This window comes from Sphingobium ummariense RL-3 (assembly GCF_000447205.1).
Taxonomy (GTDB): Bacteria; Pseudomonadota; Alphaproteobacteria; order Sphingomonadales; family Sphingomonadaceae; genus Sphingobium; species Sphingobium ummariense.
This window is the reverse complement of the sequence record NZ_AUWY01000047.1, coordinates 1-115,343: the sequence shown is the minus strand read 5'-3', so window position 1 is coordinate 115,343 and position 115,343 is coordinate 1. Positions and strand designations below refer to the sequence as shown.

The 115,343-nt window shown below is 64.6% G+C and carries 97 protein-coding genes and 10 pseudogenes (2 of these 107 only partly in view); 57 read left to right on the top strand and 50 right to left on the bottom strand.

Annotated features, from left to right (window positions below; translation table 11 throughout):
* Window positions 1-10 carry the 3' end of a helix-turn-helix transcriptional regulator gene (locus M529_RS30435; RefSeq protein ID WP_174391610.1) on the top strand. It extends 377 nt beyond the left edge of the window, so 10 of the gene's 387 nt are visible here — the last part of the coding sequence; the start codon falls outside the window, past its left edge; the stop codon is at window positions 8-10.
* Window positions 1-1,292, top strand: the 3' portion of a protein-coding gene (locus M529_RS30430; RefSeq protein WP_021317046.1) for a type II toxin-antitoxin system HipA family toxin. Its footprint begins 1 nt before the window's first position; 1,292 of the gene's 1,293 nt are visible here — the last part of the coding sequence; only part of the start codon is in view: it crosses the left edge, with 2 bases visible at window positions 1-2; the stop codon is at window positions 1,290-1,292. The genes M529_RS30435 and M529_RS30430 overlap by 11 nt, the downstream gene beginning before the upstream one ends.
* Before the next feature lie 4 nt (window positions 1,293-1,296).
* On the opposite strand, the gene M529_RS30425 is transcribed toward M529_RS30430, so the two are convergent.
* The 12 genes and pseudogenes from M529_RS30425 to M529_RS30380 all read right to left on the bottom strand — a co-directional run bounded on the left by M529_RS30425 (window position 1,297) and on the right by M529_RS30380 (window position 10,687).
* Window positions 1,297-1,512: a MerR family transcriptional regulator gene (locus M529_RS30425; protein WP_021317045.1), complete on the bottom strand. Its 216-nt coding sequence runs from the start codon at window positions 1,510-1,512 to the stop codon at window positions 1,297-1,299.
* A complete protein-coding gene (locus M529_RS30420; protein ID WP_021317044.1) occupies window positions 1,509-1,739 on the bottom strand; it encodes a DUF2274 domain-containing protein in 231 nt (76 codons plus the stop codon). Before M529_RS30420 ends, M529_RS30425 begins: the two co-directional genes overlap by 4 nt.
* Before the next feature lie 3 nt (window positions 1,740-1,742).
* A complete protein-coding gene (locus M529_RS30415) occupies window positions 1,743-2,948 on the bottom strand; it encodes a TrbI/VirB10 family protein (RefSeq protein ID WP_021317043.1) in 1,206 nt (401 codons plus the stop codon).
* Window positions 2,945-3,322 (bottom strand): annotated as a pseudogene (locus tag M529_RS49100) (TrbG/VirB9 family P-type conjugative transfer protein); the annotation flags it as partial. The pseudogene M529_RS49100 and the gene M529_RS30415, both read right to left, overlap by 4 nt.
* Window positions 3,316-4,311: pseudogene (locus M529_RS49095) on the bottom strand (type IV secretory system conjugative DNA transfer family protein); the annotation flags it as partial. The pseudogenes M529_RS49100 and M529_RS49095, both read right to left, overlap by 7 nt.
* Before the next feature lie 165 nt (window positions 4,312-4,476).
* A pseudogene (locus M529_RS50720) lies at window positions 4,477-4,643 on the bottom strand (winged helix-turn-helix transcriptional regulator); the annotation flags it as partial.
* Between the two features lie 247 nt (window positions 4,644-4,890).
* Window positions 4,891-5,819: pseudogene (gene yghU, locus M529_RS30405) on the bottom strand (glutathione-dependent disulfide-bond oxidoreductase).
* Window positions 5,820-6,162: 343 nt separating this feature from the next.
* Window positions 6,163-6,581 (bottom strand): annotated as a pseudogene (gene tnpA / locus M529_RS30400) (IS200/IS605 family transposase).
* Between the two features lie 172 nt (window positions 6,582-6,753).
* Window positions 6,754-8,058, bottom strand: coding sequence for a nicotinate phosphoribosyltransferase (gene pncB, locus M529_RS30395; RefSeq protein ID WP_021317037.1), 1,305 nt, complete (start codon window positions 8,056-8,058; stop codon window positions 6,754-6,756).
* 10 nt (window positions 8,059-8,068) lie between these two features.
* Window positions 8,069-8,962: an NAD(+)/NADH kinase gene (locus M529_RS30390; protein WP_021317036.1), complete on the bottom strand. Its 894-nt coding sequence runs from the start codon at window positions 8,960-8,962 to the stop codon at window positions 8,069-8,071.
* A gap of 7 nt (window positions 8,963-8,969) precedes the next feature.
* Window positions 8,970-9,956: an SPFH domain-containing protein gene (locus tag M529_RS30385; RefSeq protein ID WP_236617653.1), complete on the bottom strand. Its 987-nt coding sequence runs from the start codon at window positions 9,954-9,956 to the stop codon at window positions 8,970-8,972.
* Window positions 9,953-10,687, bottom strand: a complete 735-nt coding sequence (locus tag M529_RS30380) for an NUDIX hydrolase (protein WP_021317034.1) — start codon at window positions 10,685-10,687, stop codon at window positions 9,953-9,955. The genes M529_RS30385 and M529_RS30380 overlap by 4 nt, the downstream gene beginning before the upstream one ends.
* A 75-nt stretch (window positions 10,688-10,762) precedes the next feature.
* Here M529_RS30380 and M529_RS30375 point away from each other — a divergent pair, with 75 nt between their 5' ends.
* Together M529_RS30375 and M529_RS30370 are read left to right on the top strand one after the other, a co-directional pair.
* Complete coding sequence (locus tag M529_RS30375) at window positions 10,763-11,356, top strand: cysteine hydrolase family protein (protein ID WP_021317033.1); 594 nt, start codon at window positions 10,763-10,765, stop codon at window positions 11,354-11,356.
* Window positions 11,353-12,327, top strand: a complete 975-nt coding sequence (locus M529_RS30370; protein WP_021317032.1) for a radical SAM protein — start codon at window positions 11,353-11,355, stop codon at window positions 12,325-12,327. Before M529_RS30375 ends, M529_RS30370 begins: the two co-directional genes overlap by 4 nt.
* Window positions 12,328-12,536: 209 nt before the next feature.
* Here M529_RS30370 and M529_RS50795 read toward each other — a convergent pair.
* Window positions 12,537-13,082: pseudogene (locus M529_RS50795) on the bottom strand (AraC family transcriptional regulator); the annotation flags it as partial.
* Between the two features lie 51 nt (window positions 13,083-13,133).
* Between M529_RS50795 and M529_RS48230 the strand changes: the two are divergent.
* The 3 genes from M529_RS48230 (at window position 13,134) to M529_RS30350 (ending at window position 16,209) form a co-directional block, all read left to right on the top strand.
* Window positions 13,134-13,891 (top strand): IS5 family transposase gene (locus tag M529_RS48230; RefSeq protein WP_128830903.1). Its coding sequence is split into 2 segments (ribosomal slippage): window positions 13,134-13,467 and window positions 13,467-13,891, totalling 759 coding nucleotides; the frame shifts between segments, so codons are not numbered across the junction.
* A gap of 90 nt (window positions 13,892-13,981) precedes the next feature.
* Complete coding sequence (locus tag M529_RS30355; protein ID WP_021317030.1) at window positions 13,982-14,596, top strand: NADPH-dependent F420 reductase; 615 nt, start codon at window positions 13,982-13,984, stop codon at window positions 14,594-14,596.
* A 389-nt stretch (window positions 14,597-14,985) separates the two neighbouring features.
* Window positions 14,986-16,209, top strand: coding sequence for a tyrosine-type recombinase/integrase (locus M529_RS30350; protein ID WP_021317029.1), 1,224 nt, complete (start codon window positions 14,986-14,988; stop codon window positions 16,207-16,209).
* Window positions 16,210-16,511: 302 nt separating this feature from the next.
* Here the strand turns inward: M529_RS30350 and M529_RS48225 are convergent, their stop codons facing one another.
* Genes M529_RS48225 through M529_RS30325 form a run of 6 tightly spaced genes read right to left on the bottom strand, consistent with a single transcriptional unit; the run spans window position 16,512 to window position 23,463 of the window.
* Entirely contained in the window at window positions 16,512-16,955 is a 444-nt protein-coding gene (locus tag M529_RS48225; RefSeq protein ID WP_236617651.1) for a Rieske 2Fe-2S domain-containing protein, read from the bottom strand.
* 54 nt (window positions 16,956-17,009) lie between these two features.
* Window positions 17,010-18,317: an MFS transporter gene (locus M529_RS30345; RefSeq protein ID WP_031294570.1), complete on the bottom strand. Its 1,308-nt coding sequence runs from the start codon at window positions 18,315-18,317 to the stop codon at window positions 17,010-17,012.
* A 21-nt stretch (window positions 18,318-18,338) separates the two neighbouring features.
* Window positions 18,339-18,902, bottom strand: coding sequence for a DUF3237 domain-containing protein (locus tag M529_RS30340; protein WP_021317027.1), 564 nt, complete (start codon window positions 18,900-18,902; stop codon window positions 18,339-18,341).
* 17 nt (window positions 18,903-18,919) lie between these two features.
* A complete protein-coding gene (locus M529_RS30335; RefSeq protein WP_236617654.1) occupies window positions 18,920-21,079 on the bottom strand; it encodes an acetate--CoA ligase family protein in 2,160 nt (719 codons plus the stop codon).
* A gap of 47 nt (window positions 21,080-21,126) precedes the next feature.
* Window positions 21,127-21,987 (bottom strand): p-hydroxycinnamoyl CoA hydratase/lyase, encoded by an 861-nt coding sequence (locus M529_RS30330; RefSeq protein ID WP_021317025.1) that lies wholly within the window; start codon window positions 21,985-21,987, stop codon window positions 21,127-21,129.
* Window positions 21,988-22,011: 24 nt separating this feature from the next.
* Complete coding sequence (locus M529_RS30325) at window positions 22,012-23,463, bottom strand: aldehyde dehydrogenase (RefSeq protein ID WP_021317024.1); 1,452 nt, start codon at window positions 23,461-23,463, stop codon at window positions 22,012-22,014.
* A gap of 73 nt (window positions 23,464-23,536) precedes the next feature.
* Here M529_RS30325 and M529_RS30320 point away from each other — a divergent pair, with 73 nt between their 5' ends.
* Complete coding sequence (locus M529_RS30320) at window positions 23,537-23,995, top strand: MarR family winged helix-turn-helix transcriptional regulator (RefSeq protein WP_021317023.1); 459 nt, start codon at window positions 23,537-23,539, stop codon at window positions 23,993-23,995.
* Window positions 23,996-24,064: 69 nt separating this feature from the next.
* Here the strand turns inward: M529_RS30320 and M529_RS50525 are convergent, their stop codons facing one another.
* On the bottom strand, window positions 24,065-24,406 hold the full coding sequence (locus tag M529_RS50525) for an FCD domain-containing protein (RefSeq protein WP_084490893.1): 342 nt from the start codon (window positions 24,404-24,406) through the stop codon (window positions 24,065-24,067).
* A gap of 129 nt (window positions 24,407-24,535) precedes the next feature.
* Here M529_RS50525 and M529_RS30310 point away from each other — a divergent pair, with 129 nt between their 5' ends.
* The 10 genes and pseudogenes from M529_RS30310 (at window position 24,536) to M529_RS50215 (ending at window position 36,984) form a co-directional block, all read left to right on the top strand.
* Entirely contained in the window at window positions 24,536-27,502 is a 2,967-nt protein-coding gene (locus tag M529_RS30310) for a TonB-dependent receptor domain-containing protein (protein ID WP_084490890.1), read from the top strand.
* 23 nt (window positions 27,503-27,525) lie between these two features.
* A complete protein-coding gene (locus tag M529_RS30305) occupies window positions 27,526-28,821 on the top strand; it encodes an FAD-dependent oxidoreductase (protein WP_021317020.1) in 1,296 nt (431 codons plus the stop codon).
* Between the two features lie 3 nt (window positions 28,822-28,824).
* The gene (locus M529_RS30300; protein WP_021317019.1) at window positions 28,825-30,198 is read left to right on the top strand and encodes an MFS transporter; all 1,374 of its coding nucleotides are present in this window, start codon (window positions 28,825-28,827) and stop codon (window positions 30,196-30,198) included.
* Window positions 30,199-30,215: 17 nt separating this feature from the next.
* Window positions 30,216-31,880 (top strand): dihydroxy-acid dehydratase, encoded by a 1,665-nt coding sequence (locus tag M529_RS30295; protein WP_021317018.1) that lies wholly within the window; start codon window positions 30,216-30,218, stop codon window positions 31,878-31,880.
* A complete protein-coding gene (locus M529_RS0124310) occupies window positions 31,877-32,578 on the top strand; it encodes a MarR family winged helix-turn-helix transcriptional regulator (RefSeq protein ID WP_084490887.1) in 702 nt (233 codons plus the stop codon). Before M529_RS30295 ends, M529_RS0124310 begins: the two co-directional genes overlap by 4 nt.
* A complete protein-coding gene (locus M529_RS30290) occupies window positions 32,578-33,867 on the top strand; it encodes an aconitase X (protein WP_021317016.1) in 1,290 nt (429 codons plus the stop codon). Before M529_RS0124310 ends, M529_RS30290 begins: the two co-directional genes overlap by 1 nt.
* Window positions 33,864-34,304: an aconitase X swivel domain-containing protein gene (locus tag M529_RS30285; protein ID WP_021317015.1), complete on the top strand. Its 441-nt coding sequence runs from the start codon at window positions 33,864-33,866 to the stop codon at window positions 34,302-34,304. The genes M529_RS30290 and M529_RS30285 overlap by 4 nt, the downstream gene beginning before the upstream one ends.
* Window positions 34,305-34,326: 22 nt before the next feature.
* Window positions 34,327-35,850, top strand: coding sequence for a tannase/feruloyl esterase family alpha/beta hydrolase (locus tag M529_RS30280; RefSeq protein ID WP_084490884.1), 1,524 nt, complete (start codon window positions 34,327-34,329; stop codon window positions 35,848-35,850).
* A 504-nt stretch (window positions 35,851-36,354) separates the two neighbouring features.
* Window positions 36,355-36,746 (top strand): annotated as a pseudogene (locus tag M529_RS48215) (ArdC-like ssDNA-binding domain-containing protein); the annotation flags it as partial.
* Between the two features lie 61 nt (window positions 36,747-36,807).
* Window positions 36,808-36,984, top strand: a complete 177-nt coding sequence (locus tag M529_RS50215) for a hypothetical protein (RefSeq protein WP_021317011.1) — start codon at window positions 36,808-36,810, stop codon at window positions 36,982-36,984.
* A gap of 65 nt (window positions 36,985-37,049) precedes the next feature.
* On the opposite strand, the gene M529_RS30270 is transcribed toward M529_RS50215, so the two are convergent.
* The 3 genes from M529_RS30270 to M529_RS30260 all read right to left on the bottom strand — a co-directional run bounded on the left by M529_RS30270 (window position 37,050) and on the right by M529_RS30260 (window position 42,129).
* Window positions 37,050-38,933 (bottom strand): AMP-binding protein, encoded by a 1,884-nt coding sequence (locus M529_RS30270; RefSeq protein WP_021317010.1) that lies wholly within the window; start codon window positions 38,931-38,933, stop codon window positions 37,050-37,052.
* A 109-nt stretch (window positions 38,934-39,042) separates the two neighbouring features.
* Complete coding sequence (locus tag M529_RS30265) at window positions 39,043-40,710, bottom strand: MFS transporter (RefSeq protein ID WP_021317009.1); 1,668 nt, start codon at window positions 40,708-40,710, stop codon at window positions 39,043-39,045.
* 21 nt (window positions 40,711-40,731) lie between these two features.
* Complete coding sequence (locus tag M529_RS30260) at window positions 40,732-42,129, bottom strand: DcaP family trimeric outer membrane transporter (RefSeq protein WP_021317008.1); 1,398 nt, start codon at window positions 42,127-42,129, stop codon at window positions 40,732-40,734.
* A 179-nt stretch (window positions 42,130-42,308) separates the two neighbouring features.
* Between M529_RS30260 and acs the strand changes: the two genes are divergently transcribed.
* Both acs and M529_RS30250 read left to right on the top strand, forming a co-directional pair.
* Window positions 42,309-44,255 carry an acetate--CoA ligase gene (gene acs / locus M529_RS30255; RefSeq protein ID WP_021317007.1) on the top strand — a complete coding sequence of 649 codons (1,947 nt, stop codon included), beginning with the start codon at window positions 42,309-42,311 and terminating at the stop codon, window positions 44,253-44,255.
* A 54-nt stretch (window positions 44,256-44,309) separates the two neighbouring features.
* Window positions 44,310-44,921 (top strand): LuxR C-terminal-related transcriptional regulator, encoded by a 612-nt coding sequence (locus M529_RS30250; RefSeq protein WP_021317006.1) that lies wholly within the window; start codon window positions 44,310-44,312, stop codon window positions 44,919-44,921.
* Here the strand turns inward: M529_RS30250 and M529_RS30245 are convergent.
* The gene (locus M529_RS30245; RefSeq protein ID WP_021317005.1) at window positions 44,898-48,254 is read right to left on the bottom strand and encodes a hybrid sensor histidine kinase/response regulator; all 3,357 of its coding nucleotides are present in this window, start codon (window positions 48,252-48,254) and stop codon (window positions 44,898-44,900) included. The two genes, M529_RS30250 and M529_RS30245, sit on opposite strands and share 24 nt — an antisense overlap.
* Before the next feature lie 815 nt (window positions 48,255-49,069).
* Here M529_RS30245 and M529_RS50715 point away from each other — a divergent pair.
* The 4 genes from M529_RS50715 (at window position 49,070) to M529_RS30230 (ending at window position 52,692) form a co-directional block, all read left to right on the top strand.
* A complete protein-coding gene (locus M529_RS50715) occupies window positions 49,070-49,372 on the top strand; it encodes a DUF2933 domain-containing protein (RefSeq protein ID WP_152522541.1) in 303 nt (100 codons plus the stop codon).
* Window positions 49,297-51,627 (top strand): heavy metal translocating P-type ATPase, encoded by a 2,331-nt coding sequence (locus M529_RS30240; protein WP_021317003.1) that lies wholly within the window; start codon window positions 49,297-49,299, stop codon window positions 51,625-51,627. The genes M529_RS50715 and M529_RS30240 overlap by 76 nt, the downstream gene beginning before the upstream one ends.
* On the top strand, window positions 51,624-52,010 hold the full coding sequence (cueR, locus tag M529_RS30235; RefSeq protein WP_021317002.1) for a Cu(I)-responsive transcriptional regulator: 387 nt from the start codon (window positions 51,624-51,626) through the stop codon (window positions 52,008-52,010). The genes M529_RS30240 and cueR overlap by 4 nt, the downstream gene beginning before the upstream one ends.
* A 97-nt stretch (window positions 52,011-52,107) precedes the next feature.
* On the top strand, window positions 52,108-52,692 hold the full coding sequence (locus M529_RS30230) for a DUF305 domain-containing protein (protein ID WP_201766333.1): 585 nt from the start codon (window positions 52,108-52,110) through the stop codon (window positions 52,690-52,692).
* Window positions 52,693-53,066: 374 nt separating this feature from the next.
* On the opposite strand, the gene groL is transcribed toward M529_RS30230, so the two are convergent.
* The 7 genes and pseudogenes from groL to M529_RS30200 all read right to left on the bottom strand — a co-directional run bounded on the left by groL (window position 53,067) and on the right by M529_RS30200 (window position 59,260).
* On the bottom strand, window positions 53,067-54,698 hold the full coding sequence (gene groL / locus M529_RS30225; protein WP_021317000.1) for a chaperonin GroEL: 1,632 nt from the start codon (window positions 54,696-54,698) through the stop codon (window positions 53,067-53,069).
* Between the two features lie 71 nt (window positions 54,699-54,769).
* Window positions 54,770-55,057, bottom strand: a pseudogene (locus M529_RS30220) (co-chaperone GroES).
* 213 nt (window positions 55,058-55,270) lie between these two features.
* Window positions 55,271-56,251 carry a sensor histidine kinase gene (locus tag M529_RS30215; RefSeq protein WP_031294550.1) on the bottom strand — a complete coding sequence of 327 codons (981 nt, stop codon included), beginning with the start codon at window positions 56,249-56,251 and terminating at the stop codon, window positions 55,271-55,273.
* 113 nt (window positions 56,252-56,364) lie between these two features.
* The gene (locus M529_RS30210) at window positions 56,365-56,727 is read right to left on the bottom strand and encodes a response regulator (protein WP_021316996.1); all 363 of its coding nucleotides are present in this window, start codon (window positions 56,725-56,727) and stop codon (window positions 56,365-56,367) included.
* 122 nt (window positions 56,728-56,849) lie between these two features.
* Window positions 56,850-57,749 carry a cation:proton antiporter gene (locus M529_RS30205; RefSeq protein ID WP_021316995.1) on the bottom strand — a complete coding sequence of 300 codons (900 nt, stop codon included), beginning with the start codon at window positions 57,747-57,749 and terminating at the stop codon, window positions 56,850-56,852.
* Window positions 57,722-58,111, bottom strand: coding sequence for a hypothetical protein (locus M529_RS50210; protein ID WP_021316994.1), 390 nt, complete (start codon window positions 58,109-58,111; stop codon window positions 57,722-57,724). The genes M529_RS30205 and M529_RS50210 overlap by 28 nt, the downstream gene beginning before the upstream one ends.
* A gap of 21 nt (window positions 58,112-58,132) precedes the next feature.
* A complete protein-coding gene (locus M529_RS30200; RefSeq protein WP_031294549.1) occupies window positions 58,133-59,260 on the bottom strand; it encodes an extracellular catalytic domain type 1 short-chain-length polyhydroxyalkanoate depolymerase in 1,128 nt (375 codons plus the stop codon).
* Between the two features lie 450 nt (window positions 59,261-59,710).
* On the opposite strand from M529_RS30200, the gene M529_RS50520 reads away from it, so the two are divergent.
* From M529_RS50520 to M529_RS30190, 3 genes are read left to right on the top strand one after another with little or no spacing between them, the layout of a single operon-like run.
* On the top strand, window positions 59,711-59,839 hold the full coding sequence (locus tag M529_RS50520; RefSeq protein ID WP_269078862.1) for a hypothetical protein: 129 nt from the start codon (window positions 59,711-59,713) through the stop codon (window positions 59,837-59,839).
* Window positions 59,840-59,867: 28 nt separating this feature from the next.
* On the top strand, window positions 59,868-60,134 hold the full coding sequence (locus M529_RS30195) for a hypothetical protein (RefSeq protein WP_021316992.1): 267 nt from the start codon (window positions 59,868-59,870) through the stop codon (window positions 60,132-60,134).
* Window positions 60,135-60,176: 42 nt separating this feature from the next.
* Window positions 60,177-61,094 carry a transglutaminase family protein gene (locus tag M529_RS30190; RefSeq protein ID WP_021316991.1) on the top strand — a complete coding sequence of 306 codons (918 nt, stop codon included), beginning with the start codon at window positions 60,177-60,179 and terminating at the stop codon, window positions 61,092-61,094.
* Between the two features lie 627 nt (window positions 61,095-61,721).
* Here the strand turns inward: M529_RS30190 and M529_RS47650 are convergent.
* Window positions 61,722-62,531, bottom strand: a complete 810-nt coding sequence (locus M529_RS47650) for a sugar phosphate isomerase/epimerase family protein (protein ID WP_021316989.1) — start codon at window positions 62,529-62,531, stop codon at window positions 61,722-61,724.
* A gap of 75 nt (window positions 62,532-62,606) precedes the next feature.
* Window positions 62,607-63,371, bottom strand: a complete 765-nt coding sequence (locus M529_RS30185) for an IS6-like element IS6100 family transposase (RefSeq protein ID WP_001389365.1) — start codon at window positions 63,369-63,371, stop codon at window positions 62,607-62,609.
* A gap of 48 nt (window positions 63,372-63,419) precedes the next feature.
* Between M529_RS30185 and M529_RS30180 the strand changes: the two genes are divergently transcribed.
* The 15 genes from M529_RS30180 (at window position 63,420) to M529_RS47645 (ending at window position 80,234) form a co-directional block, all read left to right on the top strand.
* Window positions 63,420-63,713, top strand: coding sequence for a glycosyltransferase family protein (locus tag M529_RS30180; RefSeq protein ID WP_021316988.1), 294 nt, complete (start codon window positions 63,420-63,422; stop codon window positions 63,711-63,713).
* Window positions 63,707-64,777, top strand: coding sequence for a CDP-glucose 4,6-dehydratase (gene rfbG, locus M529_RS30175; protein WP_021316987.1), 1,071 nt, complete (start codon window positions 63,707-63,709; stop codon window positions 64,775-64,777). Before M529_RS30180 ends, rfbG begins: the two co-directional genes overlap by 7 nt.
* 34 nt (window positions 64,778-64,811) lie before the next feature.
* On the top strand, window positions 64,812-66,173 hold the full coding sequence (gene rfbH / locus M529_RS30170; protein WP_021316986.1) for a lipopolysaccharide biosynthesis protein RfbH: 1,362 nt from the start codon (window positions 64,812-64,814) through the stop codon (window positions 66,171-66,173).
* A 33-nt stretch (window positions 66,174-66,206) separates the two neighbouring features.
* Entirely contained in the window at window positions 66,207-67,007 is an 801-nt protein-coding gene (locus tag M529_RS30165) for an aldolase/citrate lyase family protein (RefSeq protein WP_021316985.1), read from the top strand.
* A gap of 5 nt (window positions 67,008-67,012) precedes the next feature.
* On the top strand, window positions 67,013-68,872 hold the full coding sequence (locus tag M529_RS30160) for a thiamine pyrophosphate-binding protein (protein WP_201766331.1): 1,860 nt from the start codon (window positions 67,013-67,015) through the stop codon (window positions 68,870-68,872).
* Window positions 68,869-69,531, top strand: coding sequence for an HAD family hydrolase (locus M529_RS30155; RefSeq protein WP_021316983.1), 663 nt, complete (start codon window positions 68,869-68,871; stop codon window positions 69,529-69,531). The genes M529_RS30160 and M529_RS30155 overlap by 4 nt, the downstream gene beginning before the upstream one ends.
* Complete coding sequence (locus M529_RS30150; RefSeq protein WP_021316982.1) at window positions 69,524-70,468, top strand: NAD-dependent epimerase/dehydratase family protein; 945 nt, start codon at window positions 69,524-69,526, stop codon at window positions 70,466-70,468. Before M529_RS30155 ends, M529_RS30150 begins: the two co-directional genes overlap by 8 nt.
* An 85-nt stretch (window positions 70,469-70,553) precedes the next feature.
* Complete coding sequence (locus tag M529_RS30145; protein WP_021316981.1) at window positions 70,554-72,548, top strand: SLBB domain-containing protein; 1,995 nt, start codon at window positions 70,554-70,556, stop codon at window positions 72,546-72,548.
* Window positions 72,549-72,574: 26 nt separating this feature from the next.
* A complete protein-coding gene (locus tag M529_RS30140) occupies window positions 72,575-73,633 on the top strand; it encodes a GumC domain-containing protein (protein ID WP_021316980.1) in 1,059 nt (352 codons plus the stop codon).
* Complete coding sequence (locus tag M529_RS30135) at window positions 73,630-74,589, top strand: glycosyltransferase family 2 protein (RefSeq protein WP_021316979.1); 960 nt, start codon at window positions 73,630-73,632, stop codon at window positions 74,587-74,589. Before M529_RS30140 ends, M529_RS30135 begins: the two co-directional genes overlap by 4 nt.
* Window positions 74,590-74,592: 3 nt before the next feature.
* Window positions 74,593-74,976, top strand: coding sequence for a GtrA family protein (locus M529_RS30130; protein ID WP_021316978.1), 384 nt, complete (start codon window positions 74,593-74,595; stop codon window positions 74,974-74,976).
* Window positions 74,973-76,355, top strand: a complete 1,383-nt coding sequence (locus M529_RS30125) for a glycosyltransferase family 87 protein (protein WP_021316977.1) — start codon at window positions 74,973-74,975, stop codon at window positions 76,353-76,355. Before M529_RS30130 ends, M529_RS30125 begins: the two co-directional genes overlap by 4 nt.
* The gene (locus tag M529_RS30120) at window positions 76,352-78,004 is read left to right on the top strand and encodes a hypothetical protein (RefSeq protein WP_021316976.1); all 1,653 of its coding nucleotides are present in this window, start codon (window positions 76,352-76,354) and stop codon (window positions 78,002-78,004) included. The genes M529_RS30125 and M529_RS30120 overlap by 4 nt, the downstream gene beginning before the upstream one ends.
* A gap of 5 nt (window positions 78,005-78,009) precedes the next feature.
* On the top strand, window positions 78,010-79,656 hold the full coding sequence (locus M529_RS30115) for an ArnT family glycosyltransferase (RefSeq protein ID WP_161626324.1): 1,647 nt from the start codon (window positions 78,010-78,012) through the stop codon (window positions 79,654-79,656).
* Window positions 79,653-80,234 carry a M23 family metallopeptidase gene (locus M529_RS47645; protein WP_021316974.1) on the top strand — a complete coding sequence of 194 codons (582 nt, stop codon included), beginning with the start codon at window positions 79,653-79,655 and terminating at the stop codon, window positions 80,232-80,234. Before M529_RS30115 ends, M529_RS47645 begins: the two co-directional genes overlap by 4 nt.
* An 18-nt stretch (window positions 80,235-80,252) precedes the next feature.
* Here M529_RS47645 and M529_RS30105 read toward each other — a convergent pair whose 3' ends face one another.
* The 4 genes from M529_RS30105 to M529_RS30090 all read right to left on the bottom strand — a co-directional run bounded on the left by M529_RS30105 (window position 80,253) and on the right by M529_RS30090 (window position 89,853).
* Window positions 80,253-80,546, bottom strand: a complete 294-nt coding sequence (locus M529_RS30105; RefSeq protein ID WP_021316973.1) for a hypothetical protein — start codon at window positions 80,544-80,546, stop codon at window positions 80,253-80,255.
* Window positions 80,547-80,601: 55 nt separating this feature from the next.
* Window positions 80,602-83,634 carry a glycosyl hydrolase family 28-related protein gene (locus M529_RS30100; protein ID WP_021316972.1) on the bottom strand — a complete coding sequence of 1,011 codons (3,033 nt, stop codon included), beginning with the start codon at window positions 83,632-83,634 and terminating at the stop codon, window positions 80,602-80,604.
* 76 nt (window positions 83,635-83,710) lie between these two features.
* On the bottom strand, window positions 83,711-86,686 hold the full coding sequence (locus M529_RS30095) for a TonB-dependent receptor plug domain-containing protein (protein WP_021316971.1): 2,976 nt from the start codon (window positions 86,684-86,686) through the stop codon (window positions 83,711-83,713).
* 137 nt (window positions 86,687-86,823) lie between these two features.
* A complete protein-coding gene (locus M529_RS30090) occupies window positions 86,824-89,853 on the bottom strand; it encodes a glycosyl hydrolase family 28-related protein (RefSeq protein ID WP_021316970.1) in 3,030 nt (1,009 codons plus the stop codon).
* A gap of 163 nt (window positions 89,854-90,016) precedes the next feature.
* Between M529_RS30090 and M529_RS30085 the strand changes: the two genes are divergently transcribed.
* Window positions 90,017-90,559 carry a gluconokinase gene (locus M529_RS30085; protein WP_021316969.1) on the top strand — a complete coding sequence of 181 codons (543 nt, stop codon included), beginning with the start codon at window positions 90,017-90,019 and terminating at the stop codon, window positions 90,557-90,559.
* Between the two features lie 95 nt (window positions 90,560-90,654).
* On the opposite strand, the pseudogene M529_RS48205 reads toward M529_RS30085, so the two are convergent.
* The 3 genes and pseudogenes from M529_RS48205 to M529_RS30065 form a co-directional block, all read right to left on the bottom strand.
* Window positions 90,655-91,412: pseudogene (locus M529_RS48205) on the bottom strand (IS5 family transposase).
* A gap of 77 nt (window positions 91,413-91,489) precedes the next feature.
* Window positions 91,490-92,167, bottom strand: coding sequence for a FadR/GntR family transcriptional regulator (locus M529_RS30070; protein WP_021316966.1), 678 nt, complete (start codon window positions 92,165-92,167; stop codon window positions 91,490-91,492).
* A 42-nt stretch (window positions 92,168-92,209) separates the two neighbouring features.
* Window positions 92,210-93,556 (bottom strand): GntT/GntP/DsdX family permease, encoded by a 1,347-nt coding sequence (locus M529_RS30065; RefSeq protein WP_031294538.1) that lies wholly within the window; start codon window positions 93,554-93,556, stop codon window positions 92,210-92,212.
* Window positions 93,557-93,847: 291 nt separating this feature from the next.
* On the opposite strand from M529_RS30065, the gene M529_RS30060 reads away from it, so the two are divergent.
* Window positions 93,848-94,120, top strand: a complete 273-nt coding sequence (locus M529_RS30060) for a helix-turn-helix domain-containing protein (protein ID WP_408021265.1) — start codon at window positions 93,848-93,850, stop codon at window positions 94,118-94,120.
* A 177-nt stretch (window positions 94,121-94,297) separates the two neighbouring features.
* On the opposite strand, the gene M529_RS30055 is transcribed toward M529_RS30060, so the two are convergent.
* Entirely contained in the window at window positions 94,298-94,771 is a 474-nt protein-coding gene (locus M529_RS30055; protein ID WP_031294537.1) for a hypothetical protein, read from the bottom strand.
* A 124-nt stretch (window positions 94,772-94,895) separates the two neighbouring features.
* Here M529_RS30055 and betI point away from each other — a divergent pair, with 124 nt between their 5' ends.
* From betI to ahpF, 3 genes are all read left to right on the top strand, one after another.
* Window positions 94,896-95,525 (top strand): transcriptional regulator BetI, encoded by a 630-nt coding sequence (betI, locus tag M529_RS30050; RefSeq protein ID WP_021316962.1) that lies wholly within the window; start codon window positions 94,896-94,898, stop codon window positions 95,523-95,525.
* Between the two features lie 132 nt (window positions 95,526-95,657).
* The gene (gene ahpC / locus M529_RS30045) at window positions 95,658-96,221 is read left to right on the top strand and encodes an alkyl hydroperoxide reductase subunit C (protein ID WP_021316961.1); all 564 of its coding nucleotides are present in this window, start codon (window positions 95,658-95,660) and stop codon (window positions 96,219-96,221) included.
* A 169-nt stretch (window positions 96,222-96,390) separates the two neighbouring features.
* The gene (gene ahpF, locus M529_RS30040; protein WP_021316960.1) at window positions 96,391-97,974 is read left to right on the top strand and encodes an alkyl hydroperoxide reductase subunit F; all 1,584 of its coding nucleotides are present in this window, start codon (window positions 96,391-96,393) and stop codon (window positions 97,972-97,974) included.
* Window positions 97,975-98,057: 83 nt separating this feature from the next.
* On the opposite strand, the gene M529_RS30035 is transcribed toward ahpF, so the two are convergent.
* Complete coding sequence (locus M529_RS30035) at window positions 98,058-98,702, bottom strand: glutathione S-transferase family protein (protein WP_021316959.1); 645 nt, start codon at window positions 98,700-98,702, stop codon at window positions 98,058-98,060.
* Window positions 98,703-98,817: 115 nt separating this feature from the next.
* Between M529_RS30035 and M529_RS30030 the strand changes: the two genes are divergently transcribed.
* On the top strand, window positions 98,818-101,100 hold the full coding sequence (locus M529_RS30030; protein ID WP_021316958.1) for an FdhF/YdeP family oxidoreductase: 2,283 nt from the start codon (window positions 98,818-98,820) through the stop codon (window positions 101,098-101,100).
* 197 nt (window positions 101,101-101,297) lie between these two features.
* On the opposite strand, the gene M529_RS30025 is transcribed toward M529_RS30030, so the two are convergent.
* Window positions 101,298-102,071, bottom strand: coding sequence for a hypothetical protein (locus tag M529_RS30025; RefSeq protein WP_021316957.1), 774 nt, complete (start codon window positions 102,069-102,071; stop codon window positions 101,298-101,300).
* A gap of 152 nt (window positions 102,072-102,223) precedes the next feature.
* Between M529_RS30025 and M529_RS30020 the strand changes: the two genes are divergently transcribed.
* The 6 genes from M529_RS30020 to M529_RS50060 all read left to right on the top strand — a co-directional run bounded on the left by M529_RS30020 (window position 102,224) and on the right by M529_RS50060 (window position 108,577).
* On the top strand, window positions 102,224-102,859 hold the full coding sequence (locus tag M529_RS30020) for a YqaA family protein (protein WP_021316956.1): 636 nt from the start codon (window positions 102,224-102,226) through the stop codon (window positions 102,857-102,859).
* Window positions 102,860-102,863: 4 nt separating this feature from the next.
* Window positions 102,864-104,585, top strand: a complete 1,722-nt coding sequence (gene lnt / locus M529_RS30015; protein ID WP_021316955.1) for an apolipoprotein N-acyltransferase — start codon at window positions 102,864-102,866, stop codon at window positions 104,583-104,585.
* 60 nt (window positions 104,586-104,645) lie between these two features.
* A complete protein-coding gene (gene metK, locus M529_RS30010) occupies window positions 104,646-105,851 on the top strand; it encodes a methionine adenosyltransferase (protein WP_021316954.1) in 1,206 nt (401 codons plus the stop codon).
* 549 nt (window positions 105,852-106,400) lie between these two features.
* On the top strand, window positions 106,401-107,378 hold the full coding sequence (locus tag M529_RS30005; RefSeq protein WP_021316953.1) for a hypothetical protein: 978 nt from the start codon (window positions 106,401-106,403) through the stop codon (window positions 107,376-107,378).
* 46 nt (window positions 107,379-107,424) lie between these two features.
* Complete coding sequence (gene trmB / locus M529_RS30000; RefSeq protein ID WP_021316952.1) at window positions 107,425-108,120, top strand: tRNA (guanine(46)-N(7))-methyltransferase TrmB; 696 nt, start codon at window positions 107,425-107,427, stop codon at window positions 108,118-108,120.
* Between the two features lie 223 nt (window positions 108,121-108,343).
* On the top strand, window positions 108,344-108,577 hold the full coding sequence (locus M529_RS50060) for a hypothetical protein (RefSeq protein ID WP_161626323.1): 234 nt from the start codon (window positions 108,344-108,346) through the stop codon (window positions 108,575-108,577).
* A gap of 246 nt (window positions 108,578-108,823) precedes the next feature.
* On the opposite strand, the gene M529_RS29990 is transcribed toward M529_RS50060, so the two are convergent.
* Window positions 108,824-109,708: a LysR family transcriptional regulator gene (locus tag M529_RS29990; protein ID WP_021316949.1), complete on the bottom strand. Its 885-nt coding sequence runs from the start codon at window positions 109,706-109,708 to the stop codon at window positions 108,824-108,826.
* 77 nt (window positions 109,709-109,785) lie between these two features.
* Here M529_RS29990 and M529_RS29985 point away from each other — a divergent pair, with 77 nt between their 5' ends.
* The 3 genes from M529_RS29985 (at window position 109,786) to M529_RS29975 (ending at window position 111,742) form a co-directional block, all read left to right on the top strand.
* On the top strand, window positions 109,786-110,496 hold the full coding sequence (locus tag M529_RS29985; protein ID WP_021316948.1) for an SDR family NAD(P)-dependent oxidoreductase: 711 nt from the start codon (window positions 109,786-109,788) through the stop codon (window positions 110,494-110,496).
* 20 nt (window positions 110,497-110,516) lie between these two features.
* Window positions 110,517-110,750 carry a tautomerase family protein gene (locus M529_RS29980; RefSeq protein ID WP_021316947.1) on the top strand — a complete coding sequence of 78 codons (234 nt, stop codon included), beginning with the start codon at window positions 110,517-110,519 and terminating at the stop codon, window positions 110,748-110,750.
* A gap of 131 nt (window positions 110,751-110,881) precedes the next feature.
* A complete protein-coding gene (locus M529_RS29975) occupies window positions 110,882-111,742 on the top strand; it encodes a glucose 1-dehydrogenase (protein ID WP_021316946.1) in 861 nt (286 codons plus the stop codon).
* On the opposite strand, the gene M529_RS29970 is transcribed toward M529_RS29975, so the two are convergent.
* The 6 genes and pseudogenes from M529_RS29970 to M529_RS29950 all read right to left on the bottom strand — a co-directional run.
* Window positions 111,695-112,117, bottom strand: a complete 423-nt coding sequence (locus M529_RS29970; RefSeq protein WP_201766330.1) for a hypothetical protein — start codon at window positions 112,115-112,117, stop codon at window positions 111,695-111,697. The genes M529_RS29975 and M529_RS29970 overlap by 48 nt on opposite strands.
* Window positions 112,118-112,140: 23 nt before the next feature.
* The gene (locus M529_RS29965; RefSeq protein WP_021316944.1) at window positions 112,141-112,902 is read right to left on the bottom strand and encodes an SDR family oxidoreductase; all 762 of its coding nucleotides are present in this window, start codon (window positions 112,900-112,902) and stop codon (window positions 112,141-112,143) included.
* A 212-nt stretch (window positions 112,903-113,114) separates the two neighbouring features.
* Window positions 113,115-113,533, bottom strand: a pseudogene (tnpA, locus tag M529_RS29960) (IS200/IS605 family transposase).
* Between the two features lie 431 nt (window positions 113,534-113,964).
* Window positions 113,965-114,513, bottom strand: a complete 549-nt coding sequence (locus M529_RS29955; RefSeq protein WP_021316942.1) for a hypothetical protein — start codon at window positions 114,511-114,513, stop codon at window positions 113,965-113,967.
* Between the two features lie 52 nt (window positions 114,514-114,565).
* Window positions 114,566-114,835: a hypothetical protein gene (locus tag M529_RS49065; RefSeq protein ID WP_152522539.1), complete on the bottom strand. Its 270-nt coding sequence runs from the start codon at window positions 114,833-114,835 to the stop codon at window positions 114,566-114,568.
* A gap of 122 nt (window positions 114,836-114,957) precedes the next feature.
* The coding region (locus M529_RS29950; protein ID WP_021316941.1) for an OmpA family protein at window positions 114,958-115,343 on the bottom strand (386 nt) is incomplete at its 5' end.

The following is a 115,343-nucleotide window of genomic DNA, read 5'->3' as shown; positions in this document are numbered from 1 at the left end:
TGACTTCTGAGGCGGAAGCTGGCGTGCCCGCTGCCAAGGAGGCGTTTGTCTGGATCTGGCTTCCGGGTGCGCTAGACCCCGTTATCGCTGGTCGAATCGAGCGGGACGGCAACACTCATATCTTCACCTACGGCCGATCCTATCTCAACCGCGATGACGCTATCCCGATCTACTCGCCTGAGCTCGACCTCAAGCGCGGACCGATCGCGCCGGACCTGCCACTCGACATGGCGGGGTGCCTCCGCGACGGCGCGCCCGACGCTTGGGGACGGCGCGTCATCATCAACCGCCTGACGGGCCTGCAGGGCGACGCAGCGAATGACGTCGATTTCGACGAGCTTACATTCATGCTCAACTCGGGGTCGGACCGCATCGGTGCACTCGACTTCCAGCGGTCGGCCGAGACCTACGAGCCACGCGAGCAGGAGAATGCGACTCTCGAGGAGTTGCAGGACGCCGCGGGCCATGTCGAGCGCGGCGAACCGATTCCGGCGGGCCTGGAGAAAGCCCTGTTCCACGGCAGCTCGATCGGTGGTGCGCGTCCAAAGGCGCTCATCGAGAATGGAGGCACGAAGTTCATCGCCAAGTTCTCGGCAACGAACGACACCTACGCGGTAGTCAAATCGGAATTCGTGGCAATGCGCCTCGCCGAGCGGATCGGCCTGGATGTCGCGCCGGTCACTCTCACGGAGGCAAATGGCAAGGATGTCCTCCTTGTGCAGCGCTTCGACAGAGCGAAGGTCGGAGGAGGATGGACGCGCAAGGCGATGGTGTCCGCGCTGACGATGCAAGGGCTGACCGAACTCCAAGCGCACTATGGAAGCTATGTCGAGCTCGCGCAGATCGTGCGTGCGCGTTTCGTCGAGCCGCGAGAAACGCTGCGCGAATTGTTCGCGCGCATGACGTTCAACATCCTGGTCGGAAATACGGACGATCACGCCCGCAACCATGCTGCGCTATGGGATGGGAAGGCGCTGGCACTGACCCCCGCCTACGACATTTGTCCCCAGGCGCGGAACGGCCGGGAAGTGAACCAGGCCATGGCTGTGATTGGACAGGACCGGCGGAGCCTTCTCGAAAATTGCCGCTTGTCCGCTCCGTCCTTCCTGCTCAGTGACGCGAACGCGCGGACAATCATCAACGAGCAGGCCGGTGCGATCATCGCGAACTGGGGCGAGGTCTGCGACGAAGCCGGGCTTGCCCAAATCGATCGCGCCTTCCTGTGGCGGCGTCAGATCCTCAACGACTATGCATTTGAGGGCTATGTGGATGGCACACCCGCCGGCCTCTGACGCTTCAGACCTGGCTTTCCGGGCTCGCCGCGTCATTCCCGGTCAGCGACTTCAGGCTTCGATACTGCACCAAGGTTGCCCGCCCGACCTTCGTTGTTTCAAGATCGCCGGACTGGATCAGCTCGTATATCCGGGATCGGCTGAGTCCGGTGATGCGGACGGCCGTCGAAATACGCACCGTGAGCGGTTCGATTTTCTGCTCCCAGGCCCGCTCGATCATGGCCGCCCCTTGCGCGCTTCGTCGCGCGCCTTCGCGAAATTGCGGTCGCTGTCGAGGAACGCCGCCAGCATGGCGGGGATCAGTTCGGTGACCGGTTCCTCGCGGCCATAAGCTTGAGCGTAGAGCGCAGCGTAATCGTTGAGGGCGCTCTGCAGGTCTGGCGTGATGGTGATAGCGAGCTTGACCGGGGTGCGATCGGGCAGCCTTCCGAGTTTCAGGTCCACCATCGATCAATTCCCAACCATGTTGCGCCAAGGCGTCAGAACAAGATCGCGGGTCACCAGCACTCTGACGGGTGCGCCCGGCAGGATCGTGATGGTCGGCTGGATGTCGAGATTCCGCTGCGTGATCTGGTCGCCGGCGCGCGCCGTGTTCGATTGCGCTGATTCACGAATGGCCTGAACGAGATCGCTTTCCCCCGAGATCGACAATTCCGAGCCGACGCCCAGCAACGTGGCGATCGCCACGCCCTTGAGCAGCGTCCACGTGTGAAAATCCACCTTGTCGGCGAGCCCCGCGTAGCCTGCCGGATCTGTAGCGGGCATATTGTCGAGACTGATCGAGCCGCCATCTGGCAGGATGAGACGCTGCCAGACAACGAGCGCACGCCGCTGACCGAACGCGACGACGGAATCGTATTTGCCGATCAGGCGGGCACCCTGCGGCACCAGCAAGATATTGCCCGTCACCGTGTCGAAGACATTCTGCGTTACCTGCGCGGTGACCATGCCGGGCAGATCGGAGTTCAGCCCGGTGATGAGGCTCGCCGCGATGACGCTGCCGGCAAGCAGGCTGTTGGGCGAGACCGGCGCGACCACCCCCCCGGAATTGAGATCGCCATCCTTGTCGCGCGCGGAAGCAAATTGCTCCTTGCGCGTGCCGGTTGCCGTGGTTGCCGGGGGCGTCCCCGAGCCGCCCGCCGTTGAATCGCCGCCCGGCGAAACGGGAGCAGCACGACCCGATTGTATCTGCGCCATCAATCCCGATTCTCGCGCGGCCTTCAGATCGGCGAGGCGTTGCTGGCGCTCGGCTTCGGCAGCATCCACCCGCGCGTCCGGGGTCATGCCCTCCGCCTGCTGCTGAGCCCGCAGGATCGGCCGACCGAGATCGCCGGGAAGCGGCGGCCCGAGCTTGGGCGCGTCGCCGTAGCTGGACGGCAGGCCGGAGAGTGCATCGGACGCCGGCTTCGACATCGGCTGAGACAATTCGCTATCCTGTGCGATCTGCCGGAACACCTGCGGCTTGAGCGCCAGCCAGGCTATCCCCATCAGGCTGGCGGATCCAAGCGCCGCGATGCCGATTATCGCACCCTTGCGGAAGCGGATCGCACGCGCCGGCCGTGAGCGAATGGCGAGGGTCTCGGGATCGAGCTTTGCCGGACCCGCCTGCGCCGACGAACCCGACGCGCCTGGTGCGATTGTGGCGGTCTCGGTCATGCGCCCCTCCGCTTGGACTTGGATGTGCCTTGGGGCGCGATCCGGTCGATGCGCACGATCTGCTGCCTTTTGAGGCCAAGCCGAAGCTCGGCGGCATCGAAGATCCGGTCGATGACGTAGAAGCGGCCGCTCAACCGATAATTGACCAGCTCTGCCTTGCCCTCGCGATCGACGAGGAACAGTGGCGGCGCCTCGTTGCTCGCCAGCGACGCGGGGAATTCGACATAGGTCCGCTGGCCGTCGTCGAACGCGCGTAGCGGACGCCATCCCGGTTTATCGCCGCTGATCGCGTAGTTGAAGTGAAGCGTCTCGACGGACAGTCCCGTGGCGACCGGCGCGGCAGCCCGATCGGCTTCCGCCTTGCGTCGGAGCGCGCCGTCGAAAGCACGCCCGAGCGTTCGTTCTCGCTCTTGTTGAGGAGTTCGCGCGCGGCTGAGGCGACCACCGGGTGGACCAGCGGGGCATCTTCGGTGCCGAGATGGTTGGTCGCCATCATCCGTCGCAGCGTCGCGGCGAAGCTGCGCTGAGGATCGGACAGAAGGCAAGCGACGTTGGCGAGCGTCTTCTCCTCCTCGGCGTAGAGCACATGGAGGATGGCGCCGACCAGCAGAGAATGGCTGGTTTTTTCCCAGTGATTTCGACGCTCGAGCGCGCCTTCCGGGTCCACGAGAATATCGGCGATATTCTGCACGTCGCGGACTTCGTTCACGCCACGCCGCACTTCGAGCAGCGGATTGTAACGCGCCGAGCGGGCGTCGGTCGGGTTGAACAACAGACAGTGCGAGAAGCGCGCCCGCCAGCCGGCGGTCAGCTGCCAGTTCTCGCCCTTGATGTCATGAACGACGGTCGAGCCGGTCCAGCTGAGCAGCGTCGGCACGACGAGACCGACGCCCTTGCCCGAGCGGGTCGGCGCAAACGCCATGACATGTTCTGGGCCGTCATGGCGCAGGTCATCGGCGCCGATCCGCCCGAGCGCAACGCCCTTGCTATCGAGCAGACTAGCGGCTTTGATATCACGATGGTTCGCCCAGCGCGCCGAGCCGTAGGTGGTGAGGTTGTTCGACTGCCGGGCGCGCCACAGCGATCCGAAGATGGCGGCGCCGCACCCGATGAACCCGCCGGCCGCTGCGATCGCACCCGCTTCATCAAATATGATCGGCGCATAGGCGTCGAATGAGAACCACCACGGGAAGATTGACCATGGATGGTAGACAGGTTGGCCGAACGCCATAAACCAGGGTGGGCCGAGCTCAGGCTGATAGGCCAGTTGCGCCGCCGCCCATTGCGTAGCAACCCAGATGCTCGCGACGATAATCGCGAGCACCACGAGGATCTGTCCGATGAGCAGCTTGGTCGGGGTCATGCGGGCCTCCGCCCGCACCGACCGAATGTCGTTTTGGGCTTGGGCTATGTTCCTGAATTACGCGGTAGACCGGCAGACACCCGCGAGTGCCATAGGCTACCTCGCAAGGGACGTTTCAGCCGACTGCGCCGGTTGAAATGCGGATTGCGCCGCTGTTCCAGAGAGGAGCTTGCTTGGCCGCTCGGGCCCCTTGAACTGCGCTCGACTGTGTCCGACCGCAGATACTTGCGGAGGGTGTTACGGGATAAACCGGCGCGCTTGGCTATCTCCCGGTTCGACAGATGATCACGGGAATGCCAGCGTCGGATGACGCTCAATAATGCCGTGTCCAATTCTCCATGGTCCCCCGCTCGCCAAAGCCAGGGACGTGTTCAAACATGGGTCACTTCTCAGTGAAAATTGCTGGCCTCCCCGGATCACTTCTCAGCGGCAATCAACAAGCCAAGCAAAGACAGCCGCAATCATCACCGAAGGGCCGGCGGAATCGGGCGCGCAGCTGCCATAGCGCTTGCGCGAAGCGGCCTCTCAGCGGTGATCGACTATGCCTGATAAATGCTGTCGGCGCCGTAGGACGCACGGTCATCCCGAGCGTGCCGGCGGGGCGCTGGCCTGCTTATCAATAATCCCGTTTAAGGACTGTCCTTGCCCGGCCCGATCGAAGTCCGCGGCGTCGTGGCGTTCACGCAGAAACGTTCCCGGCTCGCCGGTGCTGCGATTGACAATACATCCGCGCTTGACCGCCAGTCGTTCCGCAATGCACTTCGTCCAGCGCTCAAGATGCCGGTACTCGCTCAGGTTCAGGAATTCCCGCGCGTCATAGGCGCCGTTGATCAATCCGCCGTACCAGGGCCAGACCACCATATCCGCGATCGTATAATCATCGCCGATCAGATATTTGCGATCGGCAAGATGCGTGTCGAGCACGTGCAGCTGGCGCTTGGTCTCCATCGCATAGCGATCGATCGCATATTCGATCTTGAATGGGGCGTAAGCGAAGAAATGGCCGAACCCGCCGCCCACAAACGGCGCCGAGCCCATCTGCCACATAAGCCAGTTTATCGTTTCAGCCCGCGCCGGCTGCTCGGCAGGCAGAAATGCGCCGAACTTCTCCGCCAGATAGAACAGGATGGACCCGCTCTCGAACAAGCGGATGGGCGAGTCAACGCTATAGTCGACCAACGCCGGAATCTTGGAGTTGGGATTGCCGCGACGAAGCCACTGCCGAACTGGTCGCCCTTGCCGATATCGATCAGCCAGGCATCGTAATCGGCGTCCGCATGGCCGACGGCGAGCAACTCCTCGAGCAGGACCGTGACCTTCTGCCCATTGGGCGTGCCGAGCGAATAAAGCTGCAAGGGATGCCGACCGACGGGCAATTCCTTCTCGCTCGTCGCACCGGAAATCGGACGATTGGTGCTGGCGAACTGGCCGCCATTACTCTTGTTCCAGCTCCAGACCTTCAGCGGCACATACCCCGCCGGCTGATTCTCCGCACTGCCATCCGCCATTTCAAACCTTTCTTGCTATAATCTGCGACGATCCTGACGGGTGATCCCACCCCCCTGGCGCCTGCTTTATCCTGGATTGAAACCCACACGCCCCATCCCTGTAGGTCAGGCCGGCTTTATGGGGGATCCACCGAACATCCTATTTCCCGGAAGGAAGTGGGTTTTCGGCGGTCGCGCAAAGCGTCAGCTGCTCGTAATAAGTCATCTTGATGCTGGCGCGGTCTAGCGCGGGGCTGATCTCGATCTCCTTGGCCCGGGCGCCGAGCGCTCGTTTGAACGCGTTGAGATCGTTCGTCTCGATCTCGTATATGGCTGAATGACTGACCGGCTGACGCCGGTAGGATCATGGCGAGGGGCTGAAGCCGTTCTTGTGGCCATGTTTGTCGAGGTAACGCAGGATGATGTCATCGGTGATGTTGCCGGACGTGGTGGAGAAGTAACCGCGCTGCCAGAAGCGTGGCCCCAATAGCGCTTGCGGATGTGCTCGAACTCCTGCTGGATTTTGCGCGACGATCGCCCCTTGGCACGGCGAACGAAGTCGCTGACCGAGACATGCGGAGGGATTTCCACGAACATGTGGACATGATCGCGCGACAGTACGCCATGAACGATCGTCACGCCCATTTCGGCACAAACCTGTCGAATGATCTCCCGGACCCGCAAGCGCACCTCGCCATGCAGCACTTTGAACCGATATTTCGGCGCCCAGACCAGATGGTAGCGATGATGAAATGTCGTGTGACAACCGCTGCTGTAGCCCATAGCCTGTACCCTCGGAGAAAAATGAACCCTCGCCCTTTGGGCTGTTCATTTTTCTCCGAGGGTACAGGCTACTGGCCGAGTCTGTGGCTGAAGCCAGCATCCGACTGAAGTCGGAGGGGTTCCTCCCTCAAGGGGACTCTAAAATAACTTAGGCGCGTCGGTCAGCGGCTGATTAAACTGCGATGGTTTGCTGCATTCGACCATCTTGCCCGAAAATCCTCAGGTAGCGCTCGATTTCGATAGGATCACCGGTCGCCTTGGAAGGATTGTCGGAGAGCTTCACGGCATGACGCCCGTTGGCGCTGATCACCTTGGCAACGAGCGAAATAGGTTCCAGCCCGTGTCCGCCATCGGGATCGCAGCCGCGGAAATCGTTTGTGAGATTGGTGCCCCAGCCGAAGCTCATCCGCACCCGGCCATGAAAGTGGCGATACGTCGCTTCGATGCCGTCGATATCCATACCGTCGGAAAAGATCAGCAGCTTGGTGCGAGGATCGCGGCCATGCGCCTGCCACCAGGCAATGATCTGCTCGCCGCCTTCGATCGGGGGCATGGAGTCGGGACGGAAACCGGTCCAGTCGGCGAGCCAATCCGGGGCGTGGCGCAGGAAGGCGGTGGTGCCAAAGGCATCCGGGAGCGCGATCAGCAGGTTGCCGTCATAATGTGCCCGCCATTCCTCCAGCACCCGATAGGGCGCGGCCGCAATCCCTGCGTCGTTATCGGCGAGAGCGGCCAGCACCATCGGTAGCTCGTGCGCATTCGTGCCGATCGCCTCGAGATCGTTGTCCATCGCGAGCAGCACGTTCGAACTACCGATGAAGCGGTGTCCCAGCCCCTCCTTGAGCGCCTCGACGCACCAGCGTTGCCAGAGGAAGCCGTGGCGGCGGCGAGTGCCGAAGTCCGAAATGACGAGGTCGGGGAGCTGGCGCAGCCGTTCGACCTTTTCCCAGAGCTTAGCCTTGGCGCGAGCATAGAGCACGTCGAGCTCGAAGCGGCCTTTGCCTTTGAGCGCTGCCCGCGAACGCAGCTCGTTGACGATGGCGAGCGCCGGAATCTCCCACATCGTCGTGTGCGTCCACGGCCCGTCAAAGTGCAGCTCGAACTGGCCATCGATCTTGCGCAGCTCGTAGTCCGGCAGCTGGAAATCGGCGAGCCATTCGATGAAGTCCGACGCGAACATGCGCTGCTTGCCGTAGAAGCTGTTGCCAGCGAGCCAGATCAGCTCCTTCTTGGAGAAGCGGACCGTGCGCGCATGGTCAAGTTGCTCGCGCAGCTCCGTCTCGTCGATCACCTCCGCCAATCGCACCGACTTGTTGCGATTGATCAGCGAGAAGGTTGCCTGCACGTCCGGATGCAGATGCCGGATCATCTGCAGCATCAGCAGCTTGTAGAAGTCGGTGTCGAGCAGGCTTCGGACGACCGGATCGAGCCGCCAACCATGGTTATAGACGCGAGTCGCGATATCAGTGACGGGCATTGGTCGATCCTCAGCCGGTGACGAGTTGAAGGGCATGGGCAGCGGGAGCCACGGATACGCGGCGGCCCCAGTCGAACACCAGAAAGTCTTGTTCCATGCCGTCCGCAAAGATCACGCCGCCATCGTTCATCCGCGAGGTGATCTCGATCGGTTCGCCGGCAAGTTTGCCTGCACGCAGGCTGGTGCCAGTGGCGATGCTCGGAAAGGGCTCGCGGACGAAATAGGCGACGGCGCGCTCCTCGGGCGCCAGCGGCAGGTGCGTCCCCATCGATTCCATAATCGAACGAGCCCAGCCGGTGGCGCCGGTTCCCGATGCGACGATCAGACCGCTCGAGCTATGATCCTCGTGGCCTCCGCCGACCTCGATGCTGTAGCGCGCGGACTGGTGGCTGCGATGGCCCACGAACACTTCATTGAGCGCGAGCAGGCGCTCTCCGGTGTCGAGCCGGGCTTCGACCATCGTGCGGCGCTCGATCGGCGCCTGTTCTGCGGCGGCGGCGCGAAGCAGATCGGCGAGCCGCCGTACGGGCACGCGGACCAGGATGCCGTCATAGAGGTCGGGCGACGGATTCACGCCCAGCACGGGTTGGCTAGCGAGATATTTAGCGACGTTGGCGACAAGCCCGTCCTGGCCGACCGGCACGATCACGTCCTCCGGACCGAACAGGAACCGGTCCAGATCGGGACGGCGCACATGCGCCTGCCGCCAGTCGTCCGGCACCGCGAGTCGCGCCTGTTTCAAGGCGTCGTGCAGCTGGCGGTCGCGATCCTCCAGCGTCTCGATCCGCTGGCCGCGCGTCTCGAGGAAGAACCGCGCCTGCTCGCGCGTGGCATGGCGCGCAAGCAGCAGTTCATAGTCGCTCTCCCGAGTGACGAAGACCGCGCGGGGACTGTTGGTCGGCATCGCGCCTTCACCGGGCCGGAAGCGCAGACGCTTCGCGGCGGAACTCGCCGACGAGGCTGGCCAGCAGATCGGGCGTCACGTTCAGATGTTCGATCGTCTCCAACTTGCCCGCCAGATCGCGCGCCGCGAGGCCGAGCAGAACCGCAGGCGGCAGATCGCGGTAAATCGCGATGTGCGCCTGCTCGGCGTCCGCCTTGGCGCCCTCGATCGTGCGGATGCGCTCCGCCTCGGCGGCCGCCTCGACCTGCTGCGCTTCGGCGAGGCCAGCCGCACGCGTGCGGGCGTTTGTGGCTTCCTCCGCGATCAGCTGCTGCTCGCGGCGAGCGAGTTCGGTCCGATTGGCGAGCTCGTTCTCGGCGATGGCACGCTCTTTCTCCACGGCGAGCGCCCGACGTTCGAACGTCGCCTGATCCGCCTTTTGCTGGAGCGCCTCGAAGGTGGGCGTCTGGAGCGCGCGTTCCAGTTCGGCGCTGGGCGCGAGGTTGGTGAGCCGGATCGCGACGACTTCGAGACCAATCTCGCCCAGCGCCGGATCGTGCGCCAGCGCCGTCTGCAGCGCGCCGCGCAAGGGGTCCGGCCCCCCATCGAGCAGCGCCTGCACTGGTGCCTGTGCGAGATATTGCAGCACCGCCTGATTGACCAGGCCGGCAAGACGGGTCTCAATGCGCTGAATGGGCTCAGCGGTCCAGCTACCGCTGCGCAGGCCTATCGTGAAATCCACGCGCGCCGCGAGCAGCTCGGGATCGGCAACGCGCCACGTCAGCGTGCCCTGCACCGCCACGGTCTGGAAATCCTGGCTGCGGCCTTTGACGAACAGCGCCATCTCGCGGTCGTCCATCGGTAGCTCGGCAATGCTGGCGGTCTCCGGGCGAAACCAGAAGACGAGGCCACGCCCGCTCTGCCGCGCGCGGCCGTTGCGATAGCGAATGACATGGCTGCTCGCGTCGGCGCGAAGCTGGGCAGCGAAGCCGAAAGTGCGGACATGTGCCATCATTGTTCCCCTTCTGCTTTACGGTAGCGATAGAGTTCGGCCGGACGGAACGACGCGCCGGTCTCGCGCTCGCCCGTCGCTTCCAGCCAGCCGCGATCCAGCATGCGGCGGCGAAAGGCGGGCTTGTTGAGCTTGGTGTCAAGGATGGCTTCGTAGATGTCCTGCAAGGCGCGCAACGTGAAACGCTGGGGCAGGAGCGCGAAGGCGATCCCGGAGTAATCGAGCTTGCCGCGCAGGCGACGCACCGCGAGGCTGAGCATCGCGCCGTGGTCAAAAGCGAGTTGCAGCGGATCGCCGTCGCCGATGCGCGCCTCGATAGGGCCGCCTGTCTCGCCGGGCCATAGTACGGTGAGTTCCGCGAGCGCCAGCTCGGGGGCGGATTTCAGCGCAGCCGCGAAGCGGTCTGCCGGAAGGAGCGCGAAATAGGCGACGCTGATGATCCGCGTCCGCGGGTCACGATCGACCGCCCCGAACGTATAAAGCTGCTCGACATAGGCATCCGACATCCGCGCCTTCGCGGCGAGGATGCGGAGTGCTGCTTCATCAAGGCTTTCGCCGATCCCGACAAAGCCGCCGGGCAACGCCCATTCCCCGGCAAACGGGTGTTGGTCGCGTCGCGTCAGCAACACGGAAGGCGCGCCATCGACCACGCTCATCAGGATCAAATCCACTGCGACCGACGGGCGTTCGTATGCGGTGGGATCATAGCTTTCGAGAAAGGCAGCTTCGTCCATCGACTCGACCTTACATGCGTTATGCGCTTTACTTATGTGCGACATACGCATATGTCAAATGCAAGGAGATGACATATGAAGGGTTTCGCGATTGTGGTGGACATGCAGCGGGATTTCGTGGCCGCAGACGGGGCGCTGCCGGTGGCTGGAGCAGAGGCGATCGTACCACCAATGAAAGCCTGGCTCGCGGGTCTGCGTACCGAAGATGTGGCTGGTGTGCTCTTCACGGCGGACACGCACGTGTCTGAGATCTATGCGGGTTCGGCCGAGGCCGAACAGTTTCCACCACACTGCGAGAAGGGCACGCCCGGATGGGAGAATGTGCTCGATCCAGGCACGATCGATCCTGCAATCCCGGTCTACCTCCTCGAAAAGGGCGTCTTCGACATGTGGGCCGAGCCCGACCTCACAGTTACGGCGGTCGCGACAGGTGAGCAGGTTGCGCGGGACGCTTTCTTTGCGGAGTTGAAGGCGCGGAGCGTCACTGAAGCGACGGTGATCGGCGTCGCTGCCGACTATTGCGTACGCTGGGCAATCGAGGGTCTCGTCGCGCGTGGATTCGCGGTCGAAGTGCCGATGGGGCTTACCCGCGGCATTGCGCGACCGATCGAACAGGTCATCGCCGATGACCTTGCGGACGCACCGGTCCGCCTGGAGGCGGCGGGATGATTGTCCTGTGGCGCGTCTCGAACCACTGCAATCTGGCGTGTCCGTTCTGCGCCTACGACAAACGTCTCACCCTGCCGCGCGAAGAGGCGGATCCGGCGCAGGTCGCGCGGCTCATCGACCTGCTCGGGGCGTGGCGGAGCGAAACCGGACATCCGGTGCTGTTGAGCTGGCTCGGCGGCGAGCCATTATTTTGGGCACCGCGTGCCGAGCTGGACGAACGCGCGGCACGGTGGGGCATTGGACTCAGCCTGACCACCAACGGCACCCGCCTGGGTGCGCCGCGCGTGCGCGCGGAGCTTGTGCAGCGCTATCGCGAGGTCACGATCAGCATCGATGGCATGGCCAGCTTCCATGATGCCATGCGCGGCTGGCGCGGCGCGTTCGACAAGCTCGCGCAGAGCGTGCCAGCGCTGACAAGCGAGCGGGACGCTGCGGGCGCGGGGCTGAAGGTGCGCGCCAACATCGTGCTGATGCGGGATAACATCGACGGTTTCGCCACGTTGTGCCACACACTTGCCGACTGGGGCATCGACGAAATTAGCTTCAATCAGCTGGGCGGGCGCGATCGACCCGAATTCTATCCCGACCATCGCCTGCGCCCCGGCGATGTCGCACAACTGGCCGCTGAAATGCCGCAGCTGCGGGCCGAACTCGGCCGGATGGGAACAATGTTGGTTGGCGGGGCCGCCTATCTGGAGCGACTCGCCGACACCGTCGCCGGCCGGCCGATGCCCATCGCCGACTGCAGGGTAGCGGAAACCTTCCTGTTTATCGACGAAGCCGGCCGCATTGCGCCATGTAGCTTCGCGCCCGAGCATTTCGGCGTTTCAGTTGAGGACCTTCATAGCATCGTGGATCTTCAGGCTTTGCCGCGCCAGTTGCAGTCGCATCAGCACGCGCGGCCGGCTCGCGACTGCGCCGATTGCCCGAGTACCCAGCAGTTTGCCAAGTTCGAACCGCTGCTAGCATGAATCCGTTCGGGCGAGCTCAATTGACTGCGACCGCCGACATAGCCACCGTTCATGCGGCCGATCCCGGCGACTGAAACCTGCCGGCTGTTCAGCTTTAGCGCTGAGCTACCGCAATCAGTGCAGTAGAGGGTATGGGCAGGAAAGCGCGTTTCCCTGCCATGCGCCGCACCTCAGCGATGGGCTTGCCTGCGCTTCAATTGCGTGTCTGTCTATGCGGCCGCCTCTCGCGCAAATCTGCCCGGCGGGCAGCCCAGTCGTTTACGGAAAGCGGTGCTGAAGGCGCTGGCCGATTCATAGCCAATTTCCTCGGCGATCCGGTCCAGCGACTTGGATCCTCGCGCCAGCGCCTCCTTCGCCAGCGCCATCCGCCAGCGCGCGAGATACTCGATCGGCGCGCAGCCGATTAGCGCGCCGAACCGATCCGAAAAGGCCGAGCGTGACATGCCGCTGATGCCGGCGAGCCCGGCGACGGTCCAGCCAGCGCGCACGTCAGCATGGATAGCCCGAAGCGCCCGGGCGATCGCCGGGTCTCGCATGCCGCTGAGCAAACCTGCAACCGTACTTCCATCAGTCCCAACGCCCTGCCAACGCAAGGCCTCTATAAGGAGCGCTTCCAGCATCCGTTGCAGGAACATGTCCCTGCCGGGATAGTCGTCGGCGCATTCTTCGACAAGCAGGTCGATCAGTCGACCAAAGCGCGTGGCCTTACCCGCCGAGGTGGGGATATGAATGCGGTCAGGCAGTAGGCTCAGGACCCATTGATTGGCTGAGAGCGATGTGATTCAGGCTCCGCGAGGAGACTGAGCATGAGCGACCTGTATTGGCTGACGGACGAGCAGATGGCGCGTTTGTCGCCGTATTTTCCCAAGAGTCACGGCAAGCCTCGGGTTGATGACCGGCGGGTGCTGAGCGGGATCATCTTCGTCAATCGCAACGGGCTGCGCTGGCGAGACGCGCCCAGGGAATACGGTCCGCACAAGACGCTCTACAACCGATGGAAACGGTGGGGCGAGATGGGCGTGTTTGGCCGGATGATGGAGGGTCTGTCCGCCCAGAAAGCCGAACCGCAGACCCTCATGATCGATGCGACCTATCTCAAGGCCCACCGCACGGCTTCCAGCCTTGGGGTAAAAAAGGGGATCTCGGCCGCCTGATCGGACGGACCAAGGGCGGCATGAACACCAAGCTTCACGCCGTCACCGATGCCAACGGCCGCCCCTTGAGCTTCTTCATCACGGCCGGCCAGATCAGCGATTACACCGGCGCGGCAGCCCTGCTCGATGATCTGCCCAAGGCGCAGTGGATGCTGGCTGACCGGGGCTATGACGCCGAATGGTTCAGGGACGCGCTCGAGCAAAAGGGCATCACGCCCTGCATCCCGGGCCGGAAATCCCGTTCCTTTCCAGTGAAATACGACAAGCGCCGATACAAACGCCGCAGCCGCATCGAGATCATGTTCGGCCGCCTGAAAGACTGGCGCCGTGTGGCAACCCGCTACGACCGCTGCCCAACCGTCTTCTTCTCCGCCATCGCCCTCGCAGCTACCGTGCTCTTCTGGCTGTGATCAACGAGTCCTGAGCCTAGCCACAACCGCGGCCAGGGCCTGCCCTTGGTCCTGGCTGCCCCCTTCTTGTGAACGAATTGGAGACCACACATGCCCACCATCGGAATCATTGGCACTGGAATGATTGGCGGTGCCATCGCCCAGCGTCTCGGCGCTAAGGGCATTCCGGCGACGATCGCCAACAGCCGCGGGCCGGAAACGCTTGCTGACCTCGTGGCCAAGGCAGGGCCGTCGATCACGGCGGGCACCCGCGAGGAAGCGGCGGCCAAGGACATCGTTTTCGTCTCAGTGAACTGGCCAAAACTGCAGGGTGCACTCGCCGGGCTCGACTGGAACGGCCGCATCCTCGTCGACACCAACAACAACATGCAAAAGCCGCCGCTGCCGCCGATCGATATCGGCGGGCGCGCCTCCACCGCGATCGTTCAGGAATGGGCGCCAGGCGCCCGCGTGGTGAAGGCGTTCAACCACCACTTCTTCATGAATTTGGAGAAGGCCCCCGACGTCGACGGCGGACGGCGCGTCTTGTTCTACGCCGGCGACGACGAGGGTGCAAAGGCCGAGGTTGCCAAGCTGATCGACCAGCTCGGCTTCTTCGGGCTGAACCTGGGTGGTGTCGAACATGGCAGCCGCCTGTTCCAGTCTCCCGGCGGCCCGCTCATCGCCCATGATCTCGTGAAGATCGACAGTCCGCTGCCCTTCTGAGGAGCCCCCGCGCAGACGGTCAGCTAACTGTCGTCTTGAACAACTCGTTAGCCTCAGGAACAGGCCGAGTAGCTCGACGCAAGGACTCAAATCTCCAAGTCCATTACCGTCCGGCCTTTTCCACCAACTGAAAGCATGCTAATGCTGCCCTCGGCGAGTTCGCAAGTCTAAGATTTGATTGCCAAATCAATTGCTTAGCTGCCCAGCGATCAAGCTCTTCTGCACCATTTGTTCTTCCGGCAGCGTCCGGGGACGTCCCGAAAGTGGCTGATTTCAGACGTTTTTTGTGCTAAGGTCGTCCGGTCAAATCCGGGCTGATCCGGCACCAATCGGGAACAAATATGGTATCCTGCATGGTATCGAAGGCCCCTTATGGACGGGCCGATACCATGGGAAAACTCTTCGCGACCACTGTCACGAGCGCCAGGCCGAGGGAACGCGAATACAAGCTCACCGACGGCGCCGGCCTCTATCTCCTCGTCAAGCCGAACGGCCGCAAGCTCTGGCGTCTCAACTACGCCTATCCCGGCAAGCAGCACACGCTCTCTTTCGGCGCGTGGCCCGACGTCGGCCTCGCCGATGCGCGCGAGCGGCGCGACGAAGCCCGCAAGTTGATCGCCGCTGACCTCGATCCTTCGCACGAAGCGAAGCTTGCCGAAGCCCGCGCGATGCTGTCCGAGGAAAACAGCTTCAGGCTCGTCGCTGAGGAATGGGTTGCCAAGCAGGAACGCGAAGGGATGGCAGAGATCACCCTCAGCAAGATCCGCTGGTTGCTCGACAAGGCCTATCCCAGGATCGGCAACCGCCCGGTCGCCAAGATCACCGCCCAGGAAGTGCTTGCCATGCTCCGTTCGATCGAGGCAACCGGCCGATATGAAAGCGCGCTGCGCATGCGCAGCGTTCTCAGCCGCGTGTTCCGCTACGCCATCGCAACCACGCGGGCCGAAACCGATCCGGCGCGTGATCTGCGCGGCGCGCTCACCGTACCCAAGGCCAAGCATCTCGCCGCCATCACGACACCCAAGGGCGCCGGTGAACTCATGCGCGCGATCGAGGGCTATACCGGTCATGCCATCACCCTGTTCGGGCTCAGGCTGTCGGCCCATCTCTTCGTCCGCCCGGGCGAACTGCGACAGGCCGAGTGGAGCGAATTCGACTTCGACCGCTCGGTCTGGAACATCCCCGAGCAGAAGATGAAGATGCGACGGCCGCACCGCGTGCCGCTATCCACGCAGGTGACTGCGCTTTTCGAGCAGCTCTGGGAGCTGACGGGCACAGGACGATATTGCTTTCCCTCCTTCCGCTCGCCGCGTCGCCCGATGTCGGAGAACACGGTCAACGCTGCCCTTCGCGCGCTAGGGTTCGGCCCGGAGGAGATGACGGCGCACGGCTTCCGGGCGATGGCGGCGACGCTGCTCAACGAAACGGGCAAATTCAATCCCGACGCCATCGAGCGCCAACTCGCCCATATGGAGACCAACGCCATCCGGCGAGCCTACACGCGCGGCGAATATTGGGACGAGCGCGTGCGGATGATGCAGTACTGGTCGGATCAGCTCGACGAGATGCGCGATGGCGCAAGGGTTCTGAAGCCCAACTTCCGACGCGCCTGAGGCTCCCAGCCTAGAGTCATTCCGTGTGTGATTGAACGGGGGGATTCCCAAGAGGCCATATGTGGACGCCCCCCTTGGCAAAGGCATTGTGCCGGTGTGGGTTTTGATCGGTTGCTTTCATATGTCCGGCCTGTTTGTGCGGCGTTTGGCTACCGCTGGCCCTGATGGAAATCCGCCGGTGAGGTCCCTAATCAAGCTCGCGCGCGTTTGAAGCGCAGTGAATCAGACGGGTTGACCTTACCATTGGCTCGATCTTCACTCATCATCGACTGCTATTACAATTTTGGGTGACCTGGGTTTGATCAGGTCAAGTTCGCGTGGGGTGATAGGCCTCCTTGCGGGTCAGCACGACCCAAGCGATCCGGGCGAGTTTGTTGGCATCCTCGTCCGCGCGCGTCTTGACCGCCGCCTCGTCGATCTCCTCTGGCCGATGCTGCTCGCATGGACATAGGTTTCGTATCGCTCCAGCGCCGGATAGCTTCGAATGGGCAGGAAGCCCTTGATCCTCTGTCCGGCATGGAGACGGCCTCTCCGGCGCATCCCATGGCAAGGCCGTGATAGCCGCAAACCAGCGTGCTATCGCGCAGGAAACCCAGCGACAGGAGCGCGCCGCGATGCGGGCAGAAATCGTCGAGTGCGGCTACCTTGCCTTCTCCGGACGGGAACAGCACCATCTGTTCGCCGCATATTTTACGACCGATCGGCCGGCCGTCGATCTCGTCAGGGGTGCAGGCGACATACCACACGTTGCGCGGCCAGATGGACTGACCTTCCGGCTTGCAGGTCCATGGCGATCCTCCTTATGATCTGTTGGGACGCAGCGCCGACAAGGCGGCCGCTGCGATGAGAGAGCCCGCCGCCATGGCCATCGCGACCAATGACAGCCCGAAGCCCAGGCTGAACAGGAAACCTGCGATGATCGGCCCCAGCGCCGCGCCACCCCGGCCGATGCCTATGACGATCCCCGTGCCCGCACCTCGGACTGCGGTGGGGAACGACTGTGCGGTGATGGCATATAATCCGACCACGCCAGCGTTGGTGAAGAAGCCGGCGGCTGCCGCGATCAGCGCGAGTCCGGCCAGGCTGGACTGTCCCTGACCGAAAACCGTGACCATCACCGTCGACAACAGCATTGCCGCGATCACAAGCGTCCGGATACGGATTCGCCAGCTGAGCAGGCCGAGCAACAGGGCGCCGGCGAGGCCTCCGACATTCGCCCACACCAGCACGCCCCCGGCAGCGGAGGCGGCATAACCCATGTCGACAACGATCTTCGGCACCCATTTCAGGATGAAATAGAATGTCATGATATGGGCGAAATAGGCCGCCGTCAGCAGCAGGGTTGTGCGCGCCAGCCCCTGTTCGAACAATGTCCGCATGGCAGGCCTGGGCGCGCTTTCATCTGGCGGGGGCAGCGTCGTCGCTGGCTGATGGCCGAAGCGCGTCAGAAGCTGGTTGACCCTGTCGAGCGCGCGGGCAGGCCGCCTTTGCAGCAGGAACCCGATGGATTCCGGGAGCAACAGGAACGTCAGTGGCAGGAAGATGCCTGTAGCGATCGCGCCGAACAGGAACACATCCCGCCAGTCTCCTCCCACGAGCAGCATGGAGGCGATCGATCCACCCAGTATCGCGCCGACAGGATATCCCGCCGCCATGATCGACACGGCCAGGCTGCGTGCCCGCGCGTTGGCGAGTTCGGCTACCATCGCGTTGGTGCAGGCGAGCATCCCGCCGATCCCGAGGCCGGTGAACAGTCGGATTGCAGAGAGCGACTGGATGCTGGAGGCCTGTGTGGCAGCCAGCATCCCCGCGGTCATGACGATCAGGCAGAAAAGGATTGTCGGCCGCCGGCCGATCCTGTCGGCAAGCGAGCCCAACAGAACCGACCCCACGGCCATGCCGATCAGCTCCATCGAAAGGATGATACCCAATGCGGCACGATCGACGCCCCATTCCGCGGCGATACCCGGTGAAGCGAAGCTGATCGCCAATACATCAAAGCCGTCGAGGGCGTTCAGCAGGACGCACAGGACAATTGCCGCCAGCTGCGCGCGGCTCATCGGCGCCTCGTCCATCAGGCGTTTGATATCGGCGGAGTCGCCAGTCATGCTCATTGCGCCTTTCGATGCTCAGCCGACCGAAAAGATATCGAGCCGCACATGGTCACGATATCGCGCGGCAGTGCACAGGAATATCGTGCGGCCCAGCCAGGCATGAGGGCCGTCCTGCGCTACTTCGAAACGGGGCGTCGTCCGGAAATAGTAGAGGGCCGGATCAACATCTTCCCCTGCGGCGATGCGCGCGAGAACGGGCGCGGGGCCGTGGCGATAGCCGGGGTTTATGACCGATATAACTGTGCCGTCCTCCGCTTCTATCGCATAGCGCGCCAGTATGTCGGCCGTGCCGTCGGCGCGGATCGATTGCCAGTCGGCGCCGCCGGGCAGGATCCGGCCCTTGAGCCGCGGTCCCTCCACCATCCCGCCGGTTATGGGAATGATCCGCTTACGGACGCCGTCTACCTGCCCCAGTTCCTGTGCAGGCCCAATCAGCACGTTGAAGCGCATCGCATGATCGAGCCGGGGAGGGGGCAGTTGCGAAGCTTCTGCCGCTTGGGTGGGGGATGCGAGCGTACCGCCGAGCAGGACAGTTGGTGCCGCCATCAATAGGCTGCGGCGGGCCACATCATCGGTCATCCTGCTCATCCTTCCCCTTATCCTGCCTGAGGCGTCGTCAGCATCAGGGCATCCAACGCGACCACTCCTTTTCCTTTGGGATAAACGATGACGGGGTTGAGATCGATCTCCTGGATCGACGGCTGTGCCATCATGAGATCGCCCAGCGTGGCGACGACGGTGGCTACGGCCTCGACATCCAGTGCCGGCGATCCGCGGAACCCCCGCAGGAGCACCGCCTGCTGCAGACATTGCAGTTCGGCTATGATCTCTTCGCGCGGGAGGTCTGGCGTCATCAGGCGAACGTCGTGCAGGATTTCGGCCGTCACGCCGCCGAAGCCTGCCAGTATTACCGGACCCCAGTCCGGATCGTTCTTCGCACCGATGATGAGTTCGACGCCGCGCTCCCCCATGCGCTCCATCAATGCGCCGTCCAGCATCAGCCCGGCGTCATAGGCCGCGACATCGGCCCAGAGGCGATCCCACCCCTCGCGCAGTTCCTGCACGTCGCGCAGGTTCAGAATGACGCCGCCGGCATCGCTCTTGTGGCTGAGGTCTGGCGACTGCGCCTTGAGCGCGACCGGATAGCCCATGCGCTCCGCTTCGACGAGGGCCTGTTCCAGGCTGGTGCAGAAGGCGCCGACGGGAAAGGCTATGCCGAGCGGCGACAATATCGCTTTCGCGCGATATTCCGGGATGACGCCGCCCGATGGGGGAAGATCGACCGCGTCGAATAGCCGGGGAGGACGGACGGAAAAATCCAGCCGCGCGCGTTCGTTCAGGCGTTTGAGCGCCCGGAATGCCCGTTCGGTGGACGGGAAATAGGGGATGCCGAGCGCGCGAAGCTGATCGACATAGGTGGCAGGCATTGCCGCGCCTTCATCCAGGCCAGCGAAGATCAGGGGCTTGGTCGGCTTCAACTCGCGGACCGCGCGCAGGATGGGCGGCAGCTTGATGCCGACGGTCACGGGATCGGTCTGAATGATCCCTGCGACTAGGCTGCCGAAGCGGTCGTCTGCGAACAGCGCGGCCAGAGTGCGATAGTAGAGGTCCGGATCGACGAGTCCCTGCGCGGTGAGATCGAGGGGGTTGGAGACGCCAACGAAATCCGGCAACGCGGCGCGCAGGGTAGGGGCGCTTTGGTCGTCCACGGGGGGCAGGTCGAGCCCAAGGGCTTCGCATAGATCCAGGGTGAGCGCCTTGAACGCGCCCGACTCTCCCAGCACGGCCACGCCGCTTGCTGGCACGGAAGGACAGCGCAGGGCGATCTCCGCAATGTCGCCCAGTTCCTCCAGCGTTTCGGCGAGAACCACGCCCGCACGCGCCACCTTCACGCGCATCACCTGATAGTCGCCCGCCATGGCGCCAGTATGTGTCGCTGCGGACTGGCGCGCCGCGCTGCTCTTGCCCGGATGCAGCAGCACGATCGTTTTCCCGAGCAAGCGTGCCCGCCTCGCCGCAGCAAGGAAACGTTGCGGATCGCGAAACTGCTCGACGATCATGGCGATGACCTGCGTGGACGGATCGTCCAGGAGATAATCGACATAGTCTTCGACGCCGCTCGCGGCCTCGTTACCGGTCGAGACGGAGAAGGACAGGCCAAGATCTCGGCTTGCCAGTGTGGTGCAGAGAACGCAGGCCATCGCGCCGCTCTGTGATACGACGCCGATACCCGCCCTTTCGCCCAATGGCCGCGCGTCCGTTTCCACAAAGGTCAGCGGCACCCGGTCGATGAAATTGGTCATGCCAAGGCAGTTCGGTCCTTCTACGACCATGCCGGCTTCCCGCGCGATCCGTCCGATCTCGCGCTGCTCGGCAAGGCCTTCCTCGCCGCCCTCGGCAAAACCTGCGGAAAAGATGATCGCTGCCCCCACCTGGCGCATCGCCAGCGCCTTGATCGTGTCGATCACCGCCGCACGTGGAATAGCGAGCACGGCCACGTCGACTGCTTCGGGCAAAGCGTCGATCGAGGGAAGGCAGGGGCGTCCTCCGATTTCCGACCGCTTGGGGTTGATGAGGTGGACTTCGCCACTGAAGCCGTTGCGGTCCAGATTGGAGAGGACCGAAGCGCCCAGCGCTCCGGGCTTGTCGGATGCGCCCACGATGGCGACGGATCGGGGACGAAGCAGCCGATCTATCCGATGGCGGTCCGCAGATTCTGGCAAATCGTCGACGGGCGGATTGAGCGTCTCGACCATCATTGGCTCTCCCGAATATATATTTCCGACTAGGACAAGCGGGCCGATCAGGCGCCTTGCTTCGACTTGTCGTAGGCGCCCAGGCCCGGCTTGTAGCTCTTGTCGTCGATGAACTGCTTGATGCCTTCCTTGCGGCCCTGATTGTCGTAGCTGTTGGCCGCTTCCTGCGCGCGGACCAGATAGTCCTCGGCATTGTCATAGGTCATTTCACGCACCCGGCGGATGGCGTCCTTCGTGGCCTTGAGCGCGACCGGATTCTTGGTCAGCAGCACTTTCGCCACTTCCGTCACCCGGTCCTTGAGCTGGGCGAGCGGAAGCGCTTCGTTGACGAAGCCCCATTCCGCGGCCTTCCTGCCATCCACATTCTCGCCCATCAGCGAATGATACATGGCATTGCGGAAGCTGGTCAGCTCCACCGCGACCTTGGCCGCGCCGCCCCCGGGCAATATGCCCCAGTTGATTTCCGAGAGGCCGAACTGCGCTTCCTCCGCCGCAAAGGCGAGATCGCAGGCGAAGAGCGGGCCATAGCCGCCGCCGAAACACCAGCCGTTGACCATGGCGATGGTCGGCTTTTGATACCAGCGCAGGCGGCGCCACCATCCGTAGCTTTCCCGCTGGGCGTTCCGGGTGCCCTTGAGCCCCAGCACTTCGGTCTCACGGAAATATTCCTTCAGGTCCATGCCCGCGGTCCATGCAGTCCCCTCGCCGGTCAGGACCAGCACGCCGACATCGTCGCGAAACTCCAGCTCGTCGAGAACGCGCATCATCTGGCGGTTGAGGCGAGGGGACATGCAATTGCGCTTTTCGGCGCGGTTGAAGCTGACCCATGCGATGCCGTCCTCGACAGTGAAGGCGACGGTTTCGAGTTCGGTTTGCTCCACGCCCTCGACTTGCAGGATATTGGTCATGTTGTTCTCCGGAAATCAGGAAGATCAGATCGGGTAATGGCCCGGCTCGGTTTCGATGGTGATCCAGCGCAGCTCGGTGAAGCTATCGATGCCGGCCTTGCCCCCGAATTTGCCGTAGCCCGACGCCTTGACGCCGCCGAAGGGCATCTGCGCTTCGTCATGCACGGTCGGACCGTTGACGTGGCAGATGCCCGACTGGATCTGGCGCGCCACCTTCAGGCCCCGCGCGGCGTCACGCGTGAACACCGATGCCGACAGCCCATATTCGGTATCGTTCGCCAGTTCGATGGCATGCGCCTCGTCGCGCGCACGGACGATGCCGACCACCGGACCGAAGCTTTCGTCCTGGAACAGCTTCATCTGGGGCGTCACGCCATCGATCACATGCGCCGGCATCAGCACACCGTTGGCATCGCCGCCGTTCAGTTGCCACGCTCCGGACGCCAGCGCGTCCTCGATCAGCGATCGCACATGCGCGACGGTGTGGCTGTCGACCACCGCGCCCAGCGGGGTCTTGCCCTCGCGCGGGTCGCCGACCGGCATGGTGCCGACCTTTACCTGGAATTTCTCGGCGAATGCATCCGCAACGGCGTCGACCACGATGATGCGCTCGGTCGACATGCAGATCTGGCCCTGATTCATGAAGGCGCCGAAGGCCGCGGCCTTCACCGCTTCGTCGAGATCGGCATCCTCCAGCACGATCAACGGCGCCTTGCCGCCCAGTTCGAGCAGGACAGGCTTCAGACTCTCGGCACAGCGTTTGGCGACGATCTTGCCTACCGCGGTCGATCCGGTGAAGTTGACGCGACGGACAGCCGGATGGTCGATCATCGCTCCGACGACCTCCGCAGCATCCTGTGGGGCGTTGGTGATGAGGTTGACGATGCCGCCGTCAAGCCCGGCTTCGACAAAGGCCTGTATGATGAGGCCATGGGTGCGCGGGCACTGTTCCGACGCCTTGAGCACCACCGTATTGCCGCAGGCGAGCGGCACCGCGATAGCGCGCGTCGCCAGAATGATCGGAGCATTCCAGGGCGCTATGGACAACACCACCCCAGCGGGCTCGCGGATCGCCATGGCGATGCAGCCCGGCTTATCGGATGGGATGACCTCGCCGCCAATCTGGGTGGTGAGGCCGGCTGCTTCCCGCACCATGGAGGCGGAGAGCATCAGGTTGAAACGCGCCCAGCCTTCGGTCGCGCCGATTTCCTGCATCATCGCCTCGACAAAATCGCCAGCCTTCGCTTCCAGCCGATCTGCCGCCTTCATCAGCGCCGCACGGCGGGCGTTGGGACCCATGGCCGACCAGCGCGGGAAGGCGTCCTTGGCGGCATCGACAGCAGCGATCGCGTCGTCCGGACCGGCTGCGGCGGCAAGCGTTGCAACCTGGCCCGTTACCGGATCGACGCGCTCGAATTGCGCAGCGCCGGCGCGTGATTCGGCGCCGATAATCAGCTGAATTTCCGATGCAGGCATATCCTCGCTCCTTATTATTGCTATGAAACATAGCAATGTTGATTGAGGCGGGCAACGGCAATAATGCGGGGTGATGGACCGATCCAATCTGGCCTCGCCCCTCAATGATCCCATCATATCCCGGCTGGGCTATCTGTTGCGTCGCGCATCGTCCGCCATGATGGCGGATCTGGGAGGGGGGCTGGCCGAAATCGGACTTCGGCCCGTAGAGGCGACGATCCTGATCCTTGTGGGTGCCAATCCAGGCTGTATTCAAAGCGATCTGGGTAGGGTGCTGGGCATCAAGCGGGCCAACATGGCGCCGCTGATCTCCTCACTGGCCGCAAAGGGCTATCTCGCCAAGTCGCCGGTCGATGGACGCTCGCTCGCTCTGAGTTTGACGGACGCGGGCGAAGCGATGCGATCCCGCGCCGATGCCATCATGGACGAGCATGAGCGACGCTTCGATGAAATATTGAACGGTTGCGACCAAGGGCCGTTGCGCGCGATGCTGACTGCGATCGCTGCGGGTGGAGCAGAGCAGGGCGGCTGAGATGGCGTGGCGGCGCGATCCGGCCGGGCCGCGCCAGACAGGTTTCCGGGGCACGCCGCTGATACTGTTTCAGCTGTAAAATTCGCTCTCGATCTTCGAAAGCGTTTCGAAACCCTTGCCGATATGGCTGCGTATGGCCGCTTCCGCCCCATCGGCATCGCCGGCCATGATCAGCCGCACCATGTTCTGATGATCCGCATTGGCGGTCCACAAGCGTCTTTCGTCGTAAAAGCTCTCAAAGAGAAGGCGGTGGATGGGGACGTTCAGCCGCTTGAGAAATTCGGCGATCACGGCATTGCCCGATCCTTCGACGATCTGCCGGTGCGGTTCTGTCAGTCCAACGCGAACTGGTCTCCACCGGATGCATTTGGGGCCGGGAGGGCAGAGGGCTAGCTCGCGATGGATTGCCACTCCGCGAGCGCGGCGGAGCGTCTTTCCTTGTAAGTCTTTCGATCAACGAGATGGCCAGCCAAATCTGACGTTGACACCACGAAATTTATATAGGATGCTTTCTATATAAAATTACGAGGGAGAGGGGTAATGGCGAAAAGTGTCACTCGCGCGGCATTGATGCTTGGATCCGCATATGCAGCGTTTGTCGGCTCGACGACGCTGGCACAGGAGGCATCTCAAGAGGATAAGTCGGTCGTCACCGCCCCTGCCGATGCAGAATCTCCGGTAACCCCTGCCGACATCGTGGTTACCGGATCACGTATTGCGCGCAGCGGCTTTTCGGCTCCTACACCGGTGTCCGTGGTTGGCGCGGATCGCCTTGAACAGCGCGGCGTCACGAACATCGGTGATGCGCTGAACGAACTGCCTTCGTTCCGCGCCACGACTGGGCCGGCCTCCCAAGGCCTTAGCGAAACGGGATACATTGGGGGGCGCATCCTCGACTTACGCGGCTTGGGTCCCGTTCGCACGCTGACGCTGGTCGATGGCAAGCGGTTCGTGCCGGCGACGCTTCAGGGTACGGTTGACACCAACCTCATCCCAAGCGTGCTGCTCGAGCGGGCAGAAGTTGTCACCGGTGGCGCGTCCGCCGCCTATGGTTCCGATGCTGTGGCAGGCGTGGTCAACCTTATCATCAATGGTCGGCTCGAGGGCTTCAAGGCCTCGGCTCAGAGCGGCATCACTGACCGCGGCGATGATCGCCAGACGCTGCTTTCGCTGGCAGGTGGCGCCAAGATTGGCAACAATCTTCATCTGATAGCAGGCATGGAGTATGAAAAGAGCACCGGCATCGGCAACTGCTACGAGCGGGAATGGTGCGCCACCGAGACGCTCAACTTTGGTCGTCCGCCCGGCATCACCAACATCCCCGCGAACAACATCCTGTCCGGCGTCCGCCCCTCGACGATTTCACGGCGAGGCGTCATCAACTCGTCCCGCAACGCGGCCGGGATTGCCTTCTCCAGCGCCACGGACCCGCTTCGCGGCATCACCTTCAACCCGGACGGGAGCGCGCGCTTCTTCCAATATGGGACAGGCCTTGGCTCTGTCGCGAATTCGGTCAATTCGCTCTATATGGTGGGTGGAGAGGGCGAAGGCGAAAATGGCTATTTCGATGCCCTTCCCTTGAAATCCCCAACCGAGCGTGTCGCTGCCTATGCCCGGCTGACCTGGGATATCAGTCCTAATATCACCGCCGCTCTCGACGTAAGCTATGGGCGACTGCGCGCTCGGCACGGCGTGCGCGAATATAAGGACGCCGAAACGGTCATCCGTCGCGACAACGCATTCATCGACCTACTGCCGCAATCGCCGGACCCGAGGCTCAACATTCGGAGCATCCTCAACGCAAACCCCAATATCGCTTCATTCCGGCTGGGCCGCACCTACAACGACATCGGCGTCGGCCGCACCCTTGCCCGTAACGAAACGTTCCGCACAGTGGCGTCGATCAAAGGTAAAATCAGTGATGGATGGAGCTGGGACGCCTATTACGAATTCGGCCGGAACAACTTCCATAGCACGGTCTACAACGCTTCGATCACGAGCAATTACAATCGTGCGATCGATGCGGTCCGCGATCCTGTGTCCGGTCAGATCGTATGCCGCGCACTCAGCAGCCTGAACACCGACCCTGCTTCACGGGCCGCTGCGGCCGGCTGCGTACCTCTCAATCCCTTCGGAAATTTGACCACGCCGGCGGCACAAGCCTATGTAAGCACAAACGCGTTTCAGAAGAACCGCACGACCGAGCATGTGATCGTCGGCAATCTCAACGGTACGCTCATCGACCTTTGGGCTGGGCCGCTTTCTGTCGCATTCGGTGGCGAGTTCCGAAGCGATAAGATCACCGGTGACACTGATTTCTATTCCCAGAACCTTCTGCTGTTCCAGGGCGGTGGATCGCTGGTTCAGGGCAAGGTCGAGGTGACCGAAGGCTATGTCGAAGCCGAACTGCCGCTTGCGCACGATATCACTCTGCTGCGTGAACTCAGCCTCAACGGCGCGGTCCGGCGCACTCACTACAATCGACAGGGGGCCAACAATCAATCGACGGTTAACGCCACGACCTGGAAGGTTGGCGCGGTCTGGGAGCCGGTGGAGTGGCTGCGGCTCCGCGGCACGCGATCGCGCGACATTCGCGCACCCAATATCGCCGAACTGTTCGGCCCAACGACACAGAGCTTCGGCATTATCAACGACCGTCAGAACGGGGGCGCGCAGATCCAGCCGCGCGTGCTTTCCGGTTCCAATCCTAACCTTGTCCCCGAAGTGGCAAACACCTGGACGGTAGGCGTGGTGCTGCAACCGCGTGGCGGGGGCTTGCTTGGCAGGCTACGTGCCTCCGTCGATTATTATGACATTCAGATCGATGACGCGATCGGCAATATTGGCGGACAGACTATCGTCGACCGCTGTTTCCAAGGTGCGACCGAGTTCTGCAACCTCGTCACTCGCGATGCGAGCGGCATCCTGACGCGGATCGTCGATACGCAGCAGAATGTGAACAAGCTCATCACACGCGGGCTGGATGTGGAGCTGACTTATCGGCAGCCGCTGGGCGACATGGGCAATGTCGACCTGCGCCTTTTGGCGACGATCACCAACAACCTTATCACGCGCGACAGCGCCGGTTCAACCGACCGGGCCGGCCAGACCGGGCTTCGCGGCGGCACTGTGCCGGGTGTGCCCGACTATATCCTCGACGGCCTGCTGACCTGGTCGCGCGAAGCGCTCAGCGTGTCGGCCCATGCGCGCTATATTCCGAGCGGTTTCTACAACAGCTCGTTCATTGGCCCCGATCAGGAGGGCTACAACGTCGCCGCGACAAACAGCTCGAACATCAATTCGGTGCCAGACGCCATCTATGTCGATCTGATGACGCAGATCGAGTTCCTGAAGGACGGGGGCCGCAACGGGACGTTCTTCTTCGGCATCGACAACCTGTTCGACAAGGATCCGCCGCTGGTGCCCGGTGCCAACGGCGTTGGCAACAACCTGCTCTTCTCTCCGGTCGGCCGCGCCTACAAGGCGGGCATCCGCTTCGGTTTCTGACGACACAAACGATAAGGAATGCAATGCTCGACCGTCCCTTCGATCCAGACACGCGCATCGTCGCAAAAACGGCAGCGGAAGCCATCATCGAGCGCGAATGCGACATCTGTGTCGTAGGTTCGGGCGCATCGGGCGCCTCTGCCGCTATCGAGGCGGCGCGCGCCGGCCGCAGCGTCATTCTAGTGGACGGGCTTCCGACACTGGGAGGCCAGGCGGTCAATTCGATCATCGGCATGTTTTGCGGCCTCTATACCTCGGGCCAGGGTGGACGGCAGCTCACCCACGGCATCGCCGACGAGATACTCCACGACCTGGGCGCGAGCGGCGACCTGCATGTCACGCAGGGTGGGGTCATGAAGGTCGCCATGTACAACGAGGTGGCGCTTGGCCGCTGGGTTGAGCGAACCGCCGTGGGGGCCGGCGTGGTGCCGCTGACGGGAGCTATCATCCGGCATGTCCACCGCGATGGTCGCCGCGTCATCGCTCTCGATATCGCTACGCGCTTCGGCGACGTACGCATCAAGGCCACTGGTTTCGTCGATGCAACGGGCGATGCCGCGCTGACCTGGGATGCAGGCTTCGACTGTCAGGTCCATAAGAACGGTCAGATTTACGGCTCGCAGATGCTTATCATCGAAGGGTTCGACGAAGCAAATCTGCCTGCCCGAGAAGATGTTTCCCAGCGCTTGTGGGACAAGGGTGGGGACTACGGGCTGATGCGTCGCGACGGTTTTTCGGCGCGCTATCCGGGGCGCAATGTCGCCATGGTGAATATGACCCACATAGAGACGCCGCTCGATCCTTTCGACGCCGCCGAAAAGCAGATCGATGGAAAGGAGCAAGCCGATCGCACTCTTGCCTTCCTGCGTGCCGAATATCCCGACGCCTACGGGAAAGCCAGCGTGCGCGCATACGGTCTTCCAGGCGTGCGTCAGACGCGCTGGATCGTGGGCACCCATCACCTCACTACGGACGAGGTGCGAGAAGCAACGCGCTTTGATGACGCGATCGCCCGCTGCGCCTGGCCGCTCGAGCAGCATCACAATCGCGAGGGCTATGTGTGGGAAGTCTTCCCTGACGATCACATCCACACGGTGCCGCTACGATCCCTGCTGGTGGCGGGCGCCGACAATGTGGTGGCTGTCGGCCGCTGCATCGATGCCGACTCTGCGGCTCTTTCCTCGGTTCGGGTCATGGGTCCATGCATCGCCATGGGAGCGGCTGCCGCACACGCGCTCGACCTGGCAGGCTCGGGAAGCGTTCACCAACTGGATCTTGCGAGCCTGAAACAACGGATCCGGCATAATATCGAGGATTGATCCATGGCGACCCCGCACCGCACGATTGATGTCGCCGCCCTCATCGACAAGCGGGGCCTGACCGGTTTCAACTACCGCCTGATAGCCCTTTCCTGGCTCATCACCGTGTTCGACGGGTTCGACATGATGATGATCAGCTTCACCGCGCCCTACATGCGCGACGAACTGGGGCTGGATAAGATGATGCTCGGCAACATCTTCTCGGCGGGACTGTTCGGGATGATGGTGGGCGGCTTCGCGCTCGCCTATGTCGGCGATCGGATCGGGCGGCGGCGGACGATCGTCGCCGCCGCTTTCGCCTTCGGGGTTCTGACGTTCCTCACTGCGTTCGCGCGCAGCTACGAAGCGCTGTTGCTGCTGCGTTTCGTGGATGGCTTTGCGATCGGCGGGATGTTGCCGCTAGCATGGGCGCTGAACATCGAGTTCGTGCCGACACGGATGCGCTCGACGGTCGTGACGGTCATCATGATGGGGTACAGCCTGGGTACAGCGATGGCAGGTCCGGTCACGGTCTGGCTGGCGCCGCATTATGGGTGGGAAGGCGTCTTCATGTTCGGCGGCGCCGCAACGCTGGTCTGCGCGGCATTCCTGTTGTTCTTCCTGCCGGAATCCGTCCGCTTCCTAGTCAGCAAGCAAATGCGGCACGGGACGATCGCTGCCACGCTCAACTGGGTGGATCCGACGCTCCGGGCCAGTCCCGACGACCGTTTCGTGCTTGGCGACGAGAAGATCGACGAGCGATCGTTTCGCGTCAGCAGCCTTTTCGAAGGTGACCTGCGCTGGCTGACCCCACTCCTCTGGTTGGGCTACATCGCCAGCACGCTGGCGGTGTATTTCAAGTCCAACTGGGGGCCGCTGGTCTATGAGGAACTGGGCTTCAAGCGCGATGTCGCGGCCTACGCAGCATCCATTTCGGGCATCGCCGGGGCAGGCCTGGGCCTCCTTCTCATGCGATTTACTGACGGCAAGGGGCCATTTGCGATCGCCGCCTACCCCCTGATCGCTTTTCCTCTCCTGCTTGTGCTGGGCCTCGTCGACATGTCATCCGGCGTTTTCCTGCCGCTTTCGATCGCGGCGACTTCGATCGTGGGCGGGGAGCATTTTGGCATCCTCAGCATCGCCGGCGTCTTCTACGCCAGTTCGATCCGTGCCAACGGGGCAGGCTGGGCCACGTCGATTGCCAAGATTGGCGGTATCGCAGGGCCAATTCTTGGCGCGATGGTCTTGGCCAGCGGCCTGCCCGCCGTGCGCAGTTTTGCCTTCCTGGCGATTTGCCCAGCCATACTTGCCGGCTGCGCCATCGGCATCGGCCTGATCGTACGGCGCCGCCGTCTTCCCTCCACCCTGCCCCTTCCCGATGCCCTTCCGGCATCCTGACGTCACGGAGCCCCATTATGCCCGCCCAATTACGCAGCCTTTCCGTCACCTCTGCCGTCCGCCGTGCGCACTGGCGTGCGCTCGGCCTGACCGATGAGGACATGCTAAAGCCCAAGATTGCGGTCGTGAACACCTCGTCCGAGCTTGCCGTCTGCTACGCGCATCTCGACGGCGTCGCGAGGGTGGTTAAGGATGCGGTCCGAGCCGCCGGCGGTATCCCGTTTGAGGTGCGCACCACTGCGCCAAGCGACTTCATTACCGGCGCGGCGCGGATGGGCTCCTATATCCTCGGAGCGCGCGACCTCATACCGAACGATATCGAGGCCCAGGTAGAGGCCGCATTGCTCGACGGCATGATTTGCCTGACCTCTTGTGACAAGACACCGCCCGGACACCTCATGGCGGCGATGCGGCTCGACATACCGACCCTGCTGGTGATTGGCGGTTATCAGGCTTCGGGCGAGATCGAGGGCGATCCGGTCGACATTGAGGACCTGTTCGCAGGAATGGTCGGAGACCGCTTCGGCAAGCCGGGCCGGCACAGCCTGTCTGACATCACGGCCAACGCCGTGCGCGGCCCCGGTGTCTGTGCGGGCATGGCGACGGCCAATACCATGCACTGCGTGGTCGAAGCGCTCGGCATGTGCCTGCCGGGTTCGGCCCCGGTGCGCGCCAACAGCGAAAAGATGTTCGACTCAGCCCGCCGCAGTGGCGCGCGCATCGTCGAGATGGTGCGGGAGGATCTTCGCCCCCGTCAGATCATGACCCCTTCCGCTTTTTGCAACGCAGCTGCGATGGTGCAGGCCGTGTCGGGATCAATCAACGCCATCAAGCATCTTCAGGCGACCGCCGTTGAAGGCGGATTGGACCTCGATATGTTCGCGGTTTGGGAAGAGAAATCAAACGTGCCCATTCTCAGCGCGGTGCGGCCGAACGGCACCGTTCGTATCGAGCAGTTCGAGGATGCCGGGGGCGCGGCAGCGATGTTGAGGCAATTGGGCGATCTCATCGATGGCGACGCCCTCACATGCACTGGCGCCACAATCGGGCAGAACATTCGGGACGCGCAAGCTGACGAAGAAATCATTCGTCCCCGCGAGCGCCCGATTGCGCCAGGCCCAGCTATCGCCATTCTCAAAGGCTCCCTCGCTATGGACAGCGCCGTCGTCAAGCTCGGCATCCCCGATGGGAAGCGACCAGAAAGCTTTTCTGGCCCCGCAATTACGTTTGACAGTTCTGCGGATGCACTGGCTGCGATCTCTGGGGGCGAAGTGAAGCCCGGCCATGTCGTCGTCCTCCGCGGCCAGGGCGTGAAAGGCGGTCCCGCGATGGGCGGCGGCGCATCCACCGTTCTGTTCGCAATCGACGCCGCCGGGCTCGCCCGCGACACCGCCTTCATCACGGACGGCCAGCTTTCCGGTCTCTGCCTCAAGGGCTTGACCATCGCCGAGGTCTCGCCGGAGGCGGCAGAAGGCGGGGCGATTGGCAGGGTGCGCGATGGCGACTGGATTGTGATTGATGTGCCCACGCGCCGCATCGATGTCGATATTGACGCAGAAGAACTGGCCTCGCGCCCCAGCTTGCCGACGATGGACGCGGTGGAAGCACCCGGCTGGCTCGGCATCTACCGCCGCGATGTCCGTCCGCAGTCCGCTGGAGCCGTTCTGACGGTGAGCAAATGAGTCTCGACGATCTCGCGCCGTTGTCCGAGGCCGCTGCAGGAGTCTATGCTCCCCAAGATGCAGAGGATGTTGCAACGGAGACGAGCGCAATGAGCACCAAGCCGCTTCGCCCCACGCGGGGCCGTAAGTCCGCCGACCCGAACGCGCTCGATCCGCTGACGATCCAGGCACGCCGCATAGCCGCGAAGGATCGTAACGACGAGCAGCGCTATTCGCCTGAGGTTTCGCTGCAACGCTATTACGCGACTTATGAGAGCGGGTCGCATGCGGGTGAGCATTTTCGTCTCACCCGCGCTCTCGTCACGGCCGCGCGACGCTGGCGCAAAATCGCCAATGAGCGCGTACGCGCGATCGGCCAGTCGATGGCGCGGTGGGAAACATTGTTTTTGGTCGCCTTCTCTGGCCATGAGTTGTCAGTGTCAGAGCTGGCCAATCTGGTCGGGATAGAAGGTCCAACGATGGTGCGGATGCTCCACCTGCTTGAACAGGACGGGCTGGTCACGCGCGAACAGAGCAAAATCGATCGGCGCGTGACGATCAACACGATCACGCCGGCTGGAGAACAGGTGATCGAGGACATCAAGGCGATCACCGGCAAGCTTCGTGAGGAGGTGTTGCAGGACATCGATCCGGCTGATCTGGCGGTGACGCAACGGGTGCTGTCGCAACTCATCCTGCGCCTCGATGAGCTGCGCTGATGGTGGCGCTGACCGATCAGGAGCGCGCCATGCTCGACGGGTCCGATGGGGCGGCCGTGCAGAAGGCGATAGAGCTTCTGGTGCGCTACGCCGATGCGCTGGGCGCTGACCGTTTCGTCGAGACCGACAATGTCGCCGGTGTGCCCGGTTCGTCCACCCCCTGGATCAAGCAATATTATGCTGCCGATGGCGGCGACTATCGCGCCGTGTTCTCCCGCTACGACCTTGATTCCGACGAAGTGGTGGACGTGCCGCGCGTGAACGCCTTCTCATGCCATTTGCAGGGCGGAATGGACCCCGAACTTTGGGCCGAGCAGGGCTTCTCCGCCGAAGCGCATGCCAACTTTGCCAGCGATGAAGCGCAGGTCGCCGGGCACGGCATACAGGTGCTGAAGACCTGCACCCCATATCTTGCCGGCAATGTGCCGGTGATGGGGGAGCATTGCGCCTGGATGGAAAGCTCCGCAGTCGTCTATTGCAACTCAGTCGTCGGCGCCCGCACCAACTGTGAAGGGCGCGAATCGACCAGCGCTGCCATGCTGGCCAAACGCATTCCAGACTGGGGCTTCCACCGGGACGAATTTCGTCGCGGCCAGCACCGGGTGCAGGTGGATGTGCCGGTGGACGACATCTTCGAGTGGGGCATGCTCGGCTATTATGTCGGCATTGCGGTACAAGATGCCATTCCCGTCCTCGACGGCCACATTGGCCCGCCCAATCTCATTCGGCACAAGCATTTCGGTGCGGCTGCCGCCTCTTCCGGCGGGGTTGAGATGTACCACATGGTCGGCATAACGCCGGAAGCAAGGAGCAGCGAGCAGGCGTTCGGCGGCCGCCCTCGCGGTGAGACTTTCGTTTATGACAGCACTGCGCGGGCCGAGACATATGCCGCGTTGAACGCACTTGGCCGGTCGATGGTCGTCGACTTCGTGATGCTCGGCTGTCCGCACTACTCCATCGAACAAATCGCACAGGCGGCGCGGTTAATCGAAGGCAGGCGGGTTTCGGCAAATTCGGCGCTATGGATTTTCACCAGTCGTGCGGTGAAAGCCACCGCCGATGCCAGCGGCTACACCGCCATCCTGTCAAGAGCCGGAGCGCGGCTGATGACCGACACCTGTTCCTCGATCAGCCAGGCGGTGCCTGCGGGCACGCGGGTCGTCGCCGTCGATAGCGCCAAGCAAGTGCATTATCTCCCGGCTATCATGGGGTTGGAAGGATGGTACGGCACGACCGCCCAGTGCATCGATGCCGCATGCACCGGACAATGGCGCGGGGCGCTGGTATGAATGACGCTGTCTTCATCGATGCGCCAATCACCTTGCGGGGTCGCGGTATCGTGCCGGGCGTCGCGGAAGGCGAGGCCCTCGTCACGCGAGAGACGATCTCGGGCTGGGGCGGCGTCGCGCCGATGTCCGGCACGATCATCGAGAGCCGCCATGAGCTAAGAGGCCAGAGTTTCGCGGGCAAGATACTCGTCTTCCCCGGTGCCAAGGGATCGTCCGGCTGGTCGTCCATATTTCACACCACGCGGCTGGCCGGCACTGCTCCGCTCGCGCTCGTCTTCAACGTCATGACCACGAAGGTCGCGCTGGGTGCAGTCGTGATGCGCGTGCCGAGCGTTACAGAACTGGACCGCGATCCGCTCGAGTTGATCGATACAGGTGACAGGGTACGCGTCGACGGCGACGCCGGAACCGTGACGATTTGGAAGTTCAGCGTTTGAGACCCTTTTAGGAGAGCGCGACATGCGCAGATGGTTGGTCGCCTTGTCAATCTTGCTGGCGTGCAGCCCTGCACGTGCCTTTGCAAAGGAGATTCCCTGCGCAAGTCTTGCCGACGCGGAACTCGGCGATAGCGTCCAGGTCACAGAGGCCACGCCGGTGGCGGAGCGAACCGCGCAAGGTACTGAACCCGCGCTGCCTGGCTACTGCCGGATTCGCGGCATGATTGACCAGCGTGTGGGTGTGGGCGGCAAGCCCTATGGCATCGGTTTCGAGGTCGCGCTCCCGAACGACTGGAATGAGCGTTTCCTTTTCCAGGGCGGCGGCGGGCTCAATGGCGTGGTTCGGCCTGCGACCGGGAACATTGCGGCAGGTGGCAATCCAGCGCTGGCACGAGGATTTGCAGTTGCATCAACCGACAGCGGACACAAAGGTGCGAATTTCGACGCATCCTTCCGCGAGGACCAACGGGCCAGCCTTGATTTTGCCTATGCCGCGCTGGGACGTGTGGCAGATGCCGCAAAACGGCTGATCGTGCTGCGCTATGGTCGGGCTGCCGCCCGCAGCTATTTCGCCGGTTGTTCGACCGGCGGGAAAGAGGCGATGATAGCGGCGCAGCGCTTTCCGGACGCGTTCGATGGCATCATCGCCGGCGCGCCTGCAATGCGTACGGGGCATTCCAATCTGGCCTTGGCCAACGCGCAGGTCGCCTTCAACCGGATCGCGCCACGCGATGCAGGGGGAATGCCGATCACTTACATGGCCTTCCCGCCCGCCGACAAGGCGCTGATACTCCGCGCGCTGCTTGCTGCCTGCGACGGTCGCGACGGGCGCGAGGATGGGATCATTGCCGATCCTGTGGGATGCCGTTTTGATCCTGCCATACTTGCTTGTAGCGGCGCGAAAACAGCGGATTGTCTTTCCAAGGAGCAGGTCCACGCACTGCAGTTCGCCTTCGCTGGCCCTCGTAGCATCACCGGCGCGCAAATCTATCCTGGCTTTCCCTACGACACGGGCATCGTAGCGGAGTCGGATCCTATCTCGGGCTTCCTCCCAAGCGCCAAGCCTGGGCCGCTCGGCCCGCCACGTCGCGATATGAGCATCGATGTGGATGCGCTTTGGCAGAAGGTGCAGGACGATGCGAATCAGCGGCTGGTTGATAGCTGGCCGTGGACAAACCTCAGCTCATTTCTGGGTCATGGGGGCAAACTCATTCTCTATCATGGTGTAAGTGATCCGTGGTTTTCGGCATGGGACACGGTTGGATGGTTTGAGCGCGCGCAGGCAGCGAATGGCGGACCCGACAAATGGGGAAGTGCCGCGCGGCTGTACCTTGTGCCGGGCATGGGCCACTGCAGCGGGGGAAATGCGTTCGACCGCTTCGATCTCCTGGATTCACTGGTGAATTGGGTCGAGCATTCGTCTCCACCGCAGGCTGTGACCGCGTCTCGAAAATCCGAGACCATGCCACTTTGTCCGTACCCCAAAGCCGCTGTTGCGACAGGAAAGCGGTTTCAATGCGTGCGCCTACGTCCAGACCCTCTATGACGATGGCGGCTCGTCGGGTGAAACGCCGAAGCGGCTGGGCCTAAATTGTCGTTCGATTAGACGAAGTGGGTCGTTTGCAGTCATGTGTACGGCCTCATTGCGCGATCCGAGATCGCGGGCCCTGATGAAGTCCGCGGAGCAGCTCCCAATCAGCCGAACGCGCTCGAAGCGCCATTCGCTTTGCGGGTTTTGCCGATCCCGGGTACACAACCGGTTCGTCATCATCTCCTGAGCAATTGCCTCACTACCCTTGGCGCTTCAGCACTGTAGGGTCTCTTTAGCGCACCGCGTTATGCGGTCTGCAGCTTATATTCCTCGCCACGCGTCAGCATCGCACAAATGATGCCGGCGCCGCTCGCGGCGGGCCTTTCCGGTCGCATCTTGCCGCCCCCGCTTTTCGGGGAGGCCATGGTGGTTTTGGGGCGGTTTTGAGGAGATGGACGATGCGTGCTTCCACTGGCCATCGCGCGACCGGTAAGGGTCGGAAACTCCAAGCGAACAAGGGTGGACAGCCGGTTTTCGGCTGAGACACGAACGGAAGACGACAGGGGCGAGACGAACCGCGCAAACCTTTATGACGAGGTGACGACGCGGATCATCGGCGAGCTTGAGGCGGGCCGCTTCCCGTGGGTTCAGCCTTGGGGTCAGCCAGATGCGGGCAGCAGCGCGATCGGTCCGGGCCTGCCGCGCAATGCGCTCACCGCACGGCGCTATTCGGGGTCAATGTCCTGATCCTGTGGGGCGCGGTGATCGAACATGGCTATCCCTCGCAGGGCTGACTGACCTTCAAGTAGGCGCTGAAGGCTGGCGGCTACGTCCGCAAGGGCGAGCATGGCACCACCGTCGTCTATGCTGACCGCTTCACCCCCGAAGCCGAAAAGGCCCGCGTCCGCGACGAGGTAATGGTGCGCGGGAAGGACGATCGCTGCGCCGACCTGATCATCGCCCCGGGACTATATGACGACCGGCATTCGCGAGCCCGCCGCCGAGCTGGTCGATCTCGGCCCGCGCACCCACCGCGAAATCGCCCAGACACTGCATCGCCTCGTCTATCTGGCTGCGATCCCCGTCGCAGTGCTTTCATTCTGCCTTCCTGCGGGTGAAAGGATTCCAGTGGGAGCCCTGGATCTATGAGCCGGGGTCCTGCATCCTTTGACGAGGCGCCTATGGGCCCCATATTTCTATAGCGAGTCACCGCGTCAAGCTTTGTCCGCAAAATCTAGCAGGACGAACAGTTCGCGAATACGACTCAGCGCATCGGGATTCTCGATAGTCGGTGGCATTTCGATCGGCTCGCCATTGGCGACCTTGCGCAGGGCTGCGCGCAGGATCTTGCCCGACCGCGTCTTGGGCAGCGCGTCGACCACATGGACGTGCTTGAGCGCCGCGACTGGACCCAACTCGTCGCGCACCGAGGCGATGATCTCGCGGCACAGCTCCGCGCGCTGTTCCACGCCTGCCTTGGGCACAGCGAAGGCCATCGGGATCATGCCCTTCAGCTGGTCGTCCACGCCGACGACAGCGCATTCGGAAATGGCGGGATGGCGGGCGACGATCTCCTCCATCTGTCCGGTCGAAAGGCGATGGCCGGCGACGTTGATGATATCATCGGTCCGCCCCATGATGTTGACGAAGCCGTCCGCATCCACATGCCCCGCATCGCCTGTCTCGTAGTAGCCGGGAAAGGCCTCGAAGGAGCGGGCGAAGGTCGCTGGGTTGTTCCACAGGCTGGTATAGCAGCCGGGCGGTAGTGGCTGCCGGATCACGATGTTGCCGGTCGCGCCCAGGGGCACCTCCACGCCATTCTCGTCCAGCACGGCGAAACGGTAGCCCGGCACCGGGAAGCCCGCGCTGCCCGGCCGCCGCCGGTTGTCACCCAAGCCGAAGCAGGCGGCGAGGGCCGGCCAACCCAGCTCCGTCTGCCACCAATGGTCGATCACCGGGCGGTGTAGCTTTTCCTCGGCCCACTGCACCGTGTCGGGATCTGCGCGTTCGCCCGCCAGGAACATCGCGCGCAGCCGCCCGGTACCGATTTCGGCGAGGAAGGACGCCTCTGGATCCTCCCTGCGGATGGCGCGGATCGCCGTGGGGGCGGTGAAGAAGATGTCGACGGCGTTGCGCTCGATCGTCCTCCAGAAGGTGCCGGCATCGGGCGTGCCCACCGGCTTACCCTCGAACAGCAATGTGGTGCAGCCGGCGATCAGCGGCCCGTAGACGATATAGCTGTGGCCGACCACCCAGCCCACGTCCGACGCCGCCCAGAACACGTCGCCCGCACGGACGCCGTAGATGTGCGCCATGCTCCAGGCAAGCGCCACCGCGTGGCCGCCATTCTGGCGGACGACGCCTTTGGGCGTGCCGGTGGTGCCGGAGGTGTATAGGATGTAGAGCGGATCGGTCGCCGCGACCGGGACGCAGGGCACGGTGGACGCCTGCACCAGCAACGCCGACCAGTCGAGGTCGCGTCCTTCCATCATGGCGGCGGCGGCCTGCGGCCGCTGGAACAGGACGACATGCCCGACCGAATGCGACGCCAGCTCCAGCGCATGGTCAACCAGCGGCTTGTAGGGGACGACCTTGGCCCCCTCGATCCCGCAGGAGGCGGTGAGCAGCAGCTTCGGCTTCGCGTCGTCGATCCGCTTGGCCAGTTCCGGCGCCGCGAAGCCGCCGAACACCACCGAATGGATCGCGCCGATCCGGGCGCAAGCCAGCATGGCGACCAGGGTCTGCAGGATCATCGGCATGTAGATGACGACCCGGTCGCCCTTGCCGACGCCCAGCCCTGCGAGCATGCCGGCCGTTCGGGACACCTGTTCCAGCAGCACGTCGTAGCTGATCTCCTGGCGCGTTCCCGTCACCGGGCTTTCGTGGATCACCGCGACGGCGCTGCCGCGCCCCGCCAGCACATGGCGGTCAACGGCGTTGTAGCAGGTGTTGAGCAGCCCGTCGGCGAACCAGCCCTTGTCCTCGTCCCAGGCGCGCGAAGGCGCGCGGTCCCAGTCGATCGCGGCGGCAGCATCGAGCCAGAAGCCTTCGCTGTCGTCGAGGCTGCGGCGATAGGCGGCTTGGTAACGCTCAGACATGACCTACTCCCACGGGCCGCGCCGAACCCGCGCCGCTCCTCTTCCTTTCTGGGCCTTGGGCGCATCTTTCGCCATTCGACGATGGTCGAAAGGTGCGCCGTGTGGCTGTCTATGCGTCGATATTGCGTTGGAAGGTTTCGGGCAGGAACAGGAGGCCGATCACGACAGTGGCTGCGGCGATCACGACGGGGTACCAGAGGCCGTAATAGATGTCGCCGGTCGCGGCGACCATGGCGAAGGCGGTGGTGGGCAGGAAGCCGCCGAACCAGCCGTTGCCGACATGATAGGGCAGCGACATGGATGTGTAGCGGATGCGGCTGGGGAACAATTCCACCAGCATCGCCGCGATCGGGCCGTAGACCATGGTCACCAGCATCGCCAGCGCCCACAGGATCGCAACGACGGCCACTTTGTTGATCCGTGCCGGGTCCGCCTTGGCCGGATAGCCCGCGGCGGCAAGGCCTGCTTTCAGACTGTCCTGGAAGGCGGCGATCGCGGCGATCTTCTCCTCGCCGGCCAGCGTGCCGGGATCGGGCGCCGTGAAGCTGGCTCCGCCGATCCTCACCAGCGCGGGCGTGCCTGCAGGGGCATCGGCATTGGCGTAGCTGACGCCTGCCTTCGCCATATAGGCCTTGGCGATGTCGCAGCCTGAGGAATCGAACTTGTTCCTGCCCACCGGGTCGAACTGGAAGGCGCATTCCGCCTGGCTAGCGGTGATGGAGACGGGCGCCGAGGCCTGCGCGCGGGCGAGCGCGGGGTTGGCTGCCCCGGTCAGGGCGGAGAACAGCGGGAAGTAGAGCAAAGCCGCCAGCGCGCAGCCGCCCAGAATGATCGGCTTGCGGCCGATCCGGTCGCTGAGCCAGCCGAAGACGACGAAGAAGGGTGTCGCCAATGCCAGGGCGATGGCGATCAGGATGTTCGCCGTGGCGCCATCTACCTTCAGTGTCTTTTCGAGGAAGAAGAGCGCGTAGAATTGCCCCGCATACCAGACCACCGCCTGGCCCGCGACCGCGCCCAGCAGCGCTATGATGACCCAGCGCAGATTCTTCCATTCGCCGAACGCCTCGGTCAGCGGCGCCTTCGACGTGGTGCCTTCCTCCTTCATCTTCTGGAAGACCGGGCTTTCGTTGAGCTGCAGGCGGATCCACATCGACACGCCGAGCAGGAGGATGGAGATCAGGAAGGGCAGGCGCCAGCCCCAGGCGGCGAACGCGTCCTCGCCCAGCGTGAAGCGGAAGCCGATCACCACCAACAGCGCCGCAAACAGGCCGAAGGTGGCGGTCGTCTGGATCCAGCTGGTATAGAGACCACGTTTGCCCTCAGGCGCGTGCTCGGCGACATAGGTGGCCGCGCCGCCATATTCGCCGCCCAGCGCCAGGCCCTGCGCCAGCCGCATGACCAGCAGGATGATGGGGGCCGCGACCCCGATCGACGCATAGCTCGGCAGCAGCCCGACCGCGAAGGTCGACAGGCCCATGATGCCCATGGTGACGAGGAAAGTGTTCTTGCGCCCTACCAGGTCGCCGATCCGCCCGAACACCAGCGCGCCGAAGGGCCGGACGGCAAAGCCGGCGGCGAAGGCGGCCAGCGCGAAGATGAATGCCGTCGTCTCATTCACGCCCGAGAAGAACTGGGCCGAGATATAGGTGGCCAGCAGGCCGTAGAGATAGAAATCATACCATTCGAAGACCGTCCCCAGCGACGAAGCGGCAATGACCAGCTTCTCGCTCTGCGTGGCCCGATGATGCTTGGGCAAAGTGTCGTATTTCGTCGCCATGCGTCCTCTCCTGGGATGCGGTCAGAATGTATATTTCGCAGCAAATTCGATCCTGTCGAGCTGTCCACTTGAGCCGCTGGCGAGCTTACGCTCGCCATGGCGATATTCTGCGCCGACATCGAACCCGTTGGCCAGCGTCCAGAACAGATTGACCGCAGTGCTCCAGGCCCGAAGGTTGGCGAGATCCGGTATGACGATCCCGCTGGGATAATTCGCCTTGTTGTAGCTGCCGATGATGCTGGAGCGCAGGACGGGCGTCCAGCCGATCCGCAGCGCGGCGAAGCCGGCGAAGTTCCTCACCGTCTCCAACCGGCTCCCCGGCGTGCCGGCGAACACCGCGTCGGGCGCGAAGTTGAGGCCGAGATAACGGCCGATGCCGTCGCCATAGCTCGCCATGAAGCGCAGGTCGTGGCGCTTATCCGGCCCGAAGCCGATCTTGCCCGCCGCGCTGACGCCCCAGCCGAGCGCCGTGTCGCTGGCGACGCCGTTGTCGGCCGACAAGTCGCGTATCACGCCGGCCAGTGACAACTCGCCGGAGTCCTCCGTCAAGGTCAGCCGGGCGGTGAAGTCGGGCGTGCGGTCCTGGTCGTTCTCGACCAGTGCGGGGGAGGCGGTGGTGATGCTCGCCGTTTCCGGATTCTCCGCCGAGACGGAGAGCGTCGTGGCAGGGCTAAGCCTTTTCGTATAACGGACCTGCGCTTCGCGGACGAAGACCGTGCCCTCGGTCGCGCCAACGAAGTCGGTCGATTCGGGCAGCGCCGCCACATATTGGAAGTTCGACCACTCCTGCCCAACCAGCAGGTTGTCGAAGGTCACAAAGCCGCGCCGCAGTGCGAGATTATAGCCGTTAGTGGTACGCTGCGACCCTTGGGTGCCGGCGGAGGTCTGGAAGTCGAACTCCACTAGGCCCTTGAGCGTATGCGTGCCGACCGACGTTGCGGTCGAGAGCCAGAGCCGTGTCTGCTTGCCGTGAGCGACGAAATCCTTGCTGCTCCTGCCGCCCACCGGGATGGTCTGGGGCAGGTAGAAATCCTTGCCCAGCGATCCGGTGGCGACCGAACCGTCGTCATAGCGGGTGCCGCTGGCGACCGTCTTGATGAAGCCGTTGAGCCTTACGGTCGTGCCGCCGACGTTGAAGCCTTCCACAGGCGCCGCCGGCTTTGCCTCCAGCGCGGCGACGCGGGCCTGCGCTTTCTGCGCAGCCTCGGCGGAAGCGGCGGCCTGGTCCGCCATGGTTCGCTGCGCCGCCCGGGTATCTGCCAGTTCGCTGCGCAGCGCCGCCATCGCGATCTCCAACTGCTGCAGCCGAACCTCCAGCTCCGCCTCGCGCGAGGCCTGGGGAGCGGCAATGGCGGACGGGGCGACGCAAACGGACGCCGCGCCCGCCAACAGCCGCCCCCACAACACCACGTTGGGCATCCTGCTCTCCTTCATCTCCGTCCCGCTGTCGTCGCGAGTCCGTGTTCGATGGGGCGATCATGGATGCGGGAGGGGTACCGCGGAAGCAGGACCATGGTCGCGGGGCCCTGGTACTTTGGTCGGGGGTGCCTCCCGCCGGGCCCGCCCCTATGTTCTCCGGAAAAGTCAGGAGAGACCCCGTGAGCGAGAAGCGCCATCCGATTCCGTCCCACATCAGGGCCTGCGCGCGGGTCGATGCGCGTCGCCGGGCCGAATGGCTGGACCAGCTTCGGAACGATCCCGACGGCTTCTGGCGGCGCGAGGCGCGGCGGCTAGACTGGATCAGGGACTTCACCCGGTCTGACGAGAGCAGCTTCGACGAAGCCGCCTTCCAGATCCGCTGGTTCGCCGACGGCGTGCTCAACGTCGCGGCCAATTGCGTCGACCGGCACCTGCCCGAACGGGCCGAGCGCGCGGCGATCATCTGGGAAGGCGACAATCCCGAGGAATCACGCGTCATCACCTACAGGATGCTGCACGAGGAGGTGTGCCGCTTCGCCAATGTCCTCAAGGCCAACGGAATCCGCAAGGGCGATCGCGTCACGCTCTATCTGCCGATGATTCCGGAGGCCGCCTATGCAATGCTCGCCTGCGCACGGATCGGCGCGATCCATAGCGTCGTCTTCGCCGGCTTTTCCGCCGACAGCCTGGCGAGCCGCATCCGCGACTGCGATTCCCGCCTGGTCGTCACCGCCGACGAAGGGCTGCGCGGCGGGCGCAAGGTGCCGCTGAAGCAGAGCGTCGACGAGGCGCTCCCGCATTGCCCCTCGGTCGAGACGGTGCTGGTCGTCGCCCGGACGGGCAACCCCGTGCCGATGACTCCGGGACGTGACCGCTGGTATGCGGCCGAGCGGGCGCTGGTGAGCGCCGACTGCCCATCCGAGCCAATGGGGGCGGAGGATCCGCTGTTCATCCTCTACACCTCGGGGTCCACCGGCACACCCAAGGGCGTGCTGCACACCACCGGCGGCTATCTGCTGTGGGCCGCGATGACCCACGACGTTGTGTTCGACTATCGGCCGGGCGAGGTCTACTGGTGCACCGCCGACATCGGCTGGGTGACGGGCCACAGCTATGTCGTCTACGGCCCGCTCGCCAACGGCGCGACCACGCTGATGTTCGAGGGCGTGCCGAGCTATCCCGACAGCAGCCGCTTCTGGCAGGTCTGCGACAAATGGAACGTCGCTATCTTCTACACCGCACCCACGGCGCTGCGCGCGCTGATGCGCGAGGGCGACGGGCCGGTCGCCGCCACCTCGCGTCAGTCGCTGCGCATTCTGGGCAGCGTCGGCGAGCCGATCAATCCCGAGGCTTGGGAGTGGTTCCACAGGGTCGTGGGCGAAGGGCGCTGTCCGATCGTCGACACCTGGTGGCAGACCGAGACCGGCGGGATCATGATCGCGCCCCTGCCCGGCGCCACGGATCTCAAGCCCGGCTCCGCTACCCTGCCTTTCTTCGGAGTGGAGCCGCTGCTGGTCGATGGCGAGGGCAGGGAACTGACTGGCGCGACCGAGGGCAATCTCTGCATCGCACGCAGCTGGCCCGGCCAGATGCGCACCGTCTATGGCGATCATGAACGATTCTTCCAGACCTATTTCTCGACCTTCCCCGGCCGCTATTTCACCGGCGACGGCGCGCGGCGGGACGAGGATGGCTATTACTGGATCACGGGTCGCGTCGACGACGTCATCAACGTGTCGGGCCACCGCATGGGCACGGCCGAGGTAGAAAGCGCACTCGTCGCTCATGCAAAGATTGCCGAGGCCGCCGTGGTCGGCATGCCTCACCCGATAAAGGGTCAAGGCATCTACGCCTATGTGACGCTCAATGTCGGCGAGGAGGGTAGCGAGACGCTGCGCGAGGATATCGTGCGCTGGGTGCGCCGTGAGATCGGGCCGATCGCGACGCCTGACATCGTCCAGTTCGCCCCCGGCCTGCCCAAGACCCGATCCGGCAAGATCATGCGCCGTATACTCCGTAAGATTGCGGAGGGCGACACCGACTCCCTGGGTGATATATCCACCCTTGCGGACCCTTCGGTGGTGGAGCGGCTGATCGCTGACAGCCGGTTGCTGACCCCCGCTTGAAGGCATTCCGCGAGACAGTGAGGACGAGGGAACGAGGTGCCGGGCGGGAGCATATTGATCGCGGACGACCACCCGCTGTTCCGTCAGGCGCTGATGCTTGCGGCCGGAGAAGTGGCGCCCGGCACCTGCGTCATGGAGGCGGCCACGCTAGATGACGCCGTCCGTCTGACCGCCGGGGCGGCGAACCTCCGCCTGATCCTCCTCGACCTCAAGATGCCGGGCGTCCAAGGCTATTCGGGCGTCGCCCTGCTCCATGCCGAGCGGCCGTCCGTCCCGATCCTCGTGATCTCCAGCGCGGACCCGGCCGTTGCCATGCCCGAGGTGCGGCGCTTCGGCGCGGTGGGCTTCATCGGCAAGGACCAGGACCTCGAGGCAATCGAGGACGCCATCGCAGCCGCGCTTTCGGGGACGCCCATCGCGGCCCCGTACGCCATGGACAAGGTCGACGACATGGCCGCAAAGGTGGCCTCGCTCACGCCGACGCAGCTTCGCGTGCTGCTCGGTGTGCTGGCCGGCCAGCTCAACAAGCAGATCGCCCATGAGCTCGGTGTCACCGAGTCCACAATCAAGGCGCATATGACGACAGTGCTGGCGAAACTGGGCGTGCAGAACCGGACGCAGGCGGCGCTCGCCGCGCGGGCGCTAGGCCTGGGCTTTCAGCACTGATCCTTCCTGCTTCGCCGTCCCGCGCGCGAGCCATTCGTCAAGCGCGGGCGCGGCCAGCGGCTTGCTCAGCACCGCGATACCGTGCTGCGCCGCGCGCTCCAGCATTGCGGGGCTGCGGTCGGCGGTGATGAGCGCGGCACGTAGGCTTGGCCGCACCGCCCGCATTGCGGTGATCAGGTCTATGCCGTCATCCGTACCCAGGTGGAAGTCGATCAACGCGGCATCAAAAGATTCCCGGCAGGCGAGCGCCTCCACGGCACCCGGCAACACGAGCGGGCGATGGCCCCGGTCGGTGAGGAAGGCGGCCATCGCCTCGCGGATCATCGGATCGTCGTCGACGACCAGCAGCCGCTGGCCGCGTACCGGATCGGTGATGCGTGCAGCGGGCACCTCCGTTGCAGCGGCCGGCCGCGCCGCGGCCGGGACGGTGATCGCAAAGCGGCTGCCCCGGCCGGGTTCCGAACGCAGGTCGACCTCGCCGCCGACCAGCGGCGCCGACCGTTCGACGATCGCCAAGCCCAGCCCGACGCCATGTTCGCCCTCGCTCTCCAGCCGCTCGAACTCGCGGAATATGCGTTCCTGGCTTTCCGGGGGAATGCCGATGCCGCTGTCATATACCTCGATCCGCACCATCGCGCCGCGCTTGCGGATACCGATCAGCACGCCGCCCCGACGGGTGTAGCGGATGGCGTTGGACAGGAAATTCTGGAGGATCGAGCGCAGCAGCGTCCGATCGAGGAAAACCGCCGCGTCGCCGGGGCCGAGGCGCAGCGAAAGCCCGCGCTCCGATGCCAACGGCTCGAAGCCGTCTACCAGTTCGGCCAGCAACAGGCGCAGCGAGAAATGGGTGGGATGCGGCTCGATCCCGCCTGCATCCAGCTTTGATATGTCGAGCAGCGCGCGCAGCAGGTCGTTGGCGGCTTCGATCGCGCGATCCACCCGCTCCAGCTTGACCCTGCCCTGGTCGGAGATGTCGCGCTGCAGCGAGGCGCAGAACAGGCGCGCGGCATGGAGCGGCTGGAGCAGGTCGTGGCTCGCCGCCGCCAGGAAACGCGTCTTGTCCGTGATCGCCAAGGCGAGCTTGCGATTCGCTTCCGACAGCTCGGCGGTCCGCTCGGCGACACGCCGCTCCAGTTCGGCGCGGGCGCGTTCCAGCGCCTCGCGCGCCACGGCCTCTGCGGTAATGTCGGTGAAGCACATCACATAGCCGCCGTCGGGCATGGGGCCGCCGACGGTCTTGATCACTCGTCCGTCGGCCCGGTGCCGCTCGAAGCTGTGGGCGTGGCCACTGTGCATATGGTGGAGCCGCCGCTCGACATGACCCTCCACTTCGCCAGGGCCGCACTCCCCGCGTTCGGCGTTGAAGCGGATGAGGTCGGCGATCGGCGCGCCTACTCGCACCATGCCGGGCGGATAGGCGAACAGCTCCAGATAGCGGCTGTTCCAGGCGATCAGCCGCAGGTTGCGGTCCGCGACGCTGACGCCCGGGTCGATATTCTCCAGCGTCGCCGCCAACAGCCCCTGCGAGAAATGCAGGCTCTGGCCCGAGGCGTCGAGCAGCTGCGTGACATCCTCGATCCCCAGGCTCGCGCCCGACAAGGCGGAAGCCATGATGGCGCGCGCGGAAGATGCGCCGACAACGCTGGCGATCAGCCGCTCCGCCGTCCGCGCGCTGGCCCGGTCGATCGGGGCGGACGGGTCGCCGTCGCCCAGCGCCTCGGCCACCGCCTCCGGCCCGACGAAGCGTTCCACCATCTCAGCGAGCGCGCCGCGATGATCAATCTGGACGATGCCGCGCTGCCGGGATATGCGCAGCGACAGGTCGCGCCGATCGATACGGCGGGCTGCCACCACCCCGAAGGCGACCATATTGCCGCCCAGGCTCCACAGCGCGCCATGGGTGATCGCGCTCATGCCGCCGATGCCGAGCAGCGCATGAGGGTCGAACAGCGTGTTCTCGAGGGTTCCGGGCAGCAGGTGTCCGCCCACGCCCGGCAGGAACAGCGTGTAGAGCCATAGTATCAGCCCCACCGAAAGCCCGGCCTTGGCGGCGGCGGCGTCGTTGTTCGGCCGCAGCACCGCCATGACCAGCGCCGGCGCGGACTGCGCCATGGCGACGAAGGCGATCAGCCCCACCGATGCAAGCTGGGCGTCACCCGGTATGAAGGCGGCATATGCGACCGCCGATCCCATCAGCAACACGATCGTCGCTCGGCGCACCAGCAGCAGGATACGGCCAAAATTGGCGCCTTCCGACTGGCTGCGCAACAGGAAAGGAGCGATGAGGTCGTTGGAGACCATGGTGGAGAGGGCAATGGTTTCCGTCACCGCCATCGCCACCGCCGCCGACAGCCCGCCCAGGAAGACCAGCAGCGCCAGCCATCCGGCGCCCGCGTCCATCGGCAGCGCCAGGACGAAGAAGTCCGGCTGCGCGCCGTCCGGCAGCAGCGCCAGGCCAGTCAGGGTGATGGGAACCACCGCCAGCACCGTCAGCAGCAGGTAGAGGATGAAGGTCCAGCGGACGCGAACAATGTCGGCCGGTGCCCGCGCCTCCATCACGCCGATATAGAATTGCCGGGGCAGGCAGAGGATCGCCATGACCGAGATCAGCGTCACCACCGGAAAGTCGATGCCGAGCGCTGTCGGCCGGAAGGTCCGGGCGAGTGCGGCAAGGCCCGCCGCCTGCTGGGCGCCCGGTGCCTGTACGAAGAGAAGGATCGCGAACAGCGCGATGCCGCACAGCGCCAGCAGTTTCACTACCGATTCCGCCGCCACCGCGAACAGCACGCCCTCGTTGCGCGCGGCGGCGTCAAAGACACGCGTGCCGAAAAGGATTGCAAACAGCGCCAACCCGGCGGCGACACACAGAATCGGAGGGATCACCGCGCCCGTCCCCGACACCAGCGCATAGCTGATACCCACGGACCGGAGCTGCAGCGCCAGATAGGGGATGGTGCCCAGCAGCGCGAGCAACGTCACCAGTGCCCCCACTCCACGGCTTTTCTGGAAGCGCGAGCCGATGAAGTCGGAGATGGAGGTCGCCCCTTCGGCATGCACGGCCGCGGTCAGGCGCATGAGGAAGGGACCGCCGAGCAGGAACAGCAGCATCGGCCCGACATAGATGGGCAGATAGCCCCATCCCTGCGCAGCCGCCATGCCGACCGCCCCGAAATAGGTCCAGCTCGTGCAATAGACCGGCAGCGCCAGTGCATAGGCATAGAAGCGGAAGGGCGAGCGTTCGAGTTGCGCGCGCCGCCGCTGCGCCCAGGCCGCGCCGCCGAACATCGACGCGCCATAGGTCAGCGCGATCAGGATCAATGCGATCCGGTTCAACGCCGGTCTTCTTCGGAGCCGCCCAGGTCCATGCTCCCTACCCCGCCACAGTGCCCAAAAAGGGTTAGCGGAAGGGATAGCGCAGAAATCCGTTCCCGTCATTGACGCATCCCGCAAGACGCCCGATTTGCTGCTGATGGCGTTGACGCGCCACATTGTCCGTCTCGGCGATCACGGGCATGGCGAGCGACGCCCGGCAAATAGGTCAGCTAATTTAATGGATGGCAGAGCCTCTTCATCGACAAAGAACTGGCCAAAGCTCGTAAGCGCTTGCGCGACTACCAAATACGAGCCACGCTCTCGACCAGTTCAAACTAGGACACCATCCACTACCGGCTGACCGCGTCAACGGAGGTATTGGACCGTAGTCTCTCCGTCGCGCTTTTCAGCCGGTTGTTTCCTGTTATCGATCCGTGCTGGAGGGCTCGACCATCCCCGATATCGCTCTGACGGCCTGTGCGCATTAAGACGAGGCCGTGATGGTGGCGGGTGACAGGGACGGCTTTGGCCTGTTCCTGCCTTCCAGGATCAGGTTAACCGCAGGGCGGATTTCTCGCGAGGTTCAGGCGCGCAGCGCCACGTCCTGACAATGGATTGAAAATCAACCCAGGCCGACGCAATGACGACAGCGCCGGCCCAACTCATCGCCGAGGGCGTTGTGTCGGATCGATCGCAAGCTGCATGATCCCGTGAACGGCGTGATAGCTCGCAATGCCAGCCGGGAGGGCAAATATCAGCGCACGCGCCCGCCCTTGCCTCCGCACCGCTATGATGCAGGAAACTGCCTCTCTCTTCGAGTGAATGCGTGTCCGTCCATGACCATCAGGGCGATGTTGTTACGGCCGCTTGTGCCGGAAGCTGCCGCAAATGGGCTCTTTCTCCCTTGTCCGCCGATACATCTCTTCATGTGCCACGGACACGGCGGTCATCACTGGCGTGGTACCGGTTTCGAACCCGGCAACGCCGGGAGGCAAAATCCGCTTGACCCTGACATGGTGTCAAGGTGCAGAGACGAGAGCGTCATAGAGGAAGCAGGTGAAACATGGCGCATTGCGAGCATAAGCATCAGCACGGCGAGGCCGGCCTGGCACAAATCCAGGACCCCGTTTGCGGGATGACCGTCGACCCGGAGAAGACCCGGCATCACGCAATGCATGCAGGCCATGAGTGGCATTTCTGCAGTGACAAATGCCGGACGAGGTTCGTGGCCGATCCCGAATATTATCTAAGGCGGGCCGCCCCCGTCGATTCGCCGGAAGGGGCGATCTGGACCTGCCCGATGCACCCCGAAGTCCGGCAGGACCATCCAGGCGCCTGCCCGATCTGCGGGATGGCGCTGGAGCCGGAGACGGTGTCGCTCGATCACGGGCCAAATCCCGAACTTGCCGACATGACGCGGCGTTTCTGGATCGGCCTCGTGCTCGCACTGCCGGTCTTCCTGCTTGAAATGGGTGGGCACCTGTTTCCGGCGATCCACCACCTCGTGCCGATGCGGCTTTCGACGTGGATCCAACTGGCCTTGGCGACGCCGGTCGTGCTCTGGGCCGGCTGGCCGTTCTTTGAGCGGGGGTGGGCTTCGTTGAAGTCCCGCCACCTCAACATGTTCACGCTGATCGCGATGGGCACCGGCGTGGCGTGGACCTACAGCATGGTCGCCGCACTGGCGCCCGCGCTGTTCCCGCCTGCCTTCCGCAACGCCGATGGCAGCGTCGCGGTCTATTTCGAGGCTGCGGCGGTCATCACCGTGCTGGTGCTGCTCGGCCAGGTCCTCGAACTGCGCGCCCGCGAACGTACATCGGGCGCGATCAAGGCGTTGCTCGACCTCGCGCCTAAGACTGCCCGCCGCCTCTTGTCCGATGGCACCGAGGAAGAGGTCAGCCTCGAAACCGTGAACGTCGGAGATCGGCTGCGCGTGCGCCCTGGCGAGAAAGTACCGGTGGACGGCAGCGTCGAGGACGGGCGGTCCTCGCTCGACGAGTCGATGGTCACTGGGGAGTCCATGCCGGTCACCAAGGCCAAGGGCGACGCCGTGATCGGCGGCACGCTCAACCAGACCGGTGCCCTCGTCATCACCGCCACCAAAATCGGGCGCGACACGATGCTCGCTCGCATTGTCCAGATGGTCGCCGAAGCCCAGCGGTCCCGCGCGCCGATCCAACGCATGGCCGATCAGGTCTCGGGCTGGTTCATCCCAGTGGTGATCGCCATAGCCGTGCTCGCCTTTGCTGGATGGAGCATCTGGGGTCCTGAGCCGCGCTTCGCCTATGGTCTCGTCGCGGCGGTCGCGGTGCTGATCATCGCTTGCCCTTGCGCGCTCGGGCTTGCTACGCCGATGTCGATCATGGTGGGCGTCGGACGCGGCGCCGGGCTCGGCGTGCTGATCAAGAACGCCGAGGCGCTCGAGCACATGGAAAAGATCGACACGCTCGTCGTCGACAAGACCGGGACGCTGACCCAGGGTCATCCGGCAGTCACCGCGGTCGTGCCGGCGGCAGGGTTCATCGATGAAGATATTCTTCGCCTGGCTGCGGCCGTCGAGCGGTCCTCGGAGCACCCCTTGGCGCTCGCGATCGTTGAGGCCGCCAAGGCCCGCAACGTTGCACTTTCTGCCGTGAGCGAGTTTGACTCACCCACCGGCCGCGGCGCTTTGGGCATCGTCGAGGGGAAGACAATCGTGCTCGGCAACGCCCGGTTCATGACGGAGCAAGGCATCGACACGGCGGAGCTTTCATCGGCGGCCGATGACCTGCGACGCGAAGGCGCGACCGCCATCTTCGTCGGAATCGACGGGCAGGCCGGCGGCGCCATCGCTATCGCCGATCCGGTCAAGCCCACCACTCCCGAAGCACTCGAAGGCCTACGCCGTGAAGGCATCCGTGTCGTCATGCTGACCGGCGACAACCGCACGACCGCGGAGGCGGTCGCCCGCAGGCTGGGCATCGACGAGGTCGAGGCCGATGTCCTGCCCGACCAGAAAAGTGCCGTCGTCGCGCGGCTCAAGGCGGAGGGCCGCGTCGTCGCCATGGCGGGCGATGGCGTGAACGATGCGCCCACGCTCGCCGCTGCGGACGTTGGCATCGCGATGGGCTCGGGCACCGATGTCGCCATAGAAAGCGCGGGCGTGACCCTGCTCAAGGGCGACTTGACCGGCATCGTACGCGCCCGGCGCCTGAGCCAGGCGACCATGTCGAACATCCGCCAGAACCTGCTGTTCGCCTTCATCTACAACGCCGCCGGGGTGCCGGTCGCGGCAGGCCTGCTCTATCCGCTGTTCGGCATCCTGCTCTCGCCGATGATCGCCGCCGCTGCGATGGCTCTGTCCTCGGTCAGTGTCGTCACCAATGCCCTGCGGCTGAACCGGCAGGCGCTATGAACATCGGTGCCGCAGCGCGCGCCAGCGGCGTATCGGAACGCATGATCCGCCATTACGAGCAGATCGGGCTGATCCCGCCGGCCGCGCGGCGGGACAGCGGCTACCGCGATTACAGCGACGCCGACGTCCACCGGTTGCACTTCATCGCCAACGCCCGCGATCTCGGCTTCGGCATCGAGGAGATCGGTTCGCTATTGGCGCTGTGGTCCGACCGCAACCGTGCCAGCGGCGAGGTCAAGGCGCTGGCCTTGGCCCGCGCAGAGGAACTGGGACGTAAGGCTCGCGCGCTTGAAGGCATGCGCACAACCTTGCTTGATCTCGCCAGAAATTGCGCGGGCGGCGAGCGACCGGACTGCCCGATCCTCGACAGGCTTGAGGAATAAAAGGCCACGCGAACTCCTCATGTCTGTTGGCAGCCTGAAACTCACCGTCGCCACCCGGGTTCTATTGTGACCTGCAACGATACGAAAGGACGGGATGATGGACGGCAAGGAGGGCGGAATGCAGATGGGTTTCGGTCGGTTTGCTGCAATGATCGCGACCTCGACGGTCGTCATGTTCGGCCTCATGTACCTAAACACCTACGCGTTGAGCCACGTGGCGTTCAGCCAGACCCGATTGTGGATGGCGGTCGTCATGGGCGCCGCGATGGCCGCGATCATGCTTGGGTTCATGTGGAGCATGTATCCTAAAGCACGGGTCAAGACCGGCATCCTCATCGGCAGCGCGGTAATATTCGCTCTCGCGCTGTGGCTGGTGCGGAGCCAGGAAACGATCGACGATGTGTCTTATATGAAGGCCATGATCCCGCATCATTCGATTGCTATCATGACCAGCGAGCGGGCACACATCAAGGATCCCGAGGTCCGCAAGCTCGCCGACGGGGTCATTGACGCCCAGGTGAGGGAAATCACCCAGATGAAGCGGATGATTGCGCGGCTCGAAGCCACGCCTGCGCCTACAAACGCTCCCGATCTCCCATCCTACCGAGATCTAAAGAAGGAGCCGCCTGAACCAGAGACCGACAAGAGCACCGGGATCGATACGCTGAAGCCAATTTCGTGAACTATGGCTGGCTGAACGAAACATGTATCCGGAAAACGCAAGTTCACATTGATACGAAGACATCTTGTCTCGTCCGCAATTGTGGCGATACATAGCTCAACGAAGTAACGTCTCCTGTGGGCAAACTTCGCCCTTCGAAGAACACTGTCAGTCGTTCGAGGAACGCGAGCGGAATGGCCGCCTCCGCTGAAAGCGGCCATTCAAGACGCCGGGAAATCGGATCGATCGCCGTTGGCTCTCATGAAAACGCTGAGACCGGACAGTCCCAGATCGGTCCTTTTGTCGATATGTTCATCGGTCACGGGATTCGGCCACGTGAGCGGCGGGTCGGGTAACTTGAAGGAGCAAGTGTGGCCGCCGTCCCATCCCGTTTGTCAGAAGCCCGTGCCGCCGATGCCGCCGGTCATTGAAGCCGTGCTGCGTTCGTCGGTGAACTCCGCAACAGCAGCTTCGGTGGTGATCAGCAGGCCCGCAACCGAGGCCGCGTCCTGCAACGCGATCCGCACGACCTTCGTCGGGTCGATCACGCCGGATTGGAACAGGTTCTCAAACTGTTCGGTCTGGGCATTGAAGCCCATATTCTCGTCGCGCTCATCAAGCAGCCGGCCGGCGATCACGCCGCCATCATGCCCGGCATTTTCGGCGATCTGCCGCAGCGGGGCCTGCAGCGCCTTGCGGATGATGTCGATGCCGCGCCGCTGATCGTCGTTGATTGGATTGAGACCATCCAGTGCCTTGGAGGCGTAGAGCAAGGCGGTACCACCACCCGGCACGATGCCTTCCTCCACCGCCGCACGCGTTGCATGCAGCGCGTCGTCGACGCGATCCTTGCGCTCCTTCACTTCGGTTTCTGACACGCCGCCCACTTTGATGACGGCGATTCCACCGGCGAGCTTTGCAAGCCGTTCCTGCAGCTTCTCGCGATCATAATCGCTGGCAGTGTTCTCGACCTGCGACCGGAGCGCATCGATACGCCCCTTGATCACGCCCGCATCCCCGGCGCCATCGACGATGGTCGTTGTGTCCTTGTCGACTGTGATACGCTTGGCTTGTCCAAGCATGTCCAGCGTCACGGTCTCGAGCTTGATGCCGAGATCCTCGGTGATGAGGTCGCCTCCGGTGAGGACCGCGATATCTTCGAGTATCGCCTTGTGTCGATCACCGAACCCCGGCGCCTTGACCGCGGCGACGTTCAGGCTGCCGCGCAGCTTGTTGACGACGAGTGTGGCGAGCGATTCACCCTCGATGTCTTCGGCGACGATGAGCAGAGGGCGGCCCGCCTGAACCACCGCTTCCAGGATCGGGAGCAGCCCTTGGAGAGCGCCAAGTTTCTTCTCGTGGATCAGGATATAGGGATCCTGAAACTCGACCAGGCTCCTTTCCGGGTTGGTGATGAAGTAGGGCGAAAGATAGCCACGGTCGAACTGCATGCCTTCCACCACCTCCAGCTCGAACTCGACGCCAGTCGCTTCCTCGATCGTGATGACGCCTTCCTTGCCGACCTTCTCCATCGCTTGCGCGATCTTGCGGCCGACGACTTCGTCACCATTGGCCGAGACGATGCCGACCTGGGCGATCTCCTGATTGTCGGAGACCGGCTTCGAGCGCGCCTTGAGCTCGGTAACGACAGCGCCGACGGCAATGTCGATACCGCGCTTGAGATCCATCGGATTGACGCCGGCGGAGACGGATTTCATGCCTTCCCGCACGATCGCTTGGGCAAGCACGGTCGCAGTGGTCGTGCCGTCGCCGGCATGATCCTGCGCCTTGGCCGCGACCGCCCGGATCATCTGCGCGCCCATATTCTCGAACTTGTCGCTCAGTTCGATTTCCTTGGCGACCGTCACGCCGTCCTTGGTGATCCGCGGCGCACCATAGCTCTTGTTGATGAGCACGTTGCGGCCCTTGGGGCCAAGCGTCACGCGGACGGCATTGGCCAGAATATCGACACCGCGGGCGATGCCTTCGCGGGCGTCGCGCGAGAATTTGACGTCTTTGGCGGGCATATTGTCTGATCCTTTTGAGGCTGGTCGTCCGCTGCCCGGACGGGCATCGGCGGGAGACGGGAAGGCTTGGGTCAGCCAATGATCCCCAGGACATCGCTTTCCTTCACGATGAGAAGGTCCTCACCGTCCAGCCTGACCTCCGAGCCGACCATTGGCCGAACAGGATGCGGTCGCCCGCCTTGAGATCGAGCGGCGTGAGCACGCCGTTCTCAGCTTTGACGCCCGGGCCGGCGGCGACGATCTCGCCCTCCTGTGGCTTCTTCCCTGGCGGTATCGCGGATGATGATGATGCCGACGCTTTTGTCGGCCGCGTCGATACGGCGGACCAGCACGCGGTCGTGAAGAGGTCGAAATGTCATGAACAGCATCCTGCCGCTGGACCGCGACGAGATGTCGTCGCTTCACAAGCGGGGAGCCAGCGCTGCCGATTTGCGATTGAATATCGCGGAGACGCGAATGCCAACGGACATGATGTGGGGGCCAGCGACATAGAAAACAAGATGGAGCCCCCGTCCGCCGGCCCGCACAGGAAGAAACAGGCATTTGCGGCGCGGGCCAATCGAGCTCGACGGTCAGTTGGCAAGTCGGCCGCGACTCATGCGGAGCGTCACCACGAGACCGCTCTCGGCCCAGTCATATTCGATCGTGCCGCCGAGCTGACCCGTCACGCTGCGCTGGACAAGCTTGCTTCCGAAACCAGCGCGTCCCGCCGGGTCGATGACCCTGGGGCCACCATGTTCCAGCCACGTAAGGACGAGGTCCTCGCCGTCCACGATGCTCGAGAGGTCGAGCGTGCCAACCGGAGCCGAGAGCGCCCCATATTTCATCGAGTTGGTGGCTAGCTCGTGGATCACGAGGGCAAGCCCAGTTGCTGCACCTTCGCCTATGCCCATTCGTTCAACCGCAATCCGGATACGGCCCTTGAATGCGCCCAGATCGTCATAGGGAGCTAAAAGCACGGCAAACAGGTCTCCGAGCAGTGCGGCCTTGCCTCGGCCATCGAGAAGCGGCCGCACCAGATCATGCGCGCGGCCAAGCGCCGAGAGGCGTTCGGTCAGCTCATGTGCCAAAACCTCGACGCTGTTGGCCGAGCGCGATGAGATTGCCGTCAGACCCGCAGCGATCGCGAGCAGATTCTTGACGCGGTGGCTCATCTCTCCGGCGAGCAGTTCATGGCCTTCTTCGGCCTGCTTGCGCTCCGTCACATCGAGGAAGATGCCATACATCGTCCTGCCGACGATGCCGGCATCCTCGCCTTGGCCGCGGGCCGTCACCCAGCGCACCGTGTCGCCAATCATAATCCGAAAATCGGTCTCATAGGGACCTAAGATCGCACGGGTGGCACTGAAGGCAGACTGAACATGGTCACGGTCCGCCGGGTGAATCCGTGCGGATAGCTCGCCGAAGGTCACGTGGTCGCTGGGCGGCAGCTTCCACAGCTCGAACCCCAGTTCGTCCATTGCGAAGGCGTCGGTATCGACGTTCCACGACCACAAAGCCACTCCCGCGGCCTTAATCGCGTGGCGCAACTGGTCGGATCGCCACTCATGCATATCGGGCGTCCGTGCGGCCAACATCGTTCGTCCAATCGTGAGAGAGACCTTTGCTCTACACGCTTGCTGCAACGCTGTCCGGGAAAAGATGAAACGCTGCCTTGAACGCATTCTCAGGCGGTGGTGAGGCACCGCATTGTTTCAATCAAGGCGGGCCATATCGGTGGCTTCGCGACGAACGGGCAGCCGACTGGAAGCGTGCTCGCGTCAACTGCGCCTCGCCCTGAGGTGATGATGATATGCATTGGTGGCCACCGATCGCGAACGAGCGCGGCAAGCTGGATACCGTCCATCGATCCCGGCATCTCGATATCGGTGAAAACCAACTGAACGTCTGCGCTCAGCATCAAGATCGCGATAGCGGCATCGGCATCTTCGGCCTCCAGAGCGATGAAGCCGGCCTCCTCGATCATGTCGACCGCGTTCAGACGAAGCAATGGTTGGTCTTCGACGACAAGAACCGTAATTTTGCGCATATCTACCCTCCGCTGACGAGGGCTGATCGCGAGCTAGGCTCTAACCGGCGACGGCACCGTTAGTTCCGACACGCATTCGCTTTACCGGGCGTCATTTCTTTGTCCGTCCGGCGGAGTGGGAGTTAAGTGTGAGAGTCAACCCGGCGCCGCTGCCATCGGTCGAGCAGTCGCAATGCCGGCGTTACGGTGACGCCGTGCAATAGGATCGAGGCGAGCACGACCCCGCCGATGATCGCCCAGAGCCGGTGTGGGTCGGCGAAAGACCCATGATTGAGCGCAAAGGCAAGATAGTAGATCGAGCCCATTCCGCGGATGCCGAAGAAGGATATCACCAGTTGCTCGCGCCAAGGCAGCCTCGATCCGACAAGGCTGAATAGGCCTGCAGCCGGGCGCGCCACCAGCAGGACGCCGGCAACGAACAGCAGCATCAGCCAGTCGAAGCCAGTGAGCAGACCGCCGAAGGCAAGGATGCCACCGAACAGGACGAGCAGCACCATCATCAGCAACCGCTCCGCCTCCTCGGCGAATCCATGCAGCCGGTCGTGATAATCATCGTCGCGACTGGCGTTGCGCAGCGCCAGGGCCGAGACAAAGACGGCCAGGAAACCGAACCCGCCTAGCATCTCGACCACGCCATAGGCGATCAGCGTAACCGCCAGCGCAACGAAGCCATCCCCCGTGCGCGAGAGACTTGCGCGCATCGGCAGGTGAAAGGTCAGATAACCGAGGCCGCGTCCGATGGCATAGCCTGCGGCGGCTCCAAGGAAAGTCCTCCAAAGGAGGTCGCGCCCAAGCCATTCGAGCAGATCGATGCTTCCGAAAGATGCTGCGCTCAGGGCAATAGCAAGATGGACGAAGGGGAAGGCGAGGCCGTCATTGAGCCCGGCCTCGGAGGTCAAGGCAAAACGTGCTTCGTCCTCTTGCCCTTCACCGGGACCACCCACCTGGACATCGCTGGCAAGCACTGGGTCGGTCGGCGCGAGTACGGCGGCGATCAGCAGCGCCGCCGTCGGACCGGCCACTCCGAGCCCCATGCAAGGCCCGCGACCACGAGCATGGTGATCGGCATTGCGATGCCCAGCAGCCGCCAGGTGAGCGACCAGCTGCGCAGCCCGATCATCCGATCGATCTTGAGCCCCGCCCCCATCAGCGAGACGATGACGACGAGCTCGCTCAGCCGCTCCGCCACGACCGGCAATCGCAGCGGGTGGACCGCAAAGGGCCTGAGCGGCGGCAGCGCGAACAGCGCAGCCCCCGCGGCGACGCACAGGATCGGAAGAGACAGGGGAGCCTTGCGCAGCAGCATCGGCAGCCAGGCCGTCATCAGCACCAGCACACCCAGCCCGGCAAGCAGCAGGACGTAAAACTGGTGCGAGAGCTCCACTGGAGTCCTTTCAGGTCCTGCTTAGCGTATCAGGCCGGCAGCGCGCAAAGCATCTTCGATTATGCGTCCGACGCCACTGGAAGCGACCTGCGATCGGGGCCGCATTGCGTAAGGCTCGGCGGCAACGCTCGTGTCTGCGCTTAGACGCGCCGTGGACGGCCGCGGTCGTGTAACCTCGGCACGGCCCGCGCTCAGCCCCCAGAAGTTCGCAATCCGCCGCGTCGAAGAAATCCCCGCCTCGAGCATGTACGGTCCCGCCGTTCCGCAGGCCTCGGGCCCGGACGTGTTGAGTGGAGTGCCATGGCCCAGGCCAGCGATGCAATATTCCTCGATCACGTCGTGCCCGTGGGCATCGCGCCACACACGGCGAAGATAGCCTTCGCCTTTCTCGACAGTGTTCGGTGTGCGCGCAATCCCGTGGATGGAACGCCATTGCTCGACGATGAGTGCCGAATTCGCATGGCTGACGGTGGCGTCGCTGTCGCCATGCCACACCGAGATCGTCGGCCAGGGCCCCTTGTGCGGTGACGCAGCAGTGACGAGCTTGCCCAGCGCGGCCGCCGGAGGGCCGCCGTGCGCCCGCATGCGATCGAACGCCTCGGGGATGGAGGTGGCCGTGCCATAAGGTAGACCGGCGATGATCGCGCCCCCGGCAAACACGTCGGGATAGGTGGCAAGCATCACCGACGCCATGGCACCGCCCGCCGAAAGCCCGGTCACGAAAATGCGGGATGGATCAATTCCATGGACCTCGATGATCGCCGAGACCATCTGGCGGATGGACAGTGCCTCGCCTGCATCGCGCTGCGTGTCGCCCGTGTTGAACCAGTTGAAGCAGAGGTTCGCGTTGTTGCCGCGCTGCTGCTCCGGATAAAGCACCGCGAAGCCCTGTTCGTCGGCCAGCCGCGACCAGCCCGATCCATGATCATATCCAGCCGCATCCTGGGTGCAGCCGTGCAGCACGACGACCAGCGCTGTCGGTGCATGCCGAGTGTGGGGAACGTAGAAGCGGCCCCGAAGCGCACCGGGATTGGACCCGGATGCGCCGAGATCCGACAGCCGGTCTTCCGCAAACCTGCCTGGTAAGCCGGGCAAGGAATGGTCTCGCAATCGGGCAAGGCGGCTGAGTGTATCGTTCAAGCTTCGCATGCGGCTTTCTCCTGGCCACGGCGGAAGCCCTGACATGCAGACCGATCCAATCGAGTTGCTGCACTGCACAATGTTGGATTGGACGGGGCAAATAGCAAGGATGTAGATGAATTATCTGCGAACTCGGGCAATAGGTCTGGTGCTACCTGACTGCCGTCCCCATATACATTCTATCGCGCCGTCCGTTTCGAGCTTGGTGGCGACTGAGAGTTCTTCATGCTCCCGCTCTGACGCGGAGCTTATCATGCGATCTGCCCTTCATAGGAGCTTTGTGCGGCCTAGGCCGCGTATCGCTCTCGTTCGCAAGCCGACTGCCGACGCGGAGAAGGCGGCGCATGCGCAGTTTCGCGAGTGGCCATCCTCAGGTGGAGCTCGTCCGCCTGTGCCGCCCTCGGGACGCTGATCATCTGCACCAGGGTCCGGCCGGGCCCGTATTCAAGGAATGACGACATGGCCAAGGGACAACAGCGTGGCAACCGCGAAGCGCGAAAACCGAAGAAGCCGGAGCCGCCCAAGCAGAATGCCTCCAATCCATCGTTGAAGGGAACGCCTTCGGCGCAACAGTCCAAAAAGGATTGATCTCCTCTTTCACGGAAGGCCGTCCCCCATGCATCTATCCTCTATTCTCTGCCGCGCCCAGGAAGCGCATCACCATGCCGTCGCTCGCGCCACCACGCTCAACAATGTCAGGCTGGTGGCGAACGTCGCCGCTGCCGCCTGGGCCAGGGAAGGGTTGGCCGCCGGCCTGCGCGAAGATCGGAAGCTATCTGGCAGGGCATTTGCCGAGGCGCATCTGCTGTCGAAGGAGCCACCCACCGCCGATTACCGCGGGCTGAGCGAAAATCCCGACCGGGGGCATGCCGATCCTGGTTAAGGAGACTTCCGGCGGTAATGTCGCAATTCAGGAGGTGACGGAATGCGGCTCCATATCTTGCATGTCACCACCTATGGATATCGAGGGCCGGTCGAGCTGCTTGTGCATCGGATGATGCTCACGCCGCGCAGCTCGCATGCGCTACGCCTGATTTCCGCCGACCTCAGTTGCGAACCCGCAGCGGAGCTGGAGTGGACACAGGATGTCTTCGGCAATCTTATCGCCACGGCCTCCTTTCCGAACCCTTCTAAACACCTGACGATCACCAATCGCGTGATTGTCAACCAGACCGCCGCCGCCTGGCCCATCCTCAAGATCGCGCCACATGCGCACCGCTATCCGTTTGACTATTCGCACGAGGAGCTGACCGATCTCGGTGCGCTGATGGTACCGGAGCATACGGATTCGGAGGGCCGGCTGGCGGCTTGGGCGCATGCGCAGGTGCTCGGCGTAGACACCGACACGCTGTCGCTGCTGCAAGACATGAACGCGGCCGCCCGCATTGGCATGACCTATGTCGCGCGAGAAGAGATCGGGACGCAGTCCCCGCAGGAGACGCTTGATCTCGCCTCGGGCTCGTGCCGCGATCTCGCCACGCTGTTCATCGAAGCGGTTCGGCAGCTTGGTTTTGGAGCCCGCGCGGTGTCCGGCTATCTCTTCGATCCGGCGATCCTGGAAAATCCCGCCGACCCGGGATTTCAGCACGGAGCGACCCATGCGTGGGCGGAGGTGTATTTGCCCCGTGCGGGCTGGGTTGCGTTCGATCCGACCAATGGCCGCATGGGAGAAGCACATCTGGTCCCTGTCGCGGTCGGCCGGAGCATCGCGCAGTTGAGCCCCATCGATGGTCGCTATGTCGGCGTCGACGACGCCTTTCTCGGCATGAAGGTGGAGGTCACGGTCTCGACAACAGACCGCACCGATCTGACTCCGCAGGACGGGTCATCGAGCTCCGATTGATTATCGCCCGCAGCCTGATGCGGGCCTTGGCCTCATTGGTCGCGAGCCTTCGTCGCATACCGGATCTACAGCGCGCGGGCGCTCCCACCGTCCAGTTGTGCAAAGGAAAAAGAGCATCTACGAGGCACACGACGTGCCGCCGCGCCGCTAGCTGCGCGCGTGGCTCTGCTCTTGGCAACTTCGGCTCGGCCGGAGCCGGCCGAGACGAGCCGCCCCCGGCTTCTGTATCGTGCTGCGCTTGGTATCGCTGCCGTCGCCGCAGCCCCGGCGCTGGCGCAACGGTTCACGCAAGGACTGGTCGACCTCCATCTACCCGGCGGCAATGTCGAGCGAGCGATGACAAGCGCTTTTCCTGGCAAGGGAAACATGATCCTTCAACGGGTCCGTCCGCCACTACTTGAACCCCCATGTCCGTATTTGTCCGCGATGTGTTCACGCCGAACGATCCGTTCTTCGTGCGCTGGCACTGGGCGGACATTCCGACATCGATCGATGTCGATGCGTTCCGCCTCCGCTTCTGACGAAGGCCGCCGGTCGCTGAATCTGGCCTACTTGCAGCAATATAGCAATACTGGGACGAGTGCGTCCGCATGATGCAGCATTGATCGGACAAGCTCGACGAGTTCGCTAAGATGCGGCCGTTGAGCGAACCGACTGGAGATAGGCCAAGGCATCGCGGATACTGGCCATTGGTTCCGGCGCTTGGTCATATTCGACATAATAGGTTTCTACGCCGGTGGCTGCACCCGTCCGGAAAATCTCGGCAAAGTCCAAAACGCCCTTTCCAGCGCCGACGATGTCACCGTTGGCGTTCATGTCCTTGAGGTGGCATAGATGGAAGCGGCTTGGATTGTCGCGCATATAGGCAATCGGATCGATCCCCATTCTGTACGCCCAATAGACGTCGATCTCCATCTTCACATGGGCGGGATCGGTTTCCTCCAGGAGGATGTCGTAGGGCCGCTTGCCGTTTACCGGCACGAAGCCCTTGCTGCCATTGTGGAAAGCGAATCTCATACCGGCATCGGCGCACTGGCGCGCGCCCGCCTCGAAGGCTGCTGCGATGCGGCTCACGGCCCCGGCGCTGACCAGATCGACGTCAGTGAGATTACTCCAAACCACGGTGCGCTGTTCCATGATGCCCGCCATGCCGATCGCCTCTTCGAGAACATAGGGCATCCGGTCGAGCGAATAGATCGACTGTATCTGATCCAAGACGGCTTTCATCGGCATCCGGCCAGCGTCCCACGCGACCATCATATCGTAGAAGGAGGCCGGACAAGCGTGCATCGATGGGGACCGGATGCCATTTTCCTTCAGCAGGTCGGCGCACCGCTCGGCCTCCAGTCCCATAGCGCCGATCGTTTCGATCGACCGATAGCCTATCTGCGCGACCGCGCGCAGAGCCTCGCCCGGACCAGCGGCAAACGGCCGCATGATCGAGATAGCCTGCAGGCCGGCTCTGTTGCAAAGATTGGCGGCAGTCAGAGGTAGGCTGTCGCTCTGCGCCGATCAGGCGGCTGCTGCGAAATGGTGGTTGAGCATGCCCATGGCCTCCGTCAGCGCCGAGGGCCCAATGCCAAAAGCTCTCTCCACAAGGCGCACCTCGCCCCTGATGCCGGGCTGCAGGCACCAGGGGCGAGCCTGTCCTTTGCGCAGGGCTCGCATGACTTCGAATCCCTTGATCGTGGCATAGGCCGTGGGGATCGATTTGAAACCGCGCACCGGCTTGATCAGTATCTTGAGCTTTCCGTGATCGGCCTCGATCACGTTATTGAGATACTTCACCTGCCGGTGGGCCGTCTCCCGGTCCAGCTTTCCTTCGCGCTTCAATTCGGTGATCGCTGCACCATAGCTCGGCGCTTTGTCGGTATTGAGCGTGGCAGGCTTTTCCCAGTGCTTCAGGCCTCGCAGGGCCTTGCCCAGGAACCGCTTCGCTGCCTTGGCGCTGCGGGTCGGCGACAGGTAGAAATCGATCGTGTCGCCCCGCTTGTCGACTGCCCGGTACAGGTAGGTCCACTTGCCCCGCACCTTGACGTAGGTTTCATCCAGGCGCCAGCTCGGATCAAAGCCACGCCGCCAGAACCAGCGCAGCCGCTTCTCCATCTCCGGGGCGTAGCACTGGACCCAGCGATAGATCGTCGTATGGTCGACCGAAATGCCGCGTTCCGCCAGCATTTCCTCAAGGTCGCGATAGCTGATCGGATAGCGACAATACCAGCGCACCGCCCACAGGATCACATCACCCTGGAAATGGCGCCACTTGAAATCCGTCATCGTTCCGTCCGTCCAATCTCCGCCAAGCATGCTCAAGCTTCACGATTTTTGCAACAGAGCCCGCTGCAGTTCGACGGCGACCTGGTGCGCGATTTCCAGGAGAAGCCGAACGGCGATGGCGGCCTGATCAACGGCGGCTTCTTCGTGCTCGACCCGTCGGTGATCGACCTGATCGACACGCCCGACACGATCTGGGAGCGCGAGCCGCTCGAAAAGCTCGCCACGTCGGGCGAGCTCGTCGCCTATCGCCATGACGGCTTCTGGCAGCCGATGGACACGCTGCGCGACAAGCAGCATCTGGAAGAATTGTGGGCCGGCGGAGCGCCCTGGAAGTCATGGTAAACGAGGCGTTCTGGCAAGGGCGCCGCGTATTCCTGACGGGACATACCGGGTTCAAGGGCAGCTGGCTTTCCATGTGGCTGGCGCAGATGGGCGCGGAGGTCACCGGCTTCTCCCTGCCCGCCGACGAGGTCAGCCTGTTCCGTCAAGCCCGCGTCGAGGAGGTCGTCACCCATATCGAGGGCGACATCCGCGACATGGCGGCGGTCGAGGCGGCGGTCGCGAAGGCGCGGCCGGAAGTCGTCTTCCACCTGGCGGCCCAGCCGCTGGTGCGCCTTTCCTACGACTGCCCCACGGAAACCTTCGCCACCAATGTGCAGGGCACCGTCCATGTGCTGGATGCCTGTCGCCGCGCGGCAGACCTGCGGGCCATCGTCTGCGTCACCAGCGACAAATGCTATGAGAACCGCGAATGGGTCTGGCCCTATCGCGAAAGCGACCCAATGGGTGGGCACGATCCCTACAGCGCCAGCAAGGGCGCTGCCGAACTGGTGATCGCGGCCTATCGGCGGAGCTTTTTCGGCGCAGGTCCGCTGCTCGCCTCGGTGCGCGCCGGCAACGTCATCGGCGGCGGCGACTGGGCAGCCGACCGGCTGATCCCCGACATCATCCGCGCCCTGATCGCGGGCGAGGCGCCCTTCATCCGTTCGCCCGGCTCGATCCGGCCCTGGCAGCACGTGCTGGAGGCGCTGGGCGGCTATCTGCTGATCGCGCAGGGTCTGGCCGATGGAAATGCCGCCATGGCGTCGGGATGGAATTTCGGTCCGGCCGATGACGATACCCGTCCGGTCGACTGGATCGCGGACAAGATGTGCGCCGCATGGGGTGGCCCCGCCTGGCGCACCGAAGAGATCGTGCAGCCGCACGAAGCGAAGATCCTGAAGCTGGATTGCTCCAAGGCCCGCAGCGAACTGGGCTGGCGCCCGGCGCTGCGACTGCAGGAAGCGCTGGATTATATCACCAGCTGGCATCGCGATGTCGCGAACGGGCTCGATGCGGCGCAAGTGTCCTTTGCACAACTGACGGCTTATCGTAAGCAGTTGGATCGTGCGCTATCGGTATCGTAGGCAGTAGGGTTTGCCTGTGGGGGAGTATGCGTGAATGACTGTTGAACAGGCCGTTGCCAATCCGGTTGCGCTGGCCGAAGACTGTGACGAAGCGCAGCTGCGCGCGCTCATCCTCGACCTGACGGGCGAATATGCGCGACGGTTCCATGCCCCCAAGACCTTCTTGCCGGGCGAAAGCGTCGTTCCCGTGTCAGGCAAGGTCTATGACGAAACCGACATGCGGAATCTGGTCGATTCCTCGCTCGATTTCTGGCTGACCACGGGACGTTTCAACGAGGCGTTCGAGGCGAAGCTGGCGAAGCGGCTGGGCGTTGCCCATGCGTTGACCACCAACAGCGGATCGTCGGCCAATCTGCTGGCGCTTTCCACGCTGACGTCGCACTATTTCCGCGGCGAAGCGCTGAAGCCCGGCGACGAGGTGATCACCGTCGCCACCGGCTTTCCCACGACCGTCAACCCGTCGCTGCAATATGGGCTGACGCCGGTCTTCGTCGACGTCGACATCCCGACCTACAACATCAAGCCCGAGATGATCGAAGCGGCGGTCAGCGACAAGACCCGCGCGATCATGATCGCCCACACGCTGGGCAACCCGTTCGACCTGGGCGAAGTGATGCGGGTCGCCGAGAAGCACAACCTGTGGGTGGTCGAGGATTGCTGCGACGCATTGGGCGCGACCTATGACGGCAAGGGTGTCGGCACGTTCGGCCATATCGGCACGCTGAGCTTCTACCCCGCTCACCACATCACCATGGGCGAAGGCGGCGCGGTGTTCACCGACAAGCCACGTCTGAAGCGCGTGATCGAATCGATGCGCGACTGGGGCCGCGACTGCTGGTGCGCCCCGGGCATGGACAATACCTGCGGCAAGCGCTTCGGGCGCAAGCTGGGGTCGCTGCCGATGGGGTATGACCACAAGTACACTTATGGCCATGCGGGCTATAACCTCAAGATCACCGACATGCAGGCTGCCGTGGGTCTGGCGCAACTCGGCCATCTGGAGGACTTCATCGCTGCGCGCGCCCGCAATTTCGCGGGGCTGACCGAACGGCTGAAGGCGTTCGAGGATGTCCTGATCCTGCCGCAGGCGACCCCGAACAGCGAGCCGTCCTGGTTCGGTTTTCCGATCACCATCCGTCCCGGCAGCGGCATCGACCGCGAGGAACTGGTGCAGTATCTCAACGAGAAGAAGATCGGCACCCGCCTGCTGTTCGGCGGGAACCTGTTGCGCCAGCCCTACATGAAAGGCCGCAACTACCGCGTGGTCGGCGAGCTCACCAATGCCGATCTGGTGACCACCAACACCTTCTGGATCGGTGTCTTCCCCGGCCTGACGCCGGACCATCTGGATTATATGGCCGAAATGATCGGCGCGTTTCTGCGCAAGGACGCCTGAGGGCGAGCGCGAAGGGATTTCAGGAGAAGCGATGTGAACAAGCATGAGAAGCGGATGCTGGCCATCCTGGAGACTGCCAAGGCCGATTTCGGCGTGCTGGCGGTCAAGGCCGAGTTCGAGGCTGAAGGCACGCGCGTCGACGAACTGCTGCGCCTGCTGGAGATCGCCCGCCGGGCCGGCGTCAAGGTCGCCATCAAGATCGGCGGCTGCGAGGCCATTCGCGACCTGATCGAATGCCGCCTCTACGGCGTCGACTATATCATCGCGCCGATGGTCGAGACGCCCTATGCGCTCAAGAAGTTCGTCGATGCGAAGAACAAGGTCTATCCGGCGGACGAGCAGCAGGACGTCAGCTTCCTGTTCAACGTCGAGACGCGCCAGACCTTCGACCAGCTCAAGGAAATGGGCGAAGTGGCGCAGAAGGGCGGCGTGGGCATGGTGTTCGGCCGCGTCGACTTTGCCGGCTCCATGGGGCATACCCGCGACTTCGTGAACAGCGACGAGATGGCGGGCTATGTCAATGCGGTCGCCGATGTCTGCCGTGACCGCGGCCTGGAGCTGGTGGTAGGCGGCGGCGTGAGCCCCGCGTCCGTGCCGCTGCTGAGCGACGCGCGCACGCGCCGGCTGGACCGTTTCGAGACCCGCAAGGTCATCTTCGACGGCGCGGTGCTGGAGAGCGGCAACGCCGAGGCCGGCATGGAGCTGGCGATCGAGTTCGAGCTGCTCTGGCTGAAGAACAAGCGCGATTATTATCGCAGCATTTCCGCCGAGGACGAAGCCCGCATCGCGATGATGGAAGCCCGCCAGTCGAGCTCGGCCAAGAAGGCGGCCTGAACTTCATGGCAAAAATGCGCGTTGCAGACCTGATCGCCCGTCTGCTGGTCGAGCATGGCATCACCGATTGCTTCATGCTGACCGGCGGCGGCGCCATGCATCTGAACGATGCATTCGGCCGCGAGCCGGGGTTGAAGAAGATCTTCACCCATCATGAGCAGGCCGCCGCGATCGCCGCGGAAAGCTATTGCCGCTTGTCGGGCCGCCCCGCGGTGGTGAACGTCACCACCGGCCCGGGCGGGGTCAACGCGCTGAACGGCGTCTATGGCGCCTATGTCGATTCCATCGGCATGGTCGTCGTGTCCGGCCAGGTGAAGCGCGAAACCTGCGCGCCCAACTACCCCCTGCCCCTGCGCCAGCTGGGCGATCAGGAAGTCGACATCGTGTCGATGGTGCGCGGCATCACCAAATATGCCGTGGTGCTGAACGACCCGCTGGACGCTCGCAAGGTCGTGGAAAAGGCAATCCACCTGTGCCGGCGCGGGCGCCCCGGCCCGGTGTGGATCGACGTGCCGATCGACGTCCAGGCGGCGCCGGTCGATTTCGACGCGCTCGAACCGTTCGATCCAGCCAGCCTCAATGAGGACGCGAACGAAGCCGCGAACAACCAGGCGGAACTGGGCCTGCTGGAGGGCGAGGCGCTTTCGGCCGAGGTCGCGACCGTGCTCGCGGAACTGTGCGCGGCGGAGCGGCCGGTGGTGCTCGCCGGCGCTGGCGTGCGCATTTCGGGCCAGCATGACGCCTTCCTGGCGTTCGTCGAGCGCTTCGGCGTGCCGGTCGTCACCGGCTGGAACGCCCATGACACCATTCCCAACGGCCATCCGCTCTATGTCGGCCGCCCCGGCACGGTCGGCGATCGCGGCGGCAATTTCGCAGTGCAGACGGCGGATTATGTGCTGGTGCTGGGGTCACGCCTCAACATCCGCCAGATCAGCTACAACTGGCAGAGCTTCGCGCGCAACGCGAAGGTCGCGATGGTGGAGATCGACCGGGCCGAGCTGGAGAAGCCGACGCTGAAGCTGCATCGCCCGGTCCATGCGGACCTGCGCAGCTTCTTCGCGGCGGCGGCCGCCCTGCCCGTCCCCGCCGACGACAAGGCGGAGGCGCGCGCCGCCTTCCTGGCGCGCAGCCGCGAGCGGTCGGCCCGCTATCCGGTGGTCCTGCCCGAATATTGGGCGACCGAAGGCCTCATCAATCCCTATGTGTTCGGCGACCTGCTGTTCAAGGAACTGGAAGAAGGCGACATCGTCGTGTCCGGCGACGGCACGGCCTGCGTCACCATCTTCCAGGCGGCGAACCTGAAGCCGGGGCAGCGGCTCTACACCAATTCGGGCTGCGCCTCGATGGGGTATGACCTGCCGGCGGCGGTCGGCGCCTTCCATGCAGCGGGCGGCCGCCGCATCATCTGCCTGGCGGGTGACGGCAGCATCATGATGAACCTGCAGGAGCTGCAGACGATCGTCGGCCAGAAGCTGCCGGTGAAGATCTTCGTACTGAACAATGACGGCTATCATTCGATCCGCCAGTCGCAGCAGAATCATTTCCCGGACAATATCGTGGGTTGTGGCCCCGACAGCGGCCTCAGCTTCCCGAACTTTGCGAAGCTCGCCGCCGGTTTCGACCTGCCGTCCACCACCGTCGCCAGCCACGACGCGCTGAGCGCCGTGATCCGTGCGACGCTGGACGGCGAAGGGCCGCAGCTGTGCGAGGTGATGATCGACAAGCGGCAGGAATTCGCGCCCAAGCTGTCCTCCCGCCGGCTGGAGGACGGGACGATGGTGTCCCCTACGCTCGAGGACCTGTCCCCCTTCCTGCCGCGCGAGGAACTGGCCGAAGCGATGGAGCCGTGCGGGATAGCGCCTTGATCCGTCATGTCATCTTCGACCTGGACGGGACGCTGGTCGACAGCTGCGGCATCTGCGTCTCGATCCTTTCGGCGATGATCGCCGATCGCGGCGTCGCCCACAGCATCGACCCGATAGGCGCCCGCCAGCATATGAGCCGCGGGGGGCGCGACATGGTCGCCGCGCTACTGGGGCCGGCCTGTGTCGATCCCGACGCGGACCTCACCGATTTCCGCGCCCGCTACACGCGGCACGACACCCCGGCGGACAGCCTGTACCCCGGCGTGGCCGAAGGCCTGGAACAGCTGCACGGCATGGGGCTGGAGTTGGCGATCTGCTCCAACAAGCCGCAGGCGCTGTGCGAGAAGGTGCTGGAGGATACGGGCCTCGCCCCCTATTTCCGCGTCGTGGTGGGCGGACAGCCAGGCCTGCGCCCCAAGCCCGCACCCGACCTGTTGGCCGCCGTGTCGGAACGCCTGGGCTGCGCGCCGGAGCACTGCGTCTATGTCGGCGACAGCGAGCTGGACCATGACGTCGCGCGGGCGGCCGGCATGGCCTTCTGCTTCATGACCTATGGTTATGCCCAGCCCTTCTGGGTGCCGGAGGTGGGCGAGAGCTTCGACTGCTTCCCCACGCTCGCAATGGCCATTGCCGCGCGGGCGGCGCAGGTCCATGCTTGAACCCGCCATTGCCCATGCCATCGCGGCCGGGGATCAGCATCTCGCCATCACCGGTGCAGGCGGCTGGATCGGCCTCGCCACGCTCGACCTGCTGGAGCAGGCGCTGGGCGATGATGTCGTGCGGCGCGTCTCCTGCTATGGGAGTGCCGCGCGGCCGCTGACGCTGCGCAGCGGCCGGCAGCTCAACCAGCGTCCCCTGTCCGAGCTTTCCGCGCTGGAGGCGCGCACCGTCTGGCTGCTGCATTTTGCGTTCCAGACCAAGGAGCGCGCCGAGGCGATGAGCGAGGCAGAGTATCGCACCGCCAACGACGCGATCAGCGCAACGGTGCTGGATGCCGTGCGGACGCTGCCGGTCGAGGCGGCGTTCATCGCGTCCTCGGGCGCGGCCTCCAAGGCTGCCGATCCGCTCGCCAGCCCGGCCATGCGGCTTTACGGCCAGATGAAGCTGGACGACGAGGATCGCTTCGCCGCCTGGGCGCAGGAGAGCGGGCGCCGCGCGGTGATCGGGCGGATCTTCAACATCACGGGTCCCTACATCAACAAGCATCAGGCCTATGCCATCGCCAACTTCATCCTCGACGCGCTGGCGGGCCGGCCGATCGAGGTGCGGGCCCCGCGGGAGGTGTTCCGCGCCTATGTCGCGATCCGGGAGCTGATGTCGCTGGTCTTCGCGTTGATGGCGGAAACGGGCGGCGGGGTGACCCGGTTCGACACCGGCGGCGAGAAGCTGGAGCTGGAAGCGGTCGCACGGATGGTGGCGCAGGCGCTGGGCGGCGGCCCCGTACAGCGCGCTGCCATCACCGATCCGGTGGCGGACTGTTATGTGGGGGACACGGCGTCTTATACCCAATTGCTGGCTCGGCATGGAATAGAGGGCGTGCCGCTCGACCAGCAGATACGGGAAACGGCAGAGGACATGCAAGCGACCGCCGGTTGATGACGCAACGGGCTGGCCTCCACGAGAGGCCCATGATAGGGGCGCGCCGAGACGGCGCGCAGCGAATATGAAGGAACGGAAGTTGATGATGGGTACGACTGTTGGCCCTGCCGCTTTGCTGACCGGGCTGCGCCGTTTGACCGCATCTGTGTCGATCATGGCCCTGCTTTCGGCCAACCCGCTCGCCGCGCAGGCAGTGGACCCGAACGCCATTCCGCGCGGCTCACCTCTCGATCCCTATGGCACGGGCCAGAGCACGGCGTCGGACCCCTATGGCCGCACGAACCAGGTCCCTGGATCGACCTCCACGCAGACCACGGTATCCACCGGAAGCGACACCTACCAGCCGGTGTCGGTGGGCGGAACCTCGTCCAGCGACGCGAACGGCACCAACCTCACCATGCCGGGCTTTGGCCCGCGCCTGGGCCAGAACGGCCTGCTCGACATGGAAAGCGTGCAGGTCAAGCGCCCGGCAACCCCCGGCGAGTTCGAGACCTGGGTGAGAGACGTCACCGGCCGCAAGCTGAAGCGCTATGGTTCGGACCTGCTCATCGCCAGTGCGCGTGATTTCGCCGTGCCCGCCACGACCACCATACCGCCGGACTATGCATTGAATGTCGGCGACACGGTGTCGATTTCCCTGACCGGATCGATCGAAGGCAGCGTCGAAGCGCAGATTGACAGGGACGGGCGGATCTTCCTGCCCAATGTCGGTTCGGTCAGCCTGATCGGCGTGCGCTATCGCGATCTCAAGGATCGGCTCGCCGCCGCCATCGGCCGGCAGTATCGCGGCTATGACGTGGCGGTCAGCCTGAGCCGCCTGCGCGGCGTCCGGGTATATGTCACCGGCTTCGCGAACAATCCGGGCGCCTATTCGGTCAACAGCCTGTCCACCCTGGTCAATGCCGTGCTGGCGGCGGGCGGGCCGTCCGCTGGTGGTAGCTTCCGTTCGGTGAAGCTGTACCGCAACGGCGCCGAGGTGGCGGATTTCGATCTCTATCAGCTGCTGCGCAAGGGCGACCGCTCGCTCGACCCCCTTCTGCAGAATGAGGACGTGCTGTTCATTCCCCCGGTGGGCAAGCAGGTCGCGGTGATCGGCAGCGTCAACGAAGAGGCGATCTACGAGACCCGCCCGGGCGAAAGCCTTGCCGACGTGCTCGCGCTGGCAGGTGGGCCGACCAATGTGGCGGACCCTTCCCGCCTCATCCTCTATCGCCTCGACGATCAGGATAGCGTGGGCAGCCGGCAGATCGACCGGGCCCTTGCCAATGCGGAACAGGCCCAGGGCGGGGACATCGTCCAGATTCTGCCCCAGGGCACGCTGGCACGATCGCTGGACAAGCAGCAGGCGGTGGTGCGGATCGAAGGCGAGGTCAACAAACCCGGCAACTATTATGTGCCGCCCAACACGCCCCTGTCGGAAGTGCTGGAAATGGCCGGCGGGCTGACGCCGCGCGCCTTCGTGTACGGAACCCGCTTCTTCCGCGAATCCGTGCGTTCCCAGCAGCGCCGCAGCTTCCTGGAAGCCGTGGAACAGATGGAAGTGACGCTCGCCGTCGCGCCCCTGACCGATAGCCGCCTGGGCGATACCGGCGACCGGCAGACGCAGGCTGCCTCCGCGCGCACCTTCCTCGACCGGCTGCGCCAGAAGGAGCCCGACGGCCGGCTGGTGCTCAACCTGGCAGCAGATACCACGGCGCTGCCCGGCAGCCTGCCGCTGGAGAACAACGATCGCATCGTCATACCGCCCCTCGTGAAGACGGTGGGCGTATTCGGCGCGGTCTATCGGCCGTCCTCCTTCCTGCTGGAAGGTGGCAAGCCGCTGCGGATCAAGGACTATGTCCAACAGGCCGGTGGCCCGATCCGCGGCGCCGACCGCGGCAACATCTTTGTGGTCCGCGCGAACGGATCGGTCCTGACGCGCAATCGCGGGGCGATGAACGCCAGGGTTCTTCCCGGCGACACCATCTTCGTGCCGGTCAAGACGCAGTCCTCGTCGGTCTGGGCGAAGATTCGCGACATCGCCCAGATTATCGGGCAGTTCGGCCTGTCCGCAGCGGCCATCGCGGCGATCGACTGATGACGCCACGCCGGAGCATTATCGGCATGATCGCTCATGCCCCGCTGGTGCGCAACGCCGCGTTGCGGCGCACCGTCCTGATCATCCTGATCGCGATTTTCGCTGTCCTGACCCTTTTCCCCGAAAAATACCGTGCAGCGTCGAGCCTGACGCCAACCGATCCCGCCAGCCTGGGCCTCAGCGGCACGCTGGGCCAGCTGGGTGCGGTCGGCAGCGTCTTCGGGAACCAAGCGGCCGTCGAAGTCAGCATGAAGGTGGCACGCAGCGACTATGTGCGCGACGTCGTCATAAAGAAGCTGAAGCTGGACAAGCGCCTGGGACTGTCGCGTATCGAGACGCATCGATGGCTCGACCGCAAGGTCGATGTCTCGACGCTGCGCGGCGGCATCATCGAGTTCGAGGTGAAGCTGAGGGACAAGGATCTGGCGAAGGACATCGTCAGCGCCTATGGCGAGGCCGTCCGGGTCCAGCTCGCCACCATCTCGCGCACGCAGACGTCCTACAAGCGCGACATCCTGTTGAGGCTGGTGGACGAATCGAGCGAGCGGCTCGCCAAGGCCCAGGCGGCCTATGACTCCTTCCGCCTTCAGACGCGGTACAGCAGCCCGCAGGCGGCGATCTATGCCGCGGGCGACCGCATCCCCGAGCTGGAAGCGCTGATCCGCGCCAAGGATGTCGAGCTGAACGCCGCCCGCCAGTTCGCGACCGACGACAATTTCAGCGTCCGCCAGCGGCTGGCGGAAAGGGAAGCGCTCGAGCGGCAGCTGGCCGAAGCGCGGTCCGTTTCGCCGCAGCAGCAAAGCTCCGTGGGCCAGGTCGTCCGGCAATCGACCCGGGTCGACAAGCTGCGTCGCGACCTCGATCTCGCCCAGGGGCTCTATGACAATTACAAGCGCTACCTGCAGGGAACGTCGGTCGAAAACCTGACGTCGACAGCCAATATCCGCATTCTGGAGCCGGCCTATATCGATTCCGAACGGCAGTATAACTGGCTGGCCCTGGTCGCTGCGGTCGCCACACTGCTGTTCGGCCTCGCTATCGAGGTCTATCTGATCCGTCCGCCGCTGGACGGCGCGGAGGCATGATGAACGATCACCTGGGAGACGCGCGGCCGGACCTTTCGGTCGTCATTCCTTGCTATAACGAAGAAGAGAATGCCGAAGCCATCCATGCGGCGGTGACCGCGGAACTGGCGCCGATCGGCATCAGTTTCGACATCATCTTCATCGACAATGATTCCACCGACCGGACCGTGGAAATCATCAAGGGGATCTGCGCGCGCGACCCGCGCACGCGCCTGATCGTCAACAGCCGCAATTTCGGTCAGATGCGCAGCCCGACCCATGGCATTTACCAGGCGCGCGGCCGCGCTGTCGTCGGCATGTGCGCCGATTTCCAGGACCCCCCGGCGCTGCTGCCGCATTTCGTCGAGCGGTGGCGGGCCGGCGTCGACATCATCCTGGGCGTGCGGGAGGCCGAGAAGACGAGCGGCCTCGCACTGGGCGCCTTCCGCCGCCTTTCCTACTGGCTCGCCCGCAACTTCGGCGACTATCCGATCATCCCCAACGCAACGGGTTTCGGCCTGTACGATGCCCGGGTGGTCGACGCCACGCGCATGCTCGCGGAGCCCGAGCCCTTCTTCCGCGGCATGCTGGTCGAAACCGGCTACCGGCTGGAAACGGTTTCCTATCCCCGTCCTCCGCGAGCGGGCGGCAGGTCGAAGAACAATTTCTTCGCCTTGCTGGATTTCGCGATGTCGGCGCTGGCGGGGTCGTCCAAGCGTCTCCTGCGCCTGCCCATCTACATCGGCGTCTTCGGCGCTCTCATGACCCTGCTGATGCTGGCCGGCGGGGTCGCGGCCTTCTTTCTGGGCCGACCGATCGCCGGCTGGTTGATCGCGGCGGTGGTGCAGGCCGAACTGGCGCTTCTGTTCGGGTTCCTGGGGCTGCTTGGCGACAACCTGCGGATCGTGTCCGAGCGCACGCGGCGTACGCCGCTCGTTCTGGAGCGGGAACGCGTCAACTTCCCGCCGGATTATTGAGCCATGGTGCTGTCGCGGGAGCGCATCGGCGAAATCTGGCGTTACTATCAGGCCGGGCTGGTCAACACCGCCTTCGGCTTCGGCGCCTATTCGCTGCTGGTTTGGCTCGGCCTCAACCTGTTCGCCGCGCAACTGATCGCGCATCTGGCGGGAATGGCGTTTAACTATCTGACCTATAGCCGCCATGTGTTCCGCGATGCGGCTCCGGCACGCTTCCGCTTCGTCCTCTCCTATGCGGGCAATTATGTGGTCGGGCTGGCGATGCTCTTCCTCTGCTCTCGCGTGATCGATTCACCGTATCTCGCGGGCCTGATGTCGACCATAATCGTCTCCGCCATCAACTATTTCGCGCTCAAATATCTCGTCTTTCGCGACAAGCCCGCATGACTTCGGCAACGCGTCCGCGTCGATGGCATCTGCTGATCGAATATGCCCTAGTGCTCGCGATCCTGACTGCGATTGGTCATATCGCATGGTATTTCGCCAAATATGGCTATATGCGCCAGCCCTTCTTCTACGAACCTTGGGGAACCTGGTCAGACTGGTTCTCGCTGGCTCAATATGCGCACCGGCGGGGCGCCTATGACATAGAAATGTCGATCTATCCGCCGCTGTCATTCGTCATCATGAAGATTCTGAGCATCAACCAATGCTATACGAATAATTTCGATGTCGATGCCCGTGCTTGCGACTGGTTAGGCGACGCGACGATTTGCGGCTCTTTTCTGTTGGCAGGCGTGCTGACAGTCTTTCATTTGCGCAAGGTGGATCGTACGACTTATGTGCCGCGATCCATAGCGATCGCCCTGGGTTTCCCAATGCTCTACGCATTGGAACGTGGAAATCTGATTACCATCGCCTATTGCGCCTATCTGCTTGCCTACGGTCCTCTGCTCCGATCCGCCCGTCTGCGCTGGCTGTGTGCCGGCATCGTCGTCAATCTGAAAGTCTATATGATCGCTGCGGTGCTGGCGCCGCTCGCCAAGCGCCGCTGGCTCGCGGTTGAAGGCGCGGTGCTCTCGACGATCGGCGTCTATCTGGTTAGTTGGGCTATTCTGGGGGAAGGCAATCCCCTGGCGATCCTCCACAACATCTCGCAATTTTCAGGCGTTGTGCGCGGTGAGCGGCTTGAGGACATTTGGTATGCGTCCAGCTTGGGGCCACTGCGTACAGTGGTGCACGGCAATTTCCCCGTCTATGCTGTTTTCAATTCCTCTCAGGTCAATGCAATCTACCTGACGGCAACAGGCCTGACCTATTTGACGCAGGCACTTGCCGTCGCCGGGGTGGCTGCAACCTTTCTTCGTCCCGAGGTCGTACCAAATCATCGGGTCATTATGTTTGGCACCATCATTGCGTTGGCGACCAGCGAGGCCGGTGGTTACACAGCCATCTTCCTGTTGCTTTCCATTTTTATGGAGCGCTGGCGCGGTTGGGCGCGGCCAACCGCCATCGTGCTGACCTATCTCTATTGCATTCCCGACGAATATATCATTCCCGCAGGGATGCCGCCCATATTGCACGAGAGCTTTCTGGGTAATCGGCAGGTGCTGGCCCAATATGGCATTGGCATTCTTTCGATATTGCGTCCGGTTATAATGTTCATCGCCTGCAACTGCCTTGCGGGCGTCACACTCTACGATGTGTGGAAGGACATCCGCGGCCAGGGCTGGCAGGATCGCTGGCGGTTCCGGCGCGACTGGCCGTTGCTTCCGGGCATCCTGCGTCCCCGTCCGCCAGTCCAGGGTCCGGAACAGCAGGCATGATCGAAGCCGTTTCGCGTCGCGCCCTGTTGCCGCTGTCGGTGGCGCTGGCGGGCGCCGGGCTGGCGAGCGCGGCGGAACCGCTGCGCGCCGGTGAGCATGGATATGCGCTGGCGGCCGGCGTCTACCGCGTGGATGCGAACATGCGGATCGACGCCGATCTGAAACTGGCCCCTGGCGCGGTCATCGAGATCGCGCCTGGCGCCACGTTGCAGTTGTCGGGCCATTTCGAAGCGCCCCTTTCCCGGGTCTTCGCCGGATCGGGCCGCGTCGATCTGAACCATGGCCGCACGCCCCATGCCCACCCCGAATGGTGGGGTGCTGCTCCCGGGGACAGCGGGCGGGACAGCCTGGCCGCGATGCAGGCCTGCCACGCCGCCCACCCCGTGATGCAGCTTCTGCCCGCGGACTATTATCTGTCCGACACATTGGTCGTCGAAAGGGCGTTCAGCCGCATCACAGGCTCCGGTTTCCGGGGCACCGATGGATGGCAGGGAACGCGCCTCATCCTGACCAACGGGCGAGGCGATGTGATGCGCGTGGGCCCCCGATCGCGCCCGCCGAGCGTCAACGACTTTCCGCAGAACATCGAAATCCGATCGCTCGCCCTGTGCCGCAGCGCGCCGGTCGATGCAGGTGCGGGTCGCCAACCCGTCGGACTGGCGGCGTCCTATCTGCTCTACGCTCGTTTCGAGCAGGTCAGCGCCGCCGAGCACGGGACAAGTTTCCTGCTGCACGGGCTGGTGCGATCACAGCTGATCGACTGCGTCGCCTTCCGGTCGATCCCCGCTGTGCAGGGCGGACAGCCCTGGCGCGGTTTCCTGCTCGACGGGATGAGCGACATCGGCCTTGCGGGAGGGAACGCGTCGCTGTTCATGACCGACTGCAACGCCACCATCGGCGGCAATCCCGGCGTCAGCGATTCGGTGGGACTGCTGCTGGAAGGCGCCTTCGCCGACAGTTTCATCACCAATTTCGAGGCGACGGCCGTCGCGGTGGGCATCCGCGTCGACGGGCAGACCGCGCGGATCGGCGATCGGGCGCGCAACGGCCATGTAAACCTTCACATCCGCATGCCGATCGTCGACCAGTGCGGCGAAGCCGGCATCGTTATCCGCGATACGTCCGCCCATATGATGATCGACCTTGCCGAACCCTATGTCGCGGTCGCGCCGCAAGGCCGCGCGGGCATCCGGTGCGAGGCGATGCATGGGTCGCTCGCGATCCAGGGCGGGCAGCTGGTCGGTACGACCAACAGCGCGGCCGGCGGCACGGCCGTGGGACTGCTGGTGAACGACAGCGAGGGATTGCAGGTCCGGGGGCTGAAGATCCTGGAACATGCCGCGCCCGTGGAGCTGTCCGCATGCCGCGGCTTTGCGCTGCAGGGCTGGATCGGCAATCCGCGCCACGCCACGCCACGGGACGCCGCGCTGCTGCGCGACTGCGCACGCGGAACGGTGGCGCTGCTGGTCGTCGGGCGGGATCGCGCCTTCGGCGGCGGCGTGGCGATCGAAGGCACCGCCCGGCGCCTGCGGATCGACACCAACGGCCATGATGATGCCGCTCTTTCGGGAGGCGAGGACAATCGCGTGCGGCGCCGCGGGCGGCCCGTTCCGGTCCAGGGCGACAGCCTCTTCCTCGACGAGGCATGATGCCGGTGCTTCGTCGTCCCCGCTTCTGGCTGCTCGCGCTGATTTTGATCGCGGCGCTCTGGCTTCGGCTCGCCTCGATCCGGTTCGGGCTGCCGGGCCTCAACGACCCCGATGAACTGATGTTCGAGCTGGGCGCGATCAGGATGCTGCGCGGCGCCACGCTGAACCCTGGATGGTTCGGCCACCCGGCCACCATCACCATGTATGTGCTGGCGCTGGTCAATATCGGCGTCTTCCTGACCGGATGGCTGGCAGGCTGGTTCCCCACGGTGACGGCGTTCGCGACCGCGATCTATGGCGATCCGGGCTGGGTGATCCTGCCCGGACGCATCGCGATGACCGTTTTCGGGCTGGGGACGCTGCTGCTGACCTGCCGCCTGGCGACGCGGCTGTTTTCGCCGCGGGCTGGCGTCGTGGCCGCCGCGCTGCTGGCGTGCAGCCCGGTCCACATCACCTATTCGCAGATCATCCGGTCGGACATGATGGCCTGCTTCTTCATGCTGCTGGCCCTGCTGTCGGCCTTGAACATCGCGGAGCGGGGCCGGCGGCGCGACATCGCTGTCGCCGCCCTGTGGCTGGCGTTGGCGGTCACGACCAAATGGCCCTTCGCGCTTTCGGGCCTGCCGATCGCGGCGGCGCTGGCGCTGCGCGCTTGGGAGGGGCGGATCGGCTGGCCGCAGGCGACGCGGCGGCTGGCCGCCCTGTGCGCCCTGTGCGGCCTCTTCATCATCCTGCTGTCGCCCTATCTGCTGCTCGATTATCCCACGGTGCTGCGAAACCTGAGCGGCGAAGGGCAGGTCCGCCATCTCGGGTCGACCGGCGGCACGCTGATGCAGAATGCGGCCTGGTATCTGAACGGGCCACTGATCGGCGGCCTCAGCCTGGTCGGAACGGTCATGCTGGTTCCGGGCATGGTGCTGTGCTGGCGGAACCGGCGCGCGCGGCTCCTGCTGCTCCCCCTTCTGCTGAGCTTCATCCTGCTGCTGAGCGTCCAGACCATGGTTTGGGAGCGCTGGGCGCTGCCACTGCTGTTCATCTGCGCCGTTGTGATCGGGGCGGCGGTGGACGCGGCGGCGACGCGGGCGGGGGGGCGTCGTGGCGGCGCGGTGGTTGCCCTTTTCCTGGTGGCGATGCTCCTGCCGATGCTGCTGCAGGCCCGCCTGGACGCTCGGGAGCGGATGAACGACACGCGGCAGATCGCCTCCGCATGGGCACGGCGGCATGTCCCGCCGGGCAGCACTGTCCTGATCGAGCATTTCGCCTTCGACCTGGTGCAGCAGCCCTGGCATTTCCTGTTCCCGATCGGCGAGGCGGGATGCGTCGACGCCAAGGGCCTGCTGCAGGGCAAGACGAGCTATGCGCCCATCGACCAGGCGCGCGGCAGCCGGGCGAATATCGACTATGGCACCATGGCGGCGAGCAAGCGCGCATCCTGTCGCCCCGACTTCGCCATATTGACCCAATATGACCGCTACCGACGCGAGCAGCACAGCTTCCCGATCGAATATGCCGCCTATCGGGAGTTGCTCTCGCGCGGCAGGGTGGTCGCGAGCTTCGCTCCGCGCAAGGGCGCGATCGGCGGCCGCGTCGTCACCGTCGTGGACTTCCGCCGGCCCGGCAAGGCGGGCGTGAAAGGGAGGGCAGGATCATGAGAGGACGGGCCTTTCCCATCCTGCTGGCCCTGGCGAGCATGGCGCCGCAGCACGCTGCGGCGACGGATGCAGCCACCGAAGACGAGGCGCAGTTCCGTGCCCTGTTCAAGGACTGGAAGACCGCGCAGGACCGGCAGCGACCGGCCCTCGTGCCGTCCACCCGGCCGTTGATGGCGAAGCCTGCGTCCGCATCCCCGCCGCCGCAACGCATATCGGCCGCCATCGGGATGCGCCGCGATCCGATCCTCAACCGGATGCGCTATCATGCCGGCGTCGACCTGCCAGAACCGGCCGGAAAGCCGGTCTATGCCACGGCCGACGGCACCGTCGCGATTGCCGGGCGGACCGGGGGCTATGGCCTGCTCGTCACCATCCGGCACAGGTCGGGATATGAGACGCGCTATGCCCATATGTCGCAGATCGCCGTGACGCCGGGGCAGGCGCTCCGTCGGGGAAGGCTGATCGGCTATGTCGGATCGACGGGGCATTCGACCGGTCCCCATCTGCACTATGAGGTGCGGCTGAACGGCAGAGCCGTCGATCCCCTGCGGTTCATGCGCGATACCGGCGCCAGCTGACGCGGATCAACCCAGCTCCTACCGCCGCTTGCCGCTTCCGAGGCGGCGGCGGTTCTTGCGTACGGCGGCGCGATAATGGGCGACAGATCCGCCCAGCATGGCCGGCACCGAACCGCCAAGCCCGCCGGTCATCATCTTCCATTGCAGCAGGGCAGCGGCTTCCACCTTCTCCGCGACCATGCGCTGCGCTTCGACCAGGGCGGCGGGGTCGCCGGTCATCAGCCGGGGCACGCGCATGCCCACGACGGACCAGGCCTCCATGCCAAGGCTCCAGCAGTCGAGAGTGAGGGAGACGGGATCGGTCTTGCGCATGGGGGATAAAGGCCCTGTCCTCCTTGCCGGTTCCCTGATGGTCCGATCGGCGCGCCTACTGCGCCCGCCAGGCGTAGAGGCCGTGGTGCGACAGGATGAACAGCGTCTTGCGATCCGGCCCGCCGAACAGGATCTGCAGCGGCCGCTCCGGCACGTCGATCCGGCCGATCTCCTGCCCATTCGAAGAATAGACGAACACCTGTCCGTTCGCGACATAGACGCGGCCTTCTGCATCGGTCGCGACGCCCTCCCCGCCTCGGTCGGCAAAGGGCTTCAGGTCCGTGATCGCCCCACCCGCGCCGACCAGCCCGCTATAGGTGCGGTTTTCCGACCCGTTGGTGATGAATAGCCGGTCGCCCGGCCTGCCCTGGATGAAGCCATAGCTGTCGAGCGAGTCCGAGAAACGCAGGCCGCGATGATCCGCCGGCCCCTGGGCGAAGGTGCGGAAGGCGGGCAGCGCCACGCTGCCGTCCGGGGAGACATATTCGTGCAGCTTCGCCTTCCCCATCTCGCGCGTGAACATTTCGGCGAGCGTGGTGAACTCATAGGTTTTGGGGTCGATCTGATCCTTGAACTCGCCGTTGATCCACCAGTTGACCGGGAGGACGGTGGTCGAGCCCGTCGCGACGGGCGTCGCCGGGATCACGCTGATCTGGCTGTCAGGCGCGTCGGGCTTCACGCTGTAGACCGTGCCGTTGCGGCCATAGGAGGAGAGGACGAGGAGGTCGCCTGACTTGTCGACCGTCAGGTTCACCGGATCGAGCGTCGCGTCGCGCACCATTTCCAGCTTGCCCGCGTCGGACCAGCGCCAGATGCGCTGGAAGAAGCGGTCGATGAAATAGAGCCGGCCCTGCGCATCGACCGCGCCGCCGCCGGCCGCATAGAAGCCGTCCGCCAATTGCGCGACCTTGCCGTTCTGGAAGGTCGAAGGCTTCACCGGATCGGGCGTGGCAGGGATGTCGAGCACGGCGAATTCCCGTTCGCGCGTGTCGATGCCGTGTGTCACGTCGCGGATGCTGTTTTCGAACGGGAATTTGGTGAGGCGCAGGAAGGTGGCGCAGCCATTTTCGTCGCAGGTGCCAAGGCCGCTTTCGCCGTTCACATGGACGTTGCGGAAGCGGATGTCCTGCGAATTATAGACCGTGACCGCCGCCGGCGCGGGCTTGCGCGTGCGGGTGACGCGGTAGCCGTGGAAGTTGGCGACCAGGATGTTGCGCGAGTTGCGGATTTCGAGCGCGACGGCATCGCCGCTTTCGCCCGCCTCGCCCTCGGTCTGCGGCGCCAGAAGCTCCCAGTTGGCGACGCGGTTGAGCGCGAATTCCGATCGCACATGATGTTCGACCGATGCCTGGATGATCCGGCCGGGCGTCTGCGTGTCGGACACATAGATGCCCGGATGACCGAAGGTGCTGGGGCTCCAGACATTGGCGAAGGTGCCCCCGCCCCCTTCCGTGACCCAGAGGCTGGCATATTGCCCGGCCCAGCGGCGCGCGGCGTCGGGGTCGCCGGTGGCGTTGTTGTTGTAGGGAACGACGCGCGTGCCGTCGAAGCGGTCGGTGCCATGGCCGCCCTGGAACTTGACGTCATTGACCATGGAGTTGGCGCCCGCCTTCCACAGCAGCGCCGTCGCGCGCGGGTTCGCGCCCTGCGTGTCGAGGCCGATACCGGCAACGATGGCGTCGCCGCCCGACGCGCTTTCCACCAGCGCCTTGGGCGCGCCGACGCCTTGCCAGGCGGGCGTTCCGTCGGGCAGCACGATCTGCGTCAGGCTGGGATGCAGGCCGAGAAGCACCGTGTCGGGCTTCAGGCGAAGGGTGTCGCTGACGCGATAGAAGCCGGCAGGCAGATAGACCACGCGGTGGCTGTCGATCGCCTTCTGGATCGCGGCGGTATCGTCGGTCTTGTCGTCGCCCTTCGCGCCCAGCGTGCGGACGCTGACCCAGTCGGACACGGGCGGAAGCGGGCGGATGGCGGGCGCGAACGGCGCAGGAAGGGCACCGATCGCCTCGATCTGCGTATTGGTCTTATATTCGCCGATGCGGCCCTCGCCCGGCAGGGTCAGGCCGTGGGTGAAGGCCGCGACCCTGTAGGCCGCACCCCTGCCCGCGACCGTCCGTCCGCTTTCGCGGAAGCGGGCGAAGGTCGGCGTGCGGGATGCAACGACATTCTGGAAGCCGACCTGCGTATAGACATTCTTCTCATTCGAGATGATGACGCCGGCCTTGCTCACATTCTCGAAGCGCAGATCCTGGCCCCACAGCCAGTCGCCATACCCCCGGTCGATCTCAATGCCGACCGGCACATTCTTGAAGGCGACGTTGACCATGGTGAGGCCGGCTTCATGTTCGCGGATCGCGGCGTCGCGCTGCCCCTCGAAGGTCGCGTCGACCAGCGCGAAACCCCAGGCCGGGGACGGCTTTTCGGCGAGGATGCCATAGCGGCCGCCCTTGAAATGCAGGTCTTCGGCCTCGTTCGCGACATGGTAGAGGCCGGCAAGCGCGGTCCCGAGATCGAAATCGACGTGGGACACGAAGCTGTGCTGCGCCGAATGGAAGCGGATCGCGGTCGCGGCCGGATTGCCGTCCATGATGCGGAAGTCGATATTGCCGAGCGCGGAATAGAAAGTGCCCGGATTGGCGTCCGCGATATTTTTGTCGAACGGCACGCTGCCGGCGGGAGGAAAGGCGGCGGGCGGCGTGTCCTTGTCGGTCTGCCGCTTGGCGCCCGTGAACATCAGCATGTGCGCGACGCCCTTCTGGAAGCCGGGCGTATTCTTGCCGAGCAGGATCACCGGCCGCTGTGCGCCGACGCCGAAGATGCGGACGCCGGGCCAGAGGAAGAGGGTGCGGGTGATGCGATAGGTACCCTGGGGCAGGAAGACGATGCCGCCGCCGCCCTTTGCCGCCGCCCTGTCGATCGCCTGCTGGATCGCGGCGCTATCGTCGGCGCGGCCGTCGGCCACGCCCTGAACGGTGACGGCGCGCGGTTCGTCGGGAGCGGTCGTATAGACGGACGGGGACGCCGCAGCCGACTGGGCCGCCAGCATCAGCATCACCGCCGCGCAGGCGCCGCTCAATCCGCGAACCATCACCAGATTCCTCTTCAAGAAGAAATGTCCCGGCCGTGCAGGGGCCGGGACAAGGTTGGGGAGAACAGGGAAGGCGTCAGAAGTTGAAGCGCACGCCCGCCCGGTAGATGCGACCCAGCGTGTCATAAAGCGCCGGGTTGATGTCGAGGCCGGTGTTGGTCTGCGGCGCCGCGACCGGATCCTTGTCGAAGAGGTTGTCGACCTTGCCATAGACCGTGATCTTGTCGGTGATGTCGAAGCTGGCGCCGATATCGACGTAGAAGGCGCCCTTCATCGTGTTGTAGTCGATGGTCGGGTGATTGCCGGTCGAGACCGGGCAGGACGACTGGCAGACGACATACTGGTTGCCGAAGGTGCCGTCGCTGAACCAGCGTTCCTGCACCGTCAGGCTGAAGCGGCCGCTGTCATAGGTCTGCACCGCCAGCCATTTCCAGTCGGGCGTGTTGCCGTTGTTGGCGCCGGCCTGGTCCACCGGATCGACGCCGGCGATGCCCGCTTCGACGATGAACTTCCGGATATGCGTCGCCAGCGCGCGGACGGTGAAGTTGCCCGGCAGGCCGAGCGGCTGCTGCCACTGATAGCTCGCCTCGATATCGAAGCCGTTCGTCTTCCAGGACGCCAGGTTGAACGGCTGGACGTTGACGAAGTTGGTGCCCTGCGGTCCGTCCAGCTGGAAACCGCCGCAGAAGGCCTGGTTGCCTTCGAAGCAGAAGCGGACGATCTGGTCGGCGGAGAGCGACGAGACCACGCCGCTGAGCTTGATATTATAATAGTCGAACGACAGGCTGAGGCCCGGCGCCCAGGACGGCCGCGACAGAACGATGCCGAGTTCGGTGTTGCGCGCGACTTCCGGTTGCAGGTTGGTGTTGCCGATCGTGTTCTGGAACACCTGCACCGCCTGGTTGCGGAACGGATCGGTGAAGTTGGGCAGCGTCGTGACCGTCGGCGCGGCGAACAGTTCCGACAGGTTGGGCGCGCGCACGTCGCGCGACGTGACCGCGCGCAGGCGGACGCCGTCGAGCGGGGTGTCCCAGGTGCCGCCGATCTTCCACGTCCAGACCGTGCCCGACGTGCTGTAGTTGGTGACGCGAGCGGCACCGTTCAGGTTGGCGCGACCCATGGCGTCGCTGTTGATGATCGGAAGATCGACTTCCAGATAGCCTTCCCACACTTCATATTTGCCGCGGCCATTCTTGTAGTTGCCAGCGGCCCAGTTGCTGCCCAGCTGCGAATTGAGCAGCGGGTCGGCCGGATATTCGGGGCTGTTGGGACTGAGGTCGGACACGCCCGCGCCATAGGGGTCGGCGTTCACGCGGTAGAATTCACGGCGATATTCGCCACCGAACGCCACCGAGACCGGACCGGCCCAGGATTCGAACGGGCTGCCCGAGATGTTGAGGCTGGCGACGTCCTGCGTCAGCTTCGTGTGCTGGAACGGGCCATTGTCGCCCGGCGCGACATAGGCGAGCGCCGAGGCCGAGGGCGGCGCGCCGCCGAAGATGTTGATCGGCTGGCACCCGTTGGCCCGCGCCACCGGATCAGCGCAGACGATGGCGCCATTCAGTACGATCGCGTTGGTCGCGGCGACATAGCGGTTCTGCAGCACGATATCGCGGACGTTGATGTCCGAGATGGTGATGCCGTGCTGATAATAGGCGTCGTAATTCCATTCGGTGCCGGCGACGCCGACCGCGCCCTTGAGGCCGCCCACGAAGCGATACTGCTTGCGATCGGTATAGACGTGCGGATCCGGGAAGTTGGCGTTGCTGGACCCGTAGCCGAAGCTGGTGATGCCGGCCGTGGCGCAGCGATCCTTGATGAGCTGCGGCAGGAAGGCGTTGGCGCACTGCACCGTCAGGCTCGGCCGGTTGTAGCCGGGGCTCGGCTGGTTGTTGGTCTTCACCTGGGCGATGTTGACCGTGACATAGGCTTCGTTGTTGTCGGCGAATTCATAGCCGATGCGGCCATAGCCGTTGATGCGTTCCAGCTCCGACTTGAGCGAGGCGCCCGAACCCGGCGCGCCGGTGAGGTCGCCGCCGACGCAGAAGCTGTTGCCCGGATAGCAGTTGCTGACGCGGCCATTGCCCAGCGGCTGGCCGTTGGAGCCATATTGGAAATTATAGGGGACGCCGTTCTGGTCGAAGGCGATGCCCTGGAGCGGGCCGCTGTTGATGAGGCCGTAGCGCGAATATTGGTAGGGCTGCGCATAGTCGCGATAGTTGAACTGCGGCAGGCCGTTGTTGGTGATGCCCGTGTTCATCAGCGTCGTGGCGCGATACCAGTCGCGGCTGCCGGCCAGGTCGGTACCGAAATCGCCGGCGCCCACGCCGCCTTCATGGTCATATTCGCCGCTCAGCACGACATGCAGGCGGCCGTCGGCAAAGGACTTGCCCCAGGCGCCCTGCACCAAGGCGGTTTCGTCATCACCATATTTGGTGATGCTGCCGAGGATGTTGCCCTTGAACCCTTCGAAATGGGTGTCGGTGATGAAGTTGACAACGCCGCCCACCGCGTCCGAGCCGTAGGAGGCGGACGCACCGCCGGTCACGACGTCGACGCGCTTCACCAGCAGCTGCGGGAACATCGAAATGTCGGGCACGCCGGTGACGTTGGCCGCGACGACGCGCTGGCCATCGAGCAGCGTCAGCGTGCGGATCGGGCCGAGGCCGCGCAGCGAGAAGGAGCTGAGGCCCTGCTGGCCGCTGGAGGTCGAGAAGGTGCCGGTGGAAGCGCCGGTCGACCCCTGCAGCGACGGCAGCTGCGCAATGGTGTTGAAGATATTGGGCTGCGCGTTGTTGGCGATCTGCTCCTCGCCGATGACCTGCGTGGGGGTCGGCGCGTTGAAGCCGCTGGTCGTGATGCGCGATCCGGTGACAACGATGTCGGCGGTGTCGCGCGTATTGCTCTCGCCCCCCGTGTCCTGCTGCTGCGCCGGAGCGACGGGTTCCGCCTGCACGGCCTGCGCGCCGGCCGTACCCGACAGGGCACAGGCGACCAGCGCCGCAACGCTGGCGGTCGCGAACTGGTGGTGAAGTTTCATGATTGCGTTCATCACGCCTTTCCCCTCTTGTTCGGGCAGCTCTCTTCCGGAGACCCCATGCCCATCATCAACTCATCAGTTCAGGAATATCCTGCAGCCTCTCTCACCGCACTTACGACCTAAGTCGTAAGTGCGGCGGACAGCCCGCCTCACGGCCGCGCCGAATAGAGGGCGTGGTGCGTCAGGATGAACAGGGTCCGCCGGTCCGGGCCGCCGAACAGGATCTGCAGCGGCCGATCGGGCACGTCGATCCGTCCCACCTCGCTGCCGTCCGGCCCGTAGACGAAGACCTGTCCGTTCGCGACATAGACACGGCCCTGGCCGTCGACTGCCACGCTCTCGCCGCCCCGGTTGGCGAAGGGTTTGAGCCCGGTCAGCGTGCCGCCCGGGCCGACCGTGCCGCTGTAGGTGACATTTTCCGAAGCATTGGCGACGAACAGCCGCTCTCCCTGCCGGGCACCCACCAGGCCGTTGGCGTTGAGGCCGTCCGACCAGCGCCAGCCGACATGGTCGACCGGCCCCTGCTGCCACACGCGGAAGGCGGGCAGCGAAAGGCTGCCGTCAGGCGAGACATATTCGCGCGCCTTGGGCGTACCCACGTCGCGCGCAAACATCTCCGCCAGGGTGGTGAACTGGTAGCTCTTCTGGTCGAGCTGATCGCGGAATTCGCCATTGTTCCACCAGTTGACCGGCAGCAGCGTCGTCGCCCCGGAGCCGGCGCGCGCCGGCGTCGGCGGGATCAGCGTCAGCTGGTCCTTCGGGCCGTCCGGATCGAAGGAATAGACTGTCCCCTTCGCCCCCAGCGAGGACAGCACCAGCAGGTGCCCCGAGCCGTCGACCGCCAGATTGACCGGATCGAGGGCATCGTCGCGCACGACCTCCAGCCCCTTCGCCTCGCTCCAGCGATGGATGCGCTGGAACCGGCGGTCGATGAAATAGAGCGCGCCCTTCGCATCGACCGCCGCGCCGGAAATCGACCAGAAGCCATCCGCCAGCTTCTCGACCGGTGCGATGCCGGCGGGCGCCGGGGCGACGGCGCTGCCGGCCGGGCCGATATCCAGCTTCGCGAACTCATGCTCGCGCACGACCAGCTTGCGCGTCAGATCCTCGATGCTGTTTTCGAACGGATATTTGCTGGCGCGCAGGAAGGTGCCGCAGCCTTCGTCGTCGCAGGCGGCATAGCCGCTTTCGGCGTTCACATGGACGTTACGGAAGCGGATGTCGCCGGAGTTGAACAGCTTCACCGCGCTGCGCGCGGGATGGTAGCTGCGCGTCACCCGATAGCCGTGATAATTGGCGAACAGCAGGTTGCGCGAATTGCGGATCTCCAGCGAGACGGCGTTGGGACCATCGGCCACCTCCTGCTCGGTCTGGGGCGCCAGGAACTCCCAGTTCTGGACATTGTCGAGCACGAATTCGTTGCGGGCATGGTGCTCGACCGACATCTCGTAGACATGGCCGGGCGTGCTGGTGTCGGTGACGGTGAAGCCGGCCTGGGCAAAGGTGTTGGGGCTCCACACATTGGCGAAGGTGCCGCCGCCCCCGTCCGTCACCCAGATGCTGGGATATTGCGCGTCCATGCGGCCGTCCGCCACCGGATCGCCGCTGCGCACCGCGAGCGACCCGAGCGGCTTGCCATCGGCGGTCGGCGTGCCGCCGCCGCCCATGATCTTGACGTCCTCGACCAGGCTGTGCTCGCCCGACCGCCAGAGCAGCGCCGCCGCCCGCGGATTCACCCGGCCGGTGAAGAGGCCGAGGCCGGAGAGGATATTGTCGCCCCCGCGCGGGCTTTCCAGGATCGGCAGCACGGTGCCGAGCCCGGCATGGCGCGGATTATTGTCGGGCAGGGTCAGCTGGGTGATGGCGGGATGCAGACCGATCAGCACGGTGTCGGGTTTCAGCTTCAGGCTGTCCGTGACCTTGTAGAAGCCCACCGGAAAATAGAGGACGCGATGGCTGTCGATGGCCCGCTGGATCGCGGCGGTGTCGTCCGCCTGCCCGTCGCCGACCACGCCCAGTGTCCTGACATTGACCCAGTCGCCCATCGCCGGCAGGTCGCGAATCGCGGGAGGGCGCGGGGCGGGCATCGCCGGCAGCGCCTGGATGTCCGCTTCCGTCGCATAGTCGCCGGTATGGCCAAGCTGCGGCACCGCAAGGCCATAGGAAAAGGCGGCGACCTTATAGGCCCGGCCCTTGCCCTCCACCGTCCGCCCGCTGTCCCTAAAGCGCGCGAAGACCGGCGTCCCGGTCGCCAGGGCGTTTTCGAAGCCGATCTGGGTGAAGACGTTCTTCTCGTTGGAAATGACGACGCCGGCGCGGCGTACATTCTCGAACCGGACGTCCTTGCCCCAGAGGGAATCGCCATAGCCGCGATCGACCTCGATCCCGACCGGCGTGTCGCGGATGGCGACGTTGACCAGCGTCAGCCCGACCTCATGTTCGCGGATCGCCGCGTCGCGCTGTCCTTCGAAGCTCGAATCGAGCAGCGTGAACTGCCAGGCGGGCGATGTCTTTTCGGTCACGATGCCGTAGCGGCCGCCCTGGAAGCGGACATTCTCGATCACATTTCCGGCCTGGTACACGCCCGCGAAGCCGGAGCCGATGCGGAAATCCATGTGGCTGAGGAAGGCGTGCTGGGCCATGCGGAAGCGCACGCCCGCCGCCGCCGGATTGCCCGGGCCGATCTCTATGTCGACATTGCTCATCGACGAATAGAAGGTGGCGGAATTCGCGTCGCGCACGACCTTGTCGCGCGGCACCACGGTCGGTACCGGCACCGGCACCTGGCCGACATCATATTGGTCGCCGCCCGAAAAGACGATCATCGTCGATACGCCCTGCCGGAAGCCGGGCGTGTTCGCGCCCAGCAGGATCACCGGCCGCGTCGCGCCGACGCCGAAGACCCGAACCCCCTGCGGCACCACCAGCGTGCGCGTGATGCGATACCGGGCCGATGGCAGGAAAACGATGCCATGGCCGGTCCGGTCGCGCGCCCGATCCAGCGCCTGCTGGATGGCGTCGGTGTCGTCGGTGCGACCATCGCCCGTGGCCTTGACCGTCACCGCATGGGGCTCGTCGGGCGCGACGGGAAAGACCGATCCGCCCGCCGCCCATGCCTCACCCGCCCCGGCGAGCGCCGTCGCCGCCAGCAGTGCCACTATCATGCCGCGCCCGATCATCGTCGTTCCCGATCCTGTTTCTGCGTACTCCACGGCTAGACCGCACCGGAAGGCTTGGCACTTGCGACGAAGGTCGTAGTTTCCGGCACCCCGGCACCGCTTTTATAGCAAGGAAAATCATCGCAATGCCCGCCTGGCGGGCGCCATCGCCTGCGAGGACGCCTTGCCGCCTTTTGCCCAGCCCGTTCCCGCCTCCCCCGTCGCCGTGATCGTGATGGGCGTCAGCGGATGCGGCAAGTCGACCCTCGGCGCATTGCTGGCAGAGGCGCTCGATTGCCCGTTCCTGGAGGGCGACAGCTTCCATTCGGCCGAGGCGATCGAGAAGATGCGGGGCGGCCAGCCCCTGACGGACGAGGACCGCTGGCCCTGGCTGGACCGGCTGGGGCAGGCGCTGGCCGATGCGGTCGTGACGCATGGCGTGGCGGTCGCCGCCTGCTCCGCGTTGCGGAAGGGCTATCGCGACCGGCTGCTCACCGCCGTCGGCGGCCACGCCCGCTTCATCCTGCTGGACAACAGCCGGGAGGAACTGCTCGCCCGGCTGAAGAACCGCCCTGGCCACTATATGCCGGCCAGCCTGCTCGACAGCCAGCTGGAGACCCTGGAACAGCCGCTGGGCGAGGAACCGGCGATCACCCTGGTGACGGACGCCCCACCCACGACACTGCGGGACGCGGCGCTCGACTGGCTGCGGAACGGGGGCTGCTGATCCTCGGCGGACGATCGAAACCCTTGTTTTCCGAGTGTTTTCCGAGTCGTCAGTTGTTCCGACTGACTTGAAAACCCTCTAGAGCGGATCGACATTTATTGTAGCCAGATCATGGCGGCGGCGAGGTGTATGAAGCCGGTGAAGTGGATGGTTCGGCGTTCATATCGGGTGGCGAAGCGGCGGTAGTGCTTGAGCCTGTTGAAGCATCGCTCGATCTGGTTGCGATGCTTGTAGATGGCGACATCGTGGGGGATTACGGCCTTGCGGCAGCGGTTCGACGGGATCACCGCGATGGCGTCCATATCGGCGATCAGTGCGCGTAAGGCATTGCTGTCGTAGGCTTTATCGGCAAGCACGGCCTCGGCCTGCAGGCCGTTGAGCAAGGCCGGTGCAGTGGTAATGTCGCCGACCTGGCCGGCGGTGACGATAAAGCGCAGCGGCCGGCCGAACGTGTCGGCGAGCATGTGGATCTTGGTGGTCAGCCCGCCTCGGGAACGCCCCAGCGCCTGGTCGCAGGCCCCCCTTTCCCGCTCGCCGCCTGCTGGTGGGCACGAACGATGGTGCTATCGAGCATCAGATACTGATTGTCGCGGTCGGCCACCAGCGAGGCAAACACTCGCTCCCATACCCCGGCATGGCACCAGCGGCTGAACCGCCTGTGCACCGTCTTCCACTTGCCATAGCGTTCCGGAAGATCGCACCAGTGGGCGCCCGACCGTAGCACCCACAAACAACCGTTCACGAACAATCGGTTATCCGATCCCGTCCGGCCACGATCCCCCGCCTTGCCAGGCAGCAACGGCTCGATCCGCTGCCACTGCCCATCGCTCAACTCGTATCGCTTGATGCCCATCACCCGCTCCGTGCCATAACACGGAACCCCATGAATCAGACAGCCTCTCGCTTGGGAATCCTAAATGTCGATCCGCCCTAGGGCATCAGCCGCCGGCGTCCTTCCCACAGGTGCCAGCGCATCGCGAGCGCGGCGCCTTCGGGATCCTGGGCGCGGATCGCATCGACGATCACCTCATGCTCGCGCAGCATGGTCGCGATGACCTCGGGCGGCCGCGAGCGCGAGATGTCGACGCCCGCCCGCATGATCTTCTCGACATCGGGCCAGAGCGAGTCGAATGCCAGCATGAAGGCCGGGTTACCGGTCGCCCCGGCGATGCGGCGATGAAGTTCCTTGTCCTCCACATGCGCCGGCTCGCTCGACAGCAACGCCTCGCGCAGCGCCGCCAGGCCCTCCTCGATATGGGTCATCTCCTGAGGCGAGCGCCGCGTCGCCGCAAGCCGTGCGGCTTCCGCCTCCAGCACGAAGCGCACCTCATAGCTGCCCAGCGTCGTGGGCAGTTCGGCAAGCGGCATGAAGGCGGCCAGCCGCTCCGACGGCCGGCTCTTGACGAAGGAGCCCGCGCCGCGCCGCGCTTCGGTGATGCCGTCCGACGCCAGGCGGACGAGCGCCTCCCGCACGATCGCGCGCGACACGCCGAACATCTCCGCCAGACGCGCCTCGGACGGCAGCCGCGCGCCGATCTGAAGCTCCTCGGACTTGATGATCTCCACTATGCCCGAATAGGCATGGTCGGAAAGCCGTAGCTGGGTCATCAGAACACCCGCCTGCCGGTCGGTCTCACCCCCCGTTCCATGTCAGAGAATGCTGCTCGCCGCCAGCACGAGCAGCAGGCCGACCACCGCCACCACCGTTTCCATGATCGACCAGGTCTTGAAGGTGCCGGGCATGTCCGTGCCCAGATAGCTCTTCACGAGCCAGAAGCCGGGATCGTTGACGTGCGAGAAGAACAGCGATCCCGCGCCGATCGCCAGCACCACCCATTCGGGATCCACCCCCGATGTCGCCACCAGCCCCTGCATGACGCCGGCCGTGGTGATCGTCGCCACCGTCGCCGATCCGGTCGCAAGGCGGATGCAGACCGATACGCCCCAGGCGAGCAGCAGCGGCGAGATGGCGCCATCGCCCGCGACGCGCACGAGCAGGTCGGACAGGCCAGCCGTCACCAGTACCTGCTTGAGCGCGCCGCCCGCGCCGATCGCCAGCAATATGCCGCCCGCCGGGGTCATCGCCTCGGTCCAGATGGCGCCCTGAATCGTGCGATCGGTGATGCGGCGGCCGAACAGCAGCGGCAGCGCGACCAGCACCGCGACCAGCAGCGCCACCACGGGATGGCTGACCCAGCCGAGCCATTGGAAATGCGGCGCGACGGCCGGCGGCAGCAGCGCCGCCACCTGCCCTGCGGTGATCAGGGCCACAGGCAGCAACACGGCGGTCAGCGCGCGACCGACCGAAGGGGTGGGCACGTCGATCTTGATCGGCTCCAGCAGCGGCTCGCTCAGCTTCACGCCGGGTGCGGTGAAGCGTGCAAGCAGCGGGCCGGCGATGATCGCCGTGGGAATGCCCACGATGAGGCCGTAGAGGAGGGTGCGTCCGAGGCTGGCATCGAGCACGTCCACTGCGAGCAGCGGCCCGGGATGCGGTGGCACCAGCGCATGGACCACCGACAGGCCCGCCAGCGCGGGCAGCATCAGGCGCAGCTTGGCTGCGTCGCCATTCTGACCGCTGGGCAGCGCCGCCGCGGCGGACGCCACGATCGGCAGCAGCAGCACCAGTCCCGTTTCAAAGAAGAGCGGCAGGCCGATCACCAGCGCCGTGCCCAGGCTGGCCCATGGCGCGCCCCGTACGCCCGATATCCGCAGCGCCGCGCGGGCGAGCCCGCCCGCGCCGTCCGACAGCTGCAGCATCGCGCCGAGGCCCAGGCCGAGCGCGACCACCAGGCCCGTGCCGCCCAATATGGCGCCCGCGCCCTTTTCCACCGCCTCCGCCGTTTCCTTCATCGGCAGGCCGGCCAGCAGCCCTACCGTGAAGGCGCCGCACAGCAACCCGACAAAGGGGTGCAGCCGACCGCGGATGATAAGCGCGATGGAAAGGGCAATGCCGATGATGGCGGAAAGGACGAGCCGATAGTCCGCCGGGGTCATCGGGCGCACCGCCCGCCCGGCCATTGCCGTGCCGTCCGATGAAGCGGAACCGCCATCCTCATCCTCCCCCAATATGTTCACGACCCGATAACCAACGCAGCGGATTCGAGAAATCTGTTAGACAGCTTATAAGCAGATTCGACCAAAAACCACAAAATTGCGCTGCAATCGCGATTTTTCTGTTGAACCTGTCTGACTACTTCCCCTATCGTTAGCGCTAACGCGAATCCCGGAAGACGTTGTCGCCGGGTGGATCGAAACAGGGAGAGGAAGATGCACATCGCCAAGGATATGCACGACATTCTCGATCGCCGAGGTAAGCGGAGCGCCGAGGAACCGGCCCCCGCGCCCCATCTGACGCCGACGCAGATGAAGGTGCTGCGCTGCGTCCATTCCGGCCTGCTCAACAAGCAGATCGCCTATGAGTTGGGCATGGCGGAAGCTACTGTCAAAGTTCATATGACAGCGCTGATGCGCAAGCTGAACGTGCGCAACCGTACCCAGGTTGCGGTTGCGGCTGGAAGTCTGGGCTGGCAACTGTCGGCCGGTGGTGCGGCGGACTGACCAGGCTGCCCGGCTGCAATCGGCCAGACTTGGATAGGGATTTACCGTCACCCCGGACTTGATCCGGGGTTTCGCTTTCCCTCCTTTAGGCGCGATGGAAAGGAAAGCGGGATCCCAGGTCAGGCCGAGATGACGATGGAGCAAGGGCAGTCCCGCCGCCAGCCGCGCTCAACCCGCCTAGCGACAATAGCCTTCCTGCCCCGCCACCACGATCAGGCAGTCCTGCCGGTCAGCGAGATATTTGAAACCGGTTTCCGCCCCCGTTCCGGGCCGGATGGACAGATCCTTGCCGTCGCGCACGAAGCGGATCGTCGCCCCTTCTGCGATGCCTGAATAGTCGGCCTCGCGATCCAGCGTGTCGCGATTGGCGATCGCATAATGGCCCGCCTTGCCGTCCGGCGCGGGCTGAATGTCCAGAAACAGGCCCTCCGGCCCGGTCCAGCGGCCCACCCAGTCGTCGGTGGGCAGGCGCGCCGCATCCTCGGCGGCACCCTGACCCATGGCATCCGTGTCCTCGATCATCTCCGCATTGGCGGGCATGGCGGCATTGTTGCCCGCCTGTGCCTCGTTATCCACGCCCTTGGCGCAGCCGGCAAGCAGGCACATTGCCATGGCCGTCATCATGATTGCTGTGGAGTTACGCCGGATCATTCGTCTATCTCCTTGTAATTCCGGTAGCTGGAACGGTCGGTCCCGATGTTCGATCCCTGATGAGGAGACGACGGCCGGATCGGCCAGCCGTCGGACATGCGACCGAAAAGGGGGCGGGAGCGATATGGCACGAAAGTCGGGGGAGCGTGCAAGGGCGCGCTTCGTCAGGGAAAGCGCCGACGTCAGGCGGCAGGCGCTGATCGACGCAACCGCGGCCAGCCTGGCCGAGCGGGGCGTGGGCGGGACCTCCGTCCGGACGATCTGCGCCCGGGCGGGTGTGTCGTCAGGCCTTCTGACGCATTATTTCAGCGGCGTCGACTCGCTGATCCTCGCCACCTACCGGGCCGTCGCAGAGCGCGTGTCCTGCGCCATGGAACAGGCCGTCGAGGCCGCAGGATCCGATCCCCGCGCCCGGTTGCGTGCTTTCCTGCACGCCAATTTCCAGCCGCCGGTGCTCGATCCGGACCTGCTGGCGACGTGGATCGCCTTCTGGAGCCTGATCAAGGCCAGCGGTCCGCTCGCCGAGGCCCATGCCGAAATCTACGGCGCCCAGCGGATGCGGCTGGAGGCCCTGCTGCGCGAGGCGGAGCCCGACATGCCTCCCGCGACGGCGCGGACCGCCGCCATCGCCCTGTCCGCGCTGGTCGACGGGCTGTGGCTGGAATTGTGCCTCGATCCCACGACCTTCTCGGCGGAAGAGGCACTGTCGATGCTGGAGAATGCACTCGCCCACAGCCTGCACCCAGAACGGTGATTGGGTCGATCAATAGGGTCAGCTGTTATCGATTTTCTCTATCAACCTTACTGATAAAAGCAATTTCCCCCGACTCGGCGGCTTTCCTACATAGGCGGCGCAACAGCAACCGCAGAAGGAACCGGAAAGCCCATGGCGCTGATCAACACCACCATCAAGCCGTTCAAAGCCACCGCCTACAAGGAAGGCAAGTTCGTCGACGTGACCGACGAGGACGTGAAGGGCAAGTGGGCGATCTTCTTCTTCTACCCCGCCGACTTCACCTTCGTCTGCCCGACGGAGCTCGAGGACCTGGCCGGCATCTATCCGACGCTGCAGGGTCTGAACGTCGAGGTCTATTCGGTCTCCACCGACACGCATTTCAGCCACAAGGCCTGGCACGACACCTCGCCGGCGATCGGCAAGATCAACTATTACATGCTGGGCGACCAGTCGGGCACCATCACCAACAATTTCGACGTGATGCGCCCGGGCGTCGGCCTCGCTGACCGCGCGACCTTCTTGGTCGATCCCGAAGGCGTGATCCAGTTCATGGAGATCACCTCGGAAGGCGTCGGCCGCAACGCGACCGAACTGCTGCGCAAGGTCAAGGCCGCGCAATATGTCGCCGCTCACCCCGGCGAAGTCTGCCCGGCCAAGTGGGAAGAGGGCGAAGAGACCCTGGCTCCCTCGCTCGACCTCGTCGGCAAGATCTAAGCCGACCCTGTGTCCCTGCCGGGCCGGGTCGAGCAACTCCCCGGCCCGGCGGGACTTACAATCAAAAGCTATCCTTATCGTCCCGCCGGGCCTTCGGGTCGCACCAACCCGGCGGACAGGATGGCCGCGCGCCCCGGAACGGCGCGCCATTATGCAAGGAGCTACGACGATGTTGGACGCAAATCTCAAGGGACAGCTGAAGTCCTACATGGCGAACATCACGCAGCCGATCGAGCTGGTGGCGTCGCTGGACGATGGCGCGAAGTCGCGCGAGCTGGAAACGCTGCTGAACGAGATCGCCGAGCTGTCGGACAAGGTGTCCGTGGTCCGCGCCGATGACGACAAGCGCAAGCCCAGCTTCATGATCCGCCGCACGGGCACCGACATCGGCGTCCGCTTTGCCGGCATCCCGATGGGCCACGAATTCACCAGCCTGGTGCTGGCGCTGCTGCAGGTCGGCGGGCATCCGTCCAAGGCCGCGCAGGAGCTGATCCAGCAGGTGAAGGATCTGGACGGCGACTATGCATTCGAAACCTATTTCTCGCTGTCCTGCCAGAACTGCCCCGACGTGGTGCAGGCGCTGAACCTGATGAGCGTGCTCAATCCCCGGATCAGCCATGTCGCCATCGACGGCGCGCTGTTCCAGGACGAGGTCGATGCGCGCAAGGTGATGGCGGTGCCGACCGTGTTCCTGAACGGCGAGCCCTTCGGCCAGGGCCGGATGGAGCTGGAGCAGATCGTCGCCAAGATCGACAGCGGCGCAGAGGCCCGCGCGGCCGAGAAGATCCGCAAGCAGGAGCCGTTCGAGGTGCTGGTGGTCGGCGGCGGCCCCGCCGGCGCGGCGGCGGCGATCTATGCGGCACGCAAGGGCATCCGCACCGGCGTCGCGGCGGAGCGTTTCGGCGGCCAGGTGCTCGACACCATGGACATCGAAAACTTCATCTCGGTCCAGCGCACCGAAGGCCCCAAATTCGCCACCGCGCTGGAACAACACGTCAAGGATTATGATGTCGAGATCATGAACCTGCAGAAGGCGGCGAAGCTGATCCCGGCAAGGCAAGAGGGCGGCTATCATGAGGTGGTGCTGGAAAATGGCGCGAGCCTGAAGGGCCGCACCGTGATCCTGTCCACCGGCGCCCGCTGGCGGCAGATGGGCGTGCCCGGCGAGGACGAATATCGCAACAAGGGCGTCGCCTATTGCCCCCACTGCGATGGTCCGCTGTTCAAGGGCAAGCGCGTCGCGGTGATCGGCGGCGGCAATTCGGGCGTCGAGGCGGCGATCGACCTGGCCGGCATCGTGGCGCATGTCACGCTGATCGAGTTCGACAGCCAGCTGCGCGCCGATGCGGTGCTTCAGCGCAAGCTCGCCAGCCTGCCCAACGTCAAGATCATCACCTCGGCGCTCACCACCCAGGTGCACGGCAATGGCGAGAAGGTGACGGGCCTTTCCTACAAGGACCGCAACCACGGCACCGAGCATGACATCGAGCTGGAGGGTATCTTCGTCCAGATCGGCCTGGTGCCGAACACAGAGTGGCTGAAGGACGCGGTGGCGCTGTCCCCGCGCGGCGAGGTCGAGATCGACGCGCGCGGCGAGACCAGCCAGCCGGGCGTGTTCGCGGCCGGCGACTGCACGACCGTGCCCTACAAGCAGATCGTGATCGCCTGCGGCGCCGGCGCGACGGCCGCCCTTTCGGCCTTCGACTATCTCATCCGCCTGCCCGCGAGCGAAGAGGCTGCGCAGGCAGCGTAAACAGGACGATGTTCCAACAAAAAGGGGGCGATCCGGCGAGGTCGTCCCCCTTTTCCGTTTGCGGCAAAGGCGCGGGCCAACTCTCAGGCAGCCGCCTTGCCCATCGCCCGCTGCTCCTTCTCCATCGCCTCGGCAAAGCTCGGCCTTGCCCGCACGGCGTCGAGCCATGCCAGCACACGGGGCCAGCGCCCGGACTTCAATCCGTCCGAGCAATAGCAGATGTTGATCAGGGGGCAGGCCACCGCGATGTCCGCCAGGGTGAAGCGGTCCTCCACCAGATAGCCGCTCTGCGGCATCACGCTTTCCAAATAGTCATAAAGGTCCGGCATCTTCTCCGCCTCCGCCCGATCCGCGGCGGCGGGATCGCAGGGCAGGCCCATCAGCTTGCCTGCCACCCGGTTGAAGAAGATCTTCTGCCCGGTCGCCTGCACGATGGTGTCGGCGAACTCCTCGTACCAGATGGTCCGCGCCCGGGCCCGGGCCTCCAGCGGGATGAGGTTCGGTTCGGGATGGAGCGTGTCCATATAGGTGATGATCGCGCTGCTGTCGCTGATCGTGAAGTCGCCGTCCTGCAGCGCCGGCATCTTGGCGAAGGGCGACGCCCTGGCGAATTCCTCGCCGCCGCGGCCGAAGCCGCCCGGCCGCATCTCGACCGCAATGCCCTTTTCCGCGGCGAACACCAGAACCTTGCGCACGAAGGGCGAAGGGCGTGCACCATAGACGATCATGGAGTCATCTCCTCTTTTCCGGTGCCGCACCTTCGCATCTCCGTATCATATTGCAACTGTTATCCAGCCGCGTCCATTGCTAGACTGCCTGACAGCATCATCCGGGAACCGCTCCATGACCGACAAAGCCGACCCCCTTTCACGCGACGTTCCCGGCGTAGAACCCTATGACGGCCCGGCCGGGGGCTGGGGCGCGTTGCGCGCCGTGGCCGTGGCGATCCGCGAGCAGATGGGCGCCTCCGCCGACACCCGCGCGCTGTTGCAGATGAACCAGCCCGACGGCTTCGACTGCCCGGGCTGCGCCTGGCCCGATCCGCGCCACACATCCTCCTTCGAATTCTGCGAGAACGGCGCGAAGGCGGTCACCTGGGAAGCCACGGTCAAGCGGGTCGATCCCGACTTCTTCGCCCGCCACAGCGCGACCGAGCTGCTGGGCTGGACCGACCATCAGCTGGAGGATGCCGGCCGCCTGACCCACCCGCTGCGCTACGATCCCGCGACCGACCATTTCGTCCCGATCCCCTGGGACGAGGCCTTCGCCCGCGTCGGTGCCGGCCTCCAGGCGCTGGAAGATCCCAACCAGGCCGAATTCTACTGCTCGGGCCGCGCCTCCAACGAGGCGGCCTTCCTCTACCAGCTGTTCGCCCGCGCCTTCGGCACCAACAATTTCCCCGACTGCTCGAACATGTGCCACGAGGCGACCAGCGTCGGCCTGCCCCAGTCGATCGGCGTCGGCAAGGGCACGGTCACGCTCGACGATTTCGAGCAGGCGGACGCGATCTTCTGCATCGGGCACAATCCCGGCACCAACCATCCGCGCATGCTGACGACGCTCAGCAACGCCGCGCGCCGGGGCGTGCCCATCATCGTCGCCAACCCGATGAAGGAACGCGGCCTGGAGCGCTTCAAGTCGCCCCAGCACCCGACCGAGATGCTGACCCCTTATTCCACGCAGCTCGCCTCGGCCTATCATCAGGTGCGCGTCGGCGGCGACATGGCGATGCTGAAGGGCATGATGAAGGCGCTGCTGGAGGCCGACGCCGCCGACCTTGCGGCGGGCGGCTCCGGCCTGCTCGACCGCCCCTTCATCGCCGAGCACACGACGGGCATCGAAGCCCTGCGCGCCGATATCGAGGGCACGTCCTGGGAGGAGATCGTGCGCCGTTCCGGGCTCACGCGCGACGCGATCGAGTCCATGGCCCGCGTCTATGGGCAGGCGGATCGCGTGATCCTGTGCTACGGCATGGGCATCACCCAGCATGAACATGGCACCGCGACCGTCCAGATGCTCGCGAACCTCCTCCTGCTGCGCGGCAATATCGGCAAGCCAGGCGCCGGCATCTGCCCCCTGCGCGGCCACAGCAACGTGCAGGGCGACCGCACCGTCGGCATCACCGAGGTTCCGGGCGAAGCCATGCTGGCGCGGCTCGACGCCCGCTTCGGCATCACCGCGCCCCGCGCCCATGGCCATGCCGCGGTGGAGGCATTGCAGGCGATGCGCGACGGCCGCGCCCGCGCGTTCATCGGGCTGGGCGGCAACCTGGCGGTCGCCATGCCCGACCCGGAGGCCAGCTTCGCCGCCTTCCGCAATCTCGACCTGTCGGTGAGCATCCTGACCAAGTTCAACCGTACCTGCCTGCTGCTGGCGAAGGAGACCATCGTCCTCCCCTGCCTCGGCCGCACCGAACTGGACGAACAGGCCGGCGGCCCGCAATGGGTGAGCGTGGAGGACAGCATGTCCATGGTCCACGCTTCGCGCGGCAAGCTGAAGCCCGCAGCGCCGGACCTGAAATCGGAACCGGCCATCGTCGCAGGGATGGCGAAGGCGGCCCTGCCCCATGTCGCGATCGACTGGGACTGGCTGGTGGCCGACTATGACCGCATCCGCGATGCGATCGAGGCGGTCTTCCCCGACTTCCGCGACTTCAACGTCCGCGTGCGGCAGAAGGGCGGCTTCCGCCTGACGGTCGGCGCCTCCGACCGCGTCTGGAACACGCCCGACGGCAAGGCGCATTTCCTCGTCCATCCGATCAGCGGCGCCAGCGGCGCGGAGAGCGAGCTGCTGCTCACCACCGTCCGCAGCCACGACCAGTACAACACGACGATCTACGGCCTCAACGACCGCTATCGCGGCGTGACCGGCCGCCGCGACGTGATCTTCGCCCATGCCGAGGATCTCGCCGCGCGTGGCCTCGCCCATGGTGACCGGGTGGACGTGGTCGCCGCCTCCGGCCGGAGGCTTGCCGGCTATACCGTCGTCGCCCATGCGATCGCCCGCGGCTCGCTCGCGGCCTATTATCCCGAAGCGAACTGCCTCGTCCCACTGGACGACTATGATCGGGAAAGCGGCACCCCGGCCTACAAGTCGATCCCGGTCACGCTCCGCCCGACCGCCTGAGGTTTCGCCCACTGAGTTGTCGTTTCGGGATGGAAGAGGGACACCGTTCGTCCTGAACCGTTCGTCCTGAGTAGCCATTGAGCTTGTCGAAATGGCGTATCGAAGGATCCTTCGATACGGAGCCTTCGACAAGCTCAGTCTCCTGCTCAGGACGAACGGCAGCCCGTCAATGGCGGGCAGATATCCTACAAAAGCCTTCAGTTCCCCGCGCCGGCGTCGTCGCCCGCGCCCGCCGGCGTTCGCGTATAATCGATGCGGATGCGAACCCAGCTGCCTACCATCACCTTGCCGTTGACGCGGGGCGGCAGCACCAGGAACTGCCAGGCCGCCAGCCGCACCGCCCGCGCGAAGCCGGAACCCAGCGGCGATTCCCCCAGCGTCTGGCAATTTTCGACATGATAGCGATCGACCGTCTTGCACGCGACCAGGCCCCAGCCCCGGGCCGGCGCGTCGGCGGGCAGATAGGGCGCCAGCTCCGCATGACTCGGCCGCCGGTACCATTCGGCCTCGAACAGCTGCACCCCGCCCGGCCCCTCGCCCGGTCCGACGACCGCCGCACTGTCGCCCTGCCCGGACGATCCCTCGCCCGGCCCCTTCTTCGGCATCCGCCCGATGTCGGCCGAGGCCATCTGCTCGCGGTTGAGCGACAGGAAGGGGAAGGGCGAAGGCTGCTCGACTGGCTTTTCGACCGGCTGGGGCGGCCGTATCACCGGCTCTGCCTCCCGCCGTTCCGGCGCTGGACGCTCCTGGCGCCGCTCCTCGCTCTTTTCGGCCTTCGCCTCCTCCTGCGCCGCCTTGGGCGCTGGGGCCATTTCGAAGGTAACGGGATTGCGGGGGTCCTGCGGCGGTTCGAGCACCTTGGGCGCCATCGTCAGCAGCGCCAGCAGCAGCAGCAGGTTGAACACCAGCGCAAAGGCGGCGCCGCCCAAGCGTTCGCGCAGCCGGGGCCAGGATATGGAAGGAAAGCTCACAAATGGGTCTGCCGCGCAGGACTTTCACCGGTCATGCCGAGACGCCGCTCGCCCGTCAACGCCGTGCTTCCGCTTTGCCTTCGAAGGACAACATTCCGTCCCGTCCAAAAGACGCTGGCGGCTCCGCGCGATCTCGGCTAGGGCCGCGCCCGATGCTCACAAAGCTCTACCAATGGACGCTGGCGAAGGCCGCCCATGCCCATGCCGAGCGCTGGCTCTTCGCCTTTTCCTTCATGGAATCGAGCTTCTTCCCCATTCCGCCGCATCCGCTGCTGGGCCTGATGTGCCTCGCCCGGCCGGAACGCGCGCTCCGCTTCGGGCTGATCTGCACCATCGCCTCGGTGCTGGGCGGCCTGTTCGGCTATGCCATCGGCCATTTCCTCTACGAGACCGTCGGCCAGCAGATCCTTTCCGCGCTGGGCTTGTCCGCCAAATTCCCGGTCGCCGCCTGCTATCTGCGCCAGTACGGCGCGGAGATCATCCTGATCAAGGGCGCGACGCCGATCCCGTTCAAGCTCATCACCATCACGGCGGGCTTCATCGGGCTGTCGCTGTTCACCTTCATCTGGGCCAGCATTTTGAGCCGCGCCTTCCAGTTCATGCTGGTCGGCATCCTGTTCTGGAAATTCGGCCGCCCGATCAAGGCCTTCATCGAGAAATATCTCGCCCTGCTCTCGGGTCTGTTCCTGGTACTGGTGGTGGGCGGTTTCATCGCCGCCTCGATGCTCTCGGGCGGCGGGCACAAGGACGATAGCTGTTCAGGCGCGACCATGGCGACCATCGGCTGACCCGATGCGGACGATGATCGCCCGCCACCCCAAGCTCGCTGCCCTGATTGCAGGCATCCTGTCCGCCACCGGCTTCGAGCCGCTGAAGCTTTGGCCCGTCGCCCTCGCCTGCCTCGCGCTGCTGATCCTGCTGATCGAAAGCGCCCCCGACCGCCGCGCCGCCTTCCTGCGCGGCTGGCTCTTCGGCCTGGGCCATTTCAGCCTGGGCCTCAACTGGATCGCCCACGCCTTCACCTTCCAGGACGCCATGCCGCACTGGTTCGGCTATGCCGCGGTGCTGCTGCTCTCGCTCTACCTCGCGATCTATCCGGGGCTGGCGACGCTCGGGGCGTGGTGGTTAAGGTCCGTCATCCCCGCGAAGGCGGGGATCCATCTCCCGACGTCGCAACGGGGGATGGGGCCGGAGATGGCTTCCCGCCTTCGCGGGAATGACGGGAATGAAGGGGGAATATTATCCCTCCGCCTCCTCCTCGCGGCGACATGGCTCGTCACCGAATATCTGCGCGCAACGCTGTTCACCGGCTTCGCGTGGAATCCGCTTGGCGCGATTCTTCTCCCAACCGGGGCTGCAATCGCGGCGACCGTGGTGGGCACCTATGGACTGTCGGCTATCGTCATCGTTCTTGCCGGCGCGCTGCTGTTCGACGCGCAGCGATGGATCAACGAAGGCGCAGGATGGAGTGGTTGGAAGGCGGGTCTGAAGTCTGCATGGAGAGATGGCACTTGGCCCTCCTATGCCATCCTGTCGCCGCTGGGCTTGTTGCTGCCGCTCGTGCCGTTTTTTCTTCTCCTGTCCTTGTCTACTTCCCCCGCCCCACCGCCGCCACCCGGCGCCCCGCGCATCCGCGTCGTCCAGCCCAATATCGGCCAGGACCAGAAATATTCGGTCGAGAACGAGTTCGCCAACTTCCGCAAGCTGGCCGCCCTGTCCGGCGAAACCCGCCCGGCTCCGCGCCTCATCTTCTGGCCGGAAGCCGCGATCCCCGCCTATCTGGACCTGGAACCCGAATGGCGGGGCCGCCTTGCCGCCCTGCTCGGCCCCGGCGACCTGCTGCTGACCGGCGCGGACAAGGTCTATTTTGAGCCGGTCGAGCAGAACGGCACGCTCGTCAACAAGATGGTGGCCGCGAACAACAGCGTCTGGATCGTGACGCCGCAGGGCACGCTTCCCGGCCGCTACGACAAGGCGCACCTCGTCCCCTATGGCGAATATCTGCCGATGCGCCCGATCCTGTCTGCCATCGGCCTTTCCCGCCTGGTGCCCGGCGACATCGACTTCAAGCCCGGCCCCGGCCCGCAGAGCCTTGTCCTTCCCGCCAGCCTCGGCCGCCCGGAACTGAAGATGGGCGTCCAGATCTGCTACGAGATCATCTTTTCGGGCCATGTCATCGACGCGGCGAACCGCCCGGCCTTCCTGTTCAACCCCTCCAATGACGCCTGGTTCGGCAGCTGGGGGCCGGTCCAGCACCTGGCCCAGGCCCGCCTGCGCGCGCTGGAGGAAGGCATTCCGATCATCCGCTCCACGCCTACCGGCGTCTCGGCGGTGATCGACGCGCGCGGCCATGTGGTCGGGTCGCTCGGCCGCAACCGCGCCGGCTATCTCGATTCCGGGCTGCCGCCGGCTCTTCCGCCGACCCTCTTTGCGCGGTTCGGCAACATCCTCCCCTTCCTCTTCGCAGCGTTGCTGCTGGGCGCTGCCATTGCAACCCGGTCCCGCAGCCGCTAAGGCGTCCGCTGCACATAAAGTTTTCTTTATACGCAGACACAGCATCAGACTGGAGCAACCATGCGTTCGAACTACCTCTTCACTTCCGAATCCGTGTCCGAAGGCCATCCCGACAAGGTCGCCGACCAGATTTCCGACGCCATCGTCGACCTGTTCCTGTCCAAGGATCCCGAGGCGCGCATCGCCTGCGAGACGCTGACCACCACCCAGTTGGTCGTGCTGGCGGGCGAGATTCGCTGCAAGGGCGTCTATGAGGACGACCAGTGGGCGCCCGGCGCGAAGGAAGAGATCGAGAAGGCGGTGCGCGAGACGGTAAAGCGCATCGGCTATGAGCAGGACGGCTTCCACTGGGAAACCTTCCGCTTTGAAAACAACCTTCACGCCCAGTCCGCGCACATCGCGCAGGGCGTGGATGCCAGCGGCAACAAGGATGAAGGCGCCGGCGACCAGGGCATCATGTTCGGCTTCGCCTGCGACGAGACGCCGGACCTCATGCCCGCGACGCTGGACTACAGCCACAAGATCCTGGCGAAGATGGCCGCCGACCGCCACTCGGGCGCCGCGCCCTTCCTGGAGCCCGACGCCAAGAGCCAGGTGACCCTGCGCTTCGAGAATGGCAAGCCCGTCGCCGCCACCGCGATCGTCGTCTCGACCCAGCATGCCAAGGGCTATGACGAGGGCGAGAAGGAAGCCGAGCTCAAGAACTACGTGAAGGGCGTCGTCGCGGAGATTCTGCCGGCCGAACTGCTTTCGGACGAGACCGTCTATCACATCAACCCGACCGGCAGCTTCGAGATCGGCGGGCCGGACGGCGACGCTGGCCTCACTGGCCGCAAGATCATCGTCGATACCTATGGCGGCGCTTCGCCCCATGGCGGCGGCGCGTTCAGCGGCAAGGATCCGACCAAGGTCGACCGCTCGGCCGCCTACATCACCCGCTATCTCGCCAAGAACGTGGTCGCTGCCGGCCTTGCCAAGCGCTGCACCATCCAGATCGCCTATGCGATCGGCGTCAGCGAGCCGCTGTCGCTCTACGTCGATACGCACGGCACCGGCACGGTCGACGATGCGAAGATCGAGGACGCGATCAAGTCGATCGAGGAACTGGGCGGCCTGACCCCGCGCGGCATCCGCACCCATCTCGGCCTCAACAAGCCGATCTACCAGCCGACCGCCGCCTATGGCCATTTCGGCCGCAAGCCCGAGGGCGACTTCTTCCCCTGGGAGAAGACCGACCTCGCCGACAAGCTCAAGGCCGCGCTCTAAGCCTTTCCCGCCCGCGGGAATGGGCAGCGAATCCGATCCTCTCCGGGCCATGCCCGGGGAGGATTTTCTGTTCCGGCGTCCGCCAGGGACGACCTTTCCAAAACATGACCAAGAGTTCATTGGCGTCCCGCCGCGATCCCCCGCATAGAGGGCGCGTCGGGCCCGCACCCCTGTCGGGCCCGGCACCCTCCTAGCCGGAGGGGGATGTCAACGCCCGGAATGATCGCCTCCGCCTGCCGGTCTGCGCCAGCTCCGCTCCTGCTGCCGCCGTTCCCAAGGGCCAGTTTCCCACAGCGATCATCTCCCCGGCTGGCTGGACGAAGCCTGCACCGCTTCCTCCCGTCGACCGGAGCCGGCTGGCTTTCCTCCGAAGGCGACCTCCTCCGCCGCGGCTTGTCACCGCGGCGATGCCCCTCTTGCCTCCTGCCGTCAGGTCTTCACTCCGCCTCCCGGCAGGAGGCAAGCCCGGGCACCGCCAAAGGGTTCCCGTCCCGCCGATTATGCTTTATCGATAGCCCATCATCTTTCTTGGACGGGGCCAAGCGATCGATGAAGACCCTTTTTCTGCATGCCGGCCATGGAAAGACGGGTAGCAGCTTTCTCCAGTCCTCCCTCGCCCTTTCTGCTGACACGCTGCTCCAGCACAATCTCTGCTATCCGGACCTGATCGGCAATTTCGCCGCGGCAAGGGCGGGCCGTATCACATCCGGCAATATCCACATTCTCAAAAAGACCCTGCCGACATGGCTCGATGATGCGCGAGCCCTCGCTCCCGCACACGGCTCGCTTGTCTTTTCCAACGAGCATCTGTTCGGCGCCATACGGGAAAGGGATTTCTTCGAAACGCTGGACGATGTCCGTTCGCGCGGCTTCACCCCCCGCATCCTGCTATTCGTCAGGAACCCGCTCGATCATGCGGTGTCCTATTATCAGCAGAGGATCAAGCGGTCGGGCAGCACCGCTGATTTTGGCACCTTCCTCGAAAGCTACGACGTTCCCGCAGAAATGCTGGAAGCGATCGATCTCCTGCAGGAATATGAAATCGAGCATCGGCTGTTCAACTACTCGAACCACCGAGCCGACCTTCTCGCCATCGCCAATGCCTGGCTGGGCCTACCGGATTCCACGCTGGCCCTGCCGGAAAGGACGACGGTGAATCGCTCACTCACCGCGGCCGAAATGGCGTTGCAGATGGCGTTCAACCGGTATCTGGGTAGCCGGTCTTCCGTGTTCGTCAGCGACCCGCTCTGCGATCAGCTTCCAGGGTTGAAGTCTGAATACCCTGCCGTCTCATATGATGCCTTGGCTGGGTTCCTGACGCGGATGCGCCATTCGGTCGCTTTGACCAATCCGCATATGCCGCCCGCCGAACGATATGTCGTGCCGGACCCGGACGAGGCGATCAGGCTTTTTCCCGGCTGCGATGACGAAAGCCCGCTGATGTTTACCCGGGGCCAGGTCGAAATTCTGGCTCGCCGCATCGCACGCCATATCAAGGATCTGGAATCCCGGACTCCGGCCTCCTGAACCACACCCTTGGAAATCCCGCACGATTGGCGTAACCGCCGCGCTCATGACCGCGCACAAATCCGGCGATCCGACCACGCTCAACCGGCTCTACGGCCGCCAGTCCGGGCACAAGCTCCGCGCCGGGCAGCAGGATCTGGTCGACCGTCTTCTGCCCGCCATTGCCGTGCCGGAGGAAGGAGAGGTCTCGGCCGCCTCGCTTTTCGGCGCCGACCGTCCGCTCCATTTCGAAATCGGCTTCGGCGCCGGCGAGCATCTCGCCACCCGCGCCGACATGCTCCCCGACCACGGCTTCATCGGCTGCGAACCTTTCCTGAACGGCGTCGTCGGGGCGCTGGGGCATGTGCGCGACCTGGGCCTCGCCAATGTCCGCCTCCACATGGGCGACGCGCTTTCGGTCCTGTCCCGCATCCCCGACGGCGCGCTCAGCTTCGTCTACCTGCTCCATCCCGACCCCTGGCCCAAGGCACGCCACGCAAAGCGGCGCATGATGAACAAGGGACCGGTCGATCTCATCGCGCGCAAGCTCAAGCCCGGCGGCGAATTCCGCTTCGGCACCGACCATCCGGTCTATCTCCGCTGGGCGCTGATGGTGATGAACGGCCATCCGGCCTTCGACTGGCTGGCGCACGAGCCCCGGGATTTCCTCACCCGGCCCGGCGGCTGGCCCGAGACCCGCTACGAGGCCAAGGCGCGCCGCCTGGGTCATGAAGTCTGGTACTTTAGATACCGGCGGAATTAGGGCGGCTTAGATGATCGGTATCGGCTGACCAGCAAGCTCAAGTCCTGCAAGATCAAGGGGTCGGGTTTGCAAACAGAGGCGGGCAGGTGTCGAATGCCTCATCGAACGGAGTCCCGGCTTTGGTCACGATGGTGGATGTTCCCTCCAGCACAGGCTGGATCGGACATTTGGCCGCGACATCGAGGAGGCATGTTCGCTGGTCTCCTTGCGAGCAAGTGGCGGCGTGCGCTGCCTTTTCGGGGTTGAAGCCGTCAAAGCTCTTGAGGACGTCCATGAAGCCGGGCACGGTGGCTTCCCGGGTCCAATCGCGCTGGAGCTCGCAATACATCTGCACGCGGCTGATCAGCTTCGCGCCCGCATGCTCCTCGCTTCGACCGATCCCGCGGCGCTGCTCGACATGATCGGAAGCTATCAGGTTCCGAGCGAAATGAAGTGGATCAGCTCTGACGAGCGCTGAAGGCCCGGTGCCTGACGCACGGTCTAGAAGCGAACTTCCCTTCAAGCAGCGGAATGGGGGACGTTGCCCATTTCAACCGCAGCATTCGGCAGGCTTGTCCGCCCCCTTCCGCATGAGAACTTGCAGAGCGAATAAGAAGGCGGAGAGAGACTTGTGCCATTCGATGGGCGCCCGCTCCGATAGGCTCTGGCGGCCGCGGAGGAATAGACCAGCCGTGGATCGGCTGCGCGGCGTCACTTCTCGGATTCACTCGAAAAGAGCCTGGCTTTTCCGGAAAATGTCGCGGATCTCGGCGGTCACGATCTCGATGGCGCGGTGGCCCCGGTCCCGCCGGCGCGTCAGGATATGGATCTCGCGCGGCGGCGGAACGGCGCCGAGATCGACCAGCCTCAGCAGCGGCTCGATACGACCGATATAATGCGGCAGCAGCGCGATCCCGACGCCCGTCCTCGCCGCCACCGCCTGCGCGAACTGATCGCCTGCGCGAAAGGCCAGTCGCGCGCGCGGAAATCGCCGGGAAAGCCACATCGCCTCGGGCAGATAGGCGTCGGCCTCGTCGAATCCCACGAAGACGGGCTCGGCCCCCTGCTCGATCGAGCGGCATAGCGCATCGACGCCATAGAAGCCGAAGCCCATCCTTCCAAGCAGCCGGGCGATCACATCGCCATCTTCCGGGCGGCCCACGCGGATCGCGATATCCGCTTCGTGCCGTTCCAGGCTGACGGAACGCAACCGGGTGGCGAGATCGATGTCGAGCCCGGCATGCCGCGCCGCCATCGCAGCAAGCCGTTCGGTCAGGAAGCCGGCCGCGAGGCCCGGCGGCGCATTGATCCGCACGAGGCCGGCGGGCGCGCCGTCTCCGACCGCCCGCCCCAGCTTCTGAGCTTCTGCATCCATGCCGCTCGCAGCTTCGAGCGTGCGCATTCCTGCGGCAGTCAGGACATACCCCGTCGGCCTGCGTTCCACGAGCGCCTCGCCGAGGCTCGCTTCCAGCGCGTGCAGGCGTCGCGCAATCGTCGCATGATTGACCCCCAGGCTGCGCGCCGCTGCGGACAGGCTGCCATCGCGCGCCAGTGCCAGGAAGACCCGGACATCCTCCCAATCGACAGCTGTGCGTTTTCTATCAGTCACTGCGCAAAGATAGGGAATTTTGCACGGATGGCCAGCGGCCTACATCGGGGGCCTTCCACAACGGAAAGGTCAATCCAATGTCCGACATTCAGAAAGTCGCCGTGGTCACCGGCGCATCGCAGGGCCTGGGCGAAGGCATCGTCCAGGCCTATCGCAAGCGGGGGTATCGGGTGGTCGCGACCTCGCGTTCGATCAAGCCCTCCGAAGATCCCGGCATCCTCGCCGTCGCCGGCGACATCGGCGATCCCGCGACCGGCAAGCGCGTGATCGAAGAAGCCGTCGCGGCCTTCGGCCGGGTCGACACGCTGGTCAACAATGCGGGGATATTCATCCCCAGCGCCTTCACCGACTATACGGCGGAGCAATATCGGCGGAAGCTGCACACCAATCTCGACGGCTTCTTCTTCATCACCCAGGCCGCCATTCCGCAGATGCTGAAGCAGGGCGGCGGGCATATCGTGCAGATCACGACCACGCTGGTCGATCATGCCGACGGCCGCGTCCCGTCGGTGCTCGCCTCGCTGACGAAGGGCGGCCTGGCCGCTGCGACGCGCAGCCTCGCCATCGAATATGCCACGCGCGGCATTCGCGTGAACGCGGTGTCGCCGGGCATCATCAAGACGCCGATGAACCCGCCCGCGACGCACCAAACGCTCGCCGCGCTCCATCCGGTAAACCGCATGGGCGAGGTGGAGGATATCGCGCAGGCCGTCCTCTACCTGGAGGATGCGCCTTTCGTCACCGGCGAGATCCTTCATGTCGACGGCGGCATGATCGCCGGCCACTGAAGCAGAAAAGGAGGAAGGCCATGCCCATCGTCACGATCCAGGTGACCCGCGAAGGCACCGTAGCGGGCGCCGACCGCACCACGTCGGAGCAGAAGGCGGCGATCCACAAGGGGATCGCCGACCTCCTCCAGGATGTGCTCGGCAAGGATCCCGAGGACACCTTCGTCATTTTCCAGGAAGTCGAGCTGGAGGATTGGGGCAGGGGCGGTCTTGCCGTCCCCGCCTGGCGTGCAGCCCGAAACACCCCGGGCTAGCCAGCAACACGGACCACCAAGCACGCGAGGCGATGCCACGCCTTCGCCTCACACCCTCCCGCGGACCGGTCCGTCCCGAATGGCTGAACCATCCTCTGTCCCATGTGTTGGCGGCAGGAAGGAGAAGCGCCATGACCCCATCCGACAATTATGAAGAGATGATCCGCGAGGACTCGCTCCCCGGCCATGAATCCCGACTGGAGCCCAAGCCGGAATGGGAGCCGCGCTATCCGGGTTCCGGCCGCCTCGCTGGCAAGATCGCGCTCGTCACCGGCGCCGACAGCGGCATCGGTCGCGCCGTCGCCGCCCTTTTCGCCCGCGAAGGGGCTGACGTCGCCATCCTCTACTTGTGCGAACATGACGACGCGGAGAAGACGGCGCAGATCGTGAAAGCGGAAGGGCGACAGGCCCTGACCATCGCCGGCGATATCGGCGACAAGGCCTTCTGCGACGACGCGGTGCGCCAGGTGATCGATCGCTTCGGCCGCCTCGACATCCTGGTCAACAATGCCGGCGAGCAGCACCCGGACCAGGACATCACCGCCATTACGGAGGAGCAGCTCCGCCGCACCTTCCAGACCAACATCTTCGGCATGTTCTTCCTGACGCAGGCCGCCCGCCCGCACCTCCGGCGGGGCGCGGCGATCGTCAACTGCACCAGCGTGACCATGTATCAGGGATCGTCGGAACTGCTGGACTATTCCAGCACAAAGGGCGCGATCACGGCCTTTACCCGCAGCCTGTCGGAAAATCTGGTGAAGGACGGCATTCGCGTCAACGCGGTGGCGCCGGGTCCGATCTGGACCCCGCTCAATCCCAGCGGCGGCGCCAGCGAGGAAAAGCTTGCGCATTTCGGCGAGTCCACCCCAATGGGCCGACCCGGCCAGCCCAATGAGGTCGCCCCCGCCTTCCTCTTCCTCGCCTGCGAGGATGCCAGCTACATGTCAGGCCAGGTGCTGCACCCCAATGGCGGGATGATCGTCAACGGCTGATCCCGCCCACACGGCCCTGACGGCGAGCGCCGCCGTCAGGATCGCCGGCAGGGTGACCGCCGGGAAATCCCGTACCAAAGACGAGGGGCCGCAGATGCCGACCGCCACTTCCCAGAAATGGAACAGCGCATGGCCCGACAGCCATAGTGCGGCCGCGCTCCACAGCCACGGCCGCGCTGCCCGCCGGGCGGCACCGACGATCATCGCTGCGCCCACGCCCAGGAAGATGAGCCCGATGTCCCGCAGGAAATGCGCGTTATAGGGGCCGGTGCCGGTCACGCCCGGCACGGCGAAATACCAGTTCACCGGGTCCACCAGCATCGCAATGGCGTTGCCGATCGCCAGCAGGCCGATCAACGCGCCCGCACTTGTCACGAGCCGTTCCATCGCCTGCCCTCTCACGCTACACCTGTGGGGGCCTGAGCTGCCAGCCAGTCGTCAAGCCGCGTCGGCATCAGCCGCGCGCCCGCGCCGGGCACCAGCGATCCGGCATCGAGCCGCGTCCCGAAATAGGGCGCTTCCGCGCTTTCGATCACCGCTCGCCGATCCCCGACGGCATGCATCCAGCGGCCAACGAAGCCCGCCAGCGTGCCGCGATCCGGCCCGCCAATCTCCACGATGCCGTTCACCGGACCCTGCTCCGCACCATCCGCCAGGGCCAGGGCCACGTCATCTGCCGCCATCGGCTGCATGCCGCCCGTTGACAGGTGCAGCCCGTCTTCCGCCGCGCTGCTCCCGGCCACAGCGCCCAGAAACTCGAAAAACTGGGTCGCCCTGACGATGCTATATCCTGTTCCCGCCTCGGCGATCATCCGCTCCTGGGCCAGCTTCGCCCGGAAATAGCCGGACTCGGGCAACCGGTCCGCGCCGACCACCGACAGCGCCACATGATGCGCCACTCCTGCCGCCTTTGCGGCCGCGAGCAGATTGCGGGTTGAAACGCTGAAGAAGGACATCACGGCCTCATCGGCGAAGGAGGGCGAATTGGTCACGTCGACCACCGCGTCCGCACCGTTCAGCGCCGCCGCCAACCCGGCGCCCGTCAGCGTGTCCACGCCTGTCGATGGAGAGGCGGCCACCACGTCATGCCCCCGTCCTTCCAGAATGGCGGCTAGCTTCCGGCCGATCAGGCCCGATCCGCCGGCGATCACGATCTTCATCTCTCGTCTCCTGCTGCGTCAGGGCCGCTGATCGACCCGTTCGCAGCCCTGACGAGGCAGGCCCCCTGCCTGTGACATGGGCGGTGGAAAATCTGGGAAGGAGCCCGGACAAATCGCGGCGCCCTAAATTAGGACCGATCGACATTCAGAAGATGGCGTGCCGAGCCATAGGCCAGCGAAGCTGAATGACTGACCGGCTGACGCCGGTAGGATCATGGGGAGGGGCTGAAGCCGTTCTTGTGGCCATGTTTGTCGAGGTAACGCAGGATGATGTCATCGGTGATGTTGCCGGACGTGGTGGAGAAGTAACCGCGCTGCCAGAAGCGTGGCCCCAATAGCGCTTGCGGATGTGCTCGAACTCCTGCTGGATTTTGCGCGACGATCGCCCCTTGGCACGGCGAACGAAGTCGCTGACCGAGACATGCGGAGGGATTTCCACGAACATGTGGACATGATCGCGCGACAGTACGCCATGAACGATCGTCACGCCCATTTCGGCACAAACCTGTCGAATGATCTCCCGGACCCGCAAGCGCACCTCGCCATGCAGCACTTTGAACCGATATTTCGGCGCCCAGACCAGATGGTAGCGATGATGAAATGTCGTGTGACAACCGCTGCTGTAGCCCATAGCCTGTACCCTCGGAGAAAAATGAACCCTCGCCCTTTGGGCTGTTCATTTTTCTCCGAGGGTACAGGCTACTGGCCGAGGCTGTGGCTGAAGCCAGCATCCGACTGAAGTCGCAGGGGTTCCTCCCTCAAGGGGACTCTAAAATGGTGGTTTTGCGTGACCCGGAGCGCAGCGTACTAAAAGTACGTGAGCACCGGAAGCATGCAGAACCGCCATTTGCAGGCCGTCAGGGCTGAATGTCGATCGGTCCTAGGAAGCGGCGGTTGGAGAATAATCATCCTCCCCTGGCAGGGAAGGTGGCAGGCGCTTAGCGCCTGCCGGAGGGCTGTCCCGCTCTCGAAGGCGGGATTCCCTTATCGCTTCATTCCCGCTATGAATGGGATGAATATCGGCGCTAACGGATCCCGCCTGGCCATCGGTCAACGCAACCCTCAGTTCGCCTTGCTCATATCCACCTTCTCGACCCATTCTGGGTAGAAGGTCGGCTCGCGGTTCGACCAGCCGGCCGCCGTCGCTGCCGCCTCGCTGATCGACTGGAGCAGCGCGCGGCGCTTTTCGGGATGCAGATGCGGCAGGCTCGCCGCGGCGCAGAAGGCGCCGGGCAGCCAGGGGCGCGCGCCCGCGCCGAGCAGCCGCTCGTACAGGAAGCGATAGGCGGAAAAGCTACCGAGCCGGTCCTGGCCCAGATCGAAGGCGGAGATCGTCACAAGCGGGGCCATGAAAGGCTCCATCTGGTCGAGCCCACTGTCGTCGGGCACGCGCGCCTTGATTTCTTCCAGTCGGCCATAGACGCGCGCCTGCGCGCGGATGCTGGCTTCCTCGACCAGATCGCGGGACCACAGGCTCATCGCGTCGCGGCGATGGAGGCCGATGTCGAGCGATCGGCGGATATACCGCTGGGTCGCACCCGGAAAGCTTGCGAACTCACGCAGCTCCGCCAGGGTGATGGCGCCGTCCGCTGGTCTTGCACTCGTACCCATGCTCATGCCCTCCCGACTGAAAGTCGATAGTGGGAACATGCGCCCTTTATGGTTACTGAACGCTTAAACGCTTGTTCCACCCGCGTTCATAAGGGAACAGATTTTGTTGTGCGGCGCAACATGAAAAATTTGTGAAAGCGTTGAAGCGTTTACAAGGCACTCCACCGCTCTGCGGAAACGGACCGGTCGGCGCGAAACCACCGGCCGGCGCGTGGATAAAAAGGCTGCGCTCGATCGTGCCAACCCGCACTCCCTGCCCCATGGCCTCCGCCCACGCTTCGCGATCGCCCCACCCCACCGGCTTCTGAAGCACCTCATCCACTTCCGGCCCGCTCCCCGGCCCAATCCCTCGGCGCAGGGGTTTGCAGAAAGAAGGTGCTCAAAGAGAAAGGGGCCGGTCTTGCGACCAGCCCCTTCCCTTTTTCGTTCTGCGAAGCGCGTGTCTTACTGACCAGCGCCCGGACCGTAGGTGATTTCCACGCGACGGTTCTGCAGTTCGCGGACGCCGTCGGCGGTCTCGACGCGGGGGTTCGTTTCACCGAACGCCTGGGTCGTCATGACGCCGTCGGGGATGCCCTTCGAAGCCATGTAGGCCTTGACTGCGTCAGCGCGACGCTGCGACAGGCCGACGTTGTACGAGGCCGAACCCGAACGGTCCGCATAACCCGCCAGCATGACCTGGGCGCTGCCGCAGTTGCTGTAGGCCGAAACCGCGTTGTCCAGGATGGTGGCGGCATCAGGCGTGATGTCCGACTTATCCCATTCGAAGAACACGATGTACGGCCCGGGGCTGCACTCCGGAGCCGCAGGCGGCGGCGGAGGCGGCGGGG

Bases quoted from the DNA above. Each gene is read 5' to 3' on its own strand.
- M529_RS30200 (WP_031294549.1), bottom strand. From the start codon at position 59,260: ATGCGAAGCTTGAACGATACACTCAGCCGCCTTGCCCGATTGCGAGAC.
- lnt (WP_021316955.1), top strand. From the start codon at position 102,864: ATGCGGACGATGATCGCCCGCCACCCCAAGCTCGCTGCCCTGATTGCA.
- M529_RS50715 (WP_152522541.1), top strand. From the start codon at position 49,070: ATGACCATCAGGGCGATGTTGTTACGGCCGCTTGTGCCGGAAGCTGCC.
- M529_RS30215 (WP_031294550.1), bottom strand. From the start codon at position 56,251: ATGCATGAGTGGCGATCCGACCAGTTGCGCCACGCGATTAAGGCCGCG.
- M529_RS30265 (WP_021317009.1), bottom strand. From the start codon at position 40,710: ATGGCGACGAAATACGACACTTTGCCCAAGCATCATCGGGCCACGCAG.
- metK (WP_021316954.1), top strand. From the start codon at position 104,646: ATGCGTTCGAACTACCTCTTCACTTCCGAATCCGTGTCCGAAGGCCAT.
- M529_RS30280 (WP_084490884.1), top strand. From the start codon at position 34,327: ATGCGCAGATGGTTGGTCGCCTTGTCAATCTTGCTGGCGTGCAGCCCT.
- M529_RS30195 (WP_021316992.1), top strand. From the start codon at position 59,868: ATGCATCTATCCTCTATTCTCTGCCGCGCCCAGGAAGCGCATCACCAT.
- M529_RS30060 (WP_408021265.1), top strand. From the start codon at position 93,848: ATGCACGACATTCTCGATCGCCGAGGTAAGCGGAGCGCCGAGGAACCG.
- M529_RS30065 (WP_031294538.1), bottom strand. From the start codon at position 93,556: ATGACCCCGGCGGACTATCGGCTCGTCCTTTCCGCCATCATCGGCATT.
- M529_RS30230 (WP_201766333.1), top strand. From the start codon at position 52,108: ATGGACGGCAAGGAGGGCGGAATGCAGATGGGTTTCGGTCGGTTTGCT.
- M529_RS30090 (WP_021316970.1), bottom strand. From the start codon at position 89,853: ATGATCGGGCGCGGCATGATAGTGGCACTGCTGGCGGCGACGGCGCTC.
- M529_RS29980 (WP_021316947.1), top strand. From the start codon at position 110,517: ATGCCCATCGTCACGATCCAGGTGACCCGCGAAGGCACCGTAGCGGGC.
- M529_RS30390 (WP_021317036.1), bottom strand. From the start codon at position 8,962: ATGCCGACCAACAGTCCCCGCGCGGTCTTCGTCACTCGGGAGAGCGAC.
- M529_RS30290 (WP_021317016.1), top strand. From the start codon at position 32,578: ATGGTGGCGCTGACCGATCAGGAGCGCGCCATGCTCGACGGGTCCGAT.
- M529_RS30305 (WP_021317020.1), top strand. From the start codon at position 27,526: ATGCTCGACCGTCCCTTCGATCCAGACACGCGCATCGTCGCAAAAACG.
- M529_RS30055 (WP_031294537.1), bottom strand. From the start codon at position 94,771: ATGATCCGGCGTAACTCCACAGCAATCATGATGACGGCCATGGCAATG.
- M529_RS30310 (WP_084490890.1), top strand. From the start codon at position 24,536: ATGGCGAAAAGTGTCACTCGCGCGGCATTGATGCTTGGATCCGCATAT.
- M529_RS30145 (WP_021316981.1), top strand. From the start codon at position 70,554: ATGATGGGTACGACTGTTGGCCCTGCCGCTTTGCTGACCGGGCTGCGC.
- M529_RS30100 (WP_021316972.1), bottom strand. From the start codon at position 83,634: ATGGTTCGCGGATTGAGCGGCGCCTGCGCGGCGGTGATGCTGATGCTG.
- M529_RS30295 (WP_021317018.1), top strand. From the start codon at position 30,216: ATGCCCGCCCAATTACGCAGCCTTTCCGTCACCTCTGCCGTCCGCCGT.
- M529_RS30330 (WP_021317025.1), bottom strand. From the start codon at position 21,987: ATGACCAATATCCTGCAAGTCGAGGGCGTGGAGCAAACCGAACTCGAA.
- M529_RS30190 (WP_021316991.1), top strand. From the start codon at position 60,177: ATGCGGCTCCATATCTTGCATGTCACCACCTATGGATATCGAGGGCCG.
- M529_RS30345 (WP_031294570.1), bottom strand. From the start codon at position 18,317: ATGACTGGCGACTCCGCCGATATCAAACGCCTGATGGACGAGGCGCCG.
- M529_RS30030 (WP_021316958.1), top strand. From the start codon at position 98,818: ATGACCGACAAAGCCGACCCCCTTTCACGCGACGTTCCCGGCGTAGAA.
- M529_RS30385 (WP_236617653.1), bottom strand. From the start codon at position 9,956: ATGATGGCACATGTCCGCACTTTCGGCTTCGCTGCCCAGCTTCGCGCC.
- M529_RS30005 (WP_021316953.1), top strand. From the start codon at position 106,401: ATGAAGACCCTTTTTCTGCATGCCGGCCATGGAAAGACGGGTAGCAGC.
- M529_RS29975 (WP_021316946.1), top strand. From the start codon at position 110,882: ATGACCCCATCCGACAATTATGAAGAGATGATCCGCGAGGACTCGCTC.
- M529_RS30125 (WP_021316977.1), top strand. From the start codon at position 74,973: ATGACTTCGGCAACGCGTCCGCGTCGATGGCATCTGCTGATCGAATAT.
- M529_RS47650 (WP_021316989.1), bottom strand. From the start codon at position 62,531: ATGCGGCCGTTTGCCGCTGGTCCGGGCGAGGCTCTGCGCGCGGTCGCG.
- M529_RS47645 (WP_021316974.1), top strand. From the start codon at position 79,653: ATGAGAGGACGGGCCTTTCCCATCCTGCTGGCCCTGGCGAGCATGGCG.
- M529_RS30210 (WP_021316996.1), bottom strand. From the start codon at position 56,727: ATGCGCAAAATTACGGTTCTTGTCGTCGAAGACCAACCATTGCTTCGT.
- M529_RS30095 (WP_021316971.1), bottom strand. From the start codon at position 86,686: ATGAACGCAATCATGAAACTTCACCACCAGTTCGCGACCGCCAGCGTT.
- M529_RS30355 (WP_021317030.1), top strand. From the start codon at position 13,982: ATGCCCACCATCGGAATCATTGGCACTGGAATGATTGGCGGTGCCATC.
- M529_RS29965 (WP_021316944.1), bottom strand. From the start codon at position 112,902: ATGAAGATCGTGATCGCCGGCGGATCGGGCCTGATCGGCCGGAAGCTA.
- M529_RS30120 (WP_021316976.1), top strand. From the start codon at position 76,352: ATGATCGAAGCCGTTTCGCGTCGCGCCCTGTTGCCGCTGTCGGTGGCG.
- M529_RS30340 (WP_021317027.1), bottom strand. From the start codon at position 18,902: ATGACCGATGATGTGGCCCGCCGCAGCCTATTGATGGCGGCACCAACT.
- pncB (WP_021317037.1), bottom strand. From the start codon at position 8,058: ATGCCCGTCACTGATATCGCGACTCGCGTCTATAACCATGGTTGGCGG.
- betI (WP_021316962.1), top strand. From the start codon at position 94,896: ATGGCACGAAAGTCGGGGGAGCGTGCAAGGGCGCGCTTCGTCAGGGAA.
- M529_RS30325 (WP_021317024.1), bottom strand. From the start codon at position 23,463: ATGCCTGCATCGGAAATTCAGCTGATTATCGGCGCCGAATCACGCGCC.
- M529_RS30150 (WP_021316982.1), top strand. From the start codon at position 69,524: ATGCTTGAACCCGCCATTGCCCATGCCATCGCGGCCGGGGATCAGCAT.
- M529_RS30140 (WP_021316980.1), top strand. From the start codon at position 72,575: ATGATCGCTCATGCCCCGCTGGTGCGCAACGCCGCGTTGCGGCGCACC.
- M529_RS30105 (WP_021316973.1), bottom strand. From the start codon at position 80,546: ATGCGCAAGACCGATCCCGTCTCCCTCACTCTCGACTGCTGGAGCCTT.
- ahpC (WP_021316961.1), top strand. From the start codon at position 95,658: ATGGCGCTGATCAACACCACCATCAAGCCGTTCAAAGCCACCGCCTAC.
- M529_RS30270 (WP_021317010.1), bottom strand. From the start codon at position 38,933: ATGTCTGAGCGTTACCAAGCCGCCTATCGCCGCAGCCTCGACGACAGC.
- M529_RS30070 (WP_021316966.1), bottom strand. From the start codon at position 92,167: ATGACCCAGCTACGGCTTTCCGACCATGCCTATTCGGGCATAGTGGAG.
- M529_RS30300 (WP_021317019.1), top strand. From the start codon at position 28,825: ATGGCGACCCCGCACCGCACGATTGATGTCGCCGCCCTCATCGACAAG.
- groL (WP_021317000.1), bottom strand. From the start codon at position 54,698: ATGCCCGCCAAAGACGTCAAATTCTCGCGCGACGCCCGCGAAGGCATC.
- M529_RS30425 (WP_021317045.1), bottom strand. From the start codon at position 1,512: ATGATCGAGCGGGCCTGGGAGCAGAAAATCGAACCGCTCACGGTGCGT.
- M529_RS30020 (WP_021316956.1), top strand. From the start codon at position 102,224: ATGCTCACAAAGCTCTACCAATGGACGCTGGCGAAGGCCGCCCATGCC.
- M529_RS30185 (WP_001389365.1), bottom strand. From the start codon at position 63,371: ATGACGGATTTCAAGTGGCGCCATTTCCAGGGTGATGTGATCCTGTGG.
- M529_RS30285 (WP_021317015.1), top strand. From the start codon at position 33,864: ATGAATGACGCTGTCTTCATCGATGCGCCAATCACCTTGCGGGGTCGC.
- M529_RS30035 (WP_021316959.1), bottom strand. From the start codon at position 98,702: ATGATCGTCTATGGTGCACGCCCTTCGCCCTTCGTGCGCAAGGTTCTG.
- rfbG (WP_021316987.1), top strand. From the start codon at position 63,707: ATGGTAAACGAGGCGTTCTGGCAAGGGCGCCGCGTATTCCTGACGGGA.
- M529_RS30350 (WP_021317029.1), top strand. From the start codon at position 14,986: ATGGGAAAACTCTTCGCGACCACTGTCACGAGCGCCAGGCCGAGGGAA.
- M529_RS30375 (WP_021317033.1), top strand. From the start codon at position 10,763: ATGAAGGGTTTCGCGATTGTGGTGGACATGCAGCGGGATTTCGTGGCC.
- M529_RS29985 (WP_021316948.1), top strand. From the start codon at position 109,786: ATGTCCGACATTCAGAAAGTCGCCGTGGTCACCGGCGCATCGCAGGGC.
- rfbH (WP_021316986.1), top strand. From the start codon at position 64,812: ATGACTGTTGAACAGGCCGTTGCCAATCCGGTTGCGCTGGCCGAAGAC.
- M529_RS0124310 (WP_084490887.1), top strand. From the start codon at position 31,877: ATGAGTCTCGACGATCTCGCGCCGTTGTCCGAGGCCGCTGCAGGAGTC.
- M529_RS30240 (WP_021317003.1), top strand. From the start codon at position 49,297: ATGGCGCATTGCGAGCATAAGCATCAGCACGGCGAGGCCGGCCTGGCA.
- M529_RS30135 (WP_021316979.1), top strand. From the start codon at position 73,630: ATGATGAACGATCACCTGGGAGACGCGCGGCCGGACCTTTCGGTCGTC.
- M529_RS30335 (WP_236617654.1), bottom strand. From the start codon at position 21,079: ATGGTCGAGACGCTCAATCCGCCCGTCGACGATTTGCCAGAATCTGCG.
- cueR (WP_021317002.1), top strand. From the start codon at position 51,624: ATGAACATCGGTGCCGCAGCGCGCGCCAGCGGCGTATCGGAACGCATG.
- M529_RS50215 (WP_021317011.1), top strand. From the start codon at position 36,808: ATGACGACCGGCATTCGCGAGCCCGCCGCCGAGCTGGTCGATCTCGGC.
- M529_RS30260 (WP_021317008.1), bottom strand. From the start codon at position 42,129: ATGCCCAACGTGGTGTTGTGGGGGCGGCTGTTGGCGGGCGCGGCGTCC.
- M529_RS50520 (WP_269078862.1), top strand. From the start codon at position 59,711: ATGGCCAAGGGACAACAGCGTGGCAACCGCGAAGCGCGAAAACCGAAG.
- M529_RS30130 (WP_021316978.1), top strand. From the start codon at position 74,593: ATGGTGCTGTCGCGGGAGCGCATCGGCGAAATCTGGCGTTACTATCAG.
- trmB (WP_021316952.1), top strand. From the start codon at position 107,425: ATGACCGCGCACAAATCCGGCGATCCGACCACGCTCAACCGGCTCTAC.
- M529_RS30415 (WP_021317043.1), bottom strand. From the start codon at position 2,948: ATGACCGAGACCGCCACAATCGCACCAGGCGCGTCGGGTTCGTCGGCG.
- M529_RS30380 (WP_021317034.1), bottom strand. From the start codon at position 10,687: ATGGACGAAGCTGCCTTTCTCGAAAGCTATGATCCCACCGCATACGAA.
- M529_RS30320 (WP_021317023.1), top strand. From the start codon at position 23,537: ATGGACCGATCCAATCTGGCCTCGCCCCTCAATGATCCCATCATATCC.
- M529_RS29955 (WP_021316942.1), bottom strand. From the start codon at position 114,513: ATGGGTACGAGTGCAAGACCAGCGGACGGCGCCATCACCCTGGCGGAG.
- M529_RS30370 (WP_021317032.1), top strand. From the start codon at position 11,353: ATGATTGTCCTGTGGCGCGTCTCGAACCACTGCAATCTGGCGTGTCCG.
- ahpF (WP_021316960.1), top strand. From the start codon at position 96,391: ATGTTGGACGCAAATCTCAAGGGACAGCTGAAGTCCTACATGGCGAAC.
- M529_RS30160 (WP_201766331.1), top strand. From the start codon at position 67,013: ATGGCAAAAATGCGCGTTGCAGACCTGATCGCCCGTCTGCTGGTCGAG.
- M529_RS30420 (WP_021317044.1), bottom strand. From the start codon at position 1,739: ATGGTGGACCTGAAACTCGGAAGGCTGCCCGATCGCACCCCGGTCAAG.